Origin of the sequence: Streptomyces sp. KL109B, assembly GCF_030766935.1 — a bacterium.
In the GTDB taxonomy this organism is placed as follows: domain Bacteria; phylum Actinomycetota; class Actinomycetes; order Streptomycetales; family Streptomycetaceae; genus Streptomyces.
Genome location: NZ_JASERL010000015.1, coordinates 1 through 114,652, shown reverse-complemented (window position 1 = coordinate 114,652; position 114,652 = coordinate 1). Strand labels below are relative to the sequence as shown.

99 protein-coding genes, 1 tRNA gene and 2 pseudogenes (1 of these 102 cut by a window edge) are annotated in these 114,652 nt (G+C 71.3%); 45 read left to right on the top strand and 57 right to left on the bottom strand.

The window, feature by feature from the left end:
* A protein-coding gene (manD, locus tag RBJ65_RS36540) for a D-mannonate dehydratase ManD (protein ID WP_306319794.1) crosses the window boundary here: on the top strand, positions 1-1,180 show its 3' portion. The gene continues 38 nt to the left of window position 1, outside the view; the window shows 1,180 of its 1,218 coding nt (coding positions 39-1,218); the start codon falls outside the window, past its left edge; the stop codon is at positions 1,178-1,180.
* 100 nt (positions 1,181-1,280) lie between these two features.
* Positions 1,281-3,431 carry an alpha-galactosidase gene (locus RBJ65_RS36535; RefSeq protein ID WP_306319795.1) on the top strand — a complete coding sequence of 717 codons (2,151 nt, stop codon included), beginning with the start codon at positions 1,281-1,283 and terminating at the stop codon, positions 3,429-3,431.
* Between the two features lie 118 nt (positions 3,432-3,549).
* Here RBJ65_RS36535 and RBJ65_RS36530 read toward each other — a convergent pair whose 3' ends face one another.
* From RBJ65_RS36530 to RBJ65_RS36520, 3 genes are read right to left on the bottom strand one after another with little or no spacing between them, the layout of a single operon-like run.
* Entirely contained in the window at positions 3,550-5,073 is a 1,524-nt protein-coding gene (locus RBJ65_RS36530) for a 3-hydroxyacyl-CoA dehydrogenase (protein ID WP_306319796.1), read from the bottom strand.
* A gap of 48 nt (positions 5,074-5,121) precedes the next feature.
* Positions 5,122-5,955, bottom strand: coding sequence for a CoA-transferase subunit beta (locus RBJ65_RS36525; protein WP_306319797.1), 834 nt, complete (start codon positions 5,953-5,955; stop codon positions 5,122-5,124).
* Positions 5,956-5,981: 26 nt separating this feature from the next.
* Entirely contained in the window at positions 5,982-6,899 is a 918-nt protein-coding gene (locus RBJ65_RS36520; RefSeq protein ID WP_306319892.1) for a CoA transferase subunit A, read from the bottom strand.
* 157 nt (positions 6,900-7,056) lie between these two features.
* On the opposite strand from RBJ65_RS36520, the gene RBJ65_RS36515 reads away from it, so the two are divergent.
* Both RBJ65_RS36515 and RBJ65_RS36510 read left to right on the top strand, forming a co-directional pair.
* Positions 7,057-7,986 carry a LysR family transcriptional regulator gene (locus tag RBJ65_RS36515; protein ID WP_306319798.1) on the top strand — a complete coding sequence of 310 codons (930 nt, stop codon included), beginning with the start codon at positions 7,057-7,059 and terminating at the stop codon, positions 7,984-7,986.
* A gap of 85 nt (positions 7,987-8,071) precedes the next feature.
* A complete protein-coding gene (locus RBJ65_RS36510) occupies positions 8,072-9,298 on the top strand; it encodes an acetyl-CoA C-acetyltransferase (RefSeq protein ID WP_306319799.1) in 1,227 nt (408 codons plus the stop codon).
* A gap of 126 nt (positions 9,299-9,424) precedes the next feature.
* Here RBJ65_RS36510 and RBJ65_RS36505 read toward each other — a convergent pair whose 3' ends face one another.
* The 3 genes from RBJ65_RS36505 to RBJ65_RS36495 all read right to left on the bottom strand — a co-directional run bounded on the left by RBJ65_RS36505 (position 9,425) and on the right by RBJ65_RS36495 (position 13,517).
* Positions 9,425-11,224 carry an ABC transporter permease/substrate binding protein gene (locus RBJ65_RS36505; RefSeq protein ID WP_306319800.1) on the bottom strand — a complete coding sequence of 600 codons (1,800 nt, stop codon included), beginning with the start codon at positions 11,222-11,224 and terminating at the stop codon, positions 9,425-9,427.
* A complete protein-coding gene (locus tag RBJ65_RS36500; RefSeq protein ID WP_306319801.1) occupies positions 11,217-12,377 on the bottom strand; it encodes a glycine betaine/L-proline ABC transporter ATP-binding protein in 1,161 nt (386 codons plus the stop codon). Before RBJ65_RS36500 ends, RBJ65_RS36505 begins: the two co-directional genes overlap by 8 nt.
* A 102-nt stretch (positions 12,378-12,479) precedes the next feature.
* Positions 12,480-13,517: a Gfo/Idh/MocA family protein gene (locus RBJ65_RS36495; protein ID WP_306319802.1), complete on the bottom strand. Its 1,038-nt coding sequence runs from the start codon at positions 13,515-13,517 to the stop codon at positions 12,480-12,482.
* A gap of 218 nt (positions 13,518-13,735) precedes the next feature.
* Here RBJ65_RS36495 and RBJ65_RS36490 point away from each other — a divergent pair, with 218 nt between their 5' ends.
* Positions 13,736-14,341 (top strand): CatB-related O-acetyltransferase, encoded by a 606-nt coding sequence (locus tag RBJ65_RS36490; protein WP_306319893.1) that lies wholly within the window; start codon positions 13,736-13,738, stop codon positions 14,339-14,341.
* 29 nt (positions 14,342-14,370) lie between these two features.
* On the opposite strand, the gene RBJ65_RS36485 is transcribed toward RBJ65_RS36490, so the two are convergent.
* The 3 genes from RBJ65_RS36485 to RBJ65_RS36475 form a co-directional block, all read right to left on the bottom strand.
* On the bottom strand, positions 14,371-14,745 hold the full coding sequence (locus RBJ65_RS36485; RefSeq protein ID WP_306319803.1) for a VOC family protein: 375 nt from the start codon (positions 14,743-14,745) through the stop codon (positions 14,371-14,373).
* 101 nt (positions 14,746-14,846) lie between these two features.
* Complete coding sequence (locus RBJ65_RS36480; RefSeq protein ID WP_306319804.1) at positions 14,847-16,304, bottom strand: cytosine permease; 1,458 nt, start codon at positions 16,302-16,304, stop codon at positions 14,847-14,849.
* Positions 16,305-16,344: 40 nt separating this feature from the next.
* Positions 16,345-17,277: a flavin reductase gene (locus tag RBJ65_RS36475; RefSeq protein ID WP_306319805.1), complete on the bottom strand. Its 933-nt coding sequence runs from the start codon at positions 17,275-17,277 to the stop codon at positions 16,345-16,347.
* Between the two features lie 202 nt (positions 17,278-17,479).
* Here RBJ65_RS36475 and RBJ65_RS36470 point away from each other — a divergent pair, with 202 nt between their 5' ends.
* The 6 genes from RBJ65_RS36470 to RBJ65_RS36445 all read left to right on the top strand — a co-directional run bounded on the left by RBJ65_RS36470 (position 17,480) and on the right by RBJ65_RS36445 (position 22,778).
* A complete protein-coding gene (locus RBJ65_RS36470) occupies positions 17,480-18,121 on the top strand; it encodes an amino acid synthesis family protein (RefSeq protein ID WP_306319806.1) in 642 nt (213 codons plus the stop codon).
* The gene (locus tag RBJ65_RS36465; RefSeq protein ID WP_306319807.1) at positions 18,118-18,669 is read left to right on the top strand and encodes an amino acid synthesis family protein; all 552 of its coding nucleotides are present in this window, start codon (positions 18,118-18,120) and stop codon (positions 18,667-18,669) included. The genes RBJ65_RS36470 and RBJ65_RS36465 overlap by 4 nt, the downstream gene beginning before the upstream one ends.
* Positions 18,670-18,681: 12 nt before the next feature.
* A complete protein-coding gene (locus RBJ65_RS36460) occupies positions 18,682-19,413 on the top strand; it encodes an alpha/beta fold hydrolase (protein WP_306319808.1) in 732 nt (243 codons plus the stop codon).
* Positions 19,406-20,911: an aldehyde dehydrogenase gene (locus RBJ65_RS36455; protein WP_306319809.1), complete on the top strand. Its 1,506-nt coding sequence runs from the start codon at positions 19,406-19,408 to the stop codon at positions 20,909-20,911. Before RBJ65_RS36460 ends, RBJ65_RS36455 begins: the two co-directional genes overlap by 8 nt.
* 70 nt (positions 20,912-20,981) lie before the next feature.
* Positions 20,982-22,028: an LLM class flavin-dependent oxidoreductase gene (locus tag RBJ65_RS36450; protein WP_306319810.1), complete on the top strand. Its 1,047-nt coding sequence runs from the start codon at positions 20,982-20,984 to the stop codon at positions 22,026-22,028.
* A gap of 87 nt (positions 22,029-22,115) precedes the next feature.
* Positions 22,116-22,778 (top strand): GntR family transcriptional regulator, encoded by a 663-nt coding sequence (locus RBJ65_RS36445; protein ID WP_306319811.1) that lies wholly within the window; start codon positions 22,116-22,118, stop codon positions 22,776-22,778.
* Positions 22,779-22,803: 25 nt separating this feature from the next.
* Here RBJ65_RS36445 and RBJ65_RS36440 read toward each other — a convergent pair whose 3' ends face one another.
* A complete protein-coding gene (locus RBJ65_RS36440; RefSeq protein WP_306319812.1) occupies positions 22,804-23,346 on the bottom strand; it encodes a DinB family protein in 543 nt (180 codons plus the stop codon).
* Positions 23,347-23,417: 71 nt separating this feature from the next.
* A complete protein-coding gene (locus RBJ65_RS36435) occupies positions 23,418-23,807 on the bottom strand; it encodes a MerR family transcriptional regulator (protein ID WP_306319894.1) in 390 nt (129 codons plus the stop codon).
* Between the two features lie 137 nt (positions 23,808-23,944).
* Between RBJ65_RS36435 and RBJ65_RS36430 the strand changes: the two genes are divergently transcribed.
* Entirely contained in the window at positions 23,945-25,447 is a 1,503-nt protein-coding gene (locus RBJ65_RS36430) for a SulP family inorganic anion transporter (RefSeq protein WP_306319813.1), read from the top strand.
* A 20-nt stretch (positions 25,448-25,467) separates the two neighbouring features.
* Here RBJ65_RS36430 and RBJ65_RS36425 read toward each other — a convergent pair whose 3' ends face one another.
* A complete protein-coding gene (locus RBJ65_RS36425; protein WP_306319814.1) occupies positions 25,468-25,860 on the bottom strand; it encodes a VOC family protein in 393 nt (130 codons plus the stop codon).
* Positions 25,857-26,165 carry a helix-turn-helix transcriptional regulator gene (locus RBJ65_RS36420; RefSeq protein WP_306319815.1) on the bottom strand — a complete coding sequence of 103 codons (309 nt, stop codon included), beginning with the start codon at positions 26,163-26,165 and terminating at the stop codon, positions 25,857-25,859. The genes RBJ65_RS36425 and RBJ65_RS36420 overlap by 4 nt, the downstream gene beginning before the upstream one ends.
* 355 nt (positions 26,166-26,520) lie before the next feature.
* Here RBJ65_RS36420 and RBJ65_RS36415 point away from each other — a divergent pair, with 355 nt between their 5' ends.
* Positions 26,521-28,692, top strand: a complete 2,172-nt coding sequence (locus tag RBJ65_RS36415; RefSeq protein ID WP_306319816.1) for a glycosyltransferase — start codon at positions 26,521-26,523, stop codon at positions 28,690-28,692.
* Here the strand turns inward: RBJ65_RS36415 and aceE are convergent.
* The 3 genes from aceE to RBJ65_RS36400 all read right to left on the bottom strand — a co-directional run bounded on the left by aceE (position 28,689) and on the right by RBJ65_RS36400 (position 33,542).
* The gene (gene aceE / locus RBJ65_RS36410; RefSeq protein ID WP_306319895.1) at positions 28,689-31,544 is read right to left on the bottom strand and encodes a pyruvate dehydrogenase (acetyl-transferring), homodimeric type; all 2,856 of its coding nucleotides are present in this window, start codon (positions 31,542-31,544) and stop codon (positions 28,689-28,691) included. The two genes, RBJ65_RS36415 and aceE, sit on opposite strands and share 4 nt — an antisense overlap.
* Positions 31,545-31,681: 137 nt before the next feature.
* The gene (locus RBJ65_RS36405) at positions 31,682-32,332 is read right to left on the bottom strand and encodes a GntR family transcriptional regulator (RefSeq protein ID WP_306319817.1); all 651 of its coding nucleotides are present in this window, start codon (positions 32,330-32,332) and stop codon (positions 31,682-31,684) included.
* A 10-nt stretch (positions 32,333-32,342) separates the two neighbouring features.
* A complete protein-coding gene (locus tag RBJ65_RS36400; RefSeq protein WP_306319818.1) occupies positions 32,343-33,542 on the bottom strand; it encodes an MFS transporter in 1,200 nt (399 codons plus the stop codon).
* A 54-nt stretch (positions 33,543-33,596) separates the two neighbouring features.
* Between RBJ65_RS36400 and RBJ65_RS36395 the strand changes: the two genes are divergently transcribed.
* The gene (locus tag RBJ65_RS36395; RefSeq protein WP_306319819.1) at positions 33,597-34,448 is read left to right on the top strand and encodes a helix-turn-helix transcriptional regulator; all 852 of its coding nucleotides are present in this window, start codon (positions 33,597-33,599) and stop codon (positions 34,446-34,448) included.
* 16 nt (positions 34,449-34,464) lie between these two features.
* On the opposite strand, the gene RBJ65_RS36390 is transcribed toward RBJ65_RS36395, so the two are convergent.
* Genes RBJ65_RS36390 through RBJ65_RS36365 form a run of 6 tightly spaced genes read right to left on the bottom strand, consistent with a single transcriptional unit; the run spans position 34,465 to position 40,604 of the window.
* Positions 34,465-35,436 (bottom strand): fumarylacetoacetate hydrolase family protein, encoded by a 972-nt coding sequence (locus tag RBJ65_RS36390; RefSeq protein ID WP_306319820.1) that lies wholly within the window; start codon positions 35,434-35,436, stop codon positions 34,465-34,467.
* A gap of 60 nt (positions 35,437-35,496) precedes the next feature.
* A complete protein-coding gene (locus tag RBJ65_RS36385; protein WP_306319821.1) occupies positions 35,497-36,435 on the bottom strand; it encodes a VOC family protein in 939 nt (312 codons plus the stop codon).
* Between the two features lie 6 nt (positions 36,436-36,441).
* Complete coding sequence (locus tag RBJ65_RS36380; RefSeq protein WP_306319822.1) at positions 36,442-37,440, bottom strand: amidohydrolase family protein; 999 nt, start codon at positions 37,438-37,440, stop codon at positions 36,442-36,444.
* Entirely contained in the window at positions 37,437-38,573 is a 1,137-nt protein-coding gene (locus RBJ65_RS36375; protein WP_306319823.1) for an FAD-dependent oxidoreductase, read from the bottom strand. The genes RBJ65_RS36380 and RBJ65_RS36375 overlap by 4 nt, the downstream gene beginning before the upstream one ends.
* A 37-nt stretch (positions 38,574-38,610) precedes the next feature.
* Positions 38,611-39,603, bottom strand: coding sequence for a cyclase family protein (locus RBJ65_RS36370; RefSeq protein ID WP_306319824.1), 993 nt, complete (start codon positions 39,601-39,603; stop codon positions 38,611-38,613).
* Positions 39,600-40,604, bottom strand: a complete 1,005-nt coding sequence (locus tag RBJ65_RS36365; protein WP_306319825.1) for a fumarylacetoacetate hydrolase family protein — start codon at positions 40,602-40,604, stop codon at positions 39,600-39,602. Before RBJ65_RS36365 ends, RBJ65_RS36370 begins: the two co-directional genes overlap by 4 nt.
* A gap of 137 nt (positions 40,605-40,741) precedes the next feature.
* On the opposite strand from RBJ65_RS36365, the gene RBJ65_RS36360 reads away from it, so the two are divergent.
* The 4 genes from RBJ65_RS36360 (at position 40,742) to RBJ65_RS36345 (ending at position 44,727) form a co-directional block, all read left to right on the top strand.
* On the top strand, positions 40,742-41,647 hold the full coding sequence (locus RBJ65_RS36360; protein ID WP_306319826.1) for a LysR family transcriptional regulator: 906 nt from the start codon (positions 40,742-40,744) through the stop codon (positions 41,645-41,647).
* A 33-nt stretch (positions 41,648-41,680) separates the two neighbouring features.
* The gene (locus RBJ65_RS36355) at positions 41,681-42,475 is read left to right on the top strand and encodes an IclR family transcriptional regulator (protein ID WP_306319827.1); all 795 of its coding nucleotides are present in this window, start codon (positions 41,681-41,683) and stop codon (positions 42,473-42,475) included.
* 84 nt (positions 42,476-42,559) lie between these two features.
* Positions 42,560-43,486: a PDR/VanB family oxidoreductase gene (locus tag RBJ65_RS36350; RefSeq protein ID WP_306319828.1), complete on the top strand. Its 927-nt coding sequence runs from the start codon at positions 42,560-42,562 to the stop codon at positions 43,484-43,486.
* A 35-nt stretch (positions 43,487-43,521) separates the two neighbouring features.
* Complete coding sequence (locus RBJ65_RS36345; RefSeq protein ID WP_306319829.1) at positions 43,522-44,727, top strand: cytochrome P450; 1,206 nt, start codon at positions 43,522-43,524, stop codon at positions 44,725-44,727.
* A 14-nt stretch (positions 44,728-44,741) separates the two neighbouring features.
* On the opposite strand, the gene mnhG is transcribed toward RBJ65_RS36345, so the two are convergent.
* The 8 genes from mnhG to RBJ65_RS36305 all read right to left on the bottom strand — a co-directional run bounded on the left by mnhG (position 44,742) and on the right by RBJ65_RS36305 (position 53,393).
* Positions 44,742-45,086, bottom strand: a complete 345-nt coding sequence (gene mnhG / locus RBJ65_RS36340) for a monovalent cation/H(+) antiporter subunit G (RefSeq protein ID WP_306319830.1) — start codon at positions 45,084-45,086, stop codon at positions 44,742-44,744.
* Positions 45,083-45,439, bottom strand: coding sequence for a monovalent cation/H+ antiporter complex subunit F (locus RBJ65_RS36335; RefSeq protein WP_306319831.1), 357 nt, complete (start codon positions 45,437-45,439; stop codon positions 45,083-45,085). The genes mnhG and RBJ65_RS36335 overlap by 4 nt, the downstream gene beginning before the upstream one ends.
* Positions 45,436-46,017, bottom strand: coding sequence for a Na+/H+ antiporter subunit E (locus RBJ65_RS36330; RefSeq protein ID WP_306319832.1), 582 nt, complete (start codon positions 46,015-46,017; stop codon positions 45,436-45,438). Before RBJ65_RS36330 ends, RBJ65_RS36335 begins: the two co-directional genes overlap by 4 nt.
* Positions 46,014-47,636 (bottom strand): Na+/H+ antiporter subunit D, encoded by a 1,623-nt coding sequence (locus RBJ65_RS36325; protein WP_306319833.1) that lies wholly within the window; start codon positions 47,634-47,636, stop codon positions 46,014-46,016. Before RBJ65_RS36325 ends, RBJ65_RS36330 begins: the two co-directional genes overlap by 4 nt.
* The gene (locus RBJ65_RS36320) at positions 47,633-48,217 is read right to left on the bottom strand and encodes a Na(+)/H(+) antiporter subunit C (protein WP_306319834.1); all 585 of its coding nucleotides are present in this window, start codon (positions 48,215-48,217) and stop codon (positions 47,633-47,635) included. The genes RBJ65_RS36325 and RBJ65_RS36320 overlap by 4 nt, the downstream gene beginning before the upstream one ends.
* Positions 48,214-51,114 carry a Na+/H+ antiporter subunit A gene (locus RBJ65_RS36315; RefSeq protein WP_306319835.1) on the bottom strand — a complete coding sequence of 967 codons (2,901 nt, stop codon included), beginning with the start codon at positions 51,112-51,114 and terminating at the stop codon, positions 48,214-48,216. Before RBJ65_RS36315 ends, RBJ65_RS36320 begins: the two co-directional genes overlap by 4 nt.
* A gap of 78 nt (positions 51,115-51,192) precedes the next feature.
* Entirely contained in the window at positions 51,193-52,434 is a 1,242-nt protein-coding gene (locus RBJ65_RS36310) for a cytochrome P450 (protein ID WP_306319836.1), read from the bottom strand.
* A 98-nt stretch (positions 52,435-52,532) separates the two neighbouring features.
* A complete protein-coding gene (locus RBJ65_RS36305; protein WP_306319837.1) occupies positions 52,533-53,393 on the bottom strand; it encodes an SDR family oxidoreductase in 861 nt (286 codons plus the stop codon).
* A gap of 83 nt (positions 53,394-53,476) precedes the next feature.
* Here RBJ65_RS36305 and RBJ65_RS36300 point away from each other — a divergent pair, with 83 nt between their 5' ends.
* Positions 53,477-54,100 (top strand): helix-turn-helix domain-containing protein, encoded by a 624-nt coding sequence (locus tag RBJ65_RS36300; protein WP_306319838.1) that lies wholly within the window; start codon positions 53,477-53,479, stop codon positions 54,098-54,100.
* Between the two features lie 7 nt (positions 54,101-54,107).
* Here the strand turns inward: RBJ65_RS36300 and RBJ65_RS36295 are convergent, their stop codons facing one another.
* Together RBJ65_RS36295 and RBJ65_RS36290 are read right to left on the bottom strand one after the other, a co-directional pair.
* Positions 54,108-55,139, bottom strand: a complete 1,032-nt coding sequence (locus tag RBJ65_RS36295; protein WP_306319839.1) for an SMP-30/gluconolactonase/LRE family protein — start codon at positions 55,137-55,139, stop codon at positions 54,108-54,110.
* A gap of 147 nt (positions 55,140-55,286) precedes the next feature.
* Positions 55,287-56,351 (bottom strand): SDR family NAD(P)-dependent oxidoreductase, encoded by a 1,065-nt coding sequence (locus tag RBJ65_RS36290; protein ID WP_306319840.1) that lies wholly within the window; start codon positions 56,349-56,351, stop codon positions 55,287-55,289.
* A 157-nt stretch (positions 56,352-56,508) separates the two neighbouring features.
* On the opposite strand from RBJ65_RS36290, the gene RBJ65_RS36285 reads away from it, so the two are divergent.
* Entirely contained in the window at positions 56,509-58,317 is a 1,809-nt protein-coding gene (locus tag RBJ65_RS36285) for an NAD(P)/FAD-dependent oxidoreductase (RefSeq protein ID WP_306319841.1), read from the top strand.
* Positions 58,318-58,360: 43 nt separating this feature from the next.
* Here the strand turns inward: RBJ65_RS36285 and RBJ65_RS36280 are convergent, their stop codons facing one another.
* Complete coding sequence (locus RBJ65_RS36280) at positions 58,361-59,203, bottom strand: endonuclease/exonuclease/phosphatase family protein (RefSeq protein ID WP_306319842.1); 843 nt, start codon at positions 59,201-59,203, stop codon at positions 58,361-58,363.
* Between the two features lie 44 nt (positions 59,204-59,247).
* Positions 59,248-59,700, bottom strand: coding sequence for an Lrp/AsnC family transcriptional regulator (locus RBJ65_RS36275; RefSeq protein WP_306319843.1), 453 nt, complete (start codon positions 59,698-59,700; stop codon positions 59,248-59,250).
* Between the two features lie 118 nt (positions 59,701-59,818).
* On the opposite strand from RBJ65_RS36275, the gene RBJ65_RS36270 reads away from it, so the two are divergent.
* On the top strand, positions 59,819-60,433 hold the full coding sequence (locus RBJ65_RS36270; protein ID WP_306319844.1) for a LysE family translocator: 615 nt from the start codon (positions 59,819-59,821) through the stop codon (positions 60,431-60,433).
* Positions 60,434-60,452: 19 nt separating this feature from the next.
* Complete coding sequence (locus RBJ65_RS36265) at positions 60,453-60,950, top strand: GNAT family N-acetyltransferase (protein WP_306319845.1); 498 nt, start codon at positions 60,453-60,455, stop codon at positions 60,948-60,950.
* A 6-nt stretch (positions 60,951-60,956) separates the two neighbouring features.
* Here RBJ65_RS36265 and RBJ65_RS36260 read toward each other — a convergent pair whose 3' ends face one another.
* Positions 60,957-62,138: an acyl-CoA dehydrogenase family protein gene (locus tag RBJ65_RS36260; RefSeq protein ID WP_306319846.1), complete on the bottom strand. Its 1,182-nt coding sequence runs from the start codon at positions 62,136-62,138 to the stop codon at positions 60,957-60,959.
* Between the two features lie 166 nt (positions 62,139-62,304).
* Here RBJ65_RS36260 and RBJ65_RS36255 point away from each other — a divergent pair, with 166 nt between their 5' ends.
* Complete coding sequence (locus tag RBJ65_RS36255) at positions 62,305-63,516, top strand: CaiB/BaiF CoA-transferase family protein (RefSeq protein WP_306319847.1); 1,212 nt, start codon at positions 62,305-62,307, stop codon at positions 63,514-63,516.
* 36 nt (positions 63,517-63,552) lie between these two features.
* On the top strand, positions 63,553-64,215 hold the full coding sequence (locus RBJ65_RS36250; protein WP_306319848.1) for a GntR family transcriptional regulator: 663 nt from the start codon (positions 63,553-63,555) through the stop codon (positions 64,213-64,215).
* A 74-nt stretch (positions 64,216-64,289) separates the two neighbouring features.
* On the opposite strand, the gene RBJ65_RS36245 is transcribed toward RBJ65_RS36250, so the two are convergent.
* From RBJ65_RS36245 to RBJ65_RS36205, 9 genes are all read right to left on the bottom strand, one after another.
* Complete coding sequence (locus RBJ65_RS36245) at positions 64,290-65,570, bottom strand: YeeE/YedE family protein (RefSeq protein WP_306319849.1); 1,281 nt, start codon at positions 65,568-65,570, stop codon at positions 64,290-64,292.
* A gap of 296 nt (positions 65,571-65,866) precedes the next feature.
* The gene (locus tag RBJ65_RS36240) at positions 65,867-66,952 is read right to left on the bottom strand and encodes an ABC transporter ATP-binding protein (protein ID WP_306319850.1); all 1,086 of its coding nucleotides are present in this window, start codon (positions 66,950-66,952) and stop codon (positions 65,867-65,869) included.
* On the bottom strand, positions 66,949-67,782 hold the full coding sequence (gene modB, locus RBJ65_RS36235) for a molybdate ABC transporter permease subunit (protein ID WP_372341304.1): 834 nt from the start codon (positions 67,780-67,782) through the stop codon (positions 66,949-66,951). The genes RBJ65_RS36240 and modB overlap by 4 nt, the downstream gene beginning before the upstream one ends.
* Positions 67,779-68,609: a molybdate ABC transporter substrate-binding protein gene (gene modA / locus RBJ65_RS36230; RefSeq protein ID WP_306319851.1), complete on the bottom strand. Its 831-nt coding sequence runs from the start codon at positions 68,607-68,609 to the stop codon at positions 67,779-67,781. Before modA ends, modB begins: the two co-directional genes overlap by 4 nt.
* 151 nt (positions 68,610-68,760) lie before the next feature.
* Positions 68,761-69,156 carry a molybdopterin-binding protein gene (locus RBJ65_RS36225; RefSeq protein WP_306319852.1) on the bottom strand — a complete coding sequence of 132 codons (396 nt, stop codon included), beginning with the start codon at positions 69,154-69,156 and terminating at the stop codon, positions 68,761-68,763.
* 38 nt (positions 69,157-69,194) lie between these two features.
* Positions 69,195-69,788, bottom strand: a complete 594-nt coding sequence (locus tag RBJ65_RS36220; protein ID WP_306319853.1) for an MFS transporter — start codon at positions 69,786-69,788, stop codon at positions 69,195-69,197.
* 21 nt (positions 69,789-69,809) lie between these two features.
* On the bottom strand, positions 69,810-70,412 hold the full coding sequence (locus RBJ65_RS36215; RefSeq protein ID WP_306319897.1) for a TOPRIM nucleotidyl transferase/hydrolase domain-containing protein: 603 nt from the start codon (positions 70,410-70,412) through the stop codon (positions 69,810-69,812).
* 23 nt (positions 70,413-70,435) lie between these two features.
* The gene (locus RBJ65_RS36210) at positions 70,436-74,539 is read right to left on the bottom strand and encodes a trypsin-like peptidase domain-containing protein (protein ID WP_306319854.1); all 4,104 of its coding nucleotides are present in this window, start codon (positions 74,537-74,539) and stop codon (positions 70,436-70,438) included.
* Positions 74,536-74,925, bottom strand: coding sequence for a CU044_2847 family protein (locus RBJ65_RS36205; RefSeq protein WP_306319855.1), 390 nt, complete (start codon positions 74,923-74,925; stop codon positions 74,536-74,538). Before RBJ65_RS36205 ends, RBJ65_RS36210 begins: the two co-directional genes overlap by 4 nt.
* A 167-nt stretch (positions 74,926-75,092) precedes the next feature.
* Between RBJ65_RS36205 and RBJ65_RS36200 the strand changes: the two genes are divergently transcribed.
* Complete coding sequence (locus tag RBJ65_RS36200; protein ID WP_306319856.1) at positions 75,093-77,825, top strand: AAA family ATPase; 2,733 nt, start codon at positions 75,093-75,095, stop codon at positions 77,823-77,825.
* Positions 77,826-78,196: 371 nt separating this feature from the next.
* Here the strand turns inward: RBJ65_RS36200 and RBJ65_RS36195 are convergent, their stop codons facing one another.
* Positions 78,197-78,862 carry a GntR family transcriptional regulator gene (locus tag RBJ65_RS36195; protein WP_306319857.1) on the bottom strand — a complete coding sequence of 222 codons (666 nt, stop codon included), beginning with the start codon at positions 78,860-78,862 and terminating at the stop codon, positions 78,197-78,199.
* A 143-nt stretch (positions 78,863-79,005) separates the two neighbouring features.
* Between RBJ65_RS36195 and RBJ65_RS36190 the strand changes: the two genes are divergently transcribed.
* From RBJ65_RS36190 to RBJ65_RS36150, 9 genes are all read left to right on the top strand, one after another.
* Complete coding sequence (locus RBJ65_RS36190) at positions 79,006-81,906, top strand: AMP-binding protein (protein WP_306319858.1); 2,901 nt, start codon at positions 79,006-79,008, stop codon at positions 81,904-81,906.
* A 90-nt stretch (positions 81,907-81,996) separates the two neighbouring features.
* Complete coding sequence (gene madL, locus RBJ65_RS36185; protein ID WP_306319859.1) at positions 81,997-82,419, top strand: malonate transporter subunit MadL; 423 nt, start codon at positions 81,997-81,999, stop codon at positions 82,417-82,419.
* 1 nt (position 82,420) lies between these two features.
* Complete coding sequence (madM, locus tag RBJ65_RS36180) at positions 82,421-83,185, top strand: malonate transporter subunit MadM (RefSeq protein ID WP_306319860.1); 765 nt, start codon at positions 82,421-82,423, stop codon at positions 83,183-83,185.
* Positions 83,186-83,286: 101 nt separating this feature from the next.
* Positions 83,287-83,859, top strand: a complete 573-nt coding sequence (locus RBJ65_RS36175) for a TetR/AcrR family transcriptional regulator (protein WP_306319861.1) — start codon at positions 83,287-83,289, stop codon at positions 83,857-83,859.
* A gap of 64 nt (positions 83,860-83,923) precedes the next feature.
* Positions 83,924-85,144, top strand: a complete 1,221-nt coding sequence (locus tag RBJ65_RS36170; RefSeq protein WP_306319862.1) for a GDSL-type esterase/lipase family protein — start codon at positions 83,924-83,926, stop codon at positions 85,142-85,144.
* 27 nt (positions 85,145-85,171) lie between these two features.
* Entirely contained in the window at positions 85,172-86,617 is a 1,446-nt protein-coding gene (locus RBJ65_RS36165) for a glyceraldehyde-3-phosphate dehydrogenase (protein ID WP_306319863.1), read from the top strand.
* Between the two features lie 325 nt (positions 86,618-86,942).
* Positions 86,943-87,881 carry a TauD/TfdA family dioxygenase gene (locus RBJ65_RS36160; RefSeq protein ID WP_306319864.1) on the top strand — a complete coding sequence of 313 codons (939 nt, stop codon included), beginning with the start codon at positions 86,943-86,945 and terminating at the stop codon, positions 87,879-87,881.
* Between the two features lie 138 nt (positions 87,882-88,019).
* The gene (locus RBJ65_RS36155; protein WP_372341305.1) at positions 88,020-89,237 is read left to right on the top strand and encodes a sensor histidine kinase; all 1,218 of its coding nucleotides are present in this window, start codon (positions 88,020-88,022) and stop codon (positions 89,235-89,237) included.
* Positions 89,234-89,884, top strand: a complete 651-nt coding sequence (locus RBJ65_RS36150) for a response regulator transcription factor (protein WP_306319865.1) — start codon at positions 89,234-89,236, stop codon at positions 89,882-89,884. Before RBJ65_RS36155 ends, RBJ65_RS36150 begins: the two co-directional genes overlap by 4 nt.
* A gap of 16 nt (positions 89,885-89,900) precedes the next feature.
* Here RBJ65_RS36150 and RBJ65_RS36145 read toward each other — a convergent pair whose 3' ends face one another.
* Positions 89,901-90,272, bottom strand: coding sequence for a VOC family protein (locus RBJ65_RS36145; protein WP_306319866.1), 372 nt, complete (start codon positions 90,270-90,272; stop codon positions 89,901-89,903).
* 174 nt (positions 90,273-90,446) lie between these two features.
* Between RBJ65_RS36145 and RBJ65_RS36140 the strand changes: the two genes are divergently transcribed.
* The gene (locus RBJ65_RS36140; RefSeq protein WP_306319867.1) at positions 90,447-92,555 is read left to right on the top strand and encodes an MMPL family transporter; all 2,109 of its coding nucleotides are present in this window, start codon (positions 90,447-90,449) and stop codon (positions 92,553-92,555) included.
* A 57-nt stretch (positions 92,556-92,612) separates the two neighbouring features.
* Here RBJ65_RS36140 and RBJ65_RS36135 read toward each other — a convergent pair whose 3' ends face one another.
* The 4 genes from RBJ65_RS36135 to RBJ65_RS36120 form a co-directional block, all read right to left on the bottom strand.
* Positions 92,613-93,098: a thioesterase family protein gene (locus RBJ65_RS36135; RefSeq protein WP_306319868.1), complete on the bottom strand. Its 486-nt coding sequence runs from the start codon at positions 93,096-93,098 to the stop codon at positions 92,613-92,615.
* Positions 93,098-94,063, bottom strand: coding sequence for a 3-hydroxyacyl-CoA dehydrogenase NAD-binding domain-containing protein (locus tag RBJ65_RS36130; RefSeq protein WP_306319869.1), 966 nt, complete (start codon positions 94,061-94,063; stop codon positions 93,098-93,100). Before RBJ65_RS36130 ends, RBJ65_RS36135 begins: the two co-directional genes overlap by 1 nt.
* A gap of 82 nt (positions 94,064-94,145) precedes the next feature.
* A complete protein-coding gene (locus RBJ65_RS36125) occupies positions 94,146-95,036 on the bottom strand; it encodes a 3-keto-5-aminohexanoate cleavage protein (RefSeq protein ID WP_306319870.1) in 891 nt (296 codons plus the stop codon).
* A 159-nt stretch (positions 95,037-95,195) separates the two neighbouring features.
* Complete coding sequence (locus RBJ65_RS36120; protein ID WP_306319871.1) at positions 95,196-96,050, bottom strand: TetR/AcrR family transcriptional regulator; 855 nt, start codon at positions 96,048-96,050, stop codon at positions 95,196-95,198.
* A gap of 265 nt (positions 96,051-96,315) precedes the next feature.
* Here RBJ65_RS36120 and RBJ65_RS36115 point away from each other — a divergent pair, with 265 nt between their 5' ends.
* From RBJ65_RS36115 to RBJ65_RS36080, 8 genes are all read left to right on the top strand, one after another.
* On the top strand, positions 96,316-97,299 hold the full coding sequence (locus RBJ65_RS36115) for an ABC transporter substrate-binding protein (protein WP_306319872.1): 984 nt from the start codon (positions 96,316-96,318) through the stop codon (positions 97,297-97,299).
* Positions 97,299-98,054, top strand: a complete 756-nt coding sequence (locus RBJ65_RS36110) for an ABC transporter permease (RefSeq protein ID WP_306319899.1) — start codon at positions 97,299-97,301, stop codon at positions 98,052-98,054. Before RBJ65_RS36115 ends, RBJ65_RS36110 begins: the two co-directional genes overlap by 1 nt.
* Complete coding sequence (locus RBJ65_RS36105) at positions 98,051-98,851, top strand: ABC transporter permease (RefSeq protein WP_306319873.1); 801 nt, start codon at positions 98,051-98,053, stop codon at positions 98,849-98,851. Before RBJ65_RS36110 ends, RBJ65_RS36105 begins: the two co-directional genes overlap by 4 nt.
* Positions 98,844-99,677: an ABC transporter ATP-binding protein gene (locus RBJ65_RS36100; protein ID WP_306319874.1), complete on the top strand. Its 834-nt coding sequence runs from the start codon at positions 98,844-98,846 to the stop codon at positions 99,675-99,677. The genes RBJ65_RS36105 and RBJ65_RS36100 overlap by 8 nt, the downstream gene beginning before the upstream one ends.
* A gap of 67 nt (positions 99,678-99,744) precedes the next feature.
* Entirely contained in the window at positions 99,745-101,502 is a 1,758-nt protein-coding gene (locus RBJ65_RS36095; RefSeq protein WP_306319875.1) for a histidine kinase, read from the top strand.
* Positions 101,499-102,137, top strand: coding sequence for a response regulator transcription factor (locus RBJ65_RS36090; protein WP_306319900.1), 639 nt, complete (start codon positions 101,499-101,501; stop codon positions 102,135-102,137). The genes RBJ65_RS36095 and RBJ65_RS36090 overlap by 4 nt, the downstream gene beginning before the upstream one ends.
* 355 nt (positions 102,138-102,492) lie before the next feature.
* A complete protein-coding gene (locus RBJ65_RS36085; RefSeq protein WP_306319876.1) occupies positions 102,493-104,007 on the top strand; it encodes a long-chain fatty acid--CoA ligase in 1,515 nt (504 codons plus the stop codon).
* A 70-nt stretch (positions 104,008-104,077) separates the two neighbouring features.
* Positions 104,078-104,842, top strand: coding sequence for a sulfite exporter TauE/SafE family protein (locus tag RBJ65_RS36080; RefSeq protein WP_306319877.1), 765 nt, complete (start codon positions 104,078-104,080; stop codon positions 104,840-104,842).
* Positions 104,843-104,877: 35 nt separating this feature from the next.
* Here RBJ65_RS36080 and RBJ65_RS36075 read toward each other — a convergent pair whose 3' ends face one another.
* On the bottom strand, positions 104,878-106,965 hold the full coding sequence (locus tag RBJ65_RS36075) for a DHA2 family efflux MFS transporter permease subunit (protein ID WP_306319878.1): 2,088 nt from the start codon (positions 106,963-106,965) through the stop codon (positions 104,878-104,880).
* A 76-nt stretch (positions 106,966-107,041) separates the two neighbouring features.
* Positions 107,042-107,530 carry a DUF309 domain-containing protein gene (locus RBJ65_RS36070; RefSeq protein ID WP_306319879.1) on the bottom strand — a complete coding sequence of 163 codons (489 nt, stop codon included), beginning with the start codon at positions 107,528-107,530 and terminating at the stop codon, positions 107,042-107,044.
* A gap of 128 nt (positions 107,531-107,658) precedes the next feature.
* Here RBJ65_RS36070 and RBJ65_RS36065 point away from each other — a divergent pair.
* A tRNA-Pro gene (locus tag RBJ65_RS36065) sits at positions 107,659-107,732 on the top strand.
* 1,117 nt (positions 107,733-108,849) lie between these two features.
* On the opposite strand, the gene RBJ65_RS36060 is transcribed toward RBJ65_RS36065, so the two are convergent.
* Together RBJ65_RS36060 and RBJ65_RS36055 are read right to left on the bottom strand one after the other, a co-directional pair.
* Positions 108,850-109,950, bottom strand: coding sequence for an integrase core domain-containing protein (locus RBJ65_RS36060; RefSeq protein WP_306319880.1), 1,101 nt, complete (start codon positions 109,948-109,950; stop codon positions 108,850-108,852).
* A gap of 697 nt (positions 109,951-110,647) precedes the next feature.
* The gene (locus tag RBJ65_RS36055) at positions 110,648-111,337 is read right to left on the bottom strand and encodes a hypothetical protein (RefSeq protein WP_306319881.1); all 690 of its coding nucleotides are present in this window, start codon (positions 111,335-111,337) and stop codon (positions 110,648-110,650) included.
* 366 nt (positions 111,338-111,703) lie between these two features.
* On the opposite strand from RBJ65_RS36055, the gene RBJ65_RS36050 reads away from it, so the two are divergent.
* Positions 111,704-112,249, top strand: coding sequence for a hypothetical protein (locus RBJ65_RS36050; protein WP_306319882.1), 546 nt, complete (start codon positions 111,704-111,706; stop codon positions 112,247-112,249).
* Here RBJ65_RS36050 and RBJ65_RS36045 read toward each other — a convergent pair.
* From RBJ65_RS36045 to RBJ65_RS36035, 3 genes and pseudogenes are all read right to left on the bottom strand, one after another.
* A complete protein-coding gene (locus RBJ65_RS36045) occupies positions 112,197-112,661 on the bottom strand; it encodes a transposase (protein WP_306319883.1) in 465 nt (154 codons plus the stop codon). The genes RBJ65_RS36050 and RBJ65_RS36045 overlap by 53 nt on opposite strands.
* A 157-nt stretch (positions 112,662-112,818) precedes the next feature.
* Positions 112,819-112,992, bottom strand: a pseudogene (locus tag RBJ65_RS36040) (transposase); the annotation flags it as partial.
* A gap of 839 nt (positions 112,993-113,831) precedes the next feature.
* Positions 113,832-114,173: pseudogene (locus RBJ65_RS36035) on the bottom strand (transposase); the annotation flags it as partial.
* Positions 114,174-114,652 lie beyond the last annotated feature (479 nt).

Here is a 114,652-nt window from a genome sequence, read left to right as displayed (position 1 = left end):
CTGCCCCGGCCGCAATTACGTCACCCTGAAGATCACCACCTCCGACGGTGTCACCGGCATCGGAGACGCCACCCTCAACGGCCGCGAGCTGGCCGTCGCCTCCTACCTGCGCGACCACGTCTGCCCGACGCTCATCGGCAAGGACCCCGCCCGTATCGAGCAGCTGTGGCAGTACCTCTACAAGGGCGCCTACTGGCGGCGCGGTCCTGTCACCATGACGGCGATCGCCGCCGTCGACGTCGCCCTGTGGGACATCAAGGGCAAGGTGGCGAACCTGCCCGTCTACCAGTTGCTCGGCGGCGCGGCCCGCGATGGTGTCACCGTCTACGGACACGCCAGTGGCAACACCATTCCCGAACTCCTCGACGACGTACGGCGGTTCAGGGACAAGGGCTTCCGCGCGGTGCGCGCCCAGGCGGCGGTGCCCGGCCTTGAGCGGGTCTACGGCATGCGCAAGGGCGACGGAGACACCTACGAGCCGGCCGACGGGAACCTCCCGACCGAAGAGGTGTGGGACACCGGCGCGTATCTGGACTTCGTGCCCCAGTACATGGCCGCCGTGCGCGAGGAGTTCGGCTACGACTTCCAGCTGCTGCACGACGTGCACCACCGGCTCTCCCCGATCGAGGCCGGCCGGCTCGGCAAGTCCCTTGAGCCGTACCGGATGTTCTGGATCGAGGACCCGACACCGGCCGAGGACCAGGAGGCCTTCCGGCTGGTGCGGCAGCACACCACGACGCCGCTCGCCGTCGGCGAGATCTTCAACTCGATCTGGGACTGCCAGCACCTCATCACCAACCGCCTGATCGACTACGTCCGCGCCTCCGTCTCGCACGCGGGCGGCATCACGCACCTGCGCCGCATCTTCTCCCTCGCCGAGCTGTACGGGGTGCGCTCCGGTTCGCACGGCGCGGGCGACCTGTCCCCGGCGTCGTTCGCCGCGGCCCTTCACCTCGACCTGTCGATACCGAACTTCGGCATGCAGGAGTACATGGCCCATCTCCCCGGCTACGAGGAGGTGTTCCACACGTCGTGGACCTTCGAGGACGGCCTGATGCACCCCGGCGACCGCCCCGGCATCGGCGTCGACTTCGACGAGAAGGCCGCCGAACGCTTCCCGTACGAGCGCAAGTACCTGCCGGTGAACCGGCTGCGGGACGGAGGGGTGCACGACTGGTGAGCGGCGGGGGCGTGCCCGAACGGCAGACCCGGGGCCCATCCCGAGGCCCTAGCCTGTGGTGGCCGTTCGTGTCGTCGGCCGTCTGGAGTGGTGAGTGCTCATGTCCCTGACCGATCCCGTGCAACTGCGTGCCGCCGGTGTGAGTCTCGTGTTGGCGGCGGAGGGCGACGGGCTGCCGGGCGTCGTGCACTGGGGCGCGGACCTCGGCGACCTGGACGGCGCGGGCCTCGCCGCACTGTGCCGAGCCGTCACCCCGGCCCCGGTGCACAACGAGGCCGACCGGGTGGTCGCCCCGTCGCTGGCGCGCGAGCACGCCGCGGGCTGGAACGGGCGGCCGGGGCTGACCGGGCACCGCGCGGACGGCACCGCCTGGTCGCCGTGGTTCCGGTGCACGCGGCTCGACGTCGACGACCGAGGGGGAGCCGGTCGCGGAGGCCGCGTCGTCGCCCACGGTGAGGACGCCGACGCGGGGCTCGCGCTCGTCCTCGAAGTGGAGCTGACCGAGGAGGGGTTGCTGCGGCAGCGGGCCGAAGTCGCCTCCACGGAAGGCGTGTTCGTGGTCGGCGGTCTCGCGCTCACCCTCCCCGTGCCGCCGGCCGCCACCGAACTCTTCGACCTCGCCGGACGCTGGGGACGCGAACGGGCCCCGCAGCGGCGCCCGTTCACCGTCGGCGTGCACGCCCGCGAGAACCGGCGGGGCCGCACCGGGCCCGACGCGCCGCTGATCCTCGCCGCCGGCACCCCCGGCTTCGGCTTCCGGCACGGCGAGGTGTGGGCGCTGCACGTGGCGTGGAGCGGCAACCACCACACGTACGCCGAACGGCTCGCCACCGGCGCCGCCGTCCTCGGCGGCGGCGAACTGCCGCTGCCCGGCGAGATACGGCTCGCGCCGGGGGAGCGGTACACGACGCCGTGGGTGTACGCCGCGTACGCCGACGCCGGACTCGACGCGATCGCCGCACGCTTCCACGGCCACCTGCGCGCACACCGGCCCCGGCCGAAGCCGCGCCCCGTCGTGCTGAACACCTGGGAAGCCGTCTACTTCGACCAGGACCTGGACCGGCTCACCGAACTCGCCCGGCTCGGCGCCGAGGCGGGCGCCGAGCGGTTCGTGCTCGACGACGGCTGGTTCCGGCACCGCAGGAACGACCGGGCGGGCCTCGGTGACTGGTACGTCGACGAGAGTGTCTGGCCGCGGGGGCTCGGGCCGCTCATCACCCAAGTACGCGGACTGGGAATGGAGTTCGGGCTCTGGGTCGAGCCCGAGATGGTCAACCCCGACTCCGACCTGGCCCGCGCCCACCCCGACTGGCTGCTCGCCACCGGCGGCAGGCAGCCGCTCACCTCACGCCACCAACAGGTCCTCGACCTCGCGCGGCCAGGCGCGTACACGTACATCCTCGAACGCCTCGACGCACTGCTGACCGCGTACGACATCTCGTACCTGAAGTGGGACCACAACCGGGACCTGATCGACGCGGGACACGGCCCGCACGGCACGCCAGGGGTGCACGCGCAGACGCGCGCCGTGTACCGGCTGCTCGACGAAGTGCGCGCCCGCCACCCTGAGGTGGAGATCGAGTCCTGCTCCTCCGGCGGCCTCCGCGTCGACCTCGGCATCCTGGAACGCACGGACCGGGTCTGGGCGAGCGACTGCATCGACCCACTGGAGCGGCAGCGGATCCAGCGCTGGACGGCGCAACTGCTGCCGCCCGAGCTGATCGGCGCACACGTCGGAGCGCCGCGCTCACACACCACGGGCCGCACCCACGACCTGGCCTTCCGCGCGGGCACGGCCCTCTTCGGCTCCTTCGGCATCGAGTGGGACCTCACCACGGCGACGCCCGCCGAGCGCGCCGAACTCGCCCGCTGGGTCGCCCTCTACAAGGAGCTGCGGCCGCTGCTGCACGGCGGCACGACCGTACGCGCCGACTCCCACGACCCCGTGCTCGCCGTGCACGGCGTCGTCGCACCCGACCGCGCCGACGCCCTGTTCGCCGTGGTCCAACTGGACGCCCCGGACACCTCGGTGCCCGGCACGGTCCGCCTCCCCGGCCTCGACCCGACCTGCGCCTACCGGGTGAGCACGCAGCCGCCGGGAGACACCCCCGCGCTGCGGCAGACGGGGCCGACACCGTGGACCGGCGGCGAACCGCTCGTGCTCAGCGGCGCCGCCCTCGCACACGTCGGCGTCCGCGCGCCCGCCCTGTACCCCGAGCAACTGCTGCTGATCCGGGCACGGGCCGTGTGACTCGCCGCGGCCCCAGCTCTGCCTTGTGAGCCCCTGCGGCGATTGAGCAGCAGGGTCCGGGGCGGAGCCCCGAGGTGTTGGGCAACGGTCCCGGCAGCCCACCTCGACCGGGCCCGGCTCAGCCGAGACACTCCCCGGGCGCCGTGCCCCGGTGGGTCAACGGCAGGCCCAGCTGGGCGCGTTCGGTGAGCCAGCGAGTGGGGCGGTGGCGCGGGTCGCCCGTGCTGGTGTGCAGGGCGCGCTGCAGGTCGAGCAGGCGGGCGGCGCCGATCCGGTCGCCCCAGGCCAGCGGGCCCGTCGGGTAGCCGAGGCCGAGGGTCACCGCCAGGTCGATGTCCTCCGGGGCGGCCAGCGCCCGCTCGGCGATCGACGTGGCGACCGACACCACGGAGACGATGAGGCGCTGCGCCACCGAACCCGCCGCGTCCCGCACCACGGTCACGGTGTGCGGCTGCCCGCCGGGGGCCGGCCGGGCCAGTACGGCGCGGGCGTCGCGGGCCGCCGCCGGATCGGCCGCCGGGGTCACCGACAGCACGCGGCGGCCCGTCGTGACGGACAGCGGGTCGACGCCGAAGGCGCGTTCCGCGGGGAGTCCTTGGGCGGCGACCGCGGCCGCCACCGTGGTGCCCCAGACCGGGACCAGCACGAGGGCGTCGGCGGACGGGTGCTCGCCGTCCTCGACGGTGGCGCCGGACGCGCGCAGCGCCTCCCCGAGCGCCCCGTCGCCCGCCACGAACACGGGCCGCCCGGCGTCCCCCGCCACCGGCGCTTCCTCGGCGGGACCGGTGGCGTCGGGCCCGTACGCGTACCAGCCCTTCCCTGTCTTGCGGCCGTGCAGGCCCGCAGCGACCCGGTTCGGGGTGAGGTACGAGGGGCGCAGGCGTGGTTCGTGGCGGAAGCCCTGCCAGATCGAGTCGATGACCGCCGCCGTGACATCCAGCCCGGTGAGGTCCATCAGCTCGAACGGGCCCATCCGCAGGCCGAGTACGTCACGGACCACCCGGTCGATGTCCACCGGTTCGGCCACCGACTCCTCAAGGAGCGCGAGCGCCTCCGTCACCAGGCCGCGCCCGGCGTGGTTGACGAGGAAGCCGGGGGTGTCGGACACCGTGACCGCGCGATGCCCGCAGCTCTCCACCAACTGCGTGAGAAGCGGCGGGAGTTCGGGGCGGGTCGTAGCGCCCGGCACCACCTCCACGATCCGCATCAGCGGCACCGGGTTGAAGAAGTGCAGGCCCGCGAGGCGCGAGGGATCGTCGAGCGTCGCGGCGATCCGGGTCACCGACAGGGAGGACGTGTTGGTCGCGAAGACGGTCCCGGCGGGCAGCACCCGCTCCAGCTTCCCGAACACCTCCGCCTTGGTGTCCAGGTCCTCCCGTACGGCCTCGACGACCAGCTCCACGTCGGGTCCCGGCGCCCACGGGTCGTCCAGCGGGACGAGGCGCGCCACGGCCGCCGCGCAGTCCTGCGCCGACATGCGGCCCTTGGCGACGGCGCGCTCCAGCATGGACCGCACGAAGCCGACGGCTTCCCGCACCGCCTCCGTCCGTACGTCGCTCACTTCGACGGTGTGCCCGCCGCTCGCGGCCCACTGGGCGATGCCGCGGCCCATGGCTCCGGCGCCGACGATCCTGATACGCATGGCAGTTGGGGACCTTTCGTGGGGTCGGAAGGGTGCTACGAGGGTGTGTCAGCGGAGGTAGACGCGGCCCGGGTCGACGTCCTCGCGCAGGAGGCGCAGCTCAGCCGCCGTGGGCGGCTCGACCGTCGCCACGTCGTCGGCCACCTTCAGGTCCCAGCCCGTCGCCGCCCTGACCCGGTCGACGGTGACACCGGGGTGGACGGCGGTGAGACGCAGCTCCTCGCCGATGCCCCCGCGGGAGAGGACGCCCAGTTCGGTGATGACGCGGGTGACGCCGACGCCGAGCGGCCGGATCCCCTCTTCGAGCGCCCGGTCGGGGCCGGGTGTCGTGCAGAAGTCCAGCGCCTCGGTGAAGGAGCGCGGGTTGTGGCGGCGCATCACGACGAACACCTCACGGGAGTTGGCCATCACCTCGATGCCGCCACCGGACCCGGGCAGCCGCACCGACGGGCGCTCCCAGTCGCCGATGACGGACGTGTTGAGGTTGCCCCAGCGGTCGATCTGCGCGGCGCCGAGGAAGCCGACGTCGATGTGTCCGCCCTGCAGCACGCTCCCGAACAGCGTCGGCATCGAGAGCACCGCCTCCGCGCCGGTGATGAGGACGGCGTCCGCGATGGTCTCGGGCAGGTGCGAGGGGTGCGCTCCGCAGACCCCGGACTCGTACACGACCTCGATCCGCGGGGCGACGGTGAGGTGTGCCAACTCGGTTGCCAGCGTGGGCAGTCCGATGCCGGCGAAAACCGTGCGGCGCGCGGCCAGTTCGCGGGACGCGACGACGGAGAGCAGCTCCGAGGACGTGATGGCCCCGGACCCGGAGGACCCGGAGGACCCGGAGGACCCGGAGGACTCCGAGGACTCCGAGGACTCGGACGTAGTGGTCATGGCCAGTTCCTTGTCGTGTGTCGTGCTCACAGTCGCCGTCCGTAGTTCACCGGTGCGCTCAGCGCCTCGCCGACCGCGAGCCCCGCCCAGAACTCCTCGCCCTGCTTGGCGACGTACTCGGCGTGATCGGCCGTCCCGTACACCCACTCGGCCAGCCACTGACGCAGCCGCTCCGGATCCTTGCTGATGTGCGACCACGCCCGGTAGAAGGCGTTGTCCCGGTCGTAATAGCCCTGCGCGAACGACGGGTGCGCGCCGCGCGGGCACACCACGACGGCGTCCACGGCGTGCGCCGGGACGAGCGTGCGATTGGGGTCCGAGCGGACCACGTCGTCGTCGACCAGCTCCTCGACCACGACGACCGCCTTCTTCGCCGCGTACACGGCCTCGGCCTGAATGCCCGTCAGGCCCCAGATCTGGGTGTTGCCGAGGCGGTCCGCGCGCTGCGCGTGGATGATCGTGACGTCCGGGTTCACGGGCGGCACGACGTAGATCTGCTCCTCCTCGCCGTCCGGCCCCGGGTACGGCGAAGTCACTTTGCGCAGCGCGTCGTTGACGCTCGGCAGGTCGCTGCCGCCGTAGCTGCGCAGGGGGTGGAACGGCAGGCGCTGGGCCCCGGCCAGATAGCGGCAGATCATCCCGTAGTGGCTGTACTCCTCGAACGCGAGCGGCGCCGGGTCCGCGTTCTCGATCCGGCGGCGCAGCTCGCCGAGCGAACCGGCGGAGGAGTTGCCGACGAAGGAGGAGACGAGCCGGGAGACACACCCTCCGGCGAGCATCTGATCGACGACGATGTCCGCCGTCATCCGCACCACCGTGAGGTCCCTGCGGCCCTGCCGGATGATCTCGTGTCCTGCGGCGGTGGGGACGAGGTGGGTGAAGCCCTCGATGCTGACGGTCGCGCCGTCCTCCACGAAGCTGGCGATGGCCTCCTTCATCGACATGACCTTTGGTGACGCGGACTCGGACACGGACGCGGACACGGTGCTCCTCACGGCGTGTGTGCTGGTCGCCCTACCGTTTCAGCGCCTATTGATTGCCGTCCAATACCAAATTAAGGTCGAATCAAGACCGCAGACTAATGAATGGGGGCCGGGCCGCATGGAGCTTCGCCATCTCACGGCCTTCACCGCCGTCGCCGAGGAGCTCCACTTCGGCCGGGCCGCCAAGCGGCTGCAGATGGCGCAGCCGCCGCTGAGCCAGCAGATCCGGCAGCTGGAGAAGGAGCTGGGCGTCCAGCTCTTCGAGCGCAACACCCGTTCCGTGCGCCTGACCAGCGCGGGGGAGTCCTTCCTCGAACCCGTACGGACCGTGCTCGACGACCTCGACACGGCGGTGCGGGCCGCGAAGGCCGCGGGGCGCGGCGAGTTCGGCCGGGTCACCATCGGCTTCGCCGGAGCGTCGAGCCACGAGACACTGCCCCGCCTCACCCGCGCCATCCGGGCCGCGCACCCCGCCCTCGAACTCGTCATGAAGGGCCAGACGTACGCCAATGTCGCCCTCGACCGGGTCGCCGACGGCACCCTCGATCTCGGCTTCGTACGGCTCCCGGTGACGCAGCCGGGCGTGGCGTACCGGGTCATCGACGAGGAGGAGCTGCTGTGCGCGCTGCCCTCCGACCACCGCCTCGCCGCGCTCGACGAGATCCCCATCGACGTCCTCGCCGAGGAACCCTTCGTCTCCTTCCCCGCGAACGCCGGATCCACGGTGCGGGACGCGATGGTGGAGACCTGCGAGGCCGCCGGGTTCAACCCGCGTGTGGTGCAGGAGGCCCCCGACTCGTACACCATCCTGGCGCTCGTCGCGGCCGGCGTCGGGGTCACGCTCACGGTGTCGTCGGTGCGGCACATCCAGCAGACCGGGCTCGTCTACCGGCCGCTCGCCGGGCCGCCCATCCGGCGCCAGGCGGCCCTCGCCTGGCGCGCCGACAACCCGTCCGCCGCGCTGCGCGCCGTGCTCGCGGTGTGCGAGGACGCGCTGCCGACCCCCGAAGGCCCCCCACGGAGACCATTGAGACGCCATCCGTCTTGATCCGCTGGGAACTTGGTATTGGACCGACTCAGCGCTCGGGTGCGAGGGTCGCCTCACGCCCCGAGCCCCCGAAAGGTGTTCCGTCATGCCCGAACAGGCCGATGTCGTCATCTGCGAACCGCTGCGCACCCCCATCGGACGCTTCGGCGGGGCCTTCGCCCGGCAGACGCCCGCGGCGCTCGCCGCGCGGGTCGTCGCCGAGATCGTCGCCCGCACCGGCATCGACCCGGAGCGGGTGGACGAGGTGATCCTCGGGCAGGCCTACCCGTCCTCCGACGCCCCGGCGATCGGCCGCGTCGCCGCCCTCGACGCCGGCCTGCCCGACACCGTGACCGGCTCCCAGATCGACCGACGCTGCGGCTCCGGGCTCCAGGCCGTGCTCGACGCCGCCATGCAGATCCGGGCGGGCTTCAGCGAGGTCGTCATCGCCGGTGGCGCCGAGGTGATGAGCGCCGCCCCGTACTACACGCACGAGGGCCGCTGGGGCATCAAGGGCCCCGGGCTGCAACTCCACGACTCGCTCGCGCGCGGCCGGGTCACCGCCGGCGGCATCCACCACCCCGTACCCGGCGGCATGATCGAGACCGCCGAGAACCTGCGCCGCGAGTACGGCATCAGCCGCGCCGACCAGGACGCCATCGCCCTGCGCTCCCAACAGCGCGCCGCCCGCGCCGTCGAGGAGGGCCGCTTCGACGCGGAGACCGTGCCCGTCACCGTACGAGGCCGCAAGGGCGACACCGTCGTCGCCGCCGACGAGCACCCGCGCCCGGACACCACCGCCGAGCAACTCGCCGCGCTGCGGCCCGTGATGGGCACGTCCGACCCGGAGGCCACCGTCACCGCGGGCAACGCCAGCGGGCAGAACGACGCGGCCGCCGCCTGCCTCGTCACCAGCGCCGCCACCGCCGAACGGCTCGGCCTCACCCCGCTCGTCCGCCTCGTCTCCTTCGCCCGCGCAGGGGTGCCCGCCGCGACGATGGGCATCGGCCCCGTCCCCGCCACCCACGCCGCCCTCGACCGGGCCGGTCTCACCCTCGCCGACCTCGACCTGATCGAGCTGAACGAGGCGTTCGCCGCCCAAGTCCTCGCCTGCACCCGCGCGTTGGGCCTCGGTGACAAGGACCACGAGCAGCGGATCAACGTCAACGGCTCCGGAGTCTCCCTCGGCCACCCCGTCGGCGCCACCGGCGCCCGCATCCTCGCCACCCTCGCCCACGAAATGCGACGCAGCGAGTCCCGCTACGCCCTGGAGACCATGTGCATCGGCGGCGGCCAGGGCCTCGCCGCCATCTTCGAACGCATCCCCGCCTGAGCCAATCCAAGCCCCTGGGCGCCTGGGGCGGTTGAGCCAAATCAAGCCCCGCCGTCGGACGAGAGGCAGCGGGGTCCGGGGCAGAGCCCCGAGACCGCAACCCCGTCACACGCACCCGCACCCGCACTACTTGACAGGCGTCATCCGCTCCGCAAACCCCGGATGCCCCTTCAACCAGGACCGCACCGCGCTCTGCTGCTCCCCCTTGCCGGCCTTGTTGATCACGGACTCCAGGCCCATGAGCTGCTTCTCGCTCATCTTGAAGTCCTTGATCCAGCCGGCCACCCGGGGATGCTCGGATGTGAAGCCCTTGCGGCCGATGCCGCGCAGGTCGTCGCCCTTGCCCCAGGCGTGCTTGGGGTCCTTCAGGTTCTTCATCCGGAAGTCGGCGTAGGCCCAGTGCGGCGTCCACAGGCTGACGACGATCGGCTTCTTCGCCGCGTACGCGCGCTTGAGCTCGGCGAGCATCGCGGGCGTCGAACTGTCGACGACCTTCATCTTCGAGCCGAGGCCGTAGGCCGGGATGACCTTCTTCTTCAGGATGGCCGTCAGGCCCGCGCTCGCCTCGATGCCCGTGATCTTCCCGCCGAACTCGCCCGCGTGGGTCCTCAGATCGGCGAGGGAGTCGACGCCCTTCACGTACGCGGGCACGGCCAGCTTGTTCTCCATCTTGCCGGTGTACCAGGTGCCCAGGGACTCGACGTCCTTGCCGTACTTCTTCCAGTACGGGGCGTGCGTGACGGGAAGCGAGGCGTCCGTCTGGAAGTCGACGTCGCCGCGGGACAGCGCCGTCCACAGCGGGCCGAGCTCGAACTGCTTGACCTGCACCTCGTAGCCGCGCCGTTCCAGGGCCTCCTTCCACAGGTACGTGGTGGCGGTGGCCTCGTCCCAGGGGATGTAGCCGATGGTGACCTTCTCGCCGTTGCCGACGCCCTCGACCGTCTTCTTCTCGGAGCCGCCGAAGACACCGAGGCCGCTCGCGACGAGCGCGAGGACGACGACGCCGATCCCGGCGAACGCGGGGCGCGGACGGTGGTGCCACAGCTGCGCGCCGAAGCCCGTGACGGCGGCCCGCTGCTTGGCTGCGACGCGGCGGCCGAGCGGCGACACCTGGGTGCCGAGCGCGCTGGTCATGCGGTCGAGGTAGATGGCGAGCAGCACGATGCCGATGCCGGCCTCCGCGCCGAGCCCCACGTTGAGCTGGCCGATGGCCTCGTTGACGTCGCCGCCGAGCCCGTCGGCGCCGACCATGCCCGCGATCGCGGCCATGGACAGGGCCATCATGATGACCTGGTTGACGCCCGTCATGACGGTGGGCAGCGCCAGCGGGAACTGCACGCGGAGCAGCGTCCTGCGGGGCGTGGTGCCGAACGCCTCGGCGGCCTCGACCAGTTCGCGGTCCACCTGCCGGATGCCCAGCTCGGTGAGGCGGACGCCGGGGGCGAGGGCGAAGACCAGGGTGGCGACGATGCCGGCGGGGGCGCCACTGCCGAAGAACAGGATCGCCGGGATCAGATAGATCATGGCGGGCATCGTCTGCATCAGGTCCAGGACCGGTCGTACGGTCGCGCTGACGCGGTCCGAGTACGCGGCCCAGACCCCGAGCGGCACCGCGATGACCAGCGCCAGGATCGTCGCGACGAGTACGAGCGACAGCGTCATCATCGCGTGTTCCCACAGTCCGAGGGAGTCGATGAAGGCGAAGCCGACGAAGGAGAGGACACCGGCGAACAGGCCGCGCAGCCACCACGCGCACACCGCGAAGATGCCCGCGAGGAGCAGCGGTTGCGGGGCGTCGAGGACGGCGAGGATGCCGTCGTAGCAGCCCTCGAAGACGGTCTTGAAGAAGTCGAACAGCCAGGCCGCGTGGTTCAGCAGCCAGTTGACCGCCGTGTTGACCCAGTCGCCGAAGGGAATTCTAGGCATTGCCGGCGGCCTCGCTCTTGGTCTCGTTCTCGTTCCCGGTCTCGTTCCCGGTCCCGGTGTCGTTCCCGTTCCCGGTGTCGCTCCCGGTCCCGTTCCCTGTCTCGGCCAGCACCGACAGCAGCCGCTGCTGGCTGACCACGCCGGTCAGCACCTCGTCCTCGACGACGGCGACGGGCTGCCCGCCGCCGCGCGCGCACGGCACGAACAGTTCGGCGAGTGGTGTCTCGGGGCCGACGCGGGCGGCCGCGTGGGCGAGCAGTTCGCTGTCGGTGCGCCCCGAGTCGGCCGAGCCCGCGCGCAGGTCGGCGGTGGACTGCATGACGGCGCCCGCGGTCAGGACGCGCGAACGGTCCACGTCCTGGATGAAGTTGGCGACGTAGTCGTCGGCCGGGCGGACGAGGATGTCCTCCGGAGTGCCGTTCTGCACGATGCGGCCGTCGCGCATGACGGCGATGCGGTCGCCGAGGCGCATGGCCTCGTTGAGGTCGTGCGTGATGAACACGATGGTCTTCTTGAGCCGCTTCTGCAGGACAAGGAGCTGGTCCTGCATGTCGCGGCGGATCAGCGGGTCGAGGGCGCTGAACGACTCGTCCATGAGCAGCAGGTCGGCGTCGGTGGCGAGCGCGCGGGCCAGGCCCACACGCTGCTGCATACCGCCGGACAGCTCGTCGGGGAAGGACTTCTCCCAGCCCTCGAGACCGGTCAGTTCGAGGGCTTCCAGGGCCCGCTTCTCGCGCTCCGCCTGCGGCACACCTTGGACCGCGAGGCCGTACGCCGCGTTCTCAAGGACGCTGCGGTGCGGGAACAGCGCGAAGTGCTGGAAGACCATGCTGATCTTGTGCGAACGCACCTCGCGCAGCTCGCGCGGGGACAGCGTGGTCAGGTCCTGGCCGTCGAACTTCACGTGTCCGGCCGTGGGTTCCGAGAGGCCGTTGAGCATGCGCAGCAACGTGGACTTCCCGGAGCCGGACAGGCCCATCACGACGAATATCTTGCCGGTCTCCACGGTGAAGGACGCGTCGATGACGCCCGCGACGGTCCCCTCGGATCGCAGCTCCTCGCGGTCGGCTCCGGCGTCGAGCCGCTCGACCGCTTCTTGCGGTTGCTTGCCGAACACCTTGTAGAGGTGCGTGGCCTCCAGCCTCACTGACACATGAACCTCGTATCTCCTCGACCTGCGAAAAGTTGTGGAATCAAGCAACCTTCCTCGGCCGTGGCGCCTGCCCCGCGTTCGGGCGGGCAAACGGACGCTCGGTTACGACCCGGTGTCGGAGGCGTAGAAAACGGGGCATTCCGGCACATCGGTGGCGATGACGAGGCCGGAGGTGAGGGACTCGGCGGTGGCGCGGGTGATGACGGTGGCCGCGTAGCCGTCCCAGGCGGAGGGGCCGGTGGGTGGCAGGCCCGCCGCCACGTTCGCGACCCACTCGCGGAACTCGGTGTCGAAGGCGTCGGCGAACCGGCCCGTCCAGTCCGGCAGGATCGCCGTGCTGTGCGCGCCCGCCGTGCGCACCCCGACGGCCGCCGGATCGGGCAGCCGGACGAGCCCTTCCTCGCCGACGGCCTCGCACTGGATGTCGTAGCCGTAGCGGCAGTTGACGAAGACCTCCAGGTCGATCCGCACACCCTTCGCGGTCTCGAAGAGCATGAACTGGGGGTCGATGAGGTGCGCGGGCTTCTTCGTCGTCGAGCGGGGCGTGATGACCTGCGCCGACACGAACTCGTCGGCGAGCAGCCAGCGCAGCACGTCGATCTCGTGCACGGCCGTGTCGAGGGCCGCCATGTCGGAGGTGTACGCGTCCACGGACGACGCGTTGCGGTGCGCGCAGTGCACCATCAGCGGGGTGCCGATCCGGCCCGCGTCGATGACCTCCTTCAGCTGCCGGTAGCCCTGGTCGTAGCGGCGCATGAAGCCCACCTGGACGAGCCGGGAGCCGTGCGCCCGCTCCGCCTCCACGATCTTCAGGCAGTCCGCGGGCGTCGTCGCGAGGGGCTTCTCGCAGAACACCGGCTTGCCCGCCGCGATCGCGTTCAGGACGTGCTCGGCGTGCGTGGGACCCCACGAGGTGACGAGCACCGCGTCGACGTCGTCGGCGGCCACCAGCGAGGCACCGTCGGCGAGCACCCGCGCGCCCGGATACCGCGCCGCCTCCGCCGCCCGCTCCGCGTCGATGTCGGTCACGGCCGTGACCCGGGCCCCGGCGATCACATCGGTGAGCCGCCTGATGTGCTCCCGGCCGATCCAGCCGGCACCGATGACACCTATGCGTATGACACCCCTGCGTACGGTCATGACCTGCCCCACCTTCGCTGTCGGCGCGCTCCGATCCCGGTACGGTGGCGCTTGCTCAAATGTCATGTCAACGCCGCTCCCGGGGCTCCGCCCCGGACCCCGCGCCTCAAACGCCGGCGAGGCTGGAATCACCGGGGGTGTCGTGTCCGCACATCCCCTCCGGGAAAGGCCCCTTGGTGACACCGGAACTCCCCGCCGACCCGACCGTGCTGCACCCCATGCCCGACCAGCCGCGTGTCGTCCTCCTCAAGCCCCTGGTGACGTCGCCGCTCATCGAGGTCGGCGAGTTCTCGTACTACGACGACCCGGACGACGCGACGGCCTTCGAGACCCGCAACGTGCTGTACCACTACGGGCCGGAGAAGCTGGTCATCGGGAAGTTCTGCGCGCTGGGGGAGGGCGTGCGGTTCATCATGAACGGCGCCAACCACCGCATGGACGGCCCCTCCACCTTCCCGTTCCCCATCATGGGCGGCTCCTGGGCCGAGCACTTCGACCTCATCACCGGTCTGCCGGGGCGGGGTGACACCGTCGTCGGCAACGACGTGTGGTTCGGGTACCGGGCCATGGTGATGCCCGGCGTCCGGATCGGGCATGGGGCGGTGATCGCCTCGGGTGCGGTCGTCGTCGACGACGTCCCCGACTACGGCGTCGTCGGCGGCAACCCGGCGCGCGTCATCCGTCGGCGGTACAGCGACGAGGACGTCGAGCGGCTGCTCCAAGTGGCGTGGTGGGACTGGCCGTTGGAGCACCTCACGGCCCATCTGGCGGAGGTCATGTCGGGGAGCGTCGACGACCTGGAGCGGGCCGCGCCGAACCGGTGAGTCAGGTGTGCGGCGCGGCCCGTTCCGCCTCAGTGCAGGCAGAGGCAGAACGGATGCCCGGCCGGATCCGCGTACACCCGCCAGTTGGTCCCCGGGTGCACCTGGTCCGTCCGCTCCAGCAGCGTCGCGCCGAGGGCGAGGACCCGCTTCTCCTCGCCCTCCAGGTCGTCCACGTCGAAGTCGAGGTGCAACTGCTGCGGCCGCTCCTGGCCGGGCCACTCCGGCGGCCGGTAGCCCGCCGCCCGCTGGCAGGCGATGGTGACGCCCTCGAAGCCCTCGACGTCCACCCAGTCGGGATCGTCGGGGTCGACGACCGTCCGGCCGCCGAGCATCTCCGCGTAGAACTCGGCGAGCCGAATCGGGTCGTCACAGTCCAGTGCGACTGCCTGTAGCTTTCGAATCACTTCCGGCACTCCTCGCTCATCGGTCGCTTCCGCGACATCCTGCACGGGAAGTGTCGTACCCGCCACCGTGGCGGACACACCGGGCGTGGCGGCGGGTCGCGTCAGCCGCGCCCGATCAAGTCCCGCTCCGGCGCCGGAAGTTGCTCCGTGGCCTCGGCCGCCCGCACCGCGGCGTCCGGGGCGCCCGCCCGCCGCCACAACGGCTTCAGCCGGTACGTGCACAGGTACAGCCCCACCGCGACCGCCGCCGCGACGAGCATGCTGAGGTCGCCTGCTCCCGGGTGGGCCGCGGCGAAGGCGCCGGTGTAGAGGTCGGACACCCAGAACGGCACGGACGCCGCGACGCCGCCCGCCCAGGCCACCAGGCCCCAGTCGACGATCCTGGAGCGGTCGTAGAGCTCGGCGATCCTGCCGGGGTCGCCGCGTCCGCCCAGGTAGAAGTCGATGAGGAGCACGGCGGCGAACGGCGCGATGAAGTACGCGGTGAGGTTGAGGAACACCTTGAACTTGTCCTCCGTGCCGGAGGCGCCCCACAGGCTGATCCCGTACGCGAGGACGCAGATTCCGGCCACCGCCTGGGTGCGGGTGACGGGGATCTTGAGGGTCTGGACGGAGATCGCGCCGCCGTAGACATTGAGGAAGTTCTGGGCCAGCGCGGAAAGGCCCACGGCGACCAGCGCGGGCACGGCGAACGGGCCCATCAGCTCGTGCAGGGCGGTGATGGTGTCCGAGCTGGACGCGGAGGCGCCGACCACGACGCCGAGGATGCCGAGCCAGCTGATGGTGAGGAAGTTGCCGAGCGCGGTGTACCAGGTGGTCTGCCGGACGACCCTCGCGGTGTCCGGCAGATAGCGCGAGTAGTCGGAGGCGAACGGCGCCCACGCCACGAGGAACGCCAGGAACCAGCCGCCCAGCGTGATCGAGCCACCTGCCGCGCCGACATAGCCCTCCGCGTGCGGATTCGCCTCGAAGAGGCTGCCGCCGCGGGCCACCGCCACGACCGTGATCAGCACGAACAGCGGGGTCAGTACGTACGTCAGCGCCCGCTGCAGGAAATTGATCATGTTGTAGCCGAAGACGGCCACGACCAGCTCGACGACGGTGAGCAGCAGCGCGCACAGCCAGTACGGCAGGTGGCTCAGCTCGGCGAAGGCCTTGCCGCCGAGGATGACCGTGACGGCCGCCCAGCCCACACCCGAGAACACGTTGATGTACGCGACGGGCACGAAGTTGCCGAAGAAGCCGAGCGGGCCGCGCGCCTGGATCTGCTGCGGCACACCGAGCCGCACACCCATGCGCGACATCACGGCCATCAGGGCGGCGCCGACCCCGGCGCCCACCACGATCGCGCCGACGGCGGTGGCGAAGCTCAGCCCGAACCACGCGGCACTGAAACCGAGCAGGATCACCGGGAAGTTGAGCCCGGCCGCGAACCACACGAAAAACTGTGAACTCGGTTTGCCGTGCCGCTCGTTGTCGGGGATGTGGTCGACGCCGAACGGCTCGACCTTGGTGACGGCGCTGCCGTAGACGGGTGCGCCCTGTGCGTCTTGAGTCATGGCGTGCTCCGGAGGACGTGGATGCGGGGGCGGACGCGAGTCACCAAGGGAGCGGCGCCGTCTGGGAGATGTCGAAGAAGCCGCCGCCGCTGTAGACGAGCGGGGCGACCTCGGAGTGCGACGCCGACACCACACGTCCGGTGAACACGGTGTGGCTGCCGGCCTCCAGGCGCTCCCCGATCTCCACCTCAAGCCGGGCGGCGGACCCTTCGAGCAGCGGGGCGCCGTGCTCGCCGGGCGCCCAGTCGAGGGCGGCGAACTTGTCGGTGCCCTTGCTCGCGAACACCTTCGCCACGTCGAGCTGGTCGGCGGCGAGGATGTTGATGCCGATGTGGCTCGCGCGGTGCAGCGCGGGGTGCGTCGACGAACTGCGCTGCACGCACACCAGCACCATCGGCGGGTCGAGCGAGATGCTGGAGAACGCGTTCACCGCGAGCCCCTTGGGGGTGCCGTCGTCGTCGGTGGTCACCACGGTGACACCGGTGATGAACTTGCGGTGCACGCCCTTGACCAGGTCGGCGTCGACGGCGGCCTCGTGCGCCGTCGTGATGATGCCGAGCGCTTCGAGCAGCTGACGGGAGTCGAAGGTGACCGACTCCTCGGTGACGGTGTCCCCGTCGAAGCGGGCGAAGGTGGCCCCAGACACCTCCACGGGGCGCCCGGTGGGCGGCACACCCATGAAGGTGTCCGTGTGCCGGCCGGTGCTGCGCCAGCGGACCGCGAGCCGGTCGCCGTCCTCGACCAGGTCCTCGATCTCGGTGTGCAGATCGGGGAACGCGGCGCGCACGGCGCTGATGCTGTCCTTGAACCCGGCGCGGTCCTGCGCGGTTCCGGCCGGACCGCGACGGCGTACGTAGCCGGGGCTCAACACGTCGTCCAGGGCGTCGACTTCGCCCCGGTTCCAGGCCGCGTCCCAGGCGGCGCGGAGGCGGGCGGGGCGGTCCGCGCGGGTGTGTTCCAGCGTGAGTGACATGAGGGTGCGGCTCCCTTGAACGCTCTTGCATGGCAGTTCTGTTGTATGGCAGAGGACCGTAGGAATGGGGCGTCCGTGATGTCAATGGTTCGGGCGGGATTCGCGCCTCCTCGTCTTGCTTTTCTGTGAATACGGAGGTCGGCGGCGGGAGATCCCCGCCGACCCTTGACGGGCTTTCCGGCTGCCTCTTAGCCTCACTGCCATGGCACAGCATCAATCAGCAGGCCAACAGCTGTGGGCCACGCCCACAAGAGGCCGACTGCGCAAGGTCGTTACCGTGGTGGACGAAGTCCTCCTGGAGCTCGGTCGGCCGGTCGCCACTCCCGTACGACGCGTCGCAGCGGCCGCCGTCATCGAGAACCCGTGGGCGGGGCGCGGCTTCGTCGCCGACCTCCAGCCCGAGGTCGAGGACATCGCGCCCGGGATCGGCCGGCTCCTCACCGACCGGCTGATCGAGACACTCGGCGGCGTGGAGCACGTCGAGGCGTTCGGGAAAGCGGCCGTCGTCGGGCTCGACGGGGAGGTCGAGCACGGTGGCGCGCTGATCCACACCCCGTACTTCGGCAACGTGCTGCGGGAGTTGACCGAGGGCACCTCGATCATCGTGTTCAGCGACGACCGGCTCGCGGCCGGTGAACCGCTCACCGTCCCGGTGTGGCACAAGACCGCCGCCGCCACCCGCTCCCACTACCAGACGGTCCAGATCCGGGTCCCGGACGCGCCCCGCCCCGACGAGATCGTCGTGGTCGCCGCCGCGGCCTCGGGCCCGCGCCCCAACGCCCGTATCGGAGACCGCCGCCAGGACCCCGTGGTCCGCCTCGCCGACTTGGAGACCGCCCGATGAACCTCCGCAAGATCCTGACGTACGTCGAAGACATCCACGCCGAGGGTGGCCGCCCCGTCGACTCGGTGGCCCGCACCGCCGTGGTGCTCGCCGTGATCGAGAACCCGTGGGCGGGGCAGGGCTTCGTCGACGACCTGCTGCCCGGCATCGACGAAGTGGCGCCCCAGCTGGGCGAGTTGCTCGCGCCGCGCGTCGTCGACGCGCTCGGCGCGCCCGTCGAGGCGTACGGCAAGGCCGCGATCGTCGGCCTCGACGGGGAGGTCGAGCACGGCAGCGGGCTCATCCACACGCTGAAGTTCGGCGACCACTTCCGCAAGGCGGCGAACGCCACCACGCTGCTGCCCGCCGTGGAGAAGCGGGCCGTGGCCGGCGGTGTCTTCGACATCCCGCTGAAGCACATCACCGACGCCACCATCCGCTCGCACCACCAGAGCGTCGAGGTACGGGTCTCGGACGGGCCGCGCGCCGACGAGATCGTCATCGGTCTGGCCGCTGCCGCGCAGGGCCGCCCGCAGGCCCGCCTCGCCCCGCTGGCCACCGAGCAGTAGGGCGGCCCCGCCATGGACAAGCCGCCCCTCGTACTGCTGCACGGAGTCGGCCTCGACCGCACCATGTGGGAGCCCGTCACCGCGCTGCTCGCCGACCGGTTCACGGTCGTCGCGCCCGACCTGCCGGGACACGGCGCCCGGCCGCCGGTGCGCGGAGACATCACGCTCGCGGAACTCGCCGACGGGGTCGCCGAACACATCCCGGCCGGCTCGCACGTGGTCGGATTCTCGCTCGGCGCTCTTGTGGCGCAACAACTGGCGTTGCTGCACCCGGAGTTGACGCGCACGCTCGTCTCGGCGAGCTCCGTCTGCCGCCGCACCCCGGCCGAGCGGGCGGCCGTCCAGGCCCGGCTGCGTACCGCCGAGAGCGACTTCGCGGCGAGCACCGAGGCGTCCATCGAGCGCTGGTACGCGGACACCACCGTGCCGGACGATGTCGTCGAGCGGACGCGGGCCACCCTCGCCGCCAACGACGTCGACTCCTTCCTCGGCTGCTACCGGGTGTTCGCGAACGCCGACGCCGAACTCGGCCCGCGGCTCGGTGACATCACCGTGCCGTCCCTCGCGGTGACCGGGGAGAACGACCCGGGATCCACGCCGGAGATGACACACCGGCTCGCCGCGGCGCTGCCCGACTGCCGGGCGGTGATCGTGCCCGGAGCACGGCACATGCTGCCCGTCGAGCGCCCGGAGGCGTTCGCGGACACCCTCACCACCTTCATCGGAGAGCGCGCACATGTCTGACCCCACGCCCGCGACGGACCTCACCACGTGGCGGCACTTCATCGGCGGCCGGTGGGTCGAGCCCGCGTCCGGCGCGTACTTCGACAGCGTCGACCCGGCCACCGGCCGCACCCTCTACCGCGCCGCCCGCGGCACCGCCGCCGACGTCGACAAGGCCGTGACCGCGGCCCGCGAAGCCTTCGAGAACCCGGACTGGCGCGAGCTCAGCCAGACCAAGCGCGGCCACCTGCTGCGCCGCCTCGGCGACCTGATCGCGGAGAACGCCGAGGAACTCGCCCTCATGGAGTCCCGGGACAACGGCAAGCTGCTCCGCGAGATGCGCGGCCAACTCGCCTCCCTCCCCGAGTACTTCCACTACTACGCCGGCCTCGCCGACAAGATCCACGGCGAGACCGTCCCCACCTCCGACCGCGCCGTCCTCAACTACACGGCGCGCGAACCCCTCGGCGTCGTCGGCGCGATCACCCCGTGGAACTCGCCGCTGACCCTCACCACGAGCAAGCTCGCCCCCGCCCTGTGCGCGGGCAACACGGTCGTCGTCAAGCCCTCCGAGTACACCTCGGCCAGTGGCCTGCGCCTCGCCGAACTCGCCCTGGAGGCCGGGTTCCCGCCGGGCGTCGTCAACGTCGTCACCGGCTACGGCGCCGAGGCCGGGCAGCCGCTCGTCGACCACGAGGGCCTCGCGAAGATCTCCTTCACCGGCTCCACGGCGACGGGTTCGAGGATCGCCGCGACGGCCGCGGGCCGCTTCATCGGCTCCACCCTCGAACTCGGCGGCAAGTCCCCGCAGCTCGTCTTCGAGGACGCCGACGTCGCCAACGCCGCCATGGGTGTCATCGCCGGAGTCTTCGCCGCCGCCGGGCAGACCTGCATCGCGGGCAGCCGCGTCCTCGCCCACCGCTCCGTCTACGACGAGCTCCTTGAACGGGTCTGCGAGCGCGCCAAGTCCATCCGCGTCGGCGACCCCCTCGACGAGGCCACCGAACTCGGCCCGCTCGCCTTCGAGGCGCAGCGCGACAAGGTCGCCGCGTACGTCGACCTCGGCCGCGAGGAGGGCGCCCGGGTGCTGACGGGCGGCGCACCCACCGACGGCGGCACGGGTGGCTGCTTCTACGAGCCGACCGTCCTCGTCGACGTCCACAACGACATGCGGGTCGTACGCGAGGAGATCTTCGGCCCCGTCGTCGCGATCATGCCGTTCGACACCGAGGACGAGGCCGTACGCATCGCCAATGACACCGAGTACGGCCTCGCGGCAGGGGTGTGGACCACCAATCTGTCCCGCGCACACCGGGTCGCGGGCCGCCTCGACGCGGGCACGGTCTGGGTCAACACCTACCGGGCCATGTCCCCGATGTCCCCGCGCCAGGGCTTCAAGGCCAGCGGCGTCGGCGTCGAGCACGGCACCGAGACCATCAAGGAGTACACCCGCCTCAAGAGCGTATGGATCAACACGAGCGAGGAGCCCGTGGCCGATCCGTTCACGATGCGGAGCTGAGGGCCGTGCCCCCACCCCGACAGGCACTGCTCCCGCACCCGTCCTCACCCACCGTAGAGAAGGAGTTGTCATGAGGTTTTCGCTGTTCGTGCACATGGAGCGCTGGGACGAGTCCGCCTCGCACCGTGAACTCTTCGAGAATCTCACCGAGTTGACGCAGATGGCCGAGGCCGGCGGGTTCAGCACGGTGTGGGTCGGCGAGCACCACGCCATGGAGTACACGATCTCGCCGAGCCCCATGCCGATCCTCGCCCACCTCGCGGCGAAGACCGACACCATCCGGCTCGGCGCGGGAACCATCATCGCCCCGTTCTGGCACCCGGTCCGGGCGGCGGGGGAGACGGCCCTCCTCGATGTCATCAGCAACGGGCGCGCGGAGGTGGGCCTCGCCCGCGGCGCGTACCAGATCGAGTTCGACCGCCTCGCCGACGGCCTGAAGGCCAGCGACGGCGGCAAGCACCTGCGTGAACTCGTCCCCGCCGTAAGGGCGTTGTGGCAGGGCGACTACGCGCACGACGGCGAGATCTGGCAGTTCCCGACCTCGACGAGTGTGCCCAAGCCGGTGCAGCAGCCCACCCCGCCGATGTGGATCGCCGCCCGCGACCCCGCCTCGCACGACTTCGCCGTCGCCAACGGCTGCAACGTCATGGTGACCCCGCTCATGAAGGGCGACGAGGAAGTGGCCGCGCTCAAGGAGAAGTTCGACACCGCCGTGGCCAACCACCCCGAGGTGGAGCGCCGCCCCGACATCATGGTGCTGCGCCACACCCACGTGCACGCGCCCGAGGACCCGGAGGGCTGGCGCCCGGCCGCCGAAGGCATCAACAAGTTCTACCGGACCTTCGACGCCTGGTTCGGCAACAAGAACACCCCGGCCAACGGCTTCCTGGAGCCCAGCCCCGAGGACAAGTTCGCCGAGCGCCCCGAGTTCGCGCCCGAGGCCCTGCGCAGGACCGCGATGATCGGCACCCCCGCCGAGGTCATCGAGCGGCTGCGCGGCTACGAGGAGTTGGGCATCGACGAGTACAGCTTCTGGATCGACAACACGCTCTCGCACGAGGAGAAGCGGGAGTCGCTGAAGCTGTTCATCAAGGAGGTCGTCCCGGCCTTCCAGTGAGCGGTGCGGGCCCGGCCGCTTGCATGGCAGTCCCGCGTATCCCTGTCAATTGACGCTACACAACCCAGCAGACTAGGTTCACGTGCCATGCAAGAGACCAGCATGCAGGCGAAGGTCGCCGAAGAGCTGCGCCGGATGATCATCAGTGGGGAGCTGCCGCCGCGCTCCAGCCTCTCCGAGATGACGCTGTCGCAGACCTTCGGCGTCAGCCGCACCCCGATCCGCGAGGCCCTCAAGCAGCTCCAGATCGAGGGCCTGGTCGAGGTGCGGCCACGGGTCGGCACGTTCGTCGCCGTGCCCTCGCGCCGCGAGATCACCGAACTCTTCCAGATGAAGGAACTCCTCGAAGGCGCGGCGGCCCGCCTCCTCGCCTTCCGAGGCAACGTCCCCGAGGTGGAACGCCTCGCCACCACCATGCGCGAGGCCGACGAGGCGGTGCGGGCCGGCGACTCGGACAAGTACGAGAAGCTGGTGCACGACTTCCACGAGCTGATCATCGTCGGGGCCGACAACTCCAAGCTGGAGGCCCACTACCGCACCCTGATGAACCAGCTCGCCTACGCCCGCCTGGTGCGCACCTCCCTCGCCCAGCCCGGCCGCCTCAGCGAGTCCGACCACGAGCACCACCGCGTACTCGACCTCATCCTCGCCAAGGACGGCGACGGCGCGGAACGCGTCATGCGCGAGCACGTGCGCCGCAGCCACCAGGCGCTCATGGCGGGCATGGACGACGACCGGTTCAAGGACTGACTCCGACACCTGGTCCAACGACCGTTCAGTCGCCCACCGTCCCGTCTGCCATCTCCCGCAGGACGTCGATGTGCCCGTTGTGCCGGGACGTCTCCTCGACGAGGTGCATCAGGATCCAGCCGAGGGTCACGTACGTACCGTCCCTGACCGGGCGCTTCGCCGTCGCCGACAGCTCGGTTTCGGCGACGAGCCGGCGGTACCGGGCGCTCTGCTCCTCGTACTCGGCGACGAGTTGCGGTACCGGCGTCTGCGCGCCGATCCGCATCTCGCGGTCCGGGTCCTCGTCCGTCCACGGGCCCTCGGTGTCCTCCTCGCCGAAGAAGATCACCTGGAACCAGTGGTACTCCACCCACCGGAGGTGGCTGATGAGGCCGCCCAGCGTCATGAGCGGCGAACCCGGGAGCGGCGCCGCTCCCCCGTGTTCCGGCGCGAGGCCCGCGCACTTGGCGACGGCCGTGGCGCGCGCGTAGTCGAGGAACGTCGTCAGCATCGTGCGCTCGTCCCAGGACGAGGGCATGTCGGTACGGGGCGCGGGTGTGGTCGCGGGTGCGGGCGCTGGCGTGGTCATGGCGGGATCCTGGCACGGGCCGGACCGCTCCGGTACCGGATTACGCCGCCACCGGATTACGGCGCCCCGAGTTACGGCGCCCCCGCCCCCTTCAGGCGCTCCCGCAGCGTCCCCGCGAACTCCTCCGCCCGACCCAGCTGTTTACGCAGATCCGCGACGCGGTCGGCGGCCGCCTGCTCGAAGTGGCGTACGCGGTCGAGGAGTTGCTCGCGTTCGGCGCCCTCGGGAGGCGGGGTTGCGTCGAGGCGGTCGGTGGCGTCGAGGAGGTCGCGCATCTGGTCGAGGGTGAAGCCGAGGGGCTTCATGCGGCGGATCACCATGAGGCGGGCCACGTCGTTCTCGGTGTAGAGGCGGAAGCCGCCCTGCGAGCGGGCGGACGGGATGACGAGGCCCGTCTCCTCGTAGTGCCGGATGGTGCGCAACGACAGCTCGGTCCGGTTCGCGACCTCGCCGATCTGCATGTGCTGCTCGCTGCTCACGCCCACCACTACCGATCTCTACCCTTACGTTAGGGTAGGGTTGCTCTTCGTTCGGGGCGGCCGCGTGCCGCCCTTTTCCGTGCCCGACCACGACAGGTTACGTTTCCTTGCCCAGTGCGATGTCCCCCTCCTCCCCGACCGCCCGGCTGCGCGGACTGCGCCGCCCCGACTGGTGGTCCGACCCGAAGGTGTGGCGCACCGAGATCCTGGGCGGGCTCGTGGTGGGGCTCGCGCTGATCCCCGAGGCGATCTCGTTCTCGGTCATCGCGGGCGTCGACCCCGAGATCGGTCTCTTCGCCGCGTTCACCATGGCCGTGACCATCTCGATCGTGGGCGGGCGGCGGGCCATGATCTCGGCCGCCACGGGCGCGGTCGCGCTGGTGATCGCGCCGCTCAACCGGGAGCACGGGTTCGGGTATCTGGTCGCCGCCGTGATTCTGGCCGGTGTCTTCCAGATCGTCCTCGGGGCACTCGGCGTCGCGAAGCTGATGCGGTTCGTGCCACGCAGCGTCATGGTCGGCTTCGTCAACGCCCTCGCCATCATGATCTTCATGGCCCAGGTGCCGGAGATGACGGACGTGCCGTGGGCGGTGTACCCGCTGATCGTCGGCGGGCTCGCGCTGATGGTGTTCTTCCCGAAGGTCACCAAGGCCGTCCCGGCGCCGCTCGTGTCGATCGTGATCCTGACCGTCGTCACCGTCGCCGCCGGGATCGCGGTGCCGACGGTGGGGGACAAGGGGGCGCTGCCGTCCTCGCTTCCCGTGCCGGGGCTGCCGGACGTGCCGTTCACCTTCGACACGTTGAAGATCATCGCGCCGTACGCGCTGGCCATGGCGCTGGTGGGTCTCATGGAGTCCCTGATGACGGCCAAGCTCGTCGACGAGATCACCGACTCCCGGTCGTCCAAGACCCGCGAGTCCATCGGCCAGGGCATCGCCAACATCGTCACCGGCTTCTTCGGCGGCATGGGCGGCTGCGCCATGATCGGGCAGACGATGATCAACGTAAAGGTGTCGGGCGCCAGGACGCGGCTGTCCACGTTCCTCGCGGGTGTCTTCCTGATGGTGCTGTGCGTGGTGTTCGGGCCGATCGTCTCCGAGATCCCGATGGGCGCGCTGGTCGCCGTGATGGTGATGGTGTGCTTCGCGACCTTCGACTGGCACTCCGTCGCGCCGAAGACACTGAAGCGGATGCCGGCGGGCGAGATCGTCGTCATGGTGCTGACCGTGATCGTCGTGGTCGCCACCAGCAATCTCGCCATCGGTGTCGTCGTCGGCTCGATCGCCGCGATGGTGATCTTCGCGCGGCGGGTGGCCCACGTCGCGGACGTCACCTCGGTCACCGACCCGGACGGCGGCCAGGTCGTCTACTCGGTCACCGGAGAGCTGTTCTTCGCGTCCTCCAACGACCTCGTGACGCGGTTCGACTACGCCGGTGACCCCGAGAAGGTCGTCGTCGACCTCTCCGCGACCCATGTGTGGGACGCCTCGTCGGTGGCGGCGCTCGACGCCATCGAGACCAAGTACGCGGAGCGCGGCAAGAGCGTCGAGTTCGTCGGCCTCAACCCGGACAGCGCGGCCCTGCACGGAAAGCTGAGCGGGGAGCTGGCCGGCAGCGGCTGACCGCCACCGGCGGGCCGGGCCTACTTGGGTTCGGTCGCGATCTGGATCAGGTTGCCGCAGGTGTCGTCGAGCACGGCGGTCGTGACCGGGCCCATCTCCAGCGGCTCCTGCGTGAACCGGACTCCGAGCGCGGTCAGCCGCTCGTACTCGGCGTGCACGTCGTCGACGGCGAACTGGGCGAGCGGGATGCCGTCCGCGATCAGCGCGTCCCGGTAGGGCTTGACCGCCGGGTGGCCCGAGGGCTCCAGGAGGAGTTCGGTGCCGCCGGGCTCCTCGGACGACACGACGGTCAGCCAGCGGGCGCCCCCGCCCAGGTCCTCGTCGTGCTTCTTCTTGAAGCCGAGGATCTCGGTGTAGAACTGCGCGGCCTTGGCCTGGTCGTCGACGAAGACGCTGGTCATGTGGATCTTCATGGGGTGCTCTCTTCCGGGTCCGGCCTGGGGTCTTCTGGGGTGAGCCACCGCTCCGATATCTCTCGAAGGGGGGCGGTGTTCAGGTCGTGGAACTTGTAGCGGCCCTCCCGCCTGGTCTCGACGAGCCCGGCCGTCTCCAGCACGGCGAGGTGCTGGGAGACGGCCTGCCGGGACAGGTTCAGCCGGTGCTTCATGGTCAGCCGGGAGCAGATCTCGAAGAGGGTCTGCCCCGGCTTGAGCGTCAGCTCGTCGAGGATCGTACGGCGGGTGGGGTCGGCCAAGGCTTTGAAAAGGTCATCGGCCACGACGCCAGCATAGGCAAGTGTTCGCTTGCCTATCAACCGGAAGGGGCCGTGGCGCGGGTACGGCCTTGTCCGGTGCGGCGCCGCCGCATGTGGGCGCGGCCGTCGCGGCGCTCGGGCTCCTCGCGCCCGTCGTCGCCGCACGGTTCGACGACGTGACACCACCCGTACGTAGTCGGGTGCGCGCGGTGTGTAACTGGTGAACCCCGCACCGTCGTTACCCAACACCCCGGTCCCGTCGGGGTGTTGGCGTGAGTGAGACTCAAAAGTCGCGAATGTCCGCATATCCGCATGTAATTGGACGGGCGACGGCAACCCCGCGCGTCACGCTCAGCACCACAGAACGGGCGCTCCACGCATGAAGTTCGGTTTTATTGTCTTCAACGCCTATGGAATAGGCGGCACCATCCGCTCCACCATGAACCTCGCGGGCGCACTCGCCGAGGCGGGCCACGAAGTGGAGATCGTGTCGCTCGTGCGCTCCAGGGAACACCCCGCGTTGAAGCCGCCACCCGGAGTGAGGATGCTGCCGCTCGTGGACGCGCGGCCCGACTCCCCGGCCTTCGACCCCGAGCACGACCCGGCCGCCAACCCCTCGCGGCTCTACCTCCGCGCCGACGGCCCGTACAAGCTCGCCAGCACCCGCACCGATCAGCGCGTCGTCGAGTGGTTCGAGCGCACCGACGCCGACGTCATCGTGGGAACACGACCCGGCATCAATGTGCTGCTCGCCGAACACGGCCCCCGCCGCGCCCTGCGCATCGGACAGGAACACCTGACCCGCGCCCTGCAGAAACCGGCCATCGAGGCCGCCCAGGACCGGGCGATCGCCGCCCTCGACGCGTTCACCACCGCCTCCTACGCCGACGCCGAGAGCTACCGCGAGGCCCTGCCCGGAATCGGCACCGAGATCCGCTGCGTACCCAACGGCGTCCCCGTACCGGATGTCGCCGCGTCGACCGGACGCACCAAGGTGGTCGTGGCGGCGGGCCGGCTCATACCCGTGAAGAACTACGCCCTCCTCATCGAGGCCTTCGGACACGTCGTGGCCAAGCGCCCCGACTGGTCGCTGCGCCTCTACGGCCGCGGCCGCCTCGCCGGGCAGCTCCGCGAGCAGATCCTGGCATCGGGGCTGAGTGACCACGTACGCCTCATGGGAGCCGTCGCACCCATCGAACCGGAGTGGGCGAAGGGCGCCGTCGCGGCGGTCTCGTCGAACGCCGAGTCCTTCGGTATGACCCTCGTCGAGGCCATGCACGCGGGCCTGCCCGTCGTCGCCACCGACTGCCCGTACGGGCCCGGCGAGATCCTCGACGACGGACAGGACGGCTACCTCGTCCAGCCAGGCGATCCCGAGGAGTTCGCCGCCGCGCTGCTCGACCTCATCGAGGACGACGAGCGGCGCCACGCGATGGCGGAGGCGGCGCGCGCGAAGGCGCTGACGTTCACACCGCGGACGGCGGCCGAGCGATTCCTGGCGCTGGTGGCGGAGCTGCGGGGACCCGGAGTCCTCGTGCCGGCCCCGGCGGCGCGGCGACCCATGTCCGGCCGGGTGCGCAGGCACGCCGGTACCGTCGCCCGCCCCGTGCTCCGCGCCTCCCTGCGCACCCCCGTCCTCGCCCCCGCCGTCCGCGCCCTGATGCCGAAGCGCGCCCAACGCCTCACCCGCGTCCCCGGCTTCCACCCGGTGGCCCGCGCGACGGCCGCGCCGGGCGGTGACATCGAGGTACGTGTCACCGGGGTGCCCACCCACCACGCGGTACTCGTCCTGCGCCGGGGCGAGGACGAACTCCGCCTGCCGCTGCACCGGGAACCGGAGGCCCTGCGCGCCCGCGTGGGCCGGGACCTCGCGCTGGACGAGGGCGAGTGGCACTCGTACGTCGAGCAGACGGCGACCGGCGTACGCCGCCGGGTGCGCGCCCTGACCGTCGAGACCGCCGAACTCGTCGGCCGCGCACCGGATGTGACGGAGGGTCAGGTCATCTCCCGGATCCCCTACGCCACCTCCAACGGACACCTCGCCGTACGCGCCTGGGCCCGCCCCGCACACCTGGAGATCGGCACCGTGGACACCGGTGAACCCGCCACCATCGTGCAGGGCACGATCTTCGGACGGCCGCTCGGGGACGACACCGTGGTGGTGGCGTCACTGCGCGGCACGCGGACCTCCTTCGAGTCGGCGGAGGTCGTGGTCTCCGACGGCCAGGTGTGGTTCTCGCTGCCGCACGCCGACTTCGCCGAGCACAGCACGGCACGCGGCGACGACCGCGAATTCTGGGACGTGCACCTGGTCGACGGCGGGACCCGGATCCCGGTCGGCCGCATCGGCGGAGACGTGCCGATGCGCAAGGGAACCGACGCCGTGCCCCCGGCCTTCCACACCCGTCCCGGAGGCCAACAGGTCCGGATGCGCCCCTACTTCACCGCAGACAACAGCCTGGCGGTGACGGTCCGCGAGGTGACCCCGACGCCCGCCACGGCGGTGCGTGAGCGGACGTCGGACGACGCCCGACTCACCGGCATCGTCTAGCGCGCCGCGGAAGCGACGTCCTGCTTGCGGATACGGCCCCCGACTCCGGTACCGCGCACCGTGGACAGGTCGACGCCCGACCGGGCGGCGAGCCTGCGGACCAGCGGGGTCGCATGGGCGGCGGAGGCGGCGGAGACGGAGGCGGGAGCGTCGCCCGCCTCCGCGCGCTCCTCCGTACCCGTCAGGCCATAGTGCCGGGCAGCCCGTTCGGCGGCGTCCGCCGCGACCTCGCCGCGCGCGGCCAGCGTACGCAGCACGTGCACGACGATCGACTCGGCGTCGACCCCGAAGTGGCGGCGCGCGTTGGCCCGGTTGTCGGAGAGGCCGAAGCCGTCGGTGCCGATGGACGTCCACTGCTGGGTCACCCACGGCGCGATCTGGTCGGGCACCGCCCGCATCCAGTCCGACACCGCGACGACCGGACCGGGCGCGTCGGCCAGCGCCTCGGTCACGTACGGGACCCGGCCATCGGCCTCCGCCTCCATCGCGTCGCGGCGCAGCAGCGTCCAGGACGGCGCGGACCACACGTCGGCGGCGACGTTCCAGTCCTTCGCGAGCAGTTCCTGCGCCTCCAGAATCCAGTGGATCGCCGTGCCGGAGGCGAGGAGTTGGGTGCGCGGGGCGTCGGTAGCGGGGTGGTCGATGGCGCGGTAGCGGTACAGGCCGCGCACGATGCCCTCCTCGACACCCTCCGGCATCGGCGGCTGCGTCTTCGTCTCGTTGTAGACGGTGAGGTAGTAGAAGACGTCCTCCGGGTCCTCCCCGTACATGCGCCGCAGGCCATCGCGGACGATGACACCGACCTCGTACGCGAACGCCGGATCGTACGGCAGACACGCCGGGTTGGTGGAGGCGATCAAGTGCGAGTGGCCGTCGGCGTGTTGCAGGCCCTCGCCCGTCATCGTCGTCCGCCCCGCCGTCGCGCCGACGACGAAGCCGCGGCCCAACTGGTCGGCCAGCGCCCAGAACTGATCGGCCGTCCGCTGCCAGCCGAACATCGAGTAGAAGATGTAGAAGGGGATCAGCGGCTCGCCGTGGGTCGCGTACGAGGTGGCGGCGGCGGTGAAGGAGGCCAGTGAACCGGCCTCCGTGATGCCCTCGTTGAGGATCTGACCGTCCCTCGACTCCTTGTAGTAGAGGAGCTGGTCGCGGTCCACGGGCTCGTACGTCTGGCCCTTGGGGGAGTAGATCCCGGCGGAGGGAAACAGGGACTCCATGCCGAAGGTGCGGGCCTCGTCGGGGACCACGGGCACCCAGCGCGGCCCGGTCTCCTTCTCCCGCAGCAGGTCCTTGACCAGGCGGACGAACGCCATCGTCGTGGCGATCCCCTGACTGCCCGAGCCCTTGGCGAGGGTCTCGAAGGGTTTGGCGGACGGCGCCGGGAGCGGGCGGTTCACGACGCGGCGGGCGGGGACCGGGCCGCCGAGCGCGCGGCGGCGCTCCTGGAGGTAGGCGACCTCGTCGGAGTCGGCGCCCGGGTGGGCGTACGGGACGAGGTCGTCGCCGAGCCTGGAGTCGGGGATGGGAAGCTCCAACAGGTCGCGCATGGCGCGGAATTCCTTGCCGGAGAGCTTCTTCATCTGGTGGTTGGCGTTGCGCGACTCGAAGCCGGGGCCGAGCGTCCAGCCCTTCACCGTCTGCACGAGGACGACGGTCGGCGCGCCCTTGTGGTCGACGGCCGCACGGTACGCGGCGTGGATCTTGCGCGGCTCGTGGCCGCCCCGCGACGTACCGACGATCCGGGCGAGGTCCTCGTCCGAGTACGGCCGGGCGAGACCGGCGAGCGGCCCAGCGAACAGGCGCTCGCGGATGTACGCGCCGTCGCGCGCGGCGAAGGTCTGCAACTGGCCGTCGGGCAGGGTGTCCAGGGCGTCGAGGAGCAGGCCGTCCGCGTCCGTGGCGAGCAGCCCGTCCCACTCCACGCCCCACGGCACCTTGACGACGTTCCAGCCGGCCGCCCGGAACTGCGCCTCCAGCTCTTGCATGATCTTGAAGTTGCCGCGCACCGGGCCGTCGAGGCGCTGGAGGTTGCAGTTGACGACAAAGGTGAGGTTGTCGAGCTCCTCGCGGGCGGCGAGGTTCAGCGCGGCCGTCGACTCCGGCTCGTCCATCTCACCGTCACCGAGGAACGCCCACACATGGCTGCGGCTGGTGTCCTTGATGCCCCGGTGCTGGAGGTAGCGGTTGAAGCGGGCCTGGTAGACGGCCGAGATGGGGCCGAGGCCCATCGACACGGTGGGGAACTCCCACAGCCACGGAAGGCGCCGCGGGTGCGGGTACGAGGGCAGTCCGCCGCCGCCCGCCTCCATCCGGAACCGGTCCAACTCGCCCTCGTTCAGGCGCCCTTCGAGAAACGCGCGGGCATAGACACCGGGTGAGGCGTGCCCCTGTACGTAGAGCTGGTCGCCGCTGCCGTCGGCGTCCTTGCCCTTGAAGAAGTGCTGGAAGCCGACCTCGTACAGCCAGGCGGCGGAGGCGTAGGTGGCCATGTGGCCGCCGAGGCCGCCGCGGTCGTTGCCGCGCGTCACCATGGCCGCGGCGTTCCAGCGGTTCCACGCGGTGATCCGCGACTCCATCGACTCGTCGCCGGGGTACGCCGGTTCGGCGTCCGTCGGGATCGTGTTGACGTACGGCGTCGAGGAGGGCGGCGGCAGCGGCACACCCGCGGCGAGCGCGTGGTCGACGACGCGCCGCAGGAGCCGGCCCACCCGCCGCTGACCGACGGCGCCGACCGCGCCGTCCACGGAGGCCAGCCACTCGGCGACCTCCTGCGGATCGGGCTCGGGAAGCTGGTCCAGCTGGTGGTTCGAGTACACCGGGGACACCGGGGACACCGGGGACACCGGGGACATCGGGGACACCGGGGGCACCTGGGACATAGGGATCGCCTGTCCTTCCGCACTGTGAAAGATCGTTTCCTTCATGCAGAAGCTAGGCCGGGCCGGATGGGCCGGTCAATGAATACCGGCAAGTAATTTCCAATGATCGATCATTTGCGGGCGTAGTCCATGACGTGCCGCTCCATCAGCCGACCCAGGTGCGGATCACCGCGCCGCAACCCCTCGACGAGCTCCTCGTGGTCCTCCGCGTTGTCGTGCAGATCCGTGCGCAGCCACCCCAGGGACAGCCGCGTCCAGGCCTCCACGCCGAGCCAGTCCCAGTGCCGGATCAGCACGGGGTTGCCGCAGGCGTGCACGATGGCGCGGTGGAACGCGACGCCGTGCAGGGCCTGTTCGTCGGTCTTCCCCTCGGTGGCGGCGTGCCGCATCGCCCGCAGGTGCCGTTCGAGGCCGGTCACGTTCCCGGCCAGGCGCGGAGCGGCGAGCATGACGGCCCGCCGCTCCAGTGAGGCCCGCACCAGGTACACGTCGCGCAGCTGACCCAGCGTGAGTTCCTGTACGCGCACGCCCTTGTTGGGCGCGTACGTCACGAGGCCCATGGTCTCCAGCTCGCGCAGCGCCTCCCGCACCGGCGCCTGGCTCACGCCCAACTCCTGTGCCACGCGCCGCTCCACGACCCGGTCGCCGGGCCCCCAGCGGCCCGCCACCAGACCTTCGAGGACGAAGCGGCGGACCTGCTCGTGCAGCGGGACGCGGGCGAGGGGGCCGGAGGACGGCGCGGAAGTGGGCGAGCTGGGCACGGTGGCTCTCCTACGGTGCGGGCGATGCGGGCGTTGCGGGCTCTTTGAGCAATGATCGATCAGAGGCTACGGTATCGGTCCCCGGCTCCGGCAGCGCCCGGAACAGCAGCCAGCTCAGCAGCGGCATGACGATGAGCGGCGTCAGCGCGGTGCGCAGCGACGTATGGTCGGCGATGCTGCCGATGAGGGGGCTCGCAAGGCCGCCGATGCTCACGGTGAGGCCGAGCGTGATGCCGCTCGCGGTGCCGACGCGCGAGGGCAAGTAGTCCTGGCCGAGCGTGACTTGGAGCGAGAACGGGACGTAGAGCCCGGCCGAGGTCAGCGCGAGGAAGCCGTACAGCGCCGGACCCGGCACCCACACCACGCCCGCCACCGAAGCGGCCGTCAGCAGGTACGACCAGCGCGAGACGGTGACCCGGTCCCAGCGTCCCGCCAGCGCGCCGCCCAGGACGCTGCCGACCGCGCCGCCCACGTACAGCACGAACAGGGCGACGGTGCCCGCCACCTCGCTGCCGCCCATGCGCTGCGTCGCGTACAGGGAGATGAAGGTGCTCAGGCCGGTGAAGACGATGGAGCGGCACACCACCGCGAACGACAGGCGGACGAACGCGGGCACGTCGTCCCGCGCAGGGGCCGCGTCGGCGGCGGAAGCTCCGATGCCCCGGCGGCCGAGGGCGCGCAGCACCGGCAGGCAGATCGCCGCGCCGACCGCCGCGGGCAGCACAAGCAGCGGCGTGAGGTTCAGGCCGCCCGCGGCGATCGCGGCGGCCACCAGGAGAGGGGCCAGCGCGAAACCGATGTTGCCGCCGAGGGAGAACCAGGCCATGGCGCTGTGGCTGCCACGGCTCGCGAGCCGGGCCACCCGCGCGGACTCCGGGTGGTAGGCGGCGACACCGATTCCGGAGATGGCGACGACGGCGAGCGTCACCGCGTACGAGTCGCTGACCCCGCTCAGCGCGATGCCGACGCCCGCGAGCAGCGTGCTGAGCGGGAGCAGCCAGGGCATCGCCCACCGGTCGGTGAGCAGGCCGAAGACCGGCTGGGCCACGGAGGAGAGGAGGGACGCGGCAAGCACGATGCCGGACACGGCGGCGTAGCTGTAGGCGCGTTCGGCGACGAAGTACGGGACGAGCGAGGCGACGGCGCCCTGATAGACGTCCACGCACGCGTGCCCGACGGAGAGCAGAGGGATGGAGGTGTTCTTTCGCACCGGATCATCCTCGCCACGGGCTGCCCTGGCCCGCTTCCGATAACCTGCCAGACAATGCCGAAGATCCGCCACGCCGTCCGCCACACCCCGGTGGCCCCCACGTACGCCCGCCACATGCCGCACGGCGCCGAGATCGACGCCCACCGGCACGACGACCACCAGATCGTCTACGCGGGCCGGGGCGTCGTCGCCGTCACGACGGACGCCGGTTCGTGGGTGGCGCCCGGGACCCGCGCCCTGTGGGTGCCCGCCGACACCGTCCACGCCCACCAGGCGCACGGCGACGTCGAGTTGCATTTCGTGGGGCTGCCCGCGACGACGAACCCGCTGGGCCTGGCCGCCCCCGCCGTGCTCGCGGTCGGCCCGCTGCTGCGCGAGCTGATCGTCGAGTACACGCGCGGCGCCCGGGAAGGCGGCGCCGAGGGAGAACGCCTCGAAGCGGAAGCCTCCGAAGGGGAAGCCTCCGAAGCGGAAGCCTCCGAAGGGGAAGCCTCCGAAGGGGAGGGCCCCGAAGGGGAAAGCCCCGAACGCGCCCGCCTGCGCGCCGTCCTGCTCGACCAGCTGAAGCTCTCCCCGCAGCAGCCCCTGCACCTGCCGACACCCACCACCCCCGTGCTGCGCGCGGTGTGCGACCTGCTGCACGCGGACCCGGCCGACCGCCGCACCCTGGCGGAGCTCGGCCGCGAGGTCGGCGCGAGCGACCGCACCCTGTCCCGGCTCTTCCGCGCCGACCTCGGCATGACGTTCCCGCAGTGGCGCACCCAACTCCGCCTCCACCGCGCGCTGATCCTGCTGTCGGAGGGGACGCCGGTGACGACCGTGGCGAACCTGTGCGGATGGTCGTCGACCAGCGCGTTCATCGACGTGTTCCGGCGGGCCTTCGGACATACGCCGGGCTCGCACTAGCTGCCGGGCGGACCGCTCAGGGCCGCTCCCGTGGGCGGCGGCGGCCGGTCGGCAGCGGGAGCGGGGCGGGCCCGGGGACCACGGTGTTGGTGACCGTGCCGATTCCCTCTGCGGTCAGGGTGACGGTGTCGCCGGGCTTCAGCGGCGGGGGTGTCCGCTCGCCGCGCACACCCCACAGTTCGGCGAGGCAGCCGCCGTTGCCGCAGGTGCCGGAGCCGAGGAGGTCGCCGGGGACGACACGCGTACCGCGCGAGGCGTAGGCCACCATCTCCTCGAACGTCCAACTCATGTTGGACAGCAGGTCCTTGCCGACGACCTCGCCGTTCACCTCGGCCGTGAGCGAGAGCCGCAGCAGGTCCTCGGCGTCGCGGTACGGGTCGAGTGCGTCGGCGGTGACGAGGTACGGGCCGAGGGTGGTCGCGGTGTCCTTGCCCTTGCAGGGGCCGAGGCCGACCTTCATTTCGGCGGACTGGAGGTCGCGGGCCGACCAGTCGTTGAACACCGTGTAGCCGATGATGTGTTCGCGGGCTGCTTCCGGGGTGAGGTCGCGGCCCTCGCGGCCGATGACCGCGCCGACCTCCAGCTCGAAGTCGAGGACGGCCGAGCCGGGTGGCATGGGAATGTCCTCGCCCGGCCCGTACACGGCGTGCGGGTTGGAGAAGTAGAACGTCGGCGCCGCGTACCACTGCTCGGGTACGCCCACCGCCCCGTCGACGGAGCGGCGTACCCCCTCGACGTGCTCCTCGAAGGCCACGAAGTCCCGTACGGACGGCGGCTGGAGGGGTGCGTGGAGCCGGACCTCGGAGAGGTGCGGCCCCGGTGGTGTGTCGAGGGCGGCGCGGCCGAGGGCCAGCAGGTCGGGCAGGCCCGAACCGGCGGCGATCACCTCGGTGAGAGTGCGGGTGCCGGGCAGCGGACGGAGGGTGTCGTCGTCCGCGACGACGGCGACACGTGTCTCGTGCCGGTGGGTGTACGTGGCGAAGCGCATCGGCGGCTCCAGGCGGGGGAGTTGGGGGAGTTGGGGGAGTTGGGGGAGTTGGAGGAGTGCTTAGACCGGCGGGGCGACGAACACGCCGCGGTCGGGGTCGTTGAAGGACTCCTTGGCGACGAACTCGTTCATCGCGTTGGCCGTGCCCCACTGGTCGGTGACCTCGGGCTTCGAGAAGTCGTAGATGTGCGGGTGCCAGGTGTCCTCGTCGAGTTCCTCCAGCTCCGTCGTGTACTCGACGGTGTTGCCGTGCGGGTCGAGGAAGTACGTGAAGGTGTTGTCACCGGCGAGGTGCCGGCCTGGCCCCCAGATCTTCTTGAACCCGGCGCGCATGACACGCCCCGAGCCCCGCATGTACTCGTCCAGGCCGCGCATCTCGAACGACACATGGTGCAGCGCGGTGTGCGGGCCCTGCGCGATCGCCATGGAGTGGTGCCGGCTGGAGATCCGCATGAAGTGCATGACCTCGCCCATGTGCGGCGAGGAGAGGGTGTCGGAGAGCGCGAAGCCGAGGTGGCGCTCGTACCACTCCCGAGTCCGGTTCAGATCGGGGGAGTTGAGGACGACGTGGGAGAGCTTGACCGGGATGGCCTCCTTCTCCTCGATCCTGCGGTGCCGCCGCGCCTCGACATCGGCGGAGACCTCGATGGTGCGCCCGTCGACGTCGAAGAAGCGGAAGCCGTAACCGCCGCCGGGAGTGTCGAGCTTCCCAGGACGGGATACCAGCTGAACGTCCCCCGCGAGGAGTCGCTCCGCGAGCGTGTCGACATCGGCCGGGCTCGCAGCCCCGTACGAGACGAGGTCGAGGCGCTTCTCCTCGGCCTTGCGCAGCCGGACGACGTACTGCTCGGGGGAGCCCTCGGCGGCCAGGAAGGACAGGCCGGAGTCCTCGGTGGTCGTGGTCAGGCCCCAGACGCCGGAGTAGAAGTCGAGCTGCTTCTCGTAGTCGGGCACGGCGAGGTCGACGTGGCGGAGGTGGGTGAGCAGGCGTGCGGTCATGGTGGATCAGTCCTTCCGGAGGAGGGCGGCCGCGGTGCCGCCCCGGACGGCGTCGAGGTCGGCGGCGGGCAGCCCGGCGGCGCGCAGGTCGCCGAGCGGGTCCGCGCTGCCCATGTCGAAGGGGAAGTCGGAGCCGAGCAGCACCCGGTCGGCTCCGGCCACGCGCACCAACTCCCGTAGTGCGTACGGGTCGTGGACGAGCGAGTCGAAGTAGAGGCGCCGCAGATAGCTGCTCGGCGCGTGCGCGCACGCCTGGGCGTCGGTGCGGGCGCGCCACGCGTGGTCGGCGCGGCCGATGTGGGTCGGCAGATAGCCGCCGCCGTGCGCCGCGACGATCCGCAGGCCGGGGTGGCGGTCGAGGACGCCGGAGAAGATGAGGTGGGAGAGCGCCACCGCGTTCTCGGTCGGCTGGCCCACGCTGTTGGACAGGTACCACTGGTCGAGCCGCTCGTCGAGCGTGCAGCCGAACGGGTGCAGGAACAGCAGCGCACCCGTCTCGGCGGCCCGCGCCCACAGCGGTTCGTACGCGGGGTCGGAGAGCTCGCGACCGGGCGCGTGGCTGGACAGCTCGACGCCCAGCAGCCCCGAGTCCAGCGCGTGGTCGAGTGCATCGACGGCCAGACCTGGGTGTTGAAGCGGCACAAGTCCCAGTCCAAACAGGCGTGTTGGGGCCTGCGTGCAGTGCGCCGCCACCGCCTCGTGGGCGAGCCGGTACACCTTCTCCGCGGTCTCGGCGTCGGCCCAGTAGTGGTAGTGCGAGGGCGACGGGCTCACCAGCTGGACGTCCACGCCCTGCTCGTCCATGGCCGCGAGGCGCGCGGTGACGTCCGTGAGCCGGGCGAACCGCTCGCGGATCATCGCGCCACTGACGGTGAGCGCGTCCGGGCCGTTGCGCCGCGCGTCCAGCTCCCTCGCCGCCTCCAACCCCGGTAGTCCGGCGACCAGTTGCTCGATCTCCGGCAGCAGGACGTGGGCGTGCACGTCGATGGTGGGGGTCGTGGTCACGGCAGCTCCCGCAGCATGGTCATCGTGCGGCCCATGAGGCCCGGCACGTCGGCGTCGCGGACTCCGTCGAGCTGCCACTGGCCGATCTGGACGGACGCCTCGACGACCGGCCGTACGCGGGCGATACGCCGCTCGTAGTACGCCTGCAGCAGCGCGTCGTCCCAGGTGTCGGTGGCGGTGAGCAGCTGGGCGAGCACCCAGGCGTCCTCCATGGAGAGGGCCGCGCCCTGGGCGAGGGTCGGGGGACAGCAGTGCGCCGCGTCGCCGACGAGCACCACACGGCCGCGGTGCCACGAGCCCTCCACCAACATGCGGTCGAACCACGTGTAGTTGACCTGCGTCGGGTCGGTGATGTGCGAGGTGATCTCCGGCCAGTGCCCGCCGTAGGCCGACGCGAGGCGGCGCATCTCGGCCGCGTACGCGTCTGCCGGAATCGTCGCGCGGTCGCGCTTGTCCTCGACGACGTACGCGTAGATCGTGGACTCGCTCGTCGGACAGTAGCCGGCGATGTAGGCGGGGCCGCCGTACGCGAGGTCGGTGCGGGTGAGACCGGCCGGGCGCGGGACGGCGACGCGCCAGATGGCCATGCCGGTGGGCTCCGGCCGGTCCGTGATGCCGACGGCGGCGCGGGTGGTGGAGCCGAGGCCGTCGGCCGCGATGACGAGGTCGTAGCGGGCTTCGGTGCCGTCGGTGAAGCGGACGGTGACACCTGCCCCGTCGACGGACTGCTGGAAGGACTCGGCGCGGACGCCGAGGCGGACGGTGGCGCCGCTCGCGCGGACCGCGTCGATCAGGATGGCCTGCAACCGGGGGCGTTGCATGCCGACGGTGGCCGGCAGGTCGTCGCCGCCCGTGCGCAGGTCCTCGGAGACGTGCAGGACGGTGCCGTCGGGGGCGGTGATCCCGACCGCGTCGAAGCCGTACCCGGACTTCTCGACCCGGTCCCACACACCCAGCTCGCGCAGCACGCGCAGCGCGTTGCCCTGGAGGGTGATGCCGGATCCGGCGGTGGCGTTCCAGTCGTCCTTCGCCTCGACGAGGTCGACCGCGACCCCGGCGCGGCGCAGCAGGATCGTCGCGGCGTTGCCGGCCGCGCCACCGCCGATGACGAGGACGGTACGGGGGGTGCTCATGCGGGGAACTCCTCTGTTCCACAAGGTGGTTGACGGGTCACTTGACGGCAATCGGGTTGACCGGCGAGCCCACCGCGCCGGTGATCGGCAGGGGAGCGGCGGTCAGCCAGAAGTCGTACGCGCCGTCACGCGCGCAGTCGTCGGCGAGCGCGTCCAGGTCCCACATCTCGCCGATCAGCAGCCCCATGTTGGGGATCGCGACCTGGTGCAGCGGCTGGAAGGCGTGCTCGAACTCGTTCGGCCGCACCTCGAAGCCCCAGGTGTCCGTGGCGATCGCCGCGATCTCCGTGCGGTGCAGCCAGCCCGCCGTGCCGAACGACAGGCCGGGCGCGGGGCCGCCCGCGTACTCGCCCCAGCCCTCGCGGCGCGCGCGGGCGAGACGTCCGGTGCGCACGACCACGATGTCGCCGCGGCCGACCGACACACCATGGGCCTCGGCGGTGGCGGCCAGGTGGTCCTCGGTGATGGCGAAACCGTCGGGCAGCTCCCCGTCCGCACCGCCGCCCCGGTCGCCGACGTCCTGGCCGCCGACGACCCGGCCGACGTCGAGGAGCACGCCGCGACCGGCCACGTACGGCGCCATGTGCTCGATGCCGGTCACCAGATCGCCCTCGGAGGTGACGGTGCGGGCGGCGTCCCGGCCGTTCCACGCCTTGCCGTGGTCGAAGATGTGGCCGAGCCCGTCCCACTGCGTCGAGCACTGCAGCGGCATCGCGATCACGTCGTCGGCGCCGCCCATGCCGTGCGGGAAGCCCTGGTTGGCGAGGGCGGCGTCGGTGCCGGTGTCGAGCATGGTGTGCACCGGGTTCGTGCGGCGCCGCCAGCCCTTCTGCGGCCCGTCCATGTCGAAGCTCTGCGCCAGGGAGAAGCTGACGCCGCGCCGCACCAGCGCCGCGCCCTCCCGGCGCTTGGCCTCGTCGAGGAAGTTGAGCGTGCCCAGCACGTCGTCCTCGCCCCAACGCCCCCAGTTCGAGTACGACTTGGCGGCCTCGGCGATCGCGCCCTCGGGGTCGTGCCGGTCCAGGGTCACCGGGCCACCTCCGCGACGCAGCGGGTGCGCTGCGCGCCGAGCCCGGTGACGGACGCGTCCATGACGTCGCCGTCCCGCAGCAGCCTGCCCCAGTGCATGCCGTTCCCGGCCGGGGAGCCGGTCAACACCACGTCACCCGGCAGGAGTTGGGCCGTCTGCGACGCGTACGACACGATCCGCGCGACCGAGAAGATCATGTCCTTCGTCGACTCGTCCTGCATCGCCTCGCCGTTGAGCTTCAACGTGACCTGGAGATCGGACGTGTCACCGACGGAGGGCGCCGGGACGATCCACGGCCCGAGCGGCGTGAACCCCGGCGCGTTCTTGCTGCGCATCCAGTCCGTGCCGATCTGCGGCATGTCGCGGCGGAACACCGTGGCACGGTCGGTGAGGTCGTTGGCGATCGTGTACCCGGCGACGTACTCCAGCGCCTCCTCGACCGACACCCGGTGCGCGGGCCGGCCGATGACCGCCGCCAACTCCAGCTCCCAGTCCGGCTTCTCGGCCCACGCGGGCAGCACCACGTCGTCGTACGGGCCGGTGACGGCGCTCGGCAGGCCGATGAACACGTACGGCAGGTCGTCGGCGGCCCGGCGGTCCATGATGTCCGCCGCCTCGGCGCGCCGCTCCTCCTCCGGACGCTCGTCGCCCGGGGCCCGGTGCGCGACGTGCAGGTCGATGACGTGCTGCCGGTAGTTGGCACCCGACTGCACCACCTGGCGCGGCGCGACCGGAGCGTGCACCCGGAACGAGTCGACGGACGGAGCGTCCGCCGGGGCCGCGTCGGCAAGGCCCGCGAGCCGGGGCTCCAACTCCGGCCACCGGTCAAGGACTTCGAGCATCGTGAGGCGGGCGTCGCCGAGCGCGGCACGCAGGTCCACCACGGCGCCGTCGGCGCGGACGAGGGCGGGGAAGGCGGGGTGGCCGGTGCCGGACAAGGTCGCGAGGGCGTACGGGCCGGCGAACAACGGGGAAGCCGCTTCGGCTGCTTCGGGTTTCACAGGTGTGTCCTCCAGATGGCGTCGTGACTAATCTGGCCCCTGCACCCCCGATCAGGGAAATAGATTGTGTGGATGTGGAACATCCATGGGACGAATATCCTTGAGCCGTCGCCGCCGACCAGCCGCTAGGAACACCCGTGAACCTGTCCCGCCTCGACCTCAACCTCGTCGTCGCCCTCCGCGCCCTGCTGGAAGAGCGCAACGTGACACGGGCCGGTCACCGCGTCGGGCTCAGCCAGCCCGCCATGAGCGCGGCCCTGTCCCGGCTGCGCCGCCACTTCGGAGACGAACTGCTCGCCCGCAACGGCGGCCAGTACGAACTCACCGCGCTCGGCAAGGTGCTGCTTGAGCGCACCTCGACCGCGTACGACCTCCTGGAGCGCCTCTTCAGCAGCCAGGCCGCCTTCGACCCGGCCACCGAGAGCCGCACGTTCACGCTGCTCGCGTCCGACTACGCCGTGGCCGTCTTCGGCGCCGCCCTCGCCCGCCGCATCCACACCGAGGCGCCGAACGTCCGGCTCCGCTTCACCGGGACTCCGCCCACCGTCGTCGAGGACCTCGGCGTGCTGCTCAGCACCACCGACGGACTGCTGATGCCGCACGGCGTCGTCAGTGACATGCCGCAGACCGACCTGTTCCACGACGAGTGGGTGTTCCTCGTGGCCGAGAGCAACGAGCGGGTCGGCGAGCGGCTCGCCCTGGAGGACCTGTCCCGGCTGCCCTGGGTCACGTACCAGCGGACCTACGACGCCCCCGCCGTACGCCAGTTGGGGATGCTCGGCATCGAGCCGCGCGTCGAGGTGTCCGTGGACAACTTCGCGATGCTGCCCTTCCTCGTCGCGGGCACCGACCGCATCGCCCTCGTGCAGCGCCGCCTCGCCGCACTCCTGCACTCGTCGGCGCCGGTCCGGGTCCTGGCGCCGCCCTACGAATCGGTGCCGCTGCGCGAAGCCCTGTGGTGGCATCCCGTGCACACCCACGACCCGACACACCTGTGGCTCAGGGAGCTGGCCGAGGAGGTCGGCGCGGAACTCACCCCTTGACCCGCTGCCACGGCGTACGCCGATGATGGCCGGGTGAGGACACAGAGCGGCGAATCGGTACTGTCCAGGGCCGTCCGGATCTTCGAGGCGTTCACGCCCGACGAACCGGCCCTGACGGTGTCGGCGATCGCCCGGCGCACCGGCCTGCACGTGGCCACGGCGTCCCGCCTGGTCGCCGAGCTGGTGGCGCACGGCTTCCTCGCCCGGGACACCGGCCGCCGGGTGCGGATCGGGCTTCGCATGTGGGAGCTGGTGACACGGGCCTCGCCCGCCCTGTCGCTGCGGGACACCGCGATGCCGTTCATGGAAGGTGTGCACGACGTCGTCGGCCACCATGTGCAACTGGGCGTACTCGACGGCGACGAGGTGCTGTTCCTGGAACGGCTGAGCGCGCCCGGCGGTGTCATCAACTACACCCGGATCGCCGGCCGACTGTCCCTGAACGCGTCCTCCGGCGGGCTTGTACTCCTCGCCCACGGCCCCGCCGAACTGCGCGAGCGGGTGTGCGCCGAACCCCTCCACCGGTACACCGCGCACACCCCCGCCACGGCGGCGCGGCTGCGCGCCCTGCTCGCCGACATCCGCAGGCAGGGCTTCGCGTACTGCCCCGGATACCTCCACCCCGACGCGCTCGGCATCGCCGCGCCGGTGCGCGACGGACACGGCGACGTGTGCGCGACGCTGTCCGTCATCGTGCCGAACGAGGAAGGCGCGACGGCCGTCGTGCCCGTGGTGCGCACCGCCGCACGCGGCATCTCCCGTGCGCTGGCGGCGCGTTCGGCCCCGGCCCCGGCTCCGTCCCTCACCGATTCGTCTCTCACTGATTGAGAAAGGCCTCGAAGGCGCCTTCGCCCGCCCCGCATCCTTCCTGGACATCCAACGACGGGAGGCGACAGCGTGGTCGGGACCGGCATGGTGACAGGCAAGGAAGAGGTGGCCGAGGGCGTCGTGTCCCTCACCCTCGCGGACCCGGACGGAGCCCGGCTCCCGGACTGGACACCCGGCGCACACATCGACCTGGTCCTCCCGGACGGCACGGTGCGCCAGTACTCCCTGTGCGGCGACCGCTGGGACGCGCACACCTACCGCATCGCCGTCCTGCGCGAACCGGACGGCAGGGGCGGCTCCGCGTACGTGCACGACCGGCTGCGGGTCGGGGACCGGGTCGGGATCGGCGGGCCGCGCAACAACTTCCCGCTCGCCCCCTCGAATCGATACCTCTTCATCGCCGGAGGCATCGGCATCACCCCGCTCCTGCCGATGCTCCACCAGGCCGAACTCCTGGGCGTGGAATGGCAGTTGCTGTACGGCGGCCGGACCCGGTCGTCGATGGCCTTCCGCGACGAGCTCCTCGCCTCGTACGGCGAGCGCGTGCACATCGTGCCCCAGGACGAGCGGGGGCTGCTCGACCTGGACGCGTGGCTGGGACCGCCGCCCGAGGGCGCCAAGGTGTACTGCTGCGGGCCCGCGCCGCTGCTCGCCGCCGTGGCGCAGTCCGGAGCGGGATTGGGCCCGCACGCGCTGCGCACCGAACGGTTCAGCGCCGCCGAGCGGGGCGCACCCGTGCGGGACACCGCCTTCGAGGTGGAACTGCGGCGCAGCGCGCGGACCGTGCGCGTGACCCCCGATGTGTCGGTCCTGGAAGCCGTGCGCGGGGCCGGCGTCGAAGTCGTGTCGTCCTGCGAGGAGGGCACCTGCGGGACGTGTCTGACTCCGGTGCTCGACGGCGAGCCCGACCACATGGACTCGCTCCTCAGCGACCACCAACGGGCCGCCCACGACTGCATGTTGGTGTGCGTCTCCCGGTCCTGCGGGGACCGGCTCGTACTGGACCTGTGAGCTCGTACCGGATCCGTGAGACAGGAGTGTGTGACATGACCGAGGTGACCGCCGCGCCGCCCGTCGACGACATCGACCCGTTCGCCCTGGAACACCTGCTGAACCCCGAACCCCTGCACCGGAAGCTGCGCGCGGCCGGACCCGTCGTGCGCCTCGCGCGCTACGACGTGCACGCCCTCGCCCGCTACGAGCAGGTGCGTGCCGCGCTCATCGACTGGCAGCGCTTCGAGTCCGGCTCCGGAGTCGGACTCGCCAACTTCCGCCACGAGGAACCCTGGCGCAAGCCCAGCGTGCTCCTCGAGGCCGACCCGCCCCTGCACGACGCCCCACGCCGCGTGCTCCGCGACATCCTCGCCCCGCCCGCCCTGCGCCGACTGCGCGACCTGTGGGCGAGGGCGGCGGACGAACTGGTCGACCAAGTCCTCGCCGAAGGAACCGAGTTCGACGCCTTCACGGAGCTGGCCGGAGCCTTCCCGCTGCGCGTGTTCCCCGATGCCGTGGGGCTCGGCCCCGACGGGCGCGAGAACCTGCTGCCCTACGGGAACATGGCCTTCAACGCCTTCGGCCCCCGCAACGAACTCGTCGCCGCCGACGCGGACCGGGCCGCCGAACTCGGCGCGTGGGTCGGCGCCCAGTGCGCCCGCGAGGCCCTCGCCGACACCGGCTTCGGCGCGGACATCTGGGCGGCCGCCGACCGCGGAGACCTCACGTACGAGCAGGCCCCACTCGTCGTACGCTCCCTGCTCACCGCCGGAGTCGACACCACCGTGCACGGCCTCGCCGCCTGCCTCTACGCGTTCTCCACCCATCCCGAGGAATGGCAACGGCTGCGCGCACGGCCGGAGTTGGCGCGCGTCGCCTTCGAGGAGGCGATCCGCTGGCAGTCACCCGTGCAGACCTTCTTCCGCACCGCGACGACCGATGTCACCATCGCGGGCGCCGTGATCCCCGAAGGCACGAAGATCCTCATGTTCCTCGGCTCCGCGAACCACGACCCGGACCGCTGGACCGCCCCCGAGCGCTTCGACCTCGCCCGGGACCCGTCCGGGCACGTCGGTTTCGGCATGGGCCTGCACCAGTGCGTCGGGCAGCACGTGGCCCGACTGGAAGCGGAGGCGCTGCTCACGGCGCTCGCCCGAAGGGTCGACTCGTTCGAGCCGACGGGCGAGCCCCGGCGGCACGCCAACAACACGCTGCGGTCGTGGGAATCCCTGCCGCTGCGGGTCCGCCCCGCCGCCTGACAGGGCGGGCGGTGTCACTGCTTGCGCGCCGAGGCCAACTCGTCCGTGAGCAGCGCCGCCTCGCCGACCTGACCCGTGCGGTACGCGGCCCGCGCCACCAGGTGCGCCGCTACCGCGCTGGTCAGGAGCTGGAAGAAGGCGACGAGGGCGAGCGTTCCCAGGTCGACCGCCGAGCGCAGCCGCAGTGCGACGCCCGCGACGAGCAGCAGCATGCCGAGGGTCTGCGGGTTGGTCGCGGCGTGGCTGCGGGTCAGCACGTCCGGGAGCCGCAGCATGCCGATGACGCCGGTCAGGCAGACCGCGGCGCCTGCGAAGAGGAGGGCGGATCCGGCGAGATCGGTGACGGTGTGCCAGTTCACGGGCGCTCCTTGGTGTCTTGGCCCGGCGTCGTGCCCCGGCCCTTCCTGAGGGAGACGGCGCCGGGCCGCGTCCGTACCCCTGGCCGGTCGCGCGCCGCGATGAAGCGGGCGATGGCCACCGAGCTCGTAAAACCGAGGAAGGCGATCACCAGCATGATCGAAAGGTAGTAACTGGTCCTGGTGATGGCGGCGTTGATGCCGATCCCGGCGATGATGAGCACCGCCGCGATGTCCACGGACACCGCCCGGTCCAGCATCGAGGGGCCGCGCCAGATCCGCACCAGGAGCAGCGCGCCCGCCAGGACGATGAGCACCAGCGCGCCGTTGAGCAGGATGTCGTCGGCGAGTTTCACGCCTCTGGCCCCTTTCCTTCCGGGAGTTCGTCGGTCGCGGCCTGCGCGAGCCGGTCGATCTCCTCGCGGGTGCCGAAGGCCCGTACGACGAGGTTCTCCAGGCGCCGTACGTCGACGCGGGCGCGCTCCACGGCCTTCGGGTCGTCGGCGTGCGAGACGTGCAGGAACAGGGTGGCGGTGGCGCCGTTGACCTCGACGAGCGCGCCGCCGGGCACGCTGGACACGGCCACGGAGGTCGCCGCGATCATCAGGTCGGTGCGGCAGCGCAGCGGCACCGCGATCACGGCCGACGGCCCCGGCCTGGCGCGCAGCGTCTGCCAGGTCACGGTGACCGTCGACGAGGTCATGTCGTACAGCAGGTAACCGGCGAGCCGCACGATGCCGATCGGCCGCAGGCGCAGGTCGAGTTCGACGGCCGGCAGCGGGAAGACCAGGCACAGCGCGATCGCGACGACCACGCCACTGATGGCGTTGCCCCAGGTCAGGCCCGACCACAGCAGCATCCAGATGACGGTGAGCCAGGCGATGAGCGGCAGGTCGATGCGGCGCCAACGCGCCTTGGGGCGGGAGGCGTTCACGGGGCGAGCACCGCCTCGACGTAGGGCGTACGGGAGAGGAGTTCGGCGGCCGAGCGGTCCGCGAGGCCGGTGAGCGGGGTGGCGAGGAGCGTGTACGAGAGGCCGAGCAGGACGGCGGCGGCCGTCGCCGCCGTCATGACACGGGGGATGCGGGTGGTAGTGCGTACGCACACGGCGGTGGCCGTCGACGTGCCACCACCTCCACCAGCCCCGCCACCCCCGCCGCCTCCGGCGTCATCGGGCGCCGAGTCCGGATCGTCGCTCTCCTCCAACACATCGCCCTCCTCGGCGGGCTGGGTCGCAGCCGCACGCCAGAACACCAGGTTCCACACCTTCGCCATCACGTACAGCGTCAGCAGACTCGTCACGGCCGCCGCCGCGAGCAGCGTGTACGACCAGGCCCCGCCGTCCGCCGCACCCGCGCGCATCAGGCCCAGCTTCCCGAGGAACCCGGACAGCGGTGGGATCCCGGCGAGGTTCATGGCGGGCACGAACCACAGCGCGGCGAGCAGCGGCGCCGAGCGCATGGTGCCGCCGAGTCGGGTCAACTCCGTTGTCCCGTACCGCTTTTCGAGCAGCCCCGCCGCCAGGAACAGTGTCGTCTGTACGGTGATGTGGTGGGCGGTGTAGACAATGGCGCCGCCGATGCCGCCCCGGCTGCCGAGCGCGAGTCCGTACAGCATGAAGCCGATGTGGCTGACGAGCGTGAACGAAAGGAGCCGCTTCAGGTCGGTCTGCGCGACCGCACCCAGAATCCCGATGATCATCGAGAGGAAGGCGACCGCCATCAGCGCGCCCGAGAGCCTGTTGCCCGGGAAGAACAACGTGTCCGCACGGATCATCGAGTACACACCCACCTTGGTGAGCAGCCCCGCGAACACGGCCGTCACCGGCGCCGGAGCCGTCGGATACGAGTCCGGCAGCCACGCCGCGACGGGGAACGCCGCCGCCTTCACCCCGAACACCGTGAGCAGCAGCACATCCGCCAAGGTCCTTACGCCCAGCGGGAGTTCGGGCATCCGCTGGGCGAGCTGCGCGAAGTTCACCGTGCCCACCGCCGCGTAGCACACGGCGATTCCGCAGAGGAACACCAGCGAGGAGACGAGCGAGACGACGACATACGTCGAGCCCGCCCGCACACGTGGCTCGGTGGCGCCCACCGTGAGCAGCACGAAGCTGGCCATCAGCATGATCTCGAAGCCGACGTACAGGTTGACGAGGTCGCCCGCGAGGAAGGTGAGGGACACCCCCGCGACCAGGACCAGGTACGCCGGGTGGAAGACGGCGATCGGCGCGCTCTCCTCGCGGTCCGCCATGCCCTGGCTCATCGCGTAGATCAGCACGATGAACGTGACGGCGCCGGACACCAGGAGCATCAGCGCCGCGAGCCGGTCGGCGACGAGGGTGACACCGAGCGGCGGCCCGAAGTCCCCGAGGTGCACGACGAGCGGGCCCGTGCGGTCGGCCGCCACGAGCAGGATCACATCGACCGCGACGACCGCCGCGAGCACCCCGACCGTGATGAGCCGGTGCAGCCAGCGCAGGCGCGGCCCGATGAACAGGGTGAGCCCGCACACCACGAGGGGCAGCACGACGGGCAGTGGGACGAGGGAGTTCACCGGGTCTCCTCCGGGCGGGACGTGGCGGGCTCGGCGACGGTGGGCGGTGGCGGGTCCGCGCCGAGCACGTCGTCCCACAGGTCGCCGTCCGCGTCCCGCGCGCGGGCCTGGTACGCACGCTCGGCGCGCAGCCTGCGCCGCTGGTCTCGGCGCTCGTCGCGCCAGGCGCTCGGGCCCTCGCCGCGATGGATCTCGCGCAGCTCGGCCCGCTCCGCGGAGATCTCCGCGCGCAGCACCACGCGCCGGTCCGCGACGTCGTCCGGCACGAAGTCCGAACCGGTCAACTGGCTGCTGCGGTACGCCATCGCGAGCACGAACGCCGTCGTGGCGAGGGTGATGACGACGGCGGTGAGGATGATGGCCTGCGGCAGCGGATCCGTCACGCGGGCCCGCTCGACCCCCGGGTACAGCAGCGGAGGGAACCCGGCCGCGCCCGTCGAGGCGAGCACCAGCAGATTGACGCCGTTGCCGCACACGATGATGCCGACCAGGACCCGGGTGAGGCTGCGGGTGTGGATGAGGATGCCGCCCGCGGTGGTCAGGACGACCGCGCAGATCAGCAGGGTGAGACTGACGGTCACGAGCTCTGCGCCTCCCCGGCGAGCGCGAGCCTCGCCCTGTACTCGGTCTGCTGGTCGATCTTCGAGCCGAGCGCCCGTACGACATCCAGGACCACCCCGAGGACCAGCAGATACACCCCGAGGTCGAAGACGACGGCGGTGCTCGCGTGCCAGTCGCCGATCAGTGGCAGGTGCCCGTGCCAGGTCCAGCCGTGCAGCACCGTGCCGTCGGCGAGCCCGACGAGCGCGACCGACGTCGACAGGGTGAGCCCGAGCCCGGTGAAGAAGCCCGGATGGACGGGGGCGGCGGCCAGCAACTCGTGCCGCCCGCCCGCCAGATAACGGATCGTCAGCGCGACCCCGGCGACGAGCCCGCCGACGAAACCGCCGCCCGGCAGGTTCTCCGCGCACAGCAGCAGATACACGGACAGCATCAGGATCGGATGGAAGACGAGCCGGGCCACCACCTCGAAGACCACCGAGCGGTGCTCGGGCGCGAGCGTGTCACCGGCCACCAGCCAGCTCCGCTCGGGCGCGCCCTGCCGGTACTTGGCGGGCACCTGGAGCCGCGACGTCGCGAGCGACCACGCGGTCACCCCGCCCGGCAGCCGGGACGGTGACGCCGCGGCCGAGGCCCGGCCCTGTCGGCGGTGCACGTACAGCAGGCTCGTCACACCGAGGACGGCGACCGCGAGGACGGCGGACTCGCCCATGGTGTCCCAGGCCCTGAAGTCCACGAGGATCGTCGCGACGACGTCCTTGAGGCCGTGGTGCGCGGTCTCCTCGGTCATCGCGGCGCCCGCGGGCTCCGCCGTGCGCGCGCCCGTCGCCAGCCACACCGCGCACGCCACCGCGACACTGCTGCCGAGCGCGAGCAGCATGCTGACACCCCACCGCCAGGTCCGCTGCGTGTCACCGAAGAACACCGGAAGCCGCCGCAGCACGAGGACCAGCACCACGGTCGACACCGTCTCCACGCCGAACTGCGTGAGCGCCAGGTCGGGCGCGCCCTGAACGACGTACAACAGCGCGGTCCCGTACCCGGTCAGCCCTGCGAGGACCGCCGCCTTCATGCGCCGCTGGACGACGAGACACATCAGGGCGCAGGCACACGTCAGCGCGCCGACGGCGGCCTGCATCGGGTCGTCCCACAGGCGCGGGGCCGGGGTGTCCTGCCAGGGCCGGTCGGTGGCGAGCACCGCGACAAGGCCGACGAACATGACACCGAGCACGGTCGCCACGTAGGAGGGCAGCGACCCCTTCTGTACGGTGCCCGTGATCTGCAGCGCCGACCGCTCCAGGCCGAGCACGGACCGCCCGAACACCTCGTCCGCCTTCGGCCAGGCGAACCGCCGTCCAAGGCGCACCACCGGCTCCCGCGCCACGAACAGCACGGCGCCGCCCGCCCACGCGAGCAGCGACAGCCAGAACGCCGTCCCGAAGCCGTGCCAGAGCGCCAAGTGGTAAGGATGCGCGGGGAGTTCGTACTGATCCGCGTACCGCTCGAAGAGCGTCGACAGCCGGCCGATGCCGGGGCCGAGGACGAGGCAGCCGAGCGCGAGCAGCGCGGGCGACGCGAGGAACGTGACACCGACCCGGTGCACGGAGGTGTCCGGGGCGCCCGGCTTGCGCGCGAACGCACCCCACAGGAAACGCAGTGTGTACGCGGTGGTGAGCGCGGACCCCGCGACGACACAGGCGAGCACCCAGCGCTCGGCCACACTCCCGTGCAGCAGCGCGTCGAACGCCGCCTCCTTCGCCGCGAACCCGAGCAGCGGCGGCAGCGCCGCCATCGACGCACCCGCCACGACGGCCACCGCACACACCCACGGAAGTCTTCGCCCCACCCCCGAGAGCCTGCGCAGATCGCGGGTGCCGGTGGCGTGGTCGACGATCCCCGTGACGAGGAACAGTGGCGCCTTGAACAGGGCGTGACCGAGGATCATCGCAATGGTGCCGAGCGCCGCGTTGTACGTTCCCGCGCCCGCGAGCACCACGAGGAAGCCCAACTGGCTGACGGTGCCGTAGGCGAGCACCAGCTTGAGGTCGTTGAGGCGCAGCGCACGCCAGCCGCCGAGCAGCATCGTGACCGTGCCCAGCGTCAGCACCACCGGCCGCCAGGGCGCGACATCGGCGAAGGCGGGGGCGAGCCGCGCCACCAGGTACACACCCGCCTTCACCATCGCGGCGGCGTGCAGATAGGCGCTGACCGGGGTGGGCGCCGCCATCGCGTTCGGCAGCCACATGCTGAGCGGCCACACCGCCGACTTGGCGAGCGCCCCGCACAGGATGAGGACGAGCGCCGCCGACAGGGTGCCGCTCGCGGCGGGCGGCGACTCCAGGATCCGCGAGATCCGGTACGTACCCGCCAGTTGACCCAGCATCAGAAAGCCGACGAACATCGCGAGCCCGCCGACCGAGGTCACCGTCAGCGCCTGGAGGGCGCACCGGCGGCTGGCCCGCTTCTCGCTGTCGTAGCCGATGAGGAGGAACGACAGGACGGTGGTGAGCTCCCAGAAGAGATAGAGACTCATGAGGTCGTCGGCGAGGACGAGCCCCAGCATCGCGCCCGCGAACGCGAGGAGGTTCCCGCCGAACGCCCCCAACTGCCGCGCCCCGCCCTCGAAGTAGCGCACGCAGTAGAGCAGTACGAGCGCCCCGATACCGGCGGCCAGCAGCACCATGACCAGCGACAGGGCGTCGAGCCGGAACGCGATCTCGACGTCGTAGTCCTTGATCCACCACCACGCCTCTTCGCTCGGCCGCCCCGTGCTCACCGCGCCCCACTCGGAGAGCGCCCAGCCGAGCGCGGCGGCGGGTGGCAGCGCGAGCAGCACGAACCCGCGGGGCCCGGCCCGGCGGATCAGCGGGGCGGCGCAGAGGGCGACGACGAAGTGGGCGAGGACCAGTGCGGTCATACACGATACATATCGGGTGAAAAGGGGTGCCGAGGGTGGGGCGCGCCGGGGGAGCCCCACCTTTCGGTGTGTCTGGCGCTACACGGTGCCGCCCGGCCTCAGGCGCACCGGGAGCGCGGTGTGGCCGTTGCTGATGAGGGTGGGGTACGGGGCCAACTCGGCCGCCGGGATGGCGAGTTCGAGGTCCGGGAAGCGGTCGAAGAGCAGCCGCAGGGCGGTCTCGACCTCCAGGCGGGCGAGCGGGGCGCCGAGGCAGAAGTGCACGCCGTAACCGAACGCGAGGTGTTCCTTGGAGGGGCGGGTGGCGTCGAAGGCGTCCGCGGTGTCGCCGTGCAGATCCGGGTGGCGGTTGGCGGCGGCGAACGAGGCGAGGATCGGCTCACCCTTCCTGATCACCTGGCCGTCGGGCAGCGGGATGTCCTGGAGCGGGTAGCGCAGCGGCAGGTGCTTCACGGCGGGTTCGTGGCGCAGGGTCTCCTCGACGATGTCGTGCCATGTGCAGCGGCCGGAGCGGACGTGGGCCAGCTGCTCCGGGTCGGTGAGGGGGGCGGTGACCGCCTGGTCGATGACGTTCACGGTCGTCTCGTAACCGGCGCTGATCATGAGGAGCAGCGTGTCGCGCAGTTCGTCGTCGGAGAGGGTGCCGCCGTCGCCCTCGTCGTCGTGGGTGGCGATGAGCAGGGACGTCATGTCGTCCTCGGGGTGGGCCTGTTTGGCCGCGATCAGTTCGCCCAGCAGCTCGTAGACGGCGGCCGTGTTCTTGGCGGCCTCGTCGGCGGACAGGGTGGTGGCGAAGATCCGGTCCACCATCGTGCGGAACTGGCCGCGCTGCGCCTGAGGCACCCCCATCAGGCGGCTGACCACGGCGATCGGCAACGGGTACGCCAAGTGCTCGCGCAGGTCGACCACTTCGCCGGCCGGGAGTGCGTCCAGCGGGTCGAGGATGCCGGTGACGAGTTCCTCGATGTCGGCCTGTAACGCGGTGATGCGGCGGGCCGAGAAGGCGGGGGCGATCATGCGGCGCAGGCGGCGGTGGTCGCTGCCGTAGGCCGTGAACATGTTGTCGACGGCCACCCACAGGGCCAGCGGCCAGGTGGTGAGCGCGTCCTCGTAGCCCGGCCAGTGGGCGCGGGCGTTCTTGGATATGTGCGGGCTGGTGAGGAGTTGCTTGAGGAGGCTGGGATCCGAGACGGACCAGGCGGTGACGCCGAGGACGTCCACGCGGGTGGCCGCGCCGCGCGAGCGGAGGGCCTGGTGTTCGGCGTGGTGGTCGGAGGCGGTGGGGTCCAGGACGAGTACGGGGTCCTGCCGGTCGGGCATGACGGCTCCTTGGCGTGGGCGTGTGCTCGACGTGAGCCTCCTCCCGAGGGGCAGCGGGCGTCCAGGGGGCGTCTCGGGTCCGGGCGCGGGAGCCGGTCCTACGACGCGGGGCGCTGCCCCGGACCCCGCTGCTCAAACGCCGCAGGGGCTTGATGCGGCCGGGTTGCCACCACTCCGCCGTCGACCAACAGGTCCGTGCCGGTGATGAAGGAGGCGGACGGGGAGAGGAGGAACGACGTGGCCTCGGCGATGTCGTTCGGGGTGCCGGGGCGGGCCGCGGGGGAGGTCTCGATCATGGAGCGCATGGGCGAGCCGTGCTCACCGGCCAGTTCGGCGCGGCCCATCCGGGTGGAGATGACGCCGGGGCTGACGGAGTTGATCCGCGCGCCGCGCGCTCCCCACGCCCGCGCCGCGGCTTGTACGCGCAGGTGGTTGGCGCGCTTCGCGAGGGCGTAGGCGGCGCCGGGGTCGGACAGGGCGTCGGGGCGCAGGAACGGCAGGGAGAGCAGCTCGTCCGTGGGCGTGGAGCGCAGCGCGGACTCCACCTCGGGCGGCAGCGGCGCCATGTGCCCCGCCATCGACGCGATGACCACACCCGCACCGCCCGCCGCGACGACCGCGCCGAACTCCTCCAGGACCAGCGCCACCCCCAGCAGATCCACGGCCAGCACGGCCGCCGTCGGCGCCTGCACCGGGGACAGGCCCGCCGTGTGCGCGACCCGCGTCACCGGACCCAGCGCCGCGGCGGCCCGCGCGAGGTGCGCGACGGACGCCCGCTCGGAGACATCCACCCGCACCGGGGTGACGTCGTAGCCGTCGGCCGTCAGCTCGTCGGCCGCGGATGCCAGCAGCTCCTCGTCGAAATCGGCCGCGACCAGCTGCGCCCCCGAGCCCTGACGGCGGGCGATCTCCCGCCCCATCCCGCCGACCCCGATGACGACGACCACAGGCTTGGACATGAGTTCTTCTCCTTGTCGATGAGGTGGATGATGACGTTGATGATGCGGATCGGGTCCCTGACGTGCTGCATTACGCTGCCAAGGTGACGAACCCCTCCGAACCCGACCAGCCCGGCCGGCCCGACCAGCCGGACCAGCCCGACCGGGCCGACCGGCCCCGCCCGGCCAACCAGGGCCGCCGTGTCGCCGCCCGCAACCGGGCCGCGCTCATCGCGGCCGCCCGGGAGGTATTCGCCGAGCACGGCCTGAACGCGCCGCTGTCCTCGGTCGCGCGGCGGGCCGGGGTCGGCCAGGGGAGTCTGTACCGGCACTTCGCCGACCGGGTGGCCCTCGCCTCGGCCGTGCTCGACGAGAACGTACGGCAGATCGAACGGGCCGCCGCCGAGCCGGACGCGAGCCTCACGTCCGTGCTCGGCGTCGTCACCTGGCACATCACCCGGTCCACCGCCTTCGTCGACCTGCTGCGTGTGCGCGGCAACGACGAGCAGGGGCGCGAGCTGTCCGCGCGGGTGCGCGCGGTGCTCGACGGGTACGAGAGCGCCGGACGCGGGCTCGGCGCCGACGAGTTGATGCTCGCCATCGCGATGGTGTCCGGCGCCGTCGCGGGCCCCACCCTCGCCGAGCGGGAGCGCCTGGCGCGCGCCGCCTGGGGGCTGCTCGGCATCGAGGTGGGGCCACTGCGGTCCATCGAGCTCGTCGACGAGTGAACGGGCGTCAGCCCCCGTTCGACAGCCGGATGCCCTTGGCGAGCGCGTCGAACTTGTAGACGTAGCCGCCCTTCGGACCGCTGACCGTCATGTACGCCGCCGTACCGCCCGGCTTGATCGCTACGTTGGTGGCGGACTGCAGCCCCTTCGCCTCCTTCGCCGGCACCTCCACCGTGCCGAGACGCTCCCCGTACTTGCTGAAGACGGCCATGGCGGGGCGCCCGTGCAGCGCCTGGTACAGATTTCCGTCGGCGTCCACGGCGATGGAGTCGGTCTGCGCGACACCGCCGTTGACGTGGATGGCCTCGTGCCGCGTGGTGACCGCGGTCTTCTTGGCGTCGAGGAGCAGGTACGAGACGGTGTCCTTGGCCAGCTCGCTGATCCACAGCCCCTTCTGCTCCGGGTCGAGCATGACGCCGTTGGGATGCGCGAGCTCGTCCGCCAGGACGGTGGCCTTCTCACCGTCGCGGTCGATCCGCACGATGCGGCCCTCGGCCTCGCCCGTCTTCATGCCGTGCAGATCACTGACGTACAGATTGCCGTCGTCGTCGAAGGCGATGTCGTCCGGGTTCATCGGGGAGCCGTCGACGTCACCGGAGAAGAACGTCCGCGGGTCCGAACCGTCCTGCTCGACGCTGAGCACGTCGCCCGACTGGTACTCCGTCAGATACACGCGCCCGTCGTGCGGACTGATCTGCGCGGAGGTGTACGCGCCCTTCTTGTCGGTGTAGACACCCTTGTGCTTCCCGGTGCGCACATCCACCGAAATCAACTTCGGCTCCCCGGCCGGCGCCGTGACATCCACGACCCGCAGGTCACCGTCCTCACCGAGGACGGGCCCTTCGAGGAGCGTCATGCCAGTGGCTTCGTGGGGGCTGGTGACGTGGGAGACCTGGGTGGCCCGGATGGTGCGCTCCTCCCCGGAAGCCGGGGCGGACCGCCCGTCCGAGCTGTCGGCGCTCTGCGTCCCACACCCGGCGAGGCCGAGGAGACCGACGGTGGCGGTGAGGGCAGTGAGGGTGTGCGTCCTGGTGGGCATATGGGTGTGCATTCCTTCGTGTTGGGGGGATAGGAGGGCCGGTCTTTCAAGCCCCCGCGGCGGGTGGGCATTTCAAGCCCCTGCGGCGATTGAGCAGCGGGGTCCGGGGCAGCGCCCCGCGACGTCGACCACGGTCGACCCGAGCGATCACGCCACCGACCAACCCCCGTCCGACGGCAACACCACCCCGTTCAGGTTCACCGCATCCCGGCTCAGCAAAAACGTGACGGACGCCGCCAACTCCTCCGCCCGCGCGATCCCCGGTATCGCCACCCGCATCCTCGCGGTCCGCGCGGAGCCGTACACCGCCCCGGCCGGCACCTCGATCCCCGTGGCCACCGCCCCCGGCGCCACCGCGTTGACCTGCACCCCCGTACCCGAATACTGGTACGCCGAAGACTTCGTCAGCCCCACCAGCGCGTGCTTCGACGTCGTGTACGCCGCCCCGGCCGCCGACCCCCGCAGCGCCGCCTCGGACACGATGTTCACGATCCGGCCGCCGCCCGCCGCGAGCATCCCCGGCACCACGGCACGCATCAGCCGCATCGGCCCGTCGACGTTGATGCGCATGACGCGCTCCCAGATCTTGTCGTCGACCTCGTGCACGGCGGCGTCGTCGTCCATCACGCCCGCCACGTTCGCCAGCGCGTCCACCCGGCCGCCCGCCGCGCCGACGATCGCCTCGGCGGCGGCCGGCTCGGTGATGTCGGCGGTGACCGGAACCAGCGGCTCGCCCAACTCGCCCGCCAGGTCGGCGAGTTTGTCGCCGGACACGTCGACGGCGACGACCCGGCCACCCTCACGTACGACACGCGAGGCGACGGCCCGGCCGATGCCGGAGGCGGCGCCGGTGACCACGACGGTCTGCCCGGCGAAGCGCCCGGAGGTGACCTGCTCGGTCCACGGCTCGGGGGTCCCGATCTCGATGCCCGGGTCCGTGGTGGCGGTGGCCGTGGTGGCGGTCGCCGGGGGAGCGGTCGGCAGCCCCTCCGGGACCTCGCCCGTCTCGGCCGCGGTGACCAGCGCGTCCACCAACTCCGCGGGGAACTTCCCGCCGGACATCGCCACGATCTGCTCGAGCGGCAGCCCCAGCGCGGGCGCCAGGGCCTCCTCGCTCTGCCCCTGCGAGGCCAGCATGCCGCGCAGGAGCTGCCCGGCGGCGGGATTCGCGAGCCAGTCGCGCAGCGGAGAGGCGGGGGTGAGGTTCGACATCGCGGGCCTTTCAAGTCGAGTCGCTGCATGGGGCGGCCGCACCGGACCCCTACCGGACAGTGTTGTCCGGTTGTTGGGTTACGGTACCGGTGACCGCGCGGAAGTCCCAGGGCGGGCACCCCTTCCGCCGCACACCCCCACGAGAGGAAGCCGCCGCATGACGAACCTGCCGCAGTGCGCCACGACCCCCACCCCGCAGGAGACGGCGGCCCTGCGCGAGCGCTACCGCGCCGAGCGCGAGCGCCGCGTCCGCCCCGATGCCACGGCCCAATACCGTTCCACCACCGCGGAGTTCGGCTACTTCGCCGCCGACCCGTACACGGACGGGACGACCGCCGAGCGGGAGCCGCTGAGTGACACGGTGGACGTCGCGGTCGTCGGCGGCGGCTTCGGCGGGATCCTGGCGGGCGCGCGGCTGCGGCAGCGGGGCGTCGCGAAGGTGCGGGTCGTCGAGCAGGGCGGCGACTTCGGCGGCACCTGGTACTGGAACCGCTACCCCGGCATCCACTGCGACATCGAGTCGCACGTCTACCTGCCGATGCTGGACGAGACCGGTTACGTACCCGAGTGGAAGTACGCTCCGGGCGACGAGATCCGGCGGCACGCCGTGCGGATCGCCGAGCGCTTCGACCTCTACGAGGACGCGCTCTTCTCCACCACCGTCACCGCCCTCGACTGGGACGACGACGCCCACCGGTGGCTGGTCACGACCGACCGCGGCGACGCGTTCCACGCCACGTACGTCGTCACCGCCACCGGCACCCTCTCCGAGCCCAAGCTGCCCGGCATCCCCGGCATCGAGGACTTCAAGGGGCACACCTTCCACACCTCGCGCTGGGACTACGGCTACACCGGCGGCGGCCCCGACGGCGGCATGACGGGCCTCGCCGACAAGCGGGTCGGCGTCGTCGGCACCGGCGCCACCGGCGTGCAGGCCATCCCGAAACTGGCCGAGGACGCCCAGCAGTTGTACGTGTTCCAGCGCACGCCTTCCGCCGTGGACGTCCGCGGCCAGCGGCGCACGTCCGCGGCGGACGTCGGCGCCGAACAGCCCGGCTGGGCGGCCGAGCGACGCGAGAACTTCCTGCGGATCGTCTCCGGCGAGGACGCCGAGCGGGACCTGGTCGCCGACCGGTGGACGGAGTCCGCGGGCCTGCTCGAAAAGCTGCTGCCGAGCTTCCGCCGGGACGGCGAACCGGACTTCGAGGCCGCGTACGAGGCCGCCGACCACGCCACGATGAACCGGATACGCGACCGTGTCGCCGCCGAGGTCACCGACCCCGGTACCGCCGAGGCCCTCAAGCCCTGGTACCGCTACGCCTGCAAGCGGCCCACCTTCTCCGACCTGTACCTGCCCGCCTTCAACCGGCCGAGCGTGACGCTCGTCGACACCGCGGACACCCATGGCATCGAGCGGATGACATCACGCGGGGTCGTCGTGGGCGGGGTGGAGTACGAGATCGACTGCCTGATCTTCGCGACCGGCTTCTCGGTCGGCGTCTCGGGAGTCACCTCGGGGAAGCTGCCCGTCACGGGCCGGGACGGGCTCCAACTCCTGGACTCCCTCGCCCGGTTCGGCCCGCGCACGCTGCACGGGTTCACCAGCACCGGCTTCCCGAACCTGATCCAGCTCGGCCCGATGCAGAACGCCTCCAGCGTCAACTTCAGCCACATCCTCGACGAACAGGCCACCCACGCCGCCGCCCTCGTCACGGCCGCCGAGAAGGCCGACGCCGTCCTGGAGCCGACCCCCGAGGCGGTCGCCGGCTGGCGCGCCACCTGCGCCGAGAACGCCCCCGACCACGAGTGGTTCCACGCCGAGTGCACCCCCGGCTACTACAACCGCGAGGGCAAGGGCCGCCCCAACGGGCCGAACGCCTACCCGCACGGCGCGGTCGCCTTCCACGAACTGCTGCGCCGCTGGCGGGAGGAGAGCGTGGCGGAGGTGCTGCGCGCCAAGGGGTGAGCCGTGAGTGGGGGGTGGGGGGCGGACGGGCCCGGGGGCTCGGCTACGTCCGTTCCACGTCCGCCATGAACTGGTGGTGGTCCGAGAACTCGCTGTGGTGCACGGCGTGTTCGCGGGCGGTGTGGCCGCGCAGGAAGACGTAGTCGAACTTGCTGCTCCAGTCCGTCGTCGTCGCGCAGCCGAGGGCGGGGGCCGGGTGGCAGTCGGGGTCGGCGTCCTTGGCGAGGCGCCACATGGGGGCGAGTTCGGGGGCGTCCGGCACGGCGTTGAAGTCGCCCAGCGCGATGGTGTGTTCGTGCCGGGCCACCTCCTTCGCGAAGACCTTGATCTGTCGCTCGCGGACCGACTCCTGGCTGAACTGGGCGAGGTGCGTGTTGAAGACGCGCGTGGGGCGGCCCGCGACCGCGGTGGTCACGGCCAGGTAGCCGCGGTCCTCCGAGCCGCCGTCGGGGTACTCGGTCGTGACGGGGTCGGTGATCGGCGCCGCCGAGAGGATCGCCTGGCCGTACCCGCCGGGGCTCCACGGCAGGCCGCCGCACCGGCCCCAGTCGCGCAGCACCGACCCGTACTCGACGTGGTAGTCGAGCCCGTAGAAGGTGCGCAGCTGGCGCCGGATCTCCTCGACGTCCCGCACGCACGCCTCTTGCAGGGCGACGACCTGCGGCGCGTACGTGGCGATGTCGGCGGCCCGGCCCGGGTTCTGGCCGCTGCCGCAGGGATTGCAGAGGTTCCACGTCATGACCCGGTCGGGCACGATGTCCCGGGCGGCGTCCGCGGGCAGCGGGAGCGGGTCGGACACGAGGGGGCCGCTGGGGGCGCTCGGCCCGATGAGCAGCGCGCAGGCCGCGGCCGCGGCGACCGCGCCCCACCATCTGCGTCGTCCCAACTCCGGTACCTCCTCCGGCAGATCCTGTCATCGGACGGCCGATGTCAGTCGGGCAACGGTCGATCCGCGACGACATTCTTCATCACGAGCGTCGAGTTGAGGCGCTGCACCCCGGGCAGGCGGGCGATCTGCTCGTCGTAGAGCCGCTGGAAGGCGGTCAGGTCGGCGGCCGCGACGCGCAGCAGATAGTCGGGGTCGCCGAACAGGCGCTGCGCCTGCAGCACATGGGGCAGCGCGGCCACCGCCTCCTCGAAGGACGCGACCGTGTCCCGGTCCTCCCAGCCCAGGGTGACGAAGACGAGCGCCTCGAAGTCCAGGCCCACGGCCGACGGGTCGACGACGGCGCGGTACCCGCGGATCGCGCCCGCCCGTTCGAGGTCGCGCAGGCGGCGATGGCAGGGCGAGACGCTGAGCTGCACGCGCGCGGCCAGCTCGGTGATGGTGAGGCGGCCGTCCAGCTGCAGCTCGGTAAGAATTTTCCGGTCCATGGCGTCCATGGAGAACATTCTCCCTCGGTCGGCCCGATCCTGGGGTAAATGAGGGAACACCTTCGGGCGAATCCGGCCTAGCCTTCCCCACGTACAACTGCACGTGAGAAAGGCCCGGCACACACACATGGACACGACCACACTGGCGGCATTCCTGGCGGTGGACCTTCTGCTGGTGTTCACACCGGGCGCGGACTGGGCGTACGCGATATCGGCAGGGCTGCGGGACCGCTCGGTGGTGCCGGCGGTGGCGGGGCTGCTGGCGGGGTACGTGGGGTACACGCTGCTCGCGGTGGCGGGGCTCGCGGTGCTGGTGGCGAGTTCGGCGACGCTGCTCACGGTGCTGACGGTGGCGGGGGCCGGTTACCTGGTGTGGCTCGGCGTCGGTGTGCTCCGCAAGCCCGCCGTGCTGACGGCCGACGAGGAGCCGGCGGGCGCCTCCCGCCGCCAGGTCATGCTCAAGGGCATCGGCATCAGCGGCCTCAACCCCAAGGCCCTGCTGCTGTACCTCTCCCTCTTCCCGCAGTTCATCCACCCCGCGACCGGCTGGCCGGTGGCGGCACAGACCGGCGTCCTCGGCACCCTCCACATGGCCGCCTGCGCCGTCGTCTACCTGAGCGTCGGCGTACTGGCCCGCACCGTCCTGAAGACACGACCGTCGGCGGCGCGGGTCGTGACGCGGATCTCCGGGGTCATGATGATCGCGATCGGTGGTTTCCTGTTGACGGAACAGATTCTGTAGCCGACCCCAAGGACCCCGCGTGAACGCCGAGTTGGAAGAGAACCGGGCCGCCCGCATCCGCCTGCTGCCGCTGCGCGTCGAGCACGCCGAGGAGATGGTGGACGTGCTCGCCGACCCGTCCCTGCACACCTTCATCGGCGGCACCCCCGACACGGTCGAGGAACTGCGGGCGCGCTACCGGCGGATGGTCGCGGGATCGCCCGAGCCCGGAGTCCGATGGCTGAACTGGGTGGTCCAACTCCGCGCCGAGGCACGGCTGGTGGGCGCCGTGCAGGCGACTGTCACGGGCGACATCGCGGAGGTCGCCTGGGTGGTGGGGGCCCGGTGGCAGGGGCGCGGCATCGCGACAGAGGCCGCGCGGGAGCTTGTCGCGTGGCTCAAGGGGCAGGGGATCGGGCAGTTCGTCGCCCACATTCACCCCGAACACCACGCCTCCGCCGTCGTCGCCACCGCGTGCGGGCTTACGCCCACCGACGAGTGGCACGACGGCGAAGTGACGTGGCGGTCGCGTGGTTGACGGGGGTCAGCGGAAGGCCGGGAGGCCGGTCAGGGTTTTGCCGATGACCAGGGAGTGGACCTCGCTCGTGCCTTCGTACGTCAGCACCGATTCAAGGTTGTTGGCGTGGCGCAGGACCGGGTATTCGAGGGTGATGCCGTTGGCGCCGAGGATGGTGCGGCACTCGCGGGCGATCTGGATGGCCTCGCGTACATTGTTGAGCTTGCCCACGCTGATCTGCTCCGGCGTGCCGCGGCCCTCGTCCTTGAGGCGGCCGAGGCGCAGCGCGAGGAGCATGCCCTTGTCGAGTTCGAGGGTCATGTCGGCGAGCTTCTGCTGCGTCAACTGGTAAGACGCCAGCGGGCGTTCGAAGACCGTGCGGTCGCCGGCGTAGGAGATCGCCGCCTCCAGGCAGTCGCGGGCCGCGCCGAGCGCGCCGAAGACGATGCCGAAGCGGGCCTCGTTGAGGCAGCCGAGCGGGCCGGAGAGGCCGCGGGCGTTCGGGAGCATCGCGTCGGCGGGGAGGCGGACGTCCTCCAGGACCAGCTCGCTGGTGACGCTCGCGCGCAGCGACAGCTTGCGCTTGATCTCGGGCGCCGAGAAACCGGGCGTACCGGCCGGGACCAGGAAGCCGCGCACCCCCTCCTCCGTGCGGGCCCACACCACGGCGACGTCCGCCACCGAACCGTTCGTGATCCACATCTTGGCGCCGTTGAGCACCCAGTCCGCACCGTCGCGCTTCGCGTTCGTCCGCATCGAGCCCGGGTCCGAACCCGCGTCCGGCTCGGTCAGGCCGAAGCAGCCGATCTTCTCGCCCGCCGCCATCCCCGGCAGCCACTGCTGCTTCTGCTCCTCGGAGCCGTACTTCCAGACCGCGTACATCGCGAGCGAACCCTGCACGGACACCAGGCTGCGCAGCCCCGAGTCGACCGCCTCCAGCTCCATGCAGGCGAGGCCGTACGAGACGGCGCTGGTGCCCGCACACCCGTAACCCTCCAGGTGCATGCCGAGCACGCCGAGCCCGCCCAGTTCGCGGGCGAGCTCACGGGCCGGGATGGAGCCGCTCTCGAACCACTCCGCGACCTTCGGGCGCAGCTCGCGCTCGCCCATGGTGCGCACCGTGTCCCGGATGGCGCGCTCCTCCTCGCTCAACATTCCGTCGATGTCGACAAGGTCGAAGGGGTGGAGGGGAGTTGAAGACGACGGCATCGCGGCCTCCTTGGCTGCTGACAGATCCGTGAGGGGACGCTAGGGTGCGGACACGGATGCGGATATCGGATTTTGGATCCAACTTCTTGAAGTCCTCGGATCGTAGCCGCACGCCCACCGCTTGCCAAGGTTCACCTGGCCAAGGTTCCACAAGGAGAACAGCCGTATGCCGACGCCGACCACAAGGCCCGACTCCCAAGGAGCCCTCGCGGGGCTCGTCGTCGCCGACTTCGGCCGGGTCCTCGCGGCCCCGTACCTCACGATGCTCCTCGCCGACCTCGGTGCCGAGGTCATCAAGGTCGAGCGCCCCGGCGTCGGCGACGAGACCCGCTCCTGGGGGCCGCCCTTCGCCGACGGCGAGGCCACCTACTTCCTCGGCGTCAACCGCAACAAGCGCTCCGTCGCCCTCGACCTCACCGAAGACTCCGGCCGCGAGGCCGCCCGCGCCATCGCCGCCCGCGCCGACGTCCTCATCGAGAACTTCCGCCCCGGCACGATGGACCGGCTCGGCCTCGGCTACGACGAGTTGAAGGAGCTGAACCCCGGGCTCGTGTACTGCTCCGTCACCGGATTCGGCGCGGCCGAAGGCGCCGCGCTGCCCGGCTACGACCTGCTGGTGCAGGCCATGGGCGGACTGATGAGCGTCACCGGTGAGCCGGGCGGTCAGGGCACGAAGGCCGGTGTCGCGCTCGTCGACGTCATCACGGGCCTGCACGCAGGGCTCGGCGTCATGGCCGCGCTGCGGCACCGCGAGGCCACCGGCGAGGGCCAGAAGGTCGAGGTCTCGCTCCTCACCTCACTCCTCTCCGCGCTCACCAACCAGGCATCGGCGCACGTCGCCGGGGGAGTGGTGCCACAGGCGATGGGCAACAAACACCCCAGCATCGCCCCGTACGAGGTGCTGGACGCCAAGGACCGTCCGCTGGCGCTCGCCGTCGGCAACGACCGCCAATTCGGCGCCCTGTGCGCCGAGCTGGGTGTCCCGGGCCTCGCCGCCGACCCGCGCTTCGCGAGCAACACCGCCCGCGTCGCCCACCGCGAGGAACTCCTCGCCGAACTCACCGCGCGGCTGCGCGAGCGCGGCGCCGACGAGTGGTTCGAGACACTGACCGCCGTCGGCGTGCCCTGCGGACCCATCAACGACCTCGGCGAGGCCTTCGCGTTCGCCCAGCGCCTCGGCCTCGACACCCGCGTACACATCGACGACCCGAACCGGGACACCCCCGCCGCCCAGGTCGCCAACCCGATCCGGCTCAGCGCCGCCCCCGCCGCGTATGCCACCGCGCCGCCGCGCCTCGGCGAACACACCGGGCAGATCCTCGCCGAGCTGGGGCTTTCCGGCGAAGCCGCGGCGGGCGATGTCAGTGCGGCTCCGTAGGATGACCCACACCAGTCACGAGGAACAGGAGCCGCCATGACCACCCCCGCGAACCGGCGGCGGCCCCCCACGGCGCAGCAGTTCGTCCTCGAAGAGCTGCGCCGGGCCATCACCAGCGGGGAGATCAAGCCCGGCATGCCGATCCGGCAGGACGCGCTCGCCGAGCAGTTGGGCGTCAGCCGCGTCCCGCTGCGCGAGGCGCTGAAGACCCTCGAAGGCCAGTCCCTCGTCGTGCACCACGCCCACCGCGGCTACTTCGTCGCCGAGCTCTCGCTCGCCGAGCTGCGCGAGGTGTACCGCATCCGGGAGATCCTGGAGGCGGAGGCCGTACGACAGGCGATGAGCGCGGGCGACGGCTCCGTGCTCGACGCTCTCGAAGAGGCCCAGCGGGAGGTGGAGGCGCAGGCCGCGGCGGCGGACGTCGCGGCGATGGCGGCGGCCAACCGCCGCTTCCACTTCGTCCTCTTCGAGGCATCCGGCATGCACCGCCTCGTACGCCTCATCGCGACCCTGTGGGACGCCACCGACGCCTACCGCTCCCTCTACTACGCGGACTCCACCAGCCGTACGCATGTCGTCGGCGAACACCGGGCGGTGCTCATCGCGCTGCGCGACGGGCGCACGGAGGACGCGGTGCGGATGCTGGACGAGCACCGGGAGCACGCGGTGGTGGCGCTGGAGGGACTGCTGGGCGGGTAGCCGTAACCACGTAAGCCCTGTGCGTGAAGGGCCCCTGCCGGACGTCCGGCAGGGGCCCTCACTGCGTACGTATGTCAGCAGACGCTGTCCGCCGGCTTCGGGTTGCCGAGGCCGAACAGCGGGCGAAGGCGCAGCCCCGCCCACGTGCCGAGGATCGCGACGGCGCCCCAGATCCAGCCGTGCAGCGAACCGGACGCGATGCCGGCGAGGTACGCGCCGATGTTGCAGCCGCCCGCGAGGCGCGCGCCGACACCCATCAGGATGCCGCCGAGGACCGCGGCGATCGCCGTACGGGCGGGGATGCCGCGGTGCAGCTTCCACACGCCGCCCGCCGCGGCGGCCACGGCCGCGCCGACCATGATGCCGATGTCGGTGAGGCTCGTCTTGTCGGCGAGCACCGGGCCCGCCAACTGGGCGGCGCTGTCCGGCTGCTGCCAGAACGCCCACGTCTCGGGCGAGCCACCGAGCGCGCCCACGACCTTGCTGCCCCACAGCGAGAAGGCACTCGTCACACCCCACGCGCCACCCGACACGAGCAGCACCCCCGCGCCGAGCACCGCGAGCACCACGGCACCCGCGGCCAGCGGCCACGAGCCCCGCAGCGTACGAAGCAGCGCGCCACGCGCCGACGGCGGAGTGCCGACCGGCGGGGGATTGCGGCGGGCCTGCACGGCGCGCGCGACGAACCAGATCGCGGCGAGCGCCACGATGCTGATCGCCCACGAGCCGAACCAGCCGACATGGTCGGACAGCAGGTACGGGTCGAGCGCCGGCAGATCGCTCCACAGCCCGAACTGCCAGGCGGCGAGGGTCGAACCGACGATGAACCCGAACAGGGTGAGCACGATCGACGTCTGCCCCGAGCCGACCGCGAACAGCGTGCCGGACGCGCACGCCCCACCGAGCTGCATGCCGATCGCGAACAGGAACGACCCCACGATCAGCCCGATCCCGATCGGCCCCGCACTCGGCGCGGGCACCGAGCCGAACAGGCCGCTGCCGGTGCCGATGACCAGCGCGAACAGCGTCACGGTCGAGCCGAGCAGCAGGGTGTGCGCCCGCAGCCCGGTGCCGTTGCCGACGGCGACGAGCTGCCGCCAGGCCGAGGTGAACCCGAACCGCGAGTGGAACAGGGCGAAACCGAGCCCGATCCCGAGCAGCAACAGGACGCCCGGCTTCGCGCCGTGCGCCACGAACACGTAGGCGTCGAGCGCGGCACCGATGACCCCGGCACCGATGAGCGGCCCCCACCGGGTGGGCGGCGCGGCCTCGGCGACCGGGGCGGGCGAGGAGGTGGGGGACGGGGCGAGCAGGGCGGCGCGCGGCGGCGCCCCTACGGGGGGAGCGGTGGTCACGGGAGATCTCCGGCAGGGGGAGTGGGAACGGCTCGGACAGGTGGGGGGCAGGTGTCAGCGACGACAGAGCGCGTCGTCGACACTCCACGTCGTGGCCGCGAAGAGCGCGAGAGCCAGGTGCCGAGCGGGTCCGAACATGCGTCCACTTTAGGGTTCGCGGCGGGGTGCGTGGGGGCGTGTCTCACATCGCGGGAATTCAAGCCCCGCCGGCGATTGAGGCGCGGGGGCCGGGGCAGGGCCCCGAGAGCGGGGCCACGGTGACGCCACCGAGCGGCGGGCCGCGACGCAGCACCCGGTCAGGCGGGATACGCGTGCGTCTGCGTCGCCTTCACCGTCGCCCAGACCTCCGCCCCGGGGTGCAGCCCCAACTCCGCCGCCGCCACCGTCGTCAGATCCGCGGCCAGCGCAAGCTCCCCGCTCAAGGCCGCCCGAATCTGATCCCCGTGCGTCTCCATCCCGGAGACCTCGCACCGCCACGAATTACGCGCACTGGACCCGCTCGGCCGCTCCCGGTGCAATGTCACCGCACTCGGCGGAAACGCCACGAACACCGGACCCGCCAGCTCCTCGGTCGTCGTGATGACAGGCCCACCGTCGGCCACGTGCACCGCATGCCCCTCGGCGACGCCCCGGTACAGGTTGAGCCCCACCAACTGCGCGATGTAGTCCGTGCGCGGGCGCCGCGCGACGTCCGACGGCGCGCCCTCCTGCACCACGTGACCGTGCTCGACGACGACGAGCCGGTCGGCCAGCACCATCGCGTCCAGCGGATCGTGCGTGACGAGCACCGCCACCGCCTCGAACTCGGCGAGATGGCGCCGGAGTTGGGCCCGCACATCGAGCCGCGTACGGGCGTCGAGCGCGGCCAGCGGCTCGTCGAGGAGCAGCAGCCGGGGCCGCGTCGCGAGCGCCCGCGCGAGCGCGACCCGCTGCGCCTGCCCCCCGGACAGCCGCCGCGGCTTCGCGCCCGCGTGTGCCGCGAGCCCCATGCGGTCGAGCCACGCCCGTGCCCGCGTACGGGACTCGGCCTTCGTCGCGCCCTGGCAGCGCGGACCGAACGCCACATTGTCGAGCGCGCTCAGATGCGGGAAGAGGAGGTAGTCCTGGAACACCACGCCCACCGGCCGGGACTCGGGCGGGGTGCGGTCCAACGCCGCGCCGTCGAGCCGCAGATGCCCCTCGTCGAGCGGCGTGAGGCCGGCGAGCGCGCGCAGCGCGGTCGTCTTCCCCGCCCCGTTCGGCCCGAGCAGCGCGACGACGTCGCCGGGCTCCGCGCTCAGCGTGACATCGAGCCGGAAGTCGCCCCGGTCCACGACGAGCCGCGCGTCGAGGCCGCCGCCGCTCACATCCTCGTACGCCACAGTCTTCTCAAGGTCCGTCATGACGCGGTCATCCAACGGTCACGCAACCCGGCGAGCACCGTGATCGACACGGCGAGCAGCACCAGGCTGAGGGAGATCGCCGCCGCCGGGTCGCTCTGCATGGCGAGGTACACGGCGAGCGGCATGGTCTGGGTGCGGCCGGGGAAGTTGCCGGCGAAAGTGATGGTGGCGCCGAACTCGCCGAGCGCCCGCGCCCACGCGAGCACCGAACCCGCCGCGATCCCCGGCGCGATCAGCGGCAGCGTCACCCGCCGGAACGCCGTGAACCGGGACGCGCCCAGCGTCGTCGCCGCCTCCTCGTACCGCGGATCGGCCGCCCGCAGCGTCCCCTCGACGCTGATCACGAGGAACGGCATCGCCACGAACGCCTCGGCGATGACGACACCGGTCGTCGTGAACGGCAGCGTGATCCCGAACCACTGGTCCAGGTACTGGCCGACGACACCGTTGCGGCCGAGCGCCGTCAGCAGCGCGACACCACCCACCACGGGCGGCAGCACCAGCGGCAGCGTCACCAACGCCCGTACGACACCACGCCCCGGGAACTCCGTGCGCGCGAGCAGCCACGCCAGCGGCACCCCGAGCACCAGACTCACCAGCGTCGCCAACGTGGCGCACACCAGGGACAGTTGGAGCGCCTGCCACACCTCGGGGCTGGTCAGCTGCTCGGGCAGGTCCGCCCACGGGGCCCGTACGAGCAGCGCGAGCAGCGGCACCACGAGGAACGCGAGACCGACGATCGCGGGCGCGAGCAGCGGCAGGGGAGGGACGCGGCCACGGCGGCGCCGCGGCCCGCCGCCCCGCACGGTGTCGGTGGCCGGCACGCTCACGGCTTGAGGAATCCGGCCTCGGTCAGTGCCTGCTGCCCGTCGCCGGACTTGACCAGCTCGATGAACGCCTTGGCGGCGTCGGCGTTCGGCGCCTTCTTCAGCTGGGCGATCGGGTAGTCGTTGATCGCGTCCTTGGACTCGGGGAACTCCACGCCCTCCACCTTGTCACCCGCGGCGTGCACATCCGTCTTGTACACGACGGCCGCGTCGGCCTCCTTCAGCTCCACCTTCGTCAGGGCGCTCTTCACGTCCTGCTCGTACGAGACCGGGGTGAGCTTCAGCTTGCTCGCGGCCAGCGCCGTCTGCGCGGCCGACCCGCACGGCACCTCCTTCGCGCACAGCACGACCTTCTGGCCGGGCTTCGTGAGGTCCTTCAGGGACGACACCTTGTGCGGGTTGCCGGGGAGGGTGGCGATCTCCAGCTGGTTGCGGACGAAGGTGCTCGGCCTGCCCGCCGCGTCCCCGGCGTCCGTCACGGTCTTCATCGTCTTCGGGCTCGCCGCCGCGAACACGTCGGCGGGGGCGCCGCCCGTGATGCCAGCGGCGAGGCTGTCGCTGCCGCCGAAGTTGAAGGTGACCTTGGTGCCGGGGTGCTCCTTCTCGAACTGCTTGCCCAGCTTCGTGAAGCTCTCCTTGAGGGAGGCCGCGGCGAACACGTTCACCGTGCCGGACAGCTTCTTGTCACTGGAGGAGGAGCCGGACGCCGAATCGGAGGACTGCGCGTCGGACGATCCGCAGGCGCTCAGCGTCAGCACCGCCGCCGCCCCGACGCCGGTCGCCTGGAGTATCCGGCGGGTCGTGGTCCTGCGCGCGGAACGGGTTGTCACGGTTCAGCTCCCCTACGTGTCCTGGAACGCTTACGCCGACCATACTGCCGCATCTGCCAGGCAGAAGTCGCCTGTGGGTTCGCATGATCCCGATGGATGGACGGGTCAGGTGTGCATGTGCGTTCGTACGTACACGGTGGGGCGCAAGGAGTCACGTACGGTCGACATGGACATTCGTCGACTTCACGCGCGCCGTCGCCTCCATGCCGACCTCAAGACCGAGCTCCTCCACCGCCTCCCGCGTAAGGAGCGACACCAGACGGTGCGGCCCGGCCTGGATCTCCACCTGGGCGGCCACGTCCCCGAGCTTCACGGCCGTCACGATGCCGGGGAAGGCGTTGCGCACCGAGGTGTACGAGGGGTGCTCGTCGTTGTCGTCACCCGCGGCCAACTCCACGGAGAACGCGGCGAGATCCTTGCCCTGGACCACGCGCCGCCCGCTCGCGTCGCGGTGCGTGTCGATCCGCCCGGCGTCCGCCCACCGCCGCGCGGTGTCGGGGCTGACGCCGAGCAGCCGTGCGGCCTGGCCGATTGTGTAGGACTGCATGCGGCCAAGATTACGTCCGGCCGCCACGCGAAGATCGCTCAGCGCACCCGGTGGGACCGCGGCACGACACGTACGGTCAACACCGCGGCGCCGAGCCACAGCACGGCCGCGAGTACGCCGATGTGGTGCAGCCCCACCGTGAACCGGGCCGGCGAATCCGGGTCCCGCGCCAGCGCCCCGAACACCGCGATGCCGGGCGCGCCCGCCGCCTGCCGCGCCGTGTTGTTGACACCCGACGAAAGACCCGGCCGCTCCGGCGGGCCCGCCTGGAGCGCGGCGGCGACCACGGCGGCCGTGAGCAGCCCCATGCCGAGCCCGAGCCCGAGCAGCGTGGGCAGCACATCGGCGTACGAGGAGGTGGGTGTCAGTGCCAGCAGGCAGGCGGCGCCCGCCGCGCCCACCAGGAGACCGGCGACCATCGGCGGCCGCGGCCCGAGACGCGCGGCGAGCCGCCCCGTGAACGGCGCGCACACGGCCAGCGGAACGAACAGCGGCAGCAGCAGCGCGCCCGCCGTCAGGGCGTCGTGGTGCTGCACCTTCTGCAGATACAGCGTCAGTACGAAGCCGAGGTCCTGGCCGATATGGGGGAGTGCCACATTGACGACGGTGACGTCGAGCTGCACGAGGAACATGCCGACGCACATAAGGCTCGCCTACAGGTGCGCGAACAGCTCCTCCAGAGGCGCCGGTACGCACCCCGCGTCGCACGCCGCCTCCGTCAGCAGCCGCCCGTAGCGGATCTTGCGGCCCGCTTTGGTGCCGAGGAAGCGGCGCAGCCGGCGGTGCGCGGACTTGTCCTGCTGGGCGGGCTGGCGGGCGAAGGTCTGCCAGGGGTGCCACTCGCCCGCGTCCCGGACGAGCGCCTCGACGCGGTCCACGCCGAGCGCGCGGATGAACTCGTCCTCCAGATCGGCGACGCACACGAGGACGGCGTCGCGCCGCGGCTCCAACGCCCGGTCGTAATACCGCCGTTCATGCTCGTCGCACAGCCCGGTGAGCCGCAGCCCGAGCCCCGGCGCGCCGAGCAGCCGGGCGTACCGCCCCACGTTCATGGCGCCACCCATGCACACGACGCACACCCCCTCGGCCGCGAGGTCCCGGCCGCGCCGCCCGGCGAGCGCCTCGACGGCCGCGACATCGCTGAGGCCTTCGAGTAGCACGGCGCCGCGCACGCGAAGGCGTCCCGCCAACTCCCGCGCGGGTTCCTCCGGCCCGCCCGCCGCCCAGTCGCCGACCGCGTCGTGGAACGCCTTCATGCCCGCCGTGTCCGTCGTCTCCGTCACGCGCTCAATCCTCTGATGGTGAGGGCCAGGAGCCCGTGGTCGAGGCCGACGATCAGCCGCCCTTCCACCCATGTGACGGCAAGCGCCGGGTGATGTACAGGGATTTGTTCGACCGGCGACAGCGTCGCCAGGTCCCAGAGGCGGACGGTGCGGTCGCTGCTCGCGGTGGCGAGGAGACGTCCGTCGATCACGGTGAGCGCGTTGACCGCGCCGCTGTGGGACGCGATGCCGCCGACCGCCGCCCCACTGCGCGCGTCCCACAGTTGTACGAGGCCGTCCGCGTGCGCGGTGGCCAGCGCGGTGCGCCCGGCGAAGGGGACCGCGCACATCGCGTACGTGTCGTGTGTCTCGACGTGCTTGACGCGCCGCCCGGACGCCGGGTCCCACAGCCACACCGCGCCGTCGAGCCCGTCGGTCGCGGTGGCGACACGTGGGTGGCCGTCGACGTCGACGGGGCACATGGCGTAGATCCCCGTAGGGAAGCGGCACGTGTGCGTGACCTTGAGCGTGTACGGGTCCCACAGCTGGGCCGTGCCGTCCGCGTGGCCCGTGGCCAGCAGGGTGTCGCCGCCGAGAGAAACCGTACAGATGGTGTACGCGGGGGAGGGGCTCGCCCGCCCCACGGCGACCTCCAGGTCGAGGGGGTCCCACCGCCAGACGGCTCCGTCGTCCCCGCCTCCGACGAGCTGCGCCCGGCCGTCGAGGACGACGGGGCACACCGCGCGCACCCAGTCGTCGTTCGTCCGCAACGTGACGACGGGGGAGGCGGACTCGGGTTGGAGGACGCGCGTGGTGCCGTCGTCGCCACCCGCCGCCACCCAGACCTTGTCGGTGCCGCCGTACGCGGGTGAGAGCGCGCGGACCGCGCCCGTACGGGCCGTGCGCGGGGCCTCCGGGTCCCACAGCCGCACCGTGTGGTCGGCGCCGCCGCTCGCCAGCAACTCCCGGCCGCCGACGGGCAGTACGCACAGGGCGTCCACGGAGTCGGAGTGGCCCTGGAGGGTGCCCGCGGCGGCGCCCGTGACGGGATCCCACAGCCGCACCACGTCGCCGCTGGGCGCGGCGAGCAGGGTCCGGCTCCCGACCCGTACGGAGCAGAGCGTGGACGCGAGCTCGTCCCTGGCGAGGATGTGCACGTTCTCGTCGTCGGCCGGATCCCACAGGCAGATCACGCCGTCCGCGTCGAGCCCCGCGAGCATGGTGTGCCGGCCGATCCGCACGGATGTCAGGGCGTTGCTGGCGTCGTGTCCGCGCCTGACGCGCACGCACTCCCGGGTTCCTGGGCGCCACAGCTTGATGCTCCGGTCGTCCTCGTCCCCGCTGGACGCCAGGAGTGTCTCGCCGTCGAGCTCGACCGCGCACACCCGCTCCACCCAGCCGGAGTGCGCTTCGAAGATCTCGCTGCCGCGTTCCCCGGTCGGGTCCGACAGGATGATCTGGCCCTCCGTGGTGGCGGTCGCGAGAACGGGGCCTTCGGGTGTGTCGAGCGCGCACAGATCGCGGATCAGACCGAGGCCGAAGTCGGACAGCCGACCCGCCGAGCGCTCCTGGGTCTCGTTCCACAACGACACGTTGAGGTCCGAGGCCACCGCGAGGTACGCCTGGCCCGCCACCTGGAGGCCGCACATTCCTCTCATGTGGCTGAACTCGGGTGTAAGACGCCGTACTTGGCGTGCGGTGACCGGGTCCCACAGGCGTACGGTGCCGTCGGTGGCGGCGCTGGCGACCAGCGTGCCGTCCTGCGGGCCAAGGGCGCACACGGCCCGGATCTCGCCGGTGTGGCCTTCGAGCACCGCCTCTTCGTCGCGCGGCGCGATGGTCGCCCACTCGGCCCGGTACGGGCCTGCGTTCGCCGTCGACCGATAGGCCTCTCCCGCCCCCTGAAGGCTCTCGGTCACACTGAACAGCGCCGCCCGCCGCGCAGGACCGACGCCGATCGCCTCCGGTGTCCTGCGCAGGAGTTGGGCGCGCTCGCGCATCGCCCCCGACGCCTCGCCGCCCGCCGGGATGAGCCGCCGCAGATCCGCGTGCAGCGCGTACTCCTCGTCCGCCAGCAACTCGTCCACGACGCGCCCGCGCACCGCGTGTCGCGGCAGCGACCGCAGCAGATAGCCGGGCGCCCGGTCCCAGCCCACGCCCTGCCCGTAGGCCAAGAAGGCGCGCGCCAGGGCGCGTTCGTCGGCGTCGCTCCCGCCGCCCCCGGCCTCGTTCCCGCCGCCCCCGGCCTCGTTCCGGCTGCCTTCGGTGGCGCGGCCCTGCCGCAGGCCGTCGTCCAGCGCCTGGTGGAACAGCCGGAACACCCCGGTGTTCTGCTCGTTCACCCCGGTCTCGACGAGGAAGTTCGCCGCCGACGACCGCGCGAGCGACCGGAGTTGATTCTCCGTCAGTCGGTGTCCCGTCAGGGCCGCGACGCCCTCCCGCCACAGCGCCAGCGGCAGCCCCGGCGCCTCCGCGTACGCGAGGACGCTCAACACCTCGGCCGCCGGAGCGCCGTCGACCGCCGGGAGCCGCGCCAGGTACTCCTGGAGGGCCGCGGCGACGGTGGGTGTGAACGCGATGGCCGCGGGCGGCACCGCGCGCGTGTCGTGCAGGCCGTGGCCGCGCGCGGTCAGCCCGGCCACGAGGAAGTTCGCGTCCGCGAGTTCGGCGATCCGGGTCGCGACGGGCAGGGCCGTGCGCTCCTCGCCGTACGGGTTGTCGGGGCGCTCGTCGCCCTGGAGCCGGAGCGTGGCCATCGTGTACGCGACGAGGTCCGCGGCGGCGAAGAACGCGGGGTCGTCGAGGTCGATGACGCGGGCGGCCGGGCCGAACGGGTCGAGCAGGCTGCCCGCGTCGTCCCCGCGCCGGCTGCCCACCACGACCCGCACCTGGAGGTCCGCGCAGGTCTCCGCCAGCGGGATGGCGATGTGCCGGGCGATCATGCGGGCCTGCTGCGCGCTGGTCGCCTCGTCGAGGGCGTCGATGACCACGACGAACGGGGTGTCCGGGCGGGCGGGGCGCTCGGTGAGGGCGGTGCGCAGCACGTCGGCCAGCTCGCTCGCGCGCTCGGGAGGCGGCGCGGAGGCCGCGCTCGCGATCTCCTTGGCGACCTCAAGGGCCGTCTTGCCCTTGGCGTGCACCGCGCAGGACACCGAGCCAGGCGGCGCCCGCACCCCCTCGTCGTCGGCGGGCAGTGACGCCGCGATGCCGGGATCCGCCGAGGTCACCACGCGGCCGAGCACCGCAGACTTGCCGACACCCGGCGACCCGGTCACCACCAGGGCCTGGCGCGGCGCTGCGGCGCACGTCATCCAGTCGACGATCTCGCTGAGCGCGGCGGTCCTGCCCCGGAACCGGAAACCCCGCTCGGCGTCCGTGCTGACGCCGCGGGCCCGCGGCCGCCAGTGCCGGCCCGCCTCCGGATCCTCGTCGAGCGTCCAGCCCCACGCGGCGAGCGCCGTCTCGCCCGCCGCCTCCGCCGACCAGTCGGCCAGCAGCGCCAGCTTCTGCTCGGGCAGACACTTGTCGGCCTGGTGCAGCGTGAAGGCCCGCGCGTCACCGGAACCGCTGGCCTGCCCCACGAGACCGACGACCGACTGGTACGTGGGTGACCACAGCGCGGCGCCGCTGTAACCGGACTTGACGGGGTAGCGGGAGGACGTGTCGAGGCGCACCCACCCGTAGGCGAGCGCCTCGCCCACCGTGCCGTCCGAGGAATTGCCGAAGAGATCGCCGTCGGGGAAGCCGAACGCCCACCACGCCTCGCCCACCAGCGCGGCGGGCGCCGGTCTGCGCAGCCGCGCCGCCGCCTCGCCCGGCACCCGCTCGTCGAGCACGAGGACCGCCACGTCCTGCGCGCGCCGCTTCGCGGGGGACTCGGGCGCGACCACCTCGCGCACCCGCAGGCGACGGTCCATGAACTGGTCCGACTTCGGGAACGCCACCCACAGTTCGCCCTGCTTCTCCCACCCGGGACAGGCGACGTGCGCGCAGGTCAGCACCCGCCGGTCGTCGATCAGAAAGCCCGACCCCAGCGCTCTCTCGTCGTACTCGGAGCCGTGCACCGCCGCCACCCACGCGTCGGTTCCTGGGCGCGGGCCGGAGCCCGGAGCGGCGTTCATCGCGGCGCGTCGGCCCCGCCCGCAGCCCCGCCCGCCGCGCCACCCGTTGCCGCGTCCGCCGCGTCCGCCGCGTCCGCCGCGTCCGCCCCGTCGGCCGGGCGCCACACGAGGGACACCTCGAAGTTCGCGTCCGTCGCGGCCCTGGCCACCAGCCAGTTGGCCGTGCCGCTCACCTTGACGCCGAACTTCACCTGCACCTCGGCGGGTTTCAGGGCCACCGCCTGGTCGAGGACCGCGCGCGCCGCCTCCACGGCGGGACGCGCCGCCTCGCGCACCCGGCCCACCACGTCGCCGCTGCCCACCTGATGGAACTCGTCCGTCGGATCGATCTCGAACCGTACGACGGTCTCGTCGTCCAGCGCGTACGACACCACTTGCTCCGACATGGCGGACCTCCCCGTTAGGCGTCGGCACAGTTTAGAGGGCGATCAAAGGGCGGTACCGGCCCGGTAGTTGAGGACGTGGCGCACGCCCCGGGGAACTCGGCCGAACCGCCCCCGCACGGCCCGGCCCGGTACTAGCTTGGAGGTCCCGACGCACCCCAGGGACCGGCATGGACGCCACACCCGCAGCACCCCGCCTCCTCGAACGCGACCTCGAAATGGCCGCGGCGACAAGGGCGTTGGACGCGCTGTGCGGACCGCGCCACACCGGCGGGGTCGTCGTCTACCGGGGCGAGGCGGGCGTCGGCAAGACCGCGCTGCTCACCCGGATCTCGGCCGCCGCCCGCACCCGCTGCACCGTGTACGAAGCACGGTCCGGCGAGTCCACCACGCACCAGCCCTTCCATCTCGTACGCCAACTGCTCGGCCCCGCGCTCGACGACGCCGTGCCCCGCGCCCTCGGCCCGGCCCTCGGCGTCGCGGGCCCCGCCCTCGGCCTGACCGCGCCCGGCGCCCGCCCCGCCGACCCGCAAGGCGTCCGCGACGCGCTCGACACCCTCCTCGCCGAACTGGCCCGCGAGCGGATCACCGCACCGGAAGACCCGAAACCCCTGGTCCTGCTCGCCGACGACGCCCACTGGGCCGACGGCGAGAGCCTCACCTGGCTCGCCTCGCTCGCACCGCGCCTCGCCGCCCTCGCGGTCCTGCTCGTCGTCGCACACCGCCCCGAGGAACTCGCGGACACCCCGCGCGCCTCCGCCGCCCACCTCGCCGCGCTCGCCCGCGCCGCCCGCCTGCACGTCACCCTCCAGTCCCTCACCCCGGAGGCCACCGGCGACCTCGTCCGCGGCGTCCTCGGCGACTTCGCCGCCGACGAGTTCTGCCGCGAGGTCTGGGCGGTGACATCCGGAAACCCGTACGAGACCGTGGAGTTGCTCGCCAAGTGCAGCTCACGCGGCCTCGCCCCGACACCCGACGCCGCCCCGGTCCTGCGCGCCTTCGCCACCACGGCGCGCGGCGGCGGCATCGTGGCCCGCCTCGGCGAACTCGACCCGGACTGCAACCGGTTCGCCTGGGCCGCGGCCGTCCTCGGCACCGACATCACCTTCGCCGCGGCGACCGCCCTCGCGGGCCTCGCACCGGAGCGGGCGACGCACTGCCTCCAACTCCTGCGCGAGGCAAGGATCCTGGCGCCGCCGGGCGGAGGAGCGACGGGCTGGTCCGCCCAGGACGCGGCGGACGCGGCGGACGGGTTGGGCGGCCGGCGCGGCGCACGCGGCAACGTCGTCGACCCCTCCGAACCCCTCGACTTCCAGCACCCCCTCGTCGGCACCGCCGTCTACCGCAGCGTGCCGCCCGCCACCCGCACCGCCCTGCACGGCCAGGCCGCCTGGACGCTCACCGGGCACGGGCACGGCCCCGCCGCGATCTCCCGGCACCTCCTGGAGATCCATCCCGACGACGACCAGGAAGCGGTACGGCTGCTGCGCGCGGCCGCCGCCGAACACCTCGCCGTCGGCGCCCCCGAAGCGGCCCGCCGCTGCCTGGAGCGCGCCCTGCGCGAACCCCCGTCCGTCGTCGACCGCGCGCAGGTCCGCTACGAACTGGGCTGCGCCTGCCTGCTCTCCTCGCCCGCCACGACCGTCCAGCACCTGCGCGCCGCACTCGAACTCCCCGGCCTCACCGAGCAGTTGCGCATCGAGGCCACCCTGCGCCTCGCCCAGGCCCTCGCCCACGGCAACCAGATGCGGGACGCCGCGCGCTGCGTCGCCGACAGCGCCGCCGTCACCCCGCCCGGCACCCAGCAAGTACGGCTGCTGGCCGCCAGGTTCATGTACGAGTCGTTCCTCGCCGAGGAGGACGACGGGCCCGCCCGTTCCGAGCAACTCCTCCTGCTCGCCGACGCGTTGCCGGGCGCCGACAACGCCGAGCGCGCCCTGCTCACCCTGCGCGCCTTCGACGCGATGCTGCGCGGCGAGCCCGCCGACCAGGTCTCCGACCTGTGCGACCGTGTCCTCGTCGAAGGGCGGCTCGCGCCAGGACTCGGCTGGACCGACACCGAGTGGGGCTTCGAGATCCCCGCCCTCCTCGGCATCACCCTCGCCTACGTAGACCGGCTGCACGACGCGGAGGTCCTGTTCACCGAGGCGCTGCGCACCTTCGAACTGGGCGGCTGGAGCGGCGCCCACCTCGCGTTCGCGCACATCCTGTGCGGAGCCGTCGAACGAAGGCGCGGCCGCCTCGTGGAAGCCGAGGCGTACCTCCGCGAAGGGCTGCGGCTCGCCGAACGCGTCGGGGAGCGCGCCACCGTCCAATGGGACGCGCTCTGCCTCCTCCTCGACACCCTCCTGGCCCGCGGCCACATCGACCGCGCCCAACAGCTCGCCGACGACTACGCGTTCTGCCCGCCGTACCCCGACGCGCTGATCCTCCCCGACGCCCGCTCGGTGCGCGCCCGCCTCCTCCTCGCCCTCGGCCGCACCAAGGAAGCACGGGCCGAACTCGAAGCCACGGCCGTGTCCACCGCGCGGCGCGGCCGCCACAACGTCCAGTGGGCGCCCTGGCCGTACGACCTCGCCGACGTGATCGCCGCGGAGGATCCGGCCCGCGCCGCCGCCCTGATCGCCGAGGCCCGCCACTGCGCCGATGTGCTGGGCACCCACAGCGCCATCGGCGAATCCCTCCGCCGCGCCGCCGCGCTGGCCCCACCGGACCACGCCCCCGCCCTCCTCACCGAGGCCGTCCACCACCTCGCCGCATCCCCGGCCGCCTACGAAGAAGCCGCCGCCCGCCTCGACCTCGCCACCTCCACCACCGACCCCACCCAAGCCCGCCGCGCCCTCACCCTGGCCGAAACCTGCGGCGCGGACACCTTGGCGGAACGGGCCCGTGCGCTGCTGTAACGCGCATCATCAAACCACCGCGGCAATCGAACAGACCTCTTCAAGCCCGCGCGGCGCTCGCGCATCACGCCCGCGCCCGGATCCCCACCATTCAAGCCCGCGCGGTGCTCGCGCATCACGCCCGCGCCCGGATCCCCACCAATCAAGCTCGCGCGGTGGTCGAGCGTGGCGCGCGGCCGGATCCCCACCAATCAAGCTTGCGCGGTGGTCGAGCGTCGCGCCCGCCCGGAGCCCCACCAATCAAGCCCTCGCGGTGCTCGCGCATCGCGCCCGGCCCGAGCCCCACCAATCAAGCCCCTGCGGCGATTGAGCAGCGGGGTCCGGGGCAGAGCCCCGCGACGTAGGCAACCCCCACCGCAACCAAACCCGGTTCACCCCACCGTCGACTCGGCCCGCCACACCCTCACCAACTGCCCGAACTCCGTCACCTGCACCAACACATGCGCCCGCGCCGCCTCCTCCGCCCGCTCCGCCGCCCCCGCGGCAACCGCGTCGGCAATCGCCCGATGCTCCGCAAGCGACCTCCGCATCCGGTCCGGCACCCTCAACTGCAGCCGCCGGTACGGCTGAAGCGCCCGCTTCAACGCATGCGCCTGCTGCCGCAAATACTCGTTCCCGCACGAGTCGTAGACCACGGCGTGGAAACGCGCGTTGGCGTAGTAGTACCGATCCGCGTCCCCCGCGTGCGCATGCTCCTCGCACTCCCGCAGCGCGTCCTCCAACTCGTCGAGCGCCGCCCGCTCTATCCGCCGCGCCGAAAGCCGCGCCGCCATCCCCTCCAGCTCCGCCATCACCTCGAAGCGCTCGGCCAGCTCGGACACGCTCAGCTCCGTCACGTACGTGCCCTGCTTCGGCCGGATCTGCACCAGGCCGGACCGCTCAAGCGCCTGCAAGGCCTCCCGCACCGGCGTGCGCGAACACCCGAACTCGCGCTCAAGCCGCGCCGGGTCAAGCCGCTCGCCTGGCCGGTACCGACCGTCGACGACCGCGTTCTCCAGGGCGTCGCGCACCCGCCTGGCCTCCGGGACTCGAGCCATCTCCACCTCCGAACGCCCAGGTTATCCGCACGCTCCAGGGGGTAGCGCCGGTGCTTCCCGTCATCTACGGTGCGCTGTTATATACATCACGGCCCACGATGCATATCAACCTGCGCATCACAACGTGGAGAGGAGCGGCGGACATGGAACGGCCCGACGGCTGGCTGCTCACCGACCTGTACCGGGCTCTGGGTGAGCGGCGCACGGCCCACCCACGGACCGACGCCTCGCCCGACGCACCCCTCGACCACCTGCTGGTCGCCTGCGAAGTCCTGATGAGCGACGTCGGCGAGGCCTCCATGCGCGCCGTCGCGGCCCGCGCCCTCGCCGCGTACGAGGCCCTCGACAACGATGCCCGGCTCGCCTTCTTCACCCACATCACCAAGACGTACGACGCCGACCCCGACCAGGTCCGCGCCGCCTACCGCCGCTGGGAGGAGGCCCGCGCCACCGGCTCCCAGGGCGAGGCCGAGCTCGTCCGCCTCTTCGACGTCGTCGAACCGGCCCGCCAGCAACTCCTGCGTCGCATGAACCACGCGCCCGACGCCACCCTCGCCCTGGTCCACATGCGTGCCGACCTGCGCCGCCTGCTGCCCGCCCACCCCGAACTGCGGCCCCTGGACCACGACTTCCACCACCTGCTGACGTCCTGGTTCAACCGCGGCTTCCTGCGCATGCAGGAGGTCACCGTCGACTCGCCGCCGCAGCTGCACCAGCACCTGCTGCGTGGCGAGAAGGTGCACCCGATGGCCTCCGAGGCCGAACTGCGGCGCCGTGTCGAGCCCGAGGACCGCCGCGTCTACGCCTTCTTCCACCCGGCCACCGGCGACGTACCCCTCATCTTCGTAGAGGTCGCCCTCGTACGGGGACTGCCCGACAGCATCGCCCCGCTCCTCGAACCCGGCCCCGCGCTCGACCCCGCGGACGCGGACACGGCGGCGCTGTACTCCATCAACAACGCGCTCGACGGCCTCGCCGGAGTCTCCTTCGGCAGCTTCCTCATCAAGCAGGTCATCGAGCAAGTGGGGGAACAGCTCCCGCACTTGACCCAGTTCGCGACGCTGTCCCCGATCCCCGGATTCCGGACCTGGCTGGAGCGCGGCGCCGCCGACGAATCAGAACTGCACGCCCTGGCCGATGAGTTGAGCGCGGCCGACGCGCCGACCGCCCTCGACGCCGAACGCGTCCGCCCCCGCCTCCTTGCCGCCCTCGCCCGCTACATCACCGTCGAACGCCGCCCCGACGGCCGCCCCCTCGACCCCGTCGCCCGCTTCCACCTCGGCAACGGCGCCGCCGCCTGGCAGCTCGACTGGCCCGCCAATTCCTCGCCCGAAGCCTGGCGGCAGTCCTACGGCGCGATGATCAACTACCGCTACGAACCGCACCGGTTGGAGCGCCGCCACGAGGACTTCGTGCGCCGTGGCGCCGTCGCGGTCGGCGGCCCCCTCAAGGAAGACTTCCCGCAGGACGGGGCCCCGTACGACCGGGCCCCGGCAGCAGATCTGAAAGGAACCACCCCGATGGCAACGGCCCCCTTCCGCAGCATTCACCGGTCCTTCGTCGAACAGACGGAACTCCGGCCGGACAAGGCGCTCTTCGAGCTGCCCGACGGGCGGTCCGTGACCTACCGACAGACCGAGGACCTCGTACGGCGCATCGCGGCGCGCCTCGTCGCCGACGGTGTGACCCCCGGAGATCGCGTCGCCACGCAGGTCGACAAGTCGGTCGAGGCGATCGCCCTCTATCTCGCGACGTTGCGGGTCGGCGGCGTGTTCCTGCCGCTCAACACCGCCTACACCGGCGCCGAGATCGACTACTTCATCGGCGACGCAGAGCCCCGTGTCCTCGTCTGCCCGCCGAAGCGCCGCGCCGACCACGCCCACCGCGAGGGCGCCGATCTCGTCGTCGAGACCCTCGGCACCGAGGGCGACGGCAGCCTCCTCGAAGGCGAGGCCCACCACGACGACGTGTACGAGGCCACCGCGAGCGACCCGGCGGCCATCCTCTACACCTCCGGCACCACGGGACGCTCCAAGGGCGCCGTCCTCACCCACGAGAACCTCGCCTCCAACTGCGAGGCGCTGCTCGGCAGTTGGCGGTTCACGTCCGATGACCGGCTGATCCACGCCCTGCCGATCTTCCACGTGCACGGCCTGTTCGTCGCCGCCAACATGGTGCTCGCGTCCGGCGCCTCCATGTACTACCTGCCGAAGTTCGACGCCGACGCGATCGCGGAGCTGCTGCCGCGCGCCACCGTGCTCATGGGCGTACCCACCTTCTACACGCGGCTGTTGAAGCACGAGAAGGTCACCCCGGAGACCTGCGCCTCCATGCGCCTGTTCGTCTCCGGTTCCGCGCCGCTGCTCGCCAGCGACCACGAGGCGTTCGAGGCCCGCACCGGCCACGCCATCCTGGAGCGCTACGGCATGACCGAGACCGGCATGAACACCACCAACCCGTACGAGGGCGGGCCCCGCAAGCCCGGCACCGTGGGCATGGCGCTGCCCGGCACCGAGATCCGCGTGGTCGACGCCGAGACCGGGAAGCCGGTCGAACAGGGCGAGGTCGGCAGCGTCGAGGTCCGTGGCCCGAACGTCTTCGCCGGCTACTGGCGGATGCCGGAGAAGACCGCCTCCGAGTTCCGCGAGGACGGCTTCTTCATCACCGGCGACCTCGGCCTCATCGACGAGGACGGCTACCTCTGCATCTCGGGCCGCGGCAAGGACCTCATCATCTCCGGCGGCTACAACGTCTACCCCAAGGAGATCGAGACGCTCCTCGACGCCCACCCCACGGTCCTCGAATCCGCTGTGATCGGCGTCCCGCACCCGGACTTCGGCGAGACGGTCGTCGCCGTCGTCGTCCCCGCGCCCGGCCAGGAGCCGAACGAGCGGGACCTCATCGACGCCATCACCGCCGACCTCGCCCGCTTCAAGCACCCGCGCGCCGTACGCGTCGTGGAGGCGCTGCCGCGCAACGTCATGGGCAAGGTCCAGAAGGCCGAACTCCGCAAGACCTACGGGGACTTGTTCACGACGGCCTGACCCCCTTCTCTCTGCCCCCTTCTCTCTGCCCCTTTCTCTCTGCCTTCTTACCTCTGTGTTCTGTCCCGGTCTCTCAATGTGGAGTAGACGATGGTCCTCTATGGAGTAGCGGCGCTGGCGGTGTGCATGCTCACGGGCACGCTCGTCGGTGAATATCTGGGCGCGGCGCTCGGCGTCGACGCCAATGTCGGCGGCGTCGGCTTCGCCATGATCATGCTGGTGTTCGCGACGCACTGGCTGCGCCAGAGGGGGAAGTTCCCCGAGGCCAGCGAGCAGGGCGTGCTCTTCTGGAGCGCGATGTACATCCCCATCGTGATCGCGATGGCGTCGACGCAGAACGTCTACAAGGCGGTGACCGGCGGGCCGATGGCGCTGTTGGCGGGCCTTGTCGCGCTCGTCGCGGGATTCGCCCTGGTGCCGGCGGTCGCACGGATCGGCGGCAAGGCGGAACCGCTGCCGCCCTTGAACGACACCCCTGTTGAAGAGCCCGCCGCCGAGAAGCAGGGGGTCTGACGTGGATACCTTCGTCTCCGTCTGCAAGGACAACGGGCTCATCGTCGCCTTCGCCCTCGTCGGCACCCTGATGGCGGTCTCGGCGTGGCTCTCCAAGAAGCTGACCCGCGGGCGGCTCCAGGGCTCCGCCATCGCCATCGTCCTAGGCCTCGCGCTCGCCTACTGGGGCGGCTCGGCGACCGGGGGAGAGGCGGGCGTCGCCGACATCACCGCGCTCTCCGGGATGAGCCTCATGGGCGGCGCGATGCTGCGGGACTTCGCGATCGTCGCCACGGCGTACGGCGTCGACCTGAAGGAGATCAAGCGGGCCGGCCCGTCCGGCGCGCTGTCGATCCTGCTGGGCGTCGTCGTCTCCTTCGTCGCCGGGGCCCTCGTCGCCGCGGCCTTCGGCTACCGCGACGCGGCCTCGCTCGCGACCATCGGCGCGGGCGCCGCCACGTACATCGTCGGCCCGGTCACGGGCACGGCGGTGGGCGCGAGTTCGGACGTGATCGCGCTGTCGGTCGCCGCCGGCCTTGTGAAGTCCGTGGTGGTGATGGTGGGTACGCCGCTGGTGGCGCGCCTCATCGGCCTGAACAACGCCAAGTCGGCGATGGCCTTCGGCGGCCTGCTCGGCACGACGTCCGGTGTCGCGGGCGGCCTCGCCGCCACTGACAAGCGCCTCGTCCCGTACGGGGCGATGACGGCCACCTTCTACACGGGCGTCGGCTGCCTCCTCGGCCCGTCGGTCTTCTACGTGTCGTTGCGGGCGCTCGTCGGCGGATGATCCCCGCCTAAGGCTCCATCGGATTTGCCTAAAGGTATTAGGCAGGTGCAGAGTGGTTGTCGGTAGTGATCGGAGGGGGCTGAGCGAGAGGTCGTACGGGCATGGCACGCGTCGGACTGACCGCGGAGCGGCTCGCCCGCGCCGGGGCCGAGCTCGCGGACGAGGTCGGGTTCGAGCACGTGACCGTCTCCGCCCTCGCCCGGCGCTTCGACGTCAAGGTCGCGAGCCTGTACTCGCACGTCAAGAGCTCGCACGAGCTGAAGACGCGCATTGCCCTGATCGCCCTCCAGGAGCTCGCCGACCGGGCCGCCGAGGCCCTCGCCGGGCGCTCCGGCAAGGACGCGCTCACCGCCTTCGCCAACGTCTACCGCGACTACGCCCGCGAACACCCCGGCCGCTACGCCGCCGCCCAGTACCGGCTCGACCCGGAGACGGCGGCGGCGAGCGCGGGAGTGCGGCACGCGCGGATGTCGCGGGCCGTCCTGCGCGGCTACGACCTCACCGAGCCCGACCAGACCCACGCCGTCCGACTCCTCGGCAGCGTCTTCCACGGCTACGTAAGCCTCGAATTGGCCGGCGGATTCAGCCACAGCGCACCCGACTCGGACGAGAGCTGGGCGCGCTCCCTGGACGCACTCGACGCCCTGCTGCGGAACTGGCCCGCACAGGCGTAACCGCTCAACGGTCCACGTGCCCGTCCACACTCAGCACACCCTTGATCAACGGATTGACGCCATCATGAACACCCCGAACCCCGTCCATGGCTTGACCAGTACCCCCATAACGGACGAGCTCGTCCACGGCGCGATCGACATTGAGCGCACCGCACGCGGCGGCCTCCTCCCGCACCGCCTCCCCGACTGGGCCCGCGCCCAGAACACGGACCCCCAGCTGGCCATGGCCGAGTCCCAGCCCGCCGGCGTCCGCCTCGCCTTCCGTACCCGCGCCACGGTCGTCGAACTCGACACGGTGCCGACCAAGCGCGTCTACGTAGGCGTGCCCCCGCGCCCCGACGGCCTCTACGACCTGCTCGTGGACGGGCGGCTCACCCGGCAGGGGAGCGTCGCGGGCGGCGACACCCTGACCATCGACATGACGAAGGGGAGCTTCGAGCACACGACCGGCGAGCCCGGCACGCTGCGCTTCGACGGCCTGCCCGACGCCGCCAAGACCGTCGAGATCTGGCTCCCGCACAACGAGACCACCGAACTGGCCGACCTGCGCACGGACGCCCCCGTAGAACCCCTCGCGCCCGCCGGGGACGCCGAGGACGCCGGACGCACGGTGTGGCTGCACCACGGCAGCTCCATCAGCCACGGCTCCGACGCCGCGAGCCCGACGACCACCTGGCCCGCGCTCGCCGCGTCCCACGGCGGCGTCGAGCTGATCAACCTGGGGTTCGGCGGCGGCGCGTTGATCGACCCGTTCACCGCGCGCACCCTGCGGGACACCCCGGCCGACATCATCAGCGTCAAGCTCGGGATCAATGTCGTCAATGCCGACCTGATGCGCATGCGGGCCTTCACCCCGGCCGTCCACGGCTTCCTCGACACCATCCGCGAGGGCCACCCGACGACCCCGCTCCTCGTCGTCTCGCCGATCTTCTGCCCGATCCACGAGCAGACCCCGGGACCCGGCGCCCCCGACTTCAGCACGCTCGCGAGCGGCCAGCTGAAGTTCATGGCCACGGGCGACCCGGCCGAAGTCGCCCAGGGCAAGCTCACCCTTGAGACGATCCGCGCCGAGCTGGCCCGCATCGTCGCCCAGCGCGCCGCCGAGGACCCGAACCTGCACTACCTCGACGGCCGCGAGCTGTACGGCGAGCAGGACCACGCGGAGCTCCCGCTGCCGGACGCCCTGCACCCCGACGCGGCCACCCACTGCCGCATCGGCGAGCGCTTCGCCGACCTGGGAATCGGCCCGCTGATCGATCAGCCGAACGGGCGGGTTAGCATATGAGCGCCGCCTAGCTCGAAAGAGACGCACGTGACTGTCAACGACGACTCGTTCACCAACTGGAAGCACCGCGAGGAGACCGCGGAGGCAATGATCCCGATCATCGGGAAGCTGCACCGCGAGCGGGACGTGAACGTCCTGCTGCACAGCCGCTCCTTGGTGAACAAGTCGGTGGTCAGCCTGCTCAAGGCCCACCGATTCGCCCGCCAGATCGCCGGCGAGGAGCTCTCGGTCACCGAGACGATGCCCTTCCTGAAGGCCCTCGCCGAGCTCGACCTCGGGCCCTCCCAGATCGACATCGGCATGCTCGCCGCGACGTACAAGGCCGACGAACGGGGCCTGAGCGTCGAGGAGTTCACCGCCGAGGCCGTCGCGGGCGCCACCGGCGCCCTGAAGCTGGAGCGCGGTGAGGGCCGCGACGTCGTCCTGTACGGCTTCGGCCGCATCGGCCGCCTCGTCGCCCGCCTGCTCATCGAGAAGGCGGGCTCCGGCAACGGGCTGCGGCTGCGCGCCATCGTCGTGCGCGGCGGCGGCGAGCAGGATCTCGTGAAGCGCGCCTCCTTGCTGCGCCGTGACTCGATCCACGGCCAGTTCCAGGGCACGATCACCGTTGACGAGGCGAACAGCACGATCAACGCCAACGGCAACGCGATCAAGGTGATCTACGCCAACGACCCCTCCGAGGTCGACTACACGGCGTACGGCATCAAGGACGCCATCCTCATCGACAACACCGGCAAGTGGCGCGACCGCGAGGGCCTCTCCACGCACCTGCGCCCCGGTATCGACAAGGTCGTCCTCACCGCGCCCGGCAAGGGCGACGTGCCGAACATCGTGCACGGCGTCAACCACGACATGATCAAGCCGGACGAGAACATCCTGTCCTGCGCCTCCTGCACCACCAACGCGATCGTGCCGCCGCTCAAGGCGATGGCCGACGAGTACGGCGTGGTGCGCGGTCACGTGGAGACCGTCCACTCGTTCACCAACGACCAGAACCTGCTGGACAACTACCACAAGGCCGACCGCCGCGGCCGGTCCGCGCCGCTCAACATGGTCATCACCGAGACCGGCGCCGCCTCCGCCGTCGCGAAGGCCCTGCCGGACCTCAAGGCGCCGATCACCGGCTCCTCGATCCGCGTGCCCGTCCCGGACGTCTCGATCGCCATCCTCAGTCTGCGCCTGGGCCGCGAGACGACTCGCGAGGAGGTTCTCGACCACCTCCGCGACGTCTCGCTGACCTCGCCGCTGCGCCGCCAGATCGACTTCACGGACTCGCCCGACGCGGTCTCCAGCGACTTCATCGGCTCGCGGCACGCCTCGATCGTCGACGCGGGCCCGACCAAGGTCGACGGCGACAACGCGATCCTCTACCTCTGGTACGACAACGAGTTCGGCTACTCGTGCCAGGTGATCCGCGTCGTCCAGCACGTCTCCGGCGTCGAGTACCCGACGTTCCCGGCGCCCACCGCCTGACCACGCGCGCGTACAGCACCCGAGGCCGGTCCCGCAGCATGCGGGGCCGGCCTCGCGGCACTTGACGGGATGATCAACCAAGCCGCAGGATGGGGGGCATGTTCACGCATCGCACCCACGCTCCCGGAACGGCCATCGTGCCGGACCGATGTGGTTGTGCGCGCAGCGGCTTGTAGCGGACATCTGAAGTCCCTCGTCGCTTAAGTCACCGTACGTTTATTACGTCACCGCACGTTTTTCCGCCGCGCCCCGCCGACCCTGGTGCGGGCCGCGCACGTACGGGCATCGCCCGCACCCCCATCACCGCGTGCCTTCGGAGAGCCTCATGTCCGTCATCGACACCCCGCCCACCCAGACGCTCCGCCCCGCCCACATCCCCGCCGACGGCCTCTACGAGGGGCGTCGCGTCCTGAACCGCACCCCCGAGGGCTGGCAGGACCGCCCCTACGAACTCTTCGAGCTGGTCCCGCAGGGCGCCACCATCGGCGCCGAGATCCGCGGCCTCGACCTGAACCGGCCGATCTCCCCGGAGCTGCGCGAGGAGTTGAACCGGGCGCTGCTCGAATGGAAGGTCCTGTTCTTCCGCGGCCAGCACCTCAGCAGCGAGCGGCAGCGTGAATTCGCCCTGAACTGGGGCGAGTTGGAGACCAACCCGATCCTGGAGCGCGGCGACAGCGACGACGTCGTCCGCTTCGACAAGGGCGCCGGCGGCGTGCCCAGCTACGAGAACGTGTGGCACACCGACGTCACCTTCCGCGAACGCCCCGCCCTGGGCGCCGTGTTGCAGCTGCGCGAGGTCCCGCCGTTCGGCGGCGACACCATGTGGGCCGACATGGCGGCCGCGTACGACAACCTGTCCGACGACGTGAAGGCGCGCATCGAGGGCGCCGAGGCCGAGCACGACTTCCTGCCGGGCTTCCGCCGCTTCTACGGTCCCGAACGGCTCGCCCAGTGGCAGGAGTTGTTCCCGCCGGTCGTCCACCCCGTCGTGCGCCGCCACCCCGAGACCGGGCGCCGCATGCTGTTCGTGAACACCTCCTTCACCACCCGGATCCTCGGCATGGAGCGCGCCGAGAGCGACCGGCTGCTGCGGCTGCTCTACCAGCAGGCGCACGTGCCGGAGTTCCAGGTGCGGTTCCACTGGCAGGCGGGCGACATCGCGTTCTGGGACAACCGGGCCACCCAGCACTACGCGGTCGCCGACTACGGCGACGCCCGCCGGGTCGCCGAACGCGTCGCCATCGCGGGGGACCGCCCCTTCTAGGCACCCGGAGGAACTGGTGCGTGCGGCGGCCCGAAATCCCTCTCCCCGGTGAGGAGTTGGGCGGGCCGCCGCCTCGATACTGGGCTCGCGGGACATCCAGTCATCCCGCGCCTGGACCGGGCCACGAGGAGCCGCACCATGCGCCTGCCGAGCCGAACTCCGCTGCTGTCGAGCCGCACCATGCGGCTGCCGCACCGCGCCGGCCCGTACGTCGTCGACGGGGCCCTCGCGGCCCTCGTCCTGTTCGCCGTGTCGCTGCAGTTCCTCTTCCCCGACGAGGACGGCGACCCGCTGTCCTGGCAGGGCTTCCTGCTGGGCGCGGGCACGGCGGTGCCGCTGATCTGGCGGCGGCGCGCGCCGTTCCTGTGCGCGTCCGCCGTCTCCTGTGCCACCCCGGCGATGGCCGTGTACCACGCGCCGCCGCCGGACGTCGCGTACGGCGGGCTCGTCGTGCTCTACACGGTCGCCGCGTACTCGGACCCGATACGGCGCCGCGTCATGCTCGTCGGCTGGATGATCGGCGCCTCGGCGACGATGGCGATGAAAGAGCACGCCGAGCCCTTCGAGTACGCCTTCCACCTGCTCAGCCTGCTCAGCGCCTTCGGTTTCGGCGTGCTCGCCCGTACCCAACGCGCGTACACCGCCGCCCTGGAGGAACGCGCCCGCGCCGTGGAACGGGAGCGCGCGAACGACCGCGCCAGGGCCGTCGCCAGCGAACGCGCCCGCATCGCCCGCGACATGCACGACGTCGTCGGCCACGCCGTCAGCCTCATGGTCGTACAGGCCGAGGCGGGACCCGTCGTGGTGCGCAGCAACCCCGCGCGGGCCGAGGCCGCGTTCGACGCCATCGCGGGCGCCGGACGCGAGGCCATGCAGCAACTCCGCCTGATCCTCGGCGTGTTGACGGACACCGGGAACGGCAGGAGCGGCGGCCTCGAAGCCCCCGTCCCCGGCCTCGCCCGCCTCCCCGACCTGATCCGCCAGGTCTCCGCGAGCACCGACGTGACCGTCACCCTGGACATCACAGGGCCGCCCCGCCCCCTCGGCCCCGAAACGGAGACGGCCGCGTACCGCATCGTCCAGGAAGCCCTGACCAACACCGTCAAGCACGCGTACGCTGCCCGAGCGGACGTACAACTCGACTGGGGGGAACGGGAGTTGGCGATCACCGTGACGGACGACGGAACCGGCGGCGGCGCGCCGGGGCCCGATGCGGGCCGCGGGCTCGTCGGTATCGAGGAGCGCGCCGCGGCCTGCGGCGGCAGCGCGCGCAGCGGGCCGGGCCCGCACGGCGGATTCCGGGTCACCGCACGGCTGCCCGTGGCCCACAGGCCCGCCGCCGAAAGAGCGCCATGAGCATCCGCGTCGTCGTCGCCGACGACCAGGAACTGGTGCGCAGCGGCTTCACCATGATCCTCGACGCGCAGCCCGACATCGAGGTCGTCGCCGAGGCCGCCGACGGGAACGAGGCCGTCACCGCCGTGCGCCGGCACGCCCCGGACGTCCTCCTCCTCGACATCCGCATGCCGCACATGGACGGCATCGAGGCGGCGCGCCGCGTCTGCGAACAGTCCGGTTGCCGCGTCGTCATGCTGACGACCTTCGACCTCGACGAGTACGTCTACGACGCGCTGTACGCGGGCGCGTCCGGGTTCCTGCTCAAGGACGTGCGCCGCGACGACCTCGTGCACGCGGTGCGCGTCGTCGCGGCCGGCGACTCCCTCCTCGCCCCGTCCGTGACCCGCCGCCTCGTCGCCGACATCACCCGCCGTCGGCCCAAGTCCCCCGAACCGACCGGCCTTTCGGGCCTCACAGCCCGCGAGACCGAGACCCTGCGCCAGCTCGCGCGCGGCCTCACCAACGCGGAGATCGCCGCGACCCTCCACGTCAGCGAACACACCGTCAAGACACATGTCAGCAACGTCCTGAGCAAGCTGGGCCTGCGCGACCGCGTGCAGGCGGTCATCTGCGCGTACGAGTCGGGCCTCGTGGCGCCCGGATAGGCCCGGCTCGCGCCGCTCACCCGATCAGGGTCCGCTTCGGACGGACCACGCAGAACTCGTTGCCCTCCGGGTCCGCGAGCACCGTCCACGACTCGTCGCCGCTCTGCCCCACGTCCGCGCGGCGCGCCCCGAGCCCGACGAGCCGCTCGATCTCGGCGTCCCGGTCGTCGGCGGCGCAGGTCAGGTCGAGATGCAGCCGGTTCTTGACCGCCTTGCGGTCCGGCACCGGCATGAAACAGATGCCGACCGGGGCGTTCTCGTCCGGGCCGATCACCACCTCCCGCTCCCGCTCCGACAGGATCCGCCAGCGCAGCGCGGCCGCCCAGAACCGGGCGAGCGCGGGCAGGTCGTGGGCGTCGATGACGATGTGGTGCAGCGCAACAGGCATGCGGGCCACTGTGCCCCGCGCGGCCCGCGCCTGTCCCTCACTCGCGCGACCCATCTCCGCGGTCCCGCCTCCCTCTCGCGCGTGAGCCGCCAAAACGCCCGCCCCGGCGATCCGCAGGACACCCCCGCGCGGCGACTCTGACGGGGACCCACCGGAACCCGCCGAGGAGGCGTCGTGCTCAGCACACTCGCAAGGGTGGCGACCCGCCGCCCACGAACCGTGATCCTCACCTGGATCGCCCTGATCGTGCTCGGCTTCGGGCTCGGCACCGGCGTCTTCGGCCGGCTCTCCGACGCGGTCCCGGACGTGCCGGGCACCGAGTCCGACCGCACCGCCCAACTCCTCGACGACGTCGACCCGCGCGGCGAAGCGCTCACCGCCGTCGTCGAGGCGCCGCGCGTCACCGACCCCGAACTCCGCGCCCAGGTGGAGCGGTCCGTCGCGGACCTGCGGCGTGTCACCGGCGTCGCCGCCGTCCCCGACCCGTACGCCACCGAGGGCCTCGCCTCCCGCGACGGCCGCGCGCTCATCGTGCCCGTCACCCTCAAGGGCGGCCTCGACGACGACCAGGAGGACGAGACCGTCGACGCCGTCGCCGACCGGGTCAAGGCGATCGACGGCGGCGACGTGCACGTCAGCGGCGGCCCGCTGCTCGGCAAACAGCTCGGCGAACGCGCCCAAGAGGACGTCAAACGCGCCGAGTTGATATCCCTCCCCGTCGTACTCGGACTGCTCCTGCTCATCTTCGGCGGACTGCGGGCCGCCGGTCTTCCCCTGCTCGTGGCGGTCAGCGGAGTGGCGGGCGCGTTCCTCGCCCTGTTCGGCTTCAGCCAGATCACCGAGATCTCCGTGTACGTCGTCCAGGTGACGACCATGCTCGGCCTCGGCCTCGCCGTGGACTACGCGCTGCTGATGGTCGTGCGGTTCCGGGAGGAGCGGCGGACCGGCGCGGACGTCGCCGAGGCCGTGCACCGCACCGTCGAACGCGCGGGCCGCACCATCCTGTTCTCCGGCCTCACCGTCGCCGTCAGCCTCAGCGGACTGCTCGTCTTCCCCAGCCCGTTCCTGCGCAGCATGGGCCTGGCTGTCGCCGCCGTCGTGGTCGTCGACATGCTCGCCGCGCTGACCCTGCTGCCCGCGCTGCTCACCAGGTTCGGCGCCCGCATCGCCCCGGCGAAGAAACTGCCGCCGGGCGCCGAGGGCCGCGTCTTCGCCCGCCTCGCCCGCTTCGCGGCCCGCCGCCCGCTCGCCGTCACGACCGTGAGCGTCCTCGCCCTGCTCACCCTCGCGCTGCCGGTCTCCAACCTGCGCATCGACATCGGCGACGCCCGCCAACTCCCCGCCTCCACCGAGGCCCGACAGGTCTACGACGCCGTGGACGCGCACTACCCGGCGGGCGCCGGCGTCGACCCGATCGTCGTCGTGGCGCGCCCCGGCACGGACCCGGCGTTCGCCTCTCGGGTGAAGGCCCTGGACGGGGTCGCGTCCGCCGAGACCCAGACCCTCGACGACGGCACCCGCGTCCTGCGCGTCACCCCCGCGGGCCCCGCGGACGGCGCCACAGCGACCCAACTGGTGGAAAAAGTACGGGAGTTGCGCGCCGACGAACCGGTGAAGGTGGCCGGTACGGCAGCCCGCCTCGTCGACTTCCGACACATGATCGGCGACCGCGCGCCCTGGGCCGCGCTCACCGTCCTCCTCGGCATCCTGGCCCTGCTCTTCGCGTTCACCGGCTCCGTACTGATCCCGCTGCGCACGGTCCTCACCACCCTGCTCAGCCTGGGCGCCGCGCTCGGCGTGGTGGTTCTCGTCTTCCAGGACGGACATTTCGCGTCCTGGCTCGGCGGGGAGGGCCTCGGCTCGCTGAGCCTGACCGCGCCCCCGCTGATCGTCGCGATCGCCTTCGGGCTCGCCATGGACTACGAGCTGTTCATCCTCGCCCGGATGCGCGAGTCGTGGCACGCGACGGGCGACGCGCGGGAGGCCGTGGTGACCGGACTGCGCCGCTCCGGCCGCGTCGTGAGCTGCGCGGCGCTGCTCCTCGCCGTCGTCTTCGGCGCCTTCATGACGGGCGGCTTCGCCCCCATCCTGGAGATCGGCCTCGGCCTCACCCTGGCCGTCGTGATCGACGCGACGCTCGTACGGATGCTGCTCGTACCGGCGACGATGGCGCTCATGGGCACGCGCGCGTGGTGGGCACCGCGAGCGCTGCGCACGCTGCACGACCGGTTCGGCCTCCACGAAGAGGCCCCGTCCGAACGGGAGTTGGTGCCGCGTCCCTGAGAACGGCGTACGCGCGTGGGCCCCGGACACACGGTCCGGGGCCCGGAACGGTCTCCGTCAGACGACGGCGATCGAGCGGCCCGCCCACTCGGGAGCGGGCTCCGTCAGCTCGGTGAAGCGGTCACGGACGGCGGCCGGGAACTCGGCCGCCTTTCCCGCCTCCTGGTCGACGTGGATCGCCAGCAGCTCGGTGGTAGCCACCGGAGCCGCGTTCGGCGCCGGCTCGCCCGCCTCGTCGTCCACCACGAACATCTCGTGCGTGAACCGCGCCTTCTTCGACGCCGCCCCCAACACCCGCGTACGGATGGCGAGATGGGCGCCCTCGGGCACGTCACGCAGATAGCGTATGTGCGACTCGACCGTGTAGAGCGAGCAGTGCGTGGTCTCCCGGTACGTGGAGTCCAGGCCCGTCTCGATCATCATGGCGTCGGTGGCGTGCCCGAAGGCGAGCACGTAGAACGCCTCGCTCATGTGACCGTTGTAGTCGATCCACTCGGGGCGGACGGTGCGGTGCAGCAGGGGGAGCCCGGTGGTCGTGGTCATCACTGGCCCGCCTTGGGGTTCAGGCGGCCCGTGGCGCGCAGCACGTCGATGACGCCCTGGTCGCGCTCGGCGACGAGCTCGGCGATGGAACGGCCGTCGGCGGCGACATCGCAGCCCGCGACCACCGAGTCGTACAGCTGCTTGTCGAGCTCCGGGGCCTCAAGGCGCGTCCACGGCGACTTCAGGGACGGGCCGAAGTGGTCCAGCATGTGCGCCATGCCGCCCTCGCCGCCCGCGAGCGCGAAGGTCAGCATCGGGCCCATGAACGCCCAGCGCAGACCGGGCCCTTCGGTGATCGAGTCGTCGATCTCCTTCACGGTGGCCTCGCCGTTGGCGACCATGTGCAGCGCCTCGCGCCACAGGGCCTCCTGAAGGCGGTTGGCGATGAAGCCCGGCACCTCGCGGTCCATCGTGATGACGGACTTGCCCGCGACGTCGTAGAAGCGGGACGCCCACGCGGTGGCGTCGGCGTCGGTCTTCTCGCCGCCGACGACCTCGACGAGCGGGATCAGGTACGGCGGGTTGAACGGGTGGCCGACGACCAGGCGCGCCGGGTTCGCGGCCGTGGTCTGCATGTCGGTCATCGGGTAGCCGGAGGTCGACGACGCGATGACGACGCCCTCCGGGGCGGCCGCGTCGAGCCGCGACAGCAGATCACGCTTGAGGTCGAGGTCCTCCGGCGCGCTCTCCTGCACGAACTCGGCGTCGGCGACGGCCTCTTCGAGGGTCGGGGCCACCGTGAGCCGGTCGCGGGAGGCGCCCTCGGCGAGACCCATCTCGGTCAGGGCGGGCCAGGCGGCGTCGACGAGGCGGCGCAGCTTCTGCTCGGCGTCGGGCGCCGGGTCCCAGGCCGTCACGTCGTAACCGCGCGCCAGGAAGTGGGCGACCCAGCCGCCGCCGATGACGCCGGCTCCGACGCAGGCGACCCGGCGGACGTCTTCGGGAGCGGTGGTGGGGGAGGTCATGAGGGTGGTGCTGCCTTCCGGTGGGGGTTGATCAACGTTGAGGGGGGGAGTGGGAGAGTTTCGTGTGTGGTGGGGACGCGGTTCAAGGCCGCGGCTTCAGGCCGAGCGTCGCGCGGGCCTCGTCCGGCGTGGCGACGCGCGAACCGAGGGATTCCGTAATGGTGACGGCGCGCTCGACGAGCTGGGCGTTGGTCGCCTTGTTGCCCTTGCCGAGGTACAGGTTGTCCTCAAGACCGACACGCGCGTGCCCGCCGAGCAGGATGGACTGCGCGACCCACGGCATCTGCATCCGGCCGAGCGCGAAGCTCGCGAACTGGGCGCCCTCCGGCAGCATGTTGACCATCGACTGCAGCACGCCCGGGTCGGCCGGGGCGCCCCACGGGATGCCCATGCACAGCTGGAACACGGTCGGGTCGTCGAGCAGCCCCTCCGCGAGCAGCTGCTTCGCGAACCACAGCTGACCGGTGTCGAAGATCTCCAACTCCGGCCGCACACCCAGCTCCTGGATGCGCTTGGCGCCCTGGCGCAGCATGTCCGGCGTCGACACGTACAGGTTCGAGCCGTCACCGAAGTTCAGCGAACCGCAGTCGAGCGTGCAGATGTCGGGCAGCAGGTCCTCGACGTGCGGCAGCCGGTCGAGCCCGCTGACGAGGTCGGTGCCGGCCAGATGGGTCGTCGGGTCGTCCGGGTCGATCACCAGGTCGCCGCCCATTCCGGCGGTCAGGTTGATGACGACGTCGACGCCGGTCTCCTTGATCCGCTCGACGACCTCCCGGTACAGCTTCGTGTCCCGCGACGGCGCACCGGTCTCCGGGTCCCGCACATGAATGTGCACGACCGCGGCCCCCGCGTCCGCCGCCTCCACGGCGTTCTTCGCGATCTGCTCGGGCGTCACGGGAACGTGCGGACTCTTCCGCACGGTGTCACCGGCTCCGGTGAGCGCGGCGGTGATGATGACGTTCTGGTTGGGCATGAGAACCTCCCGGGTTGATCAACTTTTAGCCCCTGCGGCGATTGAGCAGCGGGGTCCGGGGCAGCGCCCCGATCTTTCAAGCCTCGGCGGTGGATGACCACGATCAAGCCCCGCCGGCGATTGAGGCGCGGGGTCCGGGGCAGCGCCCCGCGACGTCGACTACGGCTCCGCGATCACACAGTCCACGTAAGAGAGCAGCGCCGCGTGCATCGCATCAGCGGCGGCGTCGACCGTCTCCCGGCTCACCGAAAGGACTTGCGTGGCCAGCCCGTCAATGAGCGCGGTCAACGCATACGCCGCGGCCGCAGGATCAACGGAGGCCCGAAACACCCCCTGGTCGACCCCGCGGCGCAGAACGTCCGCCACGGTCTCCCGCCACTGCCGGTAGTACTCGGTGTGCAACCGCCCCACGGTCGTGGACCGCGCGGCCTCGGCCCACAGGTCGAGCCACACCGTCCACTGCCTCCGCTGCTGCTCGGTGCGCGGCGTCTGCAACTCGATGAGCTGCCGCAGCTCGGCCGCCGCGTCGTCCGCCTCCGCGAGATGCGCGGCACGCTGCGCGGTGTCCTCGTCCATGCACCACCGCACCGCGGCCTCCAGGAGGTCCGCGCGACCGGGGAAGTGGTAGTGGATCGCGGCGGTGCTGGTGGCGCAGGCGCGGGCGATGTCGGAGACGCGCACCGCGTGGAACCCGTGCTCGGCGACCAGCCGGACCGTCTCACGGACGATCTGCAGCGGCCGCCCGCCCGTCACGGGCGCGGACTCCGGGGCCTCGGCCTCGGCCTCCTGCGGCCGCGCGCCGAGCAGCCAGCCCGCGTCGACGCGCCCTTCGTCGGCGATCCGCGCCAGCTCGGCCGCCGTGAACCGGCGGGTGCCGCTCAGGGAGCGGGACAGCTTCGACGGGTCCATGACGATCCGGCGCGCGAACTCGCGCTGGCTGACACCGGCCGCCGTGATGACCTCACGGACGCGGGCGGCGGTGTCGGCACGGGGTGCCTCGTTGCTGGATTCCACGGTGGAAGACCCTAACCACATGTTGAGAAGAACTCAACACAGAGCTCGCCCATATCCCGTAAACACAGGCCATTGAGCCTCTGACTTTCTCATCAGTCACCATCACAACACCGTCGAGGATTCGTATACGGTTCGTATACAACGCGCGGCGCACACAAAGAGTGCGCTGTGAATCGTGCCAACACCCTTGCCTCCAGGCGGTGTTGACCCTCTAAGGTGCGGCCCTACGTTCCCGCCGAGCACCAGGGCCCCCAGGGGGATACCCATGCGCCGCACGCGTCGCTCGCTCACCGTCATCCCGGCCATGGCGCTGCTCGCCGCGACCGCGGCCTGCGGCTCGGACGGCTCTTCGCCCGGCTCCGCCAAGGACAGCGGCGGGTCCGGGGGCACCACACAGCTCAAGATCGGCGTCATCCCGATCGTCGACGTCGCGCCCCTGTACCTGGGGCAGAAGAAGGGCTTCTACGAAAAGCAGGGCCTGAGCCTGTCCATGACCATGGCGCAGGGCGGCGCGGCGATCGTGCCCGGCGTCGTCAGCGGCCAGTTCCAGTTCGGCTTCTCGAACTCCACGTCGCTGATGGTCGCCCAGTCCAAGGGCGTCCCCGTCAAGGTCGTCGTCAACGGCGTCGGCTCGACCGGCAAGGACGGCGCGGACTTCGGCGCCGTCGTCGTGAGCAAGGACAGCCCGATCAAGTCCGCCAAGGACCTTGAGGGCAAGAAGGTCGCCGTCAACACGCTCAAGAACATCAATGACACCACCGTCCGGGAATCCGTCCGCAAGGACGGCGGCGACCCCTCCAAGGTGAAGTTCGTCGAGCTCGCCTTCGACCAGATGCCCGCCGCCCTCGACAAGGGACAGGTCGACGCCGCCCAGGTCGTCGAGCCCGCCACCGCCACCGTCAAGGCGCAGGGCGGCCGCGTCATCGCCTCCAACTATGTGGACACCGCCCGCAAGTTGACCGTCGCGATGTACTTCTCTTCGAGTCAATACATCGATCAACACCCGGACATCGTCAAGAAGTTCAACGCCGCCACCCAGCAGTCCCTCACCTACGCCAACGGCCACCCCGACGAGGTCCGGGACATCGTCCGTACGTACACGAAGATCCCGCAGTCCACCCTCGACAAGGTGACCCTGCCGGCCTGGCCCGCGCAGTGGAACCGTCCCTCGCTCGACACCCTCGCCAAGCTCGGCGACCAGGACGGCCTGTTCGCGAAGACCCCCGACCTGGACGCGCTGCTGCCGTGATCCCCGGCCTCGTCGGACTGCTCGTGTGCGCGGCACTGTGGGAGGCGGCGGCGCGCACCGGCCTGGTGAACCCCGACTTCCTGCCGCCCTTCACGACCACCCTGAAGGCTCTGCGCGGCGAACTCGCCGACACCGCCTTCTGGACCGCCCTCGGCGACACCCTCACCGGCTGGGCGCTCGGCCTCGCCCTCGCCACCGCGGGCGGCGTGCTCGCGGGCCTCGTCATCGCCACCGTCCCGTATCTGCGCGAACTCACCGCGTCCACCGTCGAGTTCCTGCGCCCCATCCCGTCCGTCGCGCTCATCCCGCTCGCGATCCTGCTCTACGGCACGCAGCTGCGCTCGGTGCTGCTGCTCGTCGTGTACGCCGCGTTCTGGCAGGTGCTCGTGCAGGTGCTGTACGGGGTACGCGACGTGGACCCGGTCGCAGAGGACACCGCGCGCGCCTTCGGGCTCGGCACGTGGGCGCGGGTCCGGCACGTCGTGTGGCCGACGGCCCTGCCGTACGTGATGACGGGTGTACGGCTCGCGGCGTCCGTAGCGTTGATCCTCGCCATCACCGTCGAACTCGTCATCGGTGCACCGGGGTTGGGACACCGGATCAATGTTGCGCAGAGTTCGCAGGCCGTCCCGGACATGTACGCATTGATCCTCGTCACTGGATGCCTCGGCGTATTGATCAACACTGGAGCGCGCTTCGTGGAACGCCGCGCCCTGTCCTGGCACCAGTCCGTACGAGCGCAGGCCCCGGCGTGAGCCGCACACTCCGCGCCCTGCGCGCCACCGCCCTCGCAGTCGCCCTCCCGTGCGTCCTGATCGCCGTCTGGTGGTTCGCCTCCGACGCCAGCACCAGCTTCTACGCACCACCCCTGCGCACGATCCTGTCCCGCTTCGACGACACCTGGACGCCCGCCCGTCTCCACGACGACGTCCTGCCCAGCGTGCTGCGCCTGCTCGCCGGATACGCCGCCGCGGGCGTCGCCGGAGTGGCGCTCGGCGTCGTCCTCGGCTCCTCGCGCCGCGCCCGCGCGTTCTGCGAACCGGCCCTCGAGTTCCTGCGGGCGGTGCCGCCACCCGTCCTCGTCCCCGTGATCATGCTGTTCGCGGGCATCGGCGACACCATGAAGATCGCCGTGATCGCCTCGGGGTGTGTCTGGCCGGTGCTGCTCAACACGGCCGCGGGCGTACGCGCCGTGGACCAGGTCGCGGCCGAGACGGCCCGCTCGTACGGCATCGCGGGAGCGGCCCGACTGCGCCACCTGGTGCTCCCCGCCGCGAGCCCGCAGATCTTCACGGGCCTGCGCCAGGCCCTGTCCATCGGCGTCATCCTCATGGTCATCAGCGAGATGTACGCCTCCAGCAGCGGACTCGGCTTCGCCGTCGTGGAGTTCCAACGCTCCTTCGCCGTACCGGAGATGTGGACCGGCATCCTCGTCCTCGGCCTGCTCGGCGTGGTCCTCGCGCTGCTGTTCCGGCTCGTCGAACGGCGGGTACTCGGCTGGTACCACGGATCGCGCGGGGCGCGGCGGAAGGCGGGCGACGGCGGTGCTTGAGGTCAACGGGCTGCGCAAGCTCTACGAGGGTTCGGGGCGGCAGGTGGAGGCGCTGCGCGACCTGACGTTCCGGCTCGACGCCGGCGAGCTGGTGTGCGTCGTCGGCCCCTCCGGATGCGGCAAGACGACGCTCCTGAAGTGCGTGGCCGGACTCCTTCGCCCGACCGGCGGCACCGTCACCCTGGGCGGCGTACGCGTGACAGGACCGCGCCCCGGCCTCGCCGTCGTCTTCCAGGAGTACGGGCGCAGCCTCTTCCCGTGGATGCGGGTCGCCGAGAACGTCGAACTCCCGCTGCGGCAACGGAAGTCCATGCCCAGGGCGACCCGCCACGCGCGCGTGGCCGAGGCCCTGGCAGCGGTCGGCCTCGAAGGCGTCCACCGCGCCTACCCGTGGGAGCTCTCCGGCGGCATGCAGCAACGCGTCGCCATCGCGCGCGCGTTGGCGTACGAGCCGGACGTGCTCCTCATGGACGAGCCGTTCGCGGCCGTCGACGCCCAGACCCGCGCCGACCTGGAGGACCTGGTGCGCGGCCTGTGGCGGGAGCGCGGCATGACGGTCCTGTTCGTCACCCACGACATCGACGAGGCCGTCTACCTGGGGGAGCGGGTACTGGTCCTGAGCGCGTCGCCGACCGTGGTCCTGGAGGACGTCCCGGTCCAACTACCCGCAAAACGCGACCAGTTGACGACGCGGGCGGACGCCCGGTTCACGGCCCTGCGGAGCCGGGTCCTGGAGCTGATCCGCGAGGGCGGCGGCGCCGGAACCGGTGACGGGCCCCGTGACCAGGTCGGCGACAGCCCCGATGACCTCAAGAGCCCCCGGTAACCCCGCGTACCACCGCACGCCCCGCCCGATTTCCCCGACCCGCCCCCGAATGCCTTACCGTGTGGCCGTGGACAGTCAGGGTGAGCGGGCGGTTCGGCTGCGCCTGACCGGGGCCGCGGCCCTCGCCGCAGTATCGGGCGGGGCGGGAGCATGGGCGTACGCGCGCAGCGGCGCCTCCGCGGCGGATCTCGTACGGGACCTCGCGGTGGGCTGGGCGTACGCGATCGCGGGCATCGTCGCCTGGCGGCGCAGGCCCGCCAACCACACCGGGCGCCTCATGGTCGCCGAGGGCATCACCTGGTTCTTCGGAAACCTCCAGGGCACCGCGTCCCCCGCCCTCTTCGCCTTCGGCGCCTGGTGGGAGGCGCTGAACATGGCGATCCTCCTGCACCTCATCCTGTCGTTCCCCGAAGGCCGCCTCACCTCGGTCCTCACGCGCCGCCTGGTCCAGGGCGCGTACGGGCTCGTCGCCGTCGGCGGACTCGTACGCACGCTCCTGTTCGACCCGGCGACGCAGACCGGGGCGACGTACCTGGACTGCCGCGACTGCGGACCGAACCTGCTGCACGTGCCCGCCTGGGACGGCCTCTTCGGCCCCTTCGACGCCGCGTACCACGCCGCGGGATGGGTGCTCTCGGTCGTCGCGGCCGTCGCGATCGTGCTGCGCTGGCGCCACGCGTCCGCCGCCCGTAGGCGCGCCCTGCTGCCCGCGTGGATCGGCATCGGCGTCGCCACCGTGTTCCTCATGTGGGACATGCTGTTCTACGTAGTGCCCTGGTTCGGCGGCGTCGGCTCGCTGCCCGAACAGGCCGTCTACCTGATGTCGGACCTCGCTCAGGTCGCCGTCCCCTTCGCCTTCCTCGCCGGCCTCCTGCGCATGCGGCTGCAGCGCGCCGAGGTCAGCGGTCTCGTCATCGACATCGGCACCGACTCCGACCCGGCGCGGCTGCGCGACGCGCTCGTGCGCGTCCTCGGCGACCCGACGCTGCGGCTCGGCCTGTGGGACGAGGAACGCGGCGCGTACGTCGACGGCGCGGGCCGCGAGCTCGGCGGCGCCCAGCGCCCGGGCCGCACCGCGGTCGCCGCCGCCGACGGCCGCCCGCTCGCCCTGCTCCACCACGACCCGGCCCTCGACGAGGACCCCGAACTCCTCGCGTCCGTGGCGGCCGCCCTGCGCCTCGCCCTGGAGAACGTCTGGCTGCGCACGCGCGCGAAGGACGTCGCCACCCGCATCGTGCAGGCCGCCGACGCCGAGCGCGGCCGCCTGGAGCGCGATCTCCACGACGGGGCGCAGACCCGCCTCGTCTTCGCCCTGATGTCCGTACGCCGCGTCCAGAAGGGCCTCACGGACCATCCCGACGCGACGCTGCGCGAGGCCGCCGACGAGGCCGAGTCCAGCCTTCGCCTCGCCATCGACGAACTGCGCGGCATCGCCCAGGGCATCCACCCCGCCGTCCTCACCCGCGAAGGACTCGCCGCCGCGCTGAGCACGCTCGCCGAAGAGGCCGCCCTCCCGGTCGTCGTCGCCGCCGAGCCGCGCCGCTACGACCCGCTCGTCGAGTCCACCGCCTACTTCACCGTCTGCGAGGCCCTGTCGAACGCGGCCAAGCACGCCGACGCCCGCGCCGTCAGCGTCTCCGCCCGGCACCAGGAGGGCCGCCTCGTGGTGGAGACCGTCGACGACGGCGTCGGCGGCGTCGACCTCGCGCGCGGCACCGGCCTGCGCGGCCTCGCCGACCGGCTCGCCGCCGTCGACGGCGTACTGCACATCGACAGCCCCGCAGGGGGCGGAACCAGAATCAGGGCGGAGCTTCCGTGCGGGTGATCGTGGCCGAGGACTCGGCACTCCTTCGGCAGGGGATCGTACGGCTGCTCACCGACGAGGGCATCGAGGTCGCCGCCGAGTGCGGAGACACCGCGCCGCTGCTCGCCCTGGTGGCCGAGCACACCCCGGACGCGGTGCTGCTCGACATCCGGATGCCGCCCACCCATACCGACGAGGGCCTCCTCGCGGCGGCGGCTGTACGCGCGGCGCACCCGGAGACCGGCGTGCTGCTGCTGTCCCAGTACGTGGAGACGACCGCGAGCGTCCGCGCCCTCGCCGAGCGGCCCGAGGGCTTCGGCTACCTCCTGAAGGAGCGCGTCGCCGACGCGGAGGAACTGGGCGGGGCCCTGAAGCGGGTGGCCGCGGGGGAGACCGTCGTCGATCCGCTGGTCGTCGCCCGCCTCATGGACGCGCCGCGCCCGCACGGACCCCTCGACGAACTCACCGGCCGCGAGCGCGACGTACTGGCGCTGATGGCGGAGGGGCGCTCCAACGAGGCCATCGCGCAGAAGCTGGTCATCGGCGGCAAGACGGTCGAGACGCATGTGCGCAACATCTTCGCCAAGCTGAGCCTGGAGTCGGACCCGGCCGAGCACCGCCGCGTCATGGCGGTGCTCCGCTTCCTGCGCGGCTGACCCCCGTCCGCCGCGACAGCCCCCTCGGGCCGCTGCTCAGGTCCCGGCTACCCGCTCCGTCGGACGACGCGCTTCCCCCGTAGCCCCCGTGCTCCCCCGTGCGTCGTCCGCGGAGCGGTGCCGGACCTCCACAGTAGGCGGGCCGACCGGCGGGGACATCAGGGCCAACCCTGAGATCCGGAAGCGACCCAGGGGCCACGGACGTGACCCAGGGCACATTCCCCCGAGCCGGGTGACGAGCGTAGAGTCCCCCAAGGACGGCAAAACTAGCAGCGCTAATTAACGGCTGCCCGGCCTTCCCGACCTGGTCCACCGCCGCACCAGCAGTCAGTAGTACGGAACGGAGCGCAACCCGATGGCCACCCTCTCGCTCGCCGCGATCCTCGCCGACAACGCCCGTCGGCACCCCGACAAGACGGCCCTCGTCGCGGGCGAAACGCGCCTCACCTTCGCGCGGTTGTGGCACGACGTCCGCAAGCAGGCAGCCGCCCTCACCGAGCTCGGCGTCCGCCCCGGCGACAAGATCGCGCTCATGGCGCCCAACACCGTCGAGTTCCCGCGCGCCTACTACGCGGCCATCGCGGCCGGCGCCGCCGTCGTCCCCGTACACCTGCTCCTGTCGGCGCACGAGGTCGAGCACGTCCTCAAGGACAGCGGCGCGACGCTCCTGCTGTGCCACCCCGCGCAGGCCGAGACCGGCGAGGCGGCCGCCGCGGCCGTCGGCGTCCGCACCGTCGCGCTCGGCGCCGACGGCGAGCTGGAGAAGCTCACGGACGCCGCCGATCCCCTCGCCACGTACGCCACCCGCGACGCCGACGACGCGGCCGTCGTCTTCTACACGAGCGGCACCACGGGCGTCCCCAAGGGTGCCGTGCTCAGCCACCTCAACCTCGTCATGAACGCGACCGTCGACGCCTTCGACTGCAACGAGTACAGCCCCGGCGACATCGTCCTCGGCGCCCTGCCCCTCTTCCACGCCTTCGGGCAGACCGCCTCCATGAACGCCGTGTGGCGCGCCGGCAAGACGCTCGTCCTGATGCCGCGCTTCGACGCCGCCAAGGCCGTCGAGCTGATGGTCCGCGAGGGCGTCACCGTCTTCCAGGGCGTGCCCACCATGTACGTCCATCTGCTCGCGGCGGCCGAACAGGCGGACACCCTGCCGAGGTTGCGGGTCGCCGTTTCCGGCGGCGCCTCGCTCCCGGTCGCCGTCCTGGAGCGCTTCGAGCAGCTCTTCGGCGCGCCCGTCCACGAGGGCTACGGGCTGAGCGAGACCTCGCCCGTCGCCGCCGTCAACCAGCCCTGGTACGGCGCCAAGGCGGGCACCATCGGCCACTCCATCTGGGGCGTCGACGTCGAGGTCGCCCGCGCGGAGCTCGACGACCGCATCGAACTGCTGCCCACCGGCGAACTCGGCGAGATCGTCGTCCGCGGCCACTGCGTCTTCTCCGGCTACCTCGGCCGCCCCGAACAGACCGCGCAGGCCCTCGTCGACGGCTGGTTCCGCACCGGCGACCTCGGCACCAAGGACGAGGACGGCTACCTCCGGATCGTCGACCGCAAGAAGGACGTCATCATCCGCGGCGGCTACAACGTCTACCCGCGCGAGGTCGAGGAGGTCCTGATGCGGCACCCCGGCATCGACCACGTCGCCGTCATCGGCCTGCCCGACGACGTGCACGGCGAGGAGGTCTGCGCGGTCGTCGTGCCCAAGCCGGACACCGCGCTCGACGCCGCCGAACTCACCGCCTGGTCCAAGGAACACCTCGGCAAGCACAAGTACCCGCGCCGCGTCGAGTTCACCGACCAACTGCCGCTCGGCCCGAGCATGAAGGTCCTCAAGCGCGAACTGCGCGCTACGTACGCGGGGTGACACGTAACCCGTATCACCATGTGGCGCCCCTGACGCGGGACGGATAGTTGGGTCTAGCATCCGTCCCGCCATGCACGACATATTCGGGATCACACCCTGGGAGTTCTCCGCCCTGGCCGCCGCGGCCATGGTGGTGGGGTTCTCCAAGACGGCCGTCAGCGGCGCCAATACGGTCAGCCTCGCGGTCTTCGCCGCGATCCTGCCCGCGCGCGAGTCCACCGGGATACTGCTCCCCATCCTGATCTGCGGCGACATCCTCGCCGTGCTCACCTACCGGCGGCACGCCCACTGGCCCACCCTGTGGCGGCTGTTCCCCGCCGTCGGCGCGGGCGTGGTCCTCGGCACCGTCTTCCTCGGCTTCGCGGGGGACGGGGCCGTACGGATGTCGATCGGCGTGATCCTGCTCGTCATGGCCGGCGTCACCGTCTGGCGCCGCAAACAGGCCGCGGCCCCCGAGGCCGATGCGACGCCGACCCGCACGGCGCGCGTCAAGGCGGGCTCGTACGGAGTGCTCGGCGGCTTCACCACCATGGTCGCCAACGCGGGCGGCCCCGTGATGTCCATGTACCTGCTGTCGGCCGGCTTCAAGAAGCTCGGCTTCCTCGGCACCTCCGCGTGGTTCTTCCTCATCGTGAACTCCGCGAAGGTGCCGTTCAGCGTGGGCCTCGGCCTCATCGACGGCCGTTCGCTGCTCCTGGACGCCGCGCTCGCCGTTTTCGTCGTCCCGGGAGCGCTGATCGGCAAGGCCTGCGTGAACCGGATCAACCAGCGACTCTTCGAGCAACTCGTCATCGCGGCGACGGTCCTGGGCGGCCTCCAACTCCTGCTCCGCTGAAGGCCGTTCCCACAGGCGACCGGGCGACCGGGCGACTACATGGGGACGAGGGTGCGCTCCGTACCGGGCCTGCTCCCGGCACCGGTCGCCATGTCCTCCACGAGCAGCCGCTTCGCGATCGAGTCGACCGCCACCCGCAGCTCCCCGTCCGCGGGCCTGCCGACATCGGCCTCGACCTTCTTGCTGAGCCAGTCGCCCCACGCGCTGTTGATGACCTCCGACTCCCGGCTGCCCGCCTCGGTGTGCGAGAAGTACGAGCCCGTACGCGTCAGATAGCCCTCGTCGACCATCCGCTGGAACACCGGCACCAGCACCTCCGGCGGCACCCTGCGGCGCGCCGCGATCATGCCGAGGCTCGCGTGCCCGACCATCCGCGTGAAGAAGTCCACCTGCATCACGGCCCACGCGCCTGCGACGTCGAGCCGGGTCTCGGACCGCTCCAGGATCTGCCGCGCCGTGTTGAGGTTCGTCTCCTGCACCATCTTCGCGACGGCCCGTTCCAGCACGTGCGCCGAGTCGCCGGTCGAGGGCTGCGCGAAGCCCTCGCCCATGTCCGCGGAGCCCGCGCGCGCGGTGTCGCGCAGCTCCACCTGCTTGAGGAACAGCGCCACCAGGAACCCGATGACCGCCACCGGCACCGTGCACAGGAACACCGTGTGCAGCGAGTCCGCGTACCCGTTGACGATCGGCTCCCGCGCCGCCGCCGGCAGACTGTGCACGCCCTGCGGGCTCTGCGCCGCCTTGGCGAGCGCCTCCGGGGTGAGACCGGTCCCGGCCCGCGCCGCCTCCGCCACGCCCTGCTTCAGGTTCGGCCCCAGGCTGTTGGCGTAGATCGTGCCGAACACGGCCGTACCGAACGAGCTGCCCAGCGTACGGAAGAACGTGACACCGGACGTCGCCGTGCCCAACTCCGCGTACTCGACGGTGTTCTGTACGGCGATGGTCAACACCTGCATGCACAGACCAATGCCAAGACCAAGGACAAACATGTACACGGACTCAAGCCACGCACTGGTCGAACTGTCCATCAAGGACAACAGATACAGCCCGAGCGCCATGACCAACGCACCCACGATCGGGAAGATCCGATACTGCCCCGTCTTGCTGACCACGTTGCCGGAGAAGATTGAGGCGATCAACAGACCGATCACCATGGGCAAGGTGCGTACACCCGAGATCGTGGCCGAGTCCCCGTCCACGTACTGCAGATACGTCGGCAGGAACGTCATCGCGCCGAGCATCGCGAAGCCCACGATGAAGCTGAGGATCGAGCAGACCGTGAACACCGGGTTCCGGAACAGATGCATCGGCAGCATCGGCTCCGTCGCCCGCGTCTCCGCCCAGCAGAAAAGACCCAGCGCGACGACACCGCCCACGAAAAGACCGATGATGACGCCCGAGCCCCACGCGTACTCGTTGCCGCCCCAACTGGTCCCCAGGATCAGGGCGGACGCCCCGACCGCGACGAGCGCGATGCCGAGGTAGTCGATGATCGGCTTCGCCGCCGACTTCACCACCGGGATGGTCCGGGCGGCGGCGATCACCACGACGATCGCGATCGGTACGTTGACGTAGAACGCCCAACGCCACGTCAGGTGGTCCGTGAACAGGCCGCCGAGCAGCGGTCCGATGACGGTCGAGACACCGAACACGGCACCGATGGCGCCCTGGTACTTGCCGCGCTCGCGCAGCGGGATGACATCCGCGATGAGCGCCATCGCCGTCACCATCAACCCGCCGGCACCGATGCCCTGCACGGCCCGCCACGCGATCAGCAGCGACATGTTCGTGGCCAGTCCGCACAGGAACGAACCGGTGATGAAGATGATCGCGGAGAGCTGGAAGACGATCTTCCGCCCGAACATGTCGCCGAACTTGCCGACGAGGACCGTGGCCACGGTCTCCGCGAGCAGATACGCCGTCACGACCCACGACATGTGTGCCGCGCCGCCCAGGTCCGAGACGATCGTCGGCAGCGCCGTACCGACGATCGTCTGGTCCAGGGCGGCCAGCAGCATGCCGAGCATGATGGTCCCGAAGACGACGTTGCGACGCCGCTTGTCGAGGACGGGGGGCGCTTGTTCGGCGGCCGGAGGCGGGGCTGCTTCTTCGGTGGTCGTCACTCTCGCAGGGTCACATCGGTGCCCGGGCCACGCATGTGGGTGGGGGCCGGACCGGTGACGCGCACCCCACGCCGTGTCAGATCAGGCGCGGCGCGGCGGAAGCGGCGTCCACGGGTGCGGAGGACCGCTCCACCTCGTCGGCGAGGCCGCGCGCCCATCCCACCAGCGCCTCCCTGTCGAGGCCCGCGGGCGCGACGCCCTGCCAGGCCGCGAGGCCGTCCGCGCCGCGGCGCAGCAGCCGGGCGCCACCGGTCGCGTTGCCGCGCGCCGCGTGCGTGAGGCCCACCGCGGTCTGCGCCAGCGCCCGCCACAGGCCGCGCTCCGCCTCGGGCCCCGACTTCCACGCGTCCTCGAAGACTTCGTGGGCGTGGAACGGCCGCCCGGCGTCGAGCAGCGCCTGCGCCTCCGCGACGCTCTGCGCGGCCGTCCGCACGACACCCTCCGGCTGCCGGTCCACGCCGGCCGTCCCGTAGGGGAGTGGCCGCCCGAGCCCGTCCCGGGGCCGCGCGTTGCGTGCCCGCCCCTCCTCGTCCCGGTCCCGGTCACCCATGCGTGAAGTGCTCATTCCCCGATTCTCACCCACCGGCCCCCGCGCCCGCGGATCCGGTTTCAAACCACCCCTGAGCTTGGGGTATTGTTCTTCTTGTCGCCGCCAAAAGGGCCGGGAGAAACCGGGCCGGGGGCAGTCGACATCGGGACGTGGCGCAGCTTGGTAGCGCACTTGACTGGGGGTCAAGGGGTCGCAGGTTCAAATCCTGTCGTCCCGACATTTTATGTCGGTTGCTGTACGTAGTTTCCGCAGCTCAAGGGTCATCTTCGGATGACCCTTTTTGCGTGTCCACGACAGGAGTCGGGGAGCAGCAGGGAGCACAGGGAGCAGGGTTTTGCTCCCTGTGCTCCCTGCCGGTCGCGGTCGTCAACATGACTTGACGGTCAATGCCTCGGGCGGGTGGAAATTGGTGGGGCGGATTGCCCGGGGTGTCGCGGGAAAACGGGGTTGGGGAGCACGGTGGTCAAGTGCTCACCTGCTCCCTGGTGACTTTTCAAAGGGGGTCGTCGAGTCGCGAGCACTTGACCGATTTCGGTGACCCCTTGTCACGAGAGTCATGTGTGCTGCATCGAGGTGTTGAACGAGTGCGGCTCTCGCGGTGCAGGTGGGAGGGGGTGGCGAGGGGTGGGTGTGACAACTTGGCTGTGGGGAGGCGCCGTTGTGCGCCGTTGGCGGAAGTTCGGGGATACCGGAGCGGTCACAGTGGGTAGCTCCGGCGGCTGGCTCGGCGCGGGCGCGATGGATAGCTGTGTCCCGGAGTGAACCTTCGTGATCTGCGGATTCGGAGACGAGAGAGCTGACTTTGAAAGGACGGAGCCCAACTACGCTTCTGCTATGCGGAATTCCAAGGCCTTCAAGGACGCGGTCGCGCAGACGTTGTCCGCGCCCGCCCATCGCGGTGTCACCCTCGCCCGGCCATGGTGGAAGATTCCATTGAGGACCGGATCACGGCGGTCGCGGCGCACCTCGGCATTCAAGTCGGCTCCGCCTGGAGGTACTTCGATGCGTTCGTCTCCAGCAAGCGAGAGCGGTGATTGAGTGGCCTCGGCAGGTGCCGAAACCCGCTCCCGCCTGGATGGACGAGGAATTCAGCAAGGGCAGGCCCCTCATGCCCATCCTCGTCGTCGGCTCGGACGCTGCCCGACGGTGTAACGAGAGCAGGAACCGGGGGCACCTCGTGTTGTCTGTCAGCGCAAGCACGATCGAGTGCAAGAGTTGGGCTGTGGCGGGACCATAGATTCGTTGGGCGATAAGCCGAGCGCGCTCTGGATCAGCCGCGGCCACTGCCCTGGCGATAGCGGCCCTGTGCGCGCCGGAAACCCTGTCCATCCAGGTCAGGCCGCTGAGCGGTGGTACTCGTGGAGGGTGCCTCCGAGTCGGTCGCGGCGGTGGATGTCGAGGTGCGCGAGCTGGATCGGGTCCGTGACCGGTTCGGGGGCGGCGCGCAGCGGGGCGGCGCCGTGGAGGGCTCGGTGGGTGCGGTGCTGGTTGTAGAACTGTTCGTACTCGTGCAAGGCGTGACGCAGGTGGTTCTCGTTCCAGATGAGGGTGCGGTCCAGGAGTTCGCGGCGGAGGCTACGGATCCAACGTTCCATGATCGAGTTCATGCGGGGTACCCGGACGCCGCTGAGGACGATCTCGATGCCGGCGTCGCTGAGGACCTGGTCGAACAGGGCGGGGAACTTCGTGTCGCGGTCGCGGATCAGGTATTTGACCTTGGTGCTGGCTTCTTCGAGGTCCATGGCGAGGTTTCGTGCGGCCTGGGTGACCCAGTCGGCGGTGGGGTGGGCGGTGGTGCCGAGTACACGGATGCGGCGGGTGGCGTGTTCGACGACGGCGAGTATGTACTGGCGCTTGCCGGTCAGGGTGACGGTCTCGATGAAATCTGTCGCCAGGAGGACGTCGGCCTGGGAGCGTAGGAAAGCGGTCCAGGTGGTGGTGGCTCGGCCGGGGGCCGGCTCGATACCCTCGGCTTTGAGAATCTCCCAGACGGTGGAGGCGGCGATCTTGATGCCGAGAGTGGTGAGCTCGCCGTGGATGCGGCGGTAGCCCCAGGACGGGTTTTCGCCAGCCAGGCGCAGGACCAGGAGGCGGATGGAGCGCACGGTCCGGGGTCGGCCTGGGCGGCGAGGTCGAGAGGCGTTCGCGTGGCGTTGTTTGAGCAGGTCGCGGTGCCATCGCAGGACGGTGTCGGGACGTACGAGCAGCCGTAGGCGGCGTAGCGTCTCTTGGGGGAGAGGTCGGAGGAGCGCGGCCAGGAATGCTCGGTCTGCTGGTGCGAACTTGGCCCGTTGTGGGCCGAGTTGCCGTTCCAGGACGGTGATTTGATGGCGCAGGGCGAGGATCTCGATGTTCTTGTCGCGATCGCTCGCCGGGAGCAGCCGCAGCATGGCGAAGGCGTTGGTCACGGTCAGATAGGTCAATCGAAGCAGCACGGCCGTTCATCATGCCGGGCTGCCACGGCGCGATGACGGCTTGAGTGGCCTGCGCGGATGGGGTTCTCGGCACGCTCAAGGTGCGGCGTGCGCTGTAGTCCCATTTTGCCGCTATGAACTTGCGATGCCAGGCCAGTAGCGTGTCCGGAGTGACGGGGAAGACCTGGCGCCAGCGGTGACGGGGTATCAAGCTGGATATTGCCGCCAGCCAGAACCGGTCCGCGGGCTCGTAGCGGATCGGGCTGGCGAGTTGGCGGCGTAGGACCGTGTTCTCGTGCCGGAGCACGAGTATCTCGGCGGCCTTCGCGGTGTCGCTGCGCAGCAGAACCCCGGGGACGGACAACAGCTTGCGGGCCACCTTGTACAGCAGCGAAATAACCACGCGGACATCGTGCCAGTGGTGATCGCTTGCCCGTGCCCACCACCTGCAGCGATGAATTTCCGAGCCCGACACCCGGATATCTCGGCGTGCCGCCTCCGGCCCGAGCGCCGGTGGGCAGGATCCGGTGAACGCCGCCGCGCGCCGCCCCGTCTCTGGGAGGATCGCCCCAACAATCCTGGGAGAGAGCCGACTTGACCACCAGCGGCACGTACGACTCCGAGTGCAGTGCGTGGCGTGAGCCCAAGCCTCGAGCACGGCGGCGCCGCGCACGTCGACCTTCTCTGCACCAACGAGGGCGGATCAGGTGTCTGCGCCTCACTGAGAAGCATCCGAATTTGGTCTTGGGTTAGACACGTCAGCTGCTCCGAAGGTGATTCGGCCTGTTCCTCCTACCACTCTGACGTGCTGGGCGCTTCCCATCAGAATGTTGCGCACTCCGTCTCGAGGCCTCTGTTGTTGGGGCTCCTCCTCCCTCGCCTGTGGACGCACCATGGAGCCCTCTCCTGTGGTGATCGCTGGCCTGTTCTCAAATCCGGTCTGAGGTCCTCCGCCGTCCCGGCGTGCGCACTCGGTGACGGTATCGATGCAGGTCAGCAGGACCTGCAACATAGAGAATCCCTTCCCGTCGTAGGTCTCGCTGGAGTTAAGGCGGGCAATATGGGTGTCGAGGAGACTGACGGCTTCTGTGAGCTGGGCAAGCTGAGCAACGTCACAGTGGCGGATCGAGGCGTGGAGGCTGAACTGCGCCTGGACCAAGTCGTCGAACCACTCGCGTTGGTGTTCCTGGTTAAGGACTGCCGCGCCACCCCCGTTAGCGAATTCCGATCGAAGGTTCGCTGCGCGAAGGAGGTGGCGCAGGGCTCCGTCATAGGCAGCAGTGCGCTGGTCTCGGCTCCACTTCCTGTCCTCTCGACGAGCCTGCCTTCTTTCAGAGAGTGCAGTTCCAAGCAGCGTGGTGAGCGCTCCCAGCAGTGCACCAACCAGTCCGATAATCGCCGCCGCCATCCAGAGCCCTCGCAATCCGCAACATCAACTCGGTTCAGGAGTAAGGCGTCCAGGCAATCGCATCCGTTCCTCGAATGCACCAACTCGGTTGCTGGGGGCACCCGAGTGACTTCCATCGATCAGGTCGCCATGTTGGCAACGCTCGGCTCAGTGTGGGCGTGCTCTCCGTCGGCCACAACCTCGCGGACCACGCGAGCGGGCAGTGCGACAACGACATGCCCTGATGTTCCTGACGCGCCACCACCAAGCCGAGCTGTGGCCTGAGTTAGAAGCCGTATCTCAACCGAACGTGCTCTCTTGATTTCTGCTGGTCAGGCATGGTGCGGCTCCGAATGAGGGAGGGGTCCGGCGTCTGGTTTCCGCTCCATGAGCAAGGGGTGCGCGGTGGCGTCGGTGCTGGGAATGCTGGAGGAGCGGGAGACAGCGGCCCGTGTGCGGGTGGAAGGGCTCCGGGAGGAAGTCGCCCATCTGGCTGGGGTGTTGGAGGCCGCGGAGATCGAGCTGGACCGGCGGGTGATCGCGCGGGAGGAGCTGGTCGAGGCCCTGGCCGTGTCCGCCGCGGAGACGACTGCCGTGCCCGGGGCGGAGCAGGAAATCGTGCCCTCGCCCGCGCCGGTGCCGGGGTCGGTCGTGCCTCCTTGGCGCGAAGGCTTGCCGGTGACGGTTCTGGCGCCGGACTACCAGCGGATCCTGGGCGTGCTCGATGAGCGGCGGCCGGCGGGCCAGGGACCGCTCAGGGCCAGGGAGATCGCGATGGGACTGGGCCTTGGGTCGACGTCGGCGAAGGTCGAGGGGGTGCGCTCGAAGGCCAGGCGCCTGGCGGAGCGCGGGTGGCTCGTGCAGGAGGCGTCGGGGGCCTTCACTGCCGGCCGGCGGCGTGTGGCCGTGCCAGGCGACGGCTCATCCGCGTGACCATCGACCACCGGATCATCGCCTCGCTGCTGGCCGGCAACGTCTCGTAGTCCCGGGCCAGTCGGCGTGAATGCATCAGCCACGCGAACGTGCGCTCTGCCACCCAGCGTCTGGGCAGCACCACGAATCCCGTCATGTCGTCGGTGCGCCTGATGATCTCCAAGGTCAGGGCGAGTTTGTCCCGGCACCAGTCGACGAGGCCGCCGGTGCAGCCGCCGTCGGCCCAGACCAGGCAGATGTCACGGTGCAGGCGGCGCAGCCGGGTCAGCAGGCCCGTCGCGGCATCCCGGTCGCCGATGTTCGCGGCGGTGACCGCGACGACCAGGAGCAGGCCGAGGCAGTCGGTCACGATGTGCCGCTTGCGGCCGCCCACCTTCTTCCCGCCGTCGTAGCCGCGTGAAACGGATGGCACCGAGGCCCGCGGCCTTCACCGACTGCGCATCGATGATCCCGGCCGTCGGCTCCGCCTCACGGCCCTCCCGCTCACGCACCCGTCCGCGCAGCCGATCGTGGAACTCCGTGATCAGTCCGTGTTCGCGCCAGCGGCGGAATAAGGCGTAGACCCGGCCCCAGTCGGGGAAGTCCGCGGGCATCGCCCGCCAGGAGATCCCGCCCGCGACCAGGTAGCGGATCGCGTCCAGCAGCTGGCGGTGGCAGTAGCCCTCGGGCTGCCCGCCCCGGCCCTTCAGCCAGGCCGGCACCGGCAGCAAAGGCCGGACAGCCGCCCATTCCGTGTCCGTCATGTCGGAGGGATACCGGCGTTCCCGGTCCGGGTGGTCGGCCGCGTTGCCGTACACATGCGCGAGGCAATCACACGATGGAGCAGCCAAGTTGAACTGAACGGGTTCGCACGCGTACAACAACGACACTAGGGCCTCCCGGCACTGCTCGGTCAGATTCGCATCCCCGAGCTACCGAGAGGCCCTGTCTTCATGCCCGCACAACGGGAAGATCACCCCGGCGGGAAACCTGTTCGACCCGCACGTTCCACGATCGGTTGAGATACGGCTTCTGAGTTAGCGCAGTCAACTGACCAGGCCGCGCACATCACACTCGGACTGCTCCCGGCCGCCCTGCTCCTGGCCAAGCTCAGCTGTGAGATTGTCTGTATCTGTGGCTCTACCCGGTTCGTGGACGAGATACGTGCAGCGAACCGTGAACTGACCTTGGCAGATGTCATCGTCGTCGCGCCCGGCGAAGCAGACGAGCCGATCACCAACGAAGTCCTCGTCGCGCCACAGCCCGTCGAGGCGGTCGCGTACCCATATCGTCGTCGTACCGGCCGGGTTGCTCGTCCGCGCGATCTGCGCGGTCAGAGAAGGGACTTGCTCACCGGAACGGGGGCGGAGCGACAACGGGCACCTCGACAGCTGCATCCGTCAGCGGAACTCCCCGAGCATGCCCGTTGATCATGCTGCCGCATCGAGGAACTCCAAGATCCCCGACAGAGTCAAGCTCAGTGCGGCGCGCATCGTTGCCACGGCAGCGCGTCCGCTACCTGCTTGATCAAGTAGCGGACGCCCTGCTGGTCGTCGGGATTGATCCACAGACTGTTCCGGAAAACGGCTGCCGCGACGTCCGTCTCGCCGTGCGTGAGCCCCTTCGCCGACAGCGACAGCACCATCTCGTCCACGCCGGACAGGCGCCGCTGACGCTTCTTGACGATGGCCGGCTCGAACGTGCCCGCCACGTCCCTGGGGACCTTGACCTCGACCGGGCCGACATCGGTCTGCACCGTCTTCGCCCGCGTCCCGTTACGGGAATTGCCGCTGCCCCGGCCCTCGGCGTCGTGCTTGTCGTATCCGAGATGATCGGTGATCTCGCCCTCCAGGGCGGACTCCAACACCCGCTTGGTCAGCTGCTGCAGCAGTCCGCCCTCGCCGGTCAGCTGCAGACCCTCCGACCGGGCCCGGTCCACGAGCATCGCGACCAACTGCTCGTCACTCGCTGGTACGACAGCCGCCGGCTCGCCGTCTGGTATCTGCTCGATGGTGGTGTCGCTCATCTGGCGTCTCCTTGATCATCGGATCCGCCGATCATTGAACACTCCCGGACAATGATCGTCTCCAGGAAGTCACAGGACGGCAGGGCCTCGGCCTGCGAGCGCGGGAAGTCCGCCTAAGGGCTGTCCCGCAACGATCTTCAAGTGAGTGTGGCGCATGGGTCGACTCCGCCGGACTTGTCTCGAACTGGTCGGAGAAGCTGGAGATTTGGCACACGCCCGTTGCGTAGTCTCGTTGCGTGCAGTGGCATCTGGTACTCGGCTTCGTGGCTGCAGTCACACCCCTGACGTTGATTCCCGGAACGAGCTTCACGCTGGTCACGCAACAAGTGATCGCGGGTTCGCGGTCCGACGGCGCCCGCGCCGCTCTAGGGTCGGCATGCGGGCTCCTGGTCCATGCG

What these genes read in the sequence shown, in the direction of transcription:
- RBJ65_RS36050 (WP_306319882.1), top strand. Translation starts at nt 111,704, where the DNA reads ATGAGCAAGGGGTGCGCGGTGGCGTCGGTGCTGGGAATGCTGGAGGAG.
- RBJ65_RS36210 (WP_306319854.1), bottom strand. Translation starts at nt 74,539, where the DNA reads ATGAACGCCGCTCCGGGCTCCGGCCCGCGCCCAGGAACCGACGCGTGG.
- madL (WP_306319859.1), top strand. Translation starts at nt 81,997, where the DNA reads ATGGTCCTCTATGGAGTAGCGGCGCTGGCGGTGTGCATGCTCACGGGC.
- RBJ65_RS36260 (WP_306319846.1), bottom strand. Translation starts at nt 62,138, where the DNA reads ATGCCGTCGTCTTCAACTCCCCTCCACCCCTTCGACCTTGTCGACATC.
- RBJ65_RS36130 (WP_306319869.1), bottom strand. Translation starts at nt 94,063, where the DNA reads ATGACCTCCCCCACCACCGCTCCCGAAGACGTCCGCCGGGTCGCCTGC.
- RBJ65_RS36175 (WP_306319861.1), top strand. Translation starts at nt 83,287, where the DNA reads ATGGCACGCGTCGGACTGACCGCGGAGCGGCTCGCCCGCGCCGGGGCC.
- RBJ65_RS36305 (WP_306319837.1), bottom strand. Translation starts at nt 53,393, where the DNA reads ATGTCCAAGCCTGTGGTCGTCGTCATCGGGGTCGGCGGGATGGGGCGG.
- RBJ65_RS36435 (WP_306319894.1), bottom strand. Translation starts at nt 23,807, where the DNA reads ATGCAGATCGGCGAGGTCGCGAACCGGACCGAGCTGTCGTTGCGCACC.
- RBJ65_RS36315 (WP_306319835.1), bottom strand. Translation starts at nt 51,114, where the DNA reads ATGACCGCACTGGTCCTCGCCCACTTCGTCGTCGCCCTCTGCGCCGCC.
- RBJ65_RS36145 (WP_306319866.1), bottom strand. Translation starts at nt 90,272, where the DNA reads ATGCCTGTTGCGCTGCACCACATCGTCATCGACGCCCACGACCTGCCC.
- RBJ65_RS36275 (WP_306319843.1), bottom strand. Translation starts at nt 59,700, where the DNA reads ATGGACGCCATGGACCGGAAAATTCTTACCGAGCTGCAGCTGGACGGC.
- RBJ65_RS36455 (WP_306319809.1), top strand. Translation starts at nt 19,406, where the DNA reads ATGTCTGACCCCACGCCCGCGACGGACCTCACCACGTGGCGGCACTTC.
- RBJ65_RS36440 (WP_306319812.1), bottom strand. Translation starts at nt 23,346, where the DNA reads ATGACCACGCCAGCGCCCGCACCCGCGACCACACCCGCGCCCCGTACC.
- RBJ65_RS36125 (WP_306319870.1), bottom strand. Translation starts at nt 95,036, where the DNA reads ATGCCCAACCAGAACGTCATCATCACCGCCGCGCTCACCGGAGCCGGT.
- aceE (WP_306319895.1), bottom strand. Translation starts at nt 31,544, where the DNA reads ATGTCCCCGGTGTCCCCGGTGTCCCCGGTGTCCCCGGTGTACTCGAAC.
- RBJ65_RS36205 (WP_306319855.1), bottom strand. Translation starts at nt 74,925, where the DNA reads ATGTCGGAGCAAGTGGTGTCGTACGCGCTGGACGACGAGACCGTCGTA.
- RBJ65_RS36195 (WP_306319857.1), bottom strand. Translation starts at nt 78,862, where the DNA reads ATGGCTCGAGTCCCGGAGGCCAGGCGGGTGCGCGACGCCCTGGAGAAC.
- RBJ65_RS36495 (WP_306319802.1), bottom strand. Translation starts at nt 13,517, where the DNA reads ATGACCGTACGCAGGGGTGTCATACGCATAGGTGTCATCGGTGCCGGC.
- RBJ65_RS36465 (WP_306319807.1), top strand. Translation starts at nt 18,118, where the DNA reads ATGAACCTCCGCAAGATCCTGACGTACGTCGAAGACATCCACGCCGAG.
- RBJ65_RS36450 (WP_306319810.1), top strand. Translation starts at nt 20,982, where the DNA reads ATGAGGTTTTCGCTGTTCGTGCACATGGAGCGCTGGGACGAGTCCGCC.
- RBJ65_RS36505 (WP_306319800.1), bottom strand. Translation starts at nt 11,224, where the DNA reads ATGCCTAGAATTCCCTTCGGCGACTGGGTCAACACGGCGGTCAACTGG.
- RBJ65_RS36415 (WP_306319816.1), top strand. Translation starts at nt 26,521, where the DNA reads ATGAAGTTCGGTTTTATTGTCTTCAACGCCTATGGAATAGGCGGCACC.
- RBJ65_RS36345 (WP_306319829.1), top strand. Translation starts at nt 43,522, where the DNA reads ATGACCGAGGTGACCGCCGCGCCGCCCGTCGACGACATCGACCCGTTC.
- RBJ65_RS36115 (WP_306319872.1), top strand. Translation starts at nt 96,316, where the DNA reads ATGCGCCGCACGCGTCGCTCGCTCACCGTCATCCCGGCCATGGCGCTG.
- RBJ65_RS36460 (WP_306319808.1), top strand. Translation starts at nt 18,682, where the DNA reads ATGGACAAGCCGCCCCTCGTACTGCTGCACGGAGTCGGCCTCGACCGC.
- RBJ65_RS36535 (WP_306319795.1), top strand. Translation starts at nt 1,281, where the DNA reads ATGTCCCTGACCGATCCCGTGCAACTGCGTGCCGCCGGTGTGAGTCTC.
- RBJ65_RS36170 (WP_306319862.1), top strand. Translation starts at nt 83,924, where the DNA reads ATGAACACCCCGAACCCCGTCCATGGCTTGACCAGTACCCCCATAACG.
- RBJ65_RS36510 (WP_306319799.1), top strand. Translation starts at nt 8,072, where the DNA reads ATGCCCGAACAGGCCGATGTCGTCATCTGCGAACCGCTGCGCACCCCC.
- RBJ65_RS36070 (WP_306319879.1), bottom strand. Translation starts at nt 107,530, where the DNA reads ATGAGCACTTCACGCATGGGTGACCGGGACCGGGACGAGGAGGGGCGG.
- RBJ65_RS36215 (WP_306319897.1), bottom strand. Translation starts at nt 70,412, where the DNA reads ATGAAGGCGTTCCACGACGCGGTCGGCGACTGGGCGGCGGGCGGGCCG.
- RBJ65_RS36225 (WP_306319852.1), bottom strand. Translation starts at nt 69,156, where the DNA reads ATGCAGTCCTACACAATCGGCCAGGCCGCACGGCTGCTCGGCGTCAGC.
- RBJ65_RS36480 (WP_306319804.1), bottom strand. Translation starts at nt 16,304, where the DNA reads ATGACTCAAGACGCACAGGGCGCACCCGTCTACGGCAGCGCCGTCACC.
- RBJ65_RS36515 (WP_306319798.1), top strand. Translation starts at nt 7,057, where the DNA reads ATGGAGCTTCGCCATCTCACGGCCTTCACCGCCGTCGCCGAGGAGCTC.
- RBJ65_RS36290 (WP_306319840.1), bottom strand. Translation starts at nt 56,351, where the DNA reads ATGTCGAACCTCACCCCCGCCTCTCCGCTGCGCGACTGGCTCGCGAAT.
- RBJ65_RS36445 (WP_306319811.1), top strand. Translation starts at nt 22,116, where the DNA reads ATGCAAGAGACCAGCATGCAGGCGAAGGTCGCCGAAGAGCTGCGCCGG.
- RBJ65_RS36375 (WP_306319823.1), bottom strand. Translation starts at nt 38,573, where the DNA reads ATGAGCACCCCCCGTACCGTCCTCGTCATCGGCGGTGGCGCGGCCGGC.
- RBJ65_RS36295 (WP_306319839.1), bottom strand. Translation starts at nt 55,139, where the DNA reads ATGCCCACCAGGACGCACACCCTCACTGCCCTCACCGCCACCGTCGGT.
- RBJ65_RS36520 (WP_306319892.1), bottom strand. Translation starts at nt 6,899, where the DNA reads ATGTCGATGAAGGAGGCCATCGCCAGCTTCGTGGAGGACGGCGCGACC.
- RBJ65_RS36150 (WP_306319865.1), top strand. Translation starts at nt 89,234, where the DNA reads ATGAGCATCCGCGTCGTCGTCGCCGACGACCAGGAACTGGTGCGCAGC.
- RBJ65_RS36270 (WP_306319844.1), top strand. Translation starts at nt 59,819, where the DNA reads ATGGACACGACCACACTGGCGGCATTCCTGGCGGTGGACCTTCTGCTG.
- RBJ65_RS36250 (WP_306319848.1), top strand. Translation starts at nt 63,553, where the DNA reads ATGACCACCCCCGCGAACCGGCGGCGGCCCCCCACGGCGCAGCAGTTC.
- RBJ65_RS36255 (WP_306319847.1), top strand. Translation starts at nt 62,305, where the DNA reads ATGCCGACGCCGACCACAAGGCCCGACTCCCAAGGAGCCCTCGCGGGG.
- RBJ65_RS36200 (WP_306319856.1), top strand. Translation starts at nt 75,093, where the DNA reads ATGGACGCCACACCCGCAGCACCCCGCCTCCTCGAACGCGACCTCGAA.
- RBJ65_RS36430 (WP_306319813.1), top strand. Translation starts at nt 23,945, where the DNA reads ATGTCCCCCTCCTCCCCGACCGCCCGGCTGCGCGGACTGCGCCGCCCC.
- RBJ65_RS36525 (WP_306319797.1), bottom strand. Translation starts at nt 5,955, where the DNA reads ATGACCACTACGTCCGAGTCCTCGGAGTCCTCGGAGTCCTCCGGGTCC.
- RBJ65_RS36425 (WP_306319814.1), bottom strand. Translation starts at nt 25,860, where the DNA reads ATGAAGATCCACATGACCAGCGTCTTCGTCGACGACCAGGCCAAGGCC.
- RBJ65_RS36055 (WP_306319881.1), bottom strand. Translation starts at nt 111,337, where the DNA reads ATGGCGGCGGCGATTATCGGACTGGTTGGTGCACTGCTGGGAGCGCTC.
- RBJ65_RS36285 (WP_306319841.1), top strand. Translation starts at nt 56,509, where the DNA reads ATGACGAACCTGCCGCAGTGCGCCACGACCCCCACCCCGCAGGAGACG.
- RBJ65_RS36385 (WP_306319821.1), bottom strand. Translation starts at nt 36,435, where the DNA reads ATGACCGCACGCCTGCTCACCCACCTCCGCCACGTCGACCTCGCCGTG.
- RBJ65_RS36490 (WP_306319893.1), top strand. Translation starts at nt 13,736, where the DNA reads ATGCCCGACCAGCCGCGTGTCGTCCTCCTCAAGCCCCTGGTGACGTCG.
- RBJ65_RS36310 (WP_306319836.1), bottom strand. Translation starts at nt 52,434, where the DNA reads ATGCCCGACCGGCAGGACCCCGTACTCGTCCTGGACCCCACCGCCTCC.
- RBJ65_RS36155 (WP_372341305.1), top strand. Translation starts at nt 88,020, where the DNA reads ATGCGCCTGCCGAGCCGAACTCCGCTGCTGTCGAGCCGCACCATGCGG.
- RBJ65_RS36220 (WP_306319853.1), bottom strand. Translation starts at nt 69,788, where the DNA reads ATGTTCCTCGTGCAGCTCGACGTCACCGTCGTCAATGTGGCACTCCCC.
- RBJ65_RS36390 (WP_306319820.1), bottom strand. Translation starts at nt 35,436, where the DNA reads ATGCGCTTCGCCACGTACACCCACCGGCACGAGACACGTGTCGCCGTC.
- RBJ65_RS36160 (WP_306319864.1), top strand. Translation starts at nt 86,943, where the DNA reads ATGTCCGTCATCGACACCCCGCCCACCCAGACGCTCCGCCCCGCCCAC.
- RBJ65_RS36135 (WP_306319868.1), bottom strand. Translation starts at nt 93,098, where the DNA reads ATGACCACGACCACCGGGCTCCCCCTGCTGCACCGCACCGTCCGCCCC.
- RBJ65_RS36470 (WP_306319806.1), top strand. Translation starts at nt 17,480, where the DNA reads ATGGCACAGCATCAATCAGCAGGCCAACAGCTGTGGGCCACGCCCACA.
- RBJ65_RS36085 (WP_306319876.1), top strand. Translation starts at nt 102,493, where the DNA reads ATGGCCACCCTCTCGCTCGCCGCGATCCTCGCCGACAACGCCCGTCGG.
- RBJ65_RS36350 (WP_306319828.1), top strand. Translation starts at nt 42,560, where the DNA reads ATGGTGACAGGCAAGGAAGAGGTGGCCGAGGGCGTCGTGTCCCTCACC.
- RBJ65_RS36530 (WP_306319796.1), bottom strand. Translation starts at nt 5,073, where the DNA reads ATGCGTATCAGGATCGTCGGCGCCGGAGCCATGGGCCGCGGCATCGCC.
- RBJ65_RS36240 (WP_306319850.1), bottom strand. Translation starts at nt 66,952, where the DNA reads ATGACGGACCTTGAGAAGACTGTGGCGTACGAGGATGTGAGCGGCGGC.
- RBJ65_RS36080 (WP_306319877.1), top strand. Translation starts at nt 104,078, where the DNA reads ATGCACGACATATTCGGGATCACACCCTGGGAGTTCTCCGCCCTGGCC.
- RBJ65_RS36475 (WP_306319805.1), bottom strand. Translation starts at nt 17,277, where the DNA reads ATGTCACTCACGCTGGAACACACCCGCGCGGACCGCCCCGCCCGCCTC.
- RBJ65_RS36190 (WP_306319858.1), top strand. Translation starts at nt 79,006, where the DNA reads ATGGAACGGCCCGACGGCTGGCTGCTCACCGACCTGTACCGGGCTCTG.
- RBJ65_RS36395 (WP_306319819.1), top strand. Translation starts at nt 33,597, where the DNA reads ATGCCGAAGATCCGCCACGCCGTCCGCCACACCCCGGTGGCCCCCACG.